We start from the raw sequence: 115,343 nt of genomic DNA, 5'->3' as shown, positions 1-115,343 counted from the left end.
AATGACCAGCAGCGTTGGGCAGGAGAGAGGCTGGTTGTCAATCCATCGAATTCTAACCACATCTTTTTTGGTTCACGGCACGATGGGTTGTGGCAGTCGTCGGATGCGGGGGTGACATGGAGCAAAGTGACATCTGGTTCCGCTACTCTCACAAAAGGGATTGGCATTCTGGGCATCGTGTTTGACCAGCGAGTGCCCGGTTTAATTTACATGAATGCCTATGGAGATGGAGTCTATCAGTCCACTGATGCGGGTGTGACTTGGAGCAAAATCGAGGGCAGTCCCCAGCAGGCACAGCGAATGGCGGTGGCGAGTAACGGAGTACTCTATGTAACCCATAACTCTGGAGTGAGCGAATATGCAAACGGAGTTTGGCGCAATATCACCCCCAATGGCAACTCCTCCTCTTTCAACGCCTTGGGAGTGAACCCAACGAATCCCAAACACATCTTGGTCGCCTTGGGACAGTCAACCTCTACTAAAATCTATGAAACCTTAGATGGAGGAGATACCTGGATTGAAAAAAAGGCATCCATCAACCACAGGGTTCCTTGGTGGGATGACTCGATGTTTGCAACATGGACTTCCGCCATTGAGTTTGACCCAAACGTTTCCGGCAAAGTCTGGATGACGAATGGGTTTGGAATTTGGCAAACGGACAATATCAACGCCAATCCAGTAGTCTGGACTAATCATCAGCAGGGACACGAGGAAGTTGTAGCTTTTGCTCTAGCGGCACCTGCACAGGGGACTATGTTGTTGAGTGGCGTTGCTGATGTAGATGGTTTTTATCACAATAATGAGCTTGACGCCTTTCCATCTAAAAGATTTGACGGCATTGCTGCATCGAATAGTGTAAATCGGGATACCTTTAGCATTGCCTATTCCGAAAGCAAACCCTTGCACATCGTGCGCCTGGGTGGTAGCCGCTGGAACTCAACCTTTACAGGAGCAACTTCTCAAGATGGCGGGTTGACTTGGAAAAAGTTTCCGTCGTTTCCGCCGAAAACAATACCCCTGCGTGTGGCTGTATCGGCAACGAACCCTAAGCTGTTCGTCGTGACGCTGAGCAAAGCTCAACCTGTTCGCACAACCGATGGAGGTGCTTCATGGAGCAAAGTGTCCGGATTACCCAATGGTGCTGAAGGCCCGTGGTATTGGGGTCAGCCATTGGTTGCTGACAAGGTAGAGGGTAATAGTTTTTACTACTACAACGAGGGTAAAGTCTATCGCAGCACGGATGGGGGCGCATCTTTCAGCGTGGTTAACTCATCGCTTCCCACCCGCAAATGGGATTGGTATTCGCTGAAAACAGTACCCGGTTTTAAAGATGAAGTTTGGCTCAGCTTAGACTGGAACGGTTTGTTCCGCTCAACTGATGGCGGTAAAACCCTGACAAAGCTGTCTTCGGTGGAGCAGGCACATCTGTTTGCATTCGGAAAGCCGCAGGCAGGAAGTACGACTCCAACGCTTTATTTATATGGGAGAGTGGCTGGCATGGGGGACGGAATCTTCCGTTCCCTCGACAGAGGGGAAACCTGGACTAGCATTGGTTCTTTACAAAACCCGATTGGTGGTGAGCCAAATGTGATGGAAGCAAGTTGGAAGCAATTTGGACTAGTCTTTATTGGCACTAACGGCAGGGGCATTTTCTACGGAACTCCAGACAGTCCTCAGCAGTAGGAAGTTAAATCTTCCACCAACTGGAACGCGGTGAGTCGAGGAGTCCATGAGTATCCCAGGCTTTTTACATCCGTGCGATAAGTCGTTTGGCGCGTCAATCTAAGTTTGAGAGGCTTTTTTTTCGCTCCCTTGAATATGCATCGGAAGCTTTCAAGAAGAAGTTCCAAGCCTAGAACGATTTTGAGACTCTCTAGACGTTACTTTTTCACCGATAATACGTTCTTTCAAGCTCCTCTTGTTCGCCGTTTTGGCTGGTGAAAATAGGGAGGAAACAAGGGATTCGGCGGTCATTACAACAACCGAAACGGCCAAAACAACAAAAGCACCAACGGTGAGACCTAACATCAACACCACAGAAGTTAGTTTTTTTAGGACTGCTGTCATATAGAGATTTTCCAGTATAAGGTAGCTTCACTCTTCCAGCATGTGAGAGAGTATGCCGTGTTGGCATCCGTGAATTTTCTGAATTTTATAGAAATGAATCTATTATAAATAAGCAAAATAGCAATTGTGCAATTACCTAAAATATGCATCTAAGTGAGTGGCTACCATAGCGCGACTAACTCTCAGGGGTTACTCAACTCCGATGAAAGTTGAAAACCCCATCTGTGTCGAAGTTTAGCTAAACATTCATCCGTCTTGCATGTTACCCATTTAGGACTTACGCAAGTGCCACAAAAAATCTGTTTTTTCGTTTGTACTCAGGGTTTGACGCCTTTGGAAGGAGGACTACAGTCCTGACTACGAATCGAAAATAATATGCCACTTGCGTAAGTCCTGCTCTTTATAGAGCAAGCATCAGTCAGGCGCATGAGCGCCCAGCAGGAATATCCTAGAGCGCTAGTGCATTCTGGTAGTGGGAAGGTTAGTTGGGAGAGACGGGTTCGTCCTTGATCAGGTTCTGCCAACTCCCGTTTTTTGGGGCTTTTACTTGTGAGAGTACCGTTTTAACTAGGGATTCGCCGGTTACCACAACGGCTGAAGCGGCCAAAACGACGAAGGCAACAGCCGTAAACACCAACATTAAGAATATAGAGGTGAGTCTCTGAGCCAGACTTCCTGCAAGCACAACGATTCTCGACTTAAGGATAAAGCTCAAACACTGTGTAACTCGGTTTGATGGCTCCAACTGATTACGTTCCATGTCAATTAGTACTTGAAGAATAAGTGTTGAGGTCGAGTAGATGTCTTACTGAAGTCAGTACTGGCTATCTAGCTATAGTACTTATCACCCTTGAATGCATCTTTTATGCAATGAGCTGATTCTAGCCCTCTTAACCTTAAGTATTTCCTTAGATAGATGAAAGTTCATCATCCTTTTGAAAAAGTACCCTCTTTTTGAGGAGACTGTAAAGCTGAGCACGCTCGTGCTTAATAGCGATGATGACTCTGCCCATCGAACCGATGAGTATGATGCACTTAAATTCGACACCAAGATTTGACGGCGTTACGCTAGCGAAGAGATCATTTTACGGAATATTTGGATTGACTGAGAGCTGATTTATAAAATAAATCTTAAATATGTAGGGTGCATTAACGCACTGTAATCCACCCGCTCAAGACGATGCATTACGGCGCAGAAAATCGCCCAATAGAGATAAAATTGCCTGATATGATGCGCCTAACGTACCCTACTGGCGCTTAATGTTTACTTTATAATTGACTTCTTACTGATCAGGTTAGAAACGGTTTGAAAACTATAGCCCTTCTTCTTCAAGTTTTCAATCAACCGTTCAGTCGCCACGACTGTTCGTGAACGATCTCCTCCGCCATCATGCATGAGTATAATCGAGCCGGGATGAACCTGTTCAAGCACACGCGTCTCTATCACCTCTGAGTTGGATGCTTCATAATCTTTGGAATCAATCGTCCACAATATATTTTTCTTGTGTAACTTGGCGAGAAGGTAGGGAAGCACGAACAGTTTACGTCCATAGGGAGCGCGGAAATGGATTTCATCTTTCACACCTAATTGACGCAGAAGTTGATCTGTTTTCTGTATCTCTGACCAAATAAACCCAGGTTTTTCAGAAATCAGCGCTTTGTGAGAATAAGAGTGATTTCCTAGCTCATGTCCCTTGGCTAGGATTAATCGAACGGTATCTGGGTGTTGTTCAACTGCTTTGCCCACGACAAAGAAAGTGACTTTGATCTGATGGCGCTCTAAAATCTCTATCAACTGATTTGTATAGGGTGGATTCGGGCCGTCATCATACGTCAACGCCACTACTTTATCTTTTGTATTCACCTGGTTAATGAGTTCACCAAAGCTTTGAAACTTCAAACTAATTGAAAGTTTGTTTAATAGTTTTAATCCCAGAAATATCAAAGCCACAGTTGATAAAAATATCAAGATTTTAATAATATTGCGATTCAGAAACATAGCTTTAATTATTATTTTTAAACATGGAATGACGAGAACATTGATACTCAACAACTCACCTAATCGGCATAAAACATTGCATAACTTGGACAGGAAGGAGGCCCATGCCACCAGAAAAAGGCTGAAACCTAAATCGCTCTCTTAAATGCACAACAGCTTATAGAGTAGCTTTGGCCAACAAAATCTTAAACGCAATGCTTAATCCATACCTGAGATAGATGATTATTTTAGCCAGTATTTGTAAAAAACTAACAGAACTGTTAAGCGTCAAAAAAATTTATCCTAATTTCAAGAAAGCGGCATGAATAGCGTCAAGCAACTCTCCCTCTTACTACGGTTCGTCAGATTTCAGCGCTTTCTTGGCTCACTCTTCTTTTCTTATCAGCGAGACGGGTGGGAACGCCAGTCTCCCAGTTCTCAAACTTCGGAACCCTTGCAAGAACCGGGAAAACTCCTTCAAGCTGAACCAACAGCAAGCGGAGGACGCTTCTACTTTGAGCAAGCCGAACTTGAAATTAACTTTTTATCTGTCGATTTAGTCCGAGTCGATTGGAAGCCTGGAATCCCTCCGATTCCTTATGGAATTGCTCGTCAAGATTGGCCGGAAGTAGAAACGAATTTACAGGAAACGGCTGAGGGTTGGGTGGTGTCTAGTACTGCCCTGAAAGTCGTTATTGCAGATAATGGCAACCTAAAATTGCACAACTCTAACGGGCAGATAATCCGGGAAGAACTACCCCCCCAACGACAAGGTGAAGCCTGGACTCATCGGGCACAACTGCGAGAGGAAGAACACATTTACGGTTTAGGAGAACGGGCAGCTTCTCTCGACCTCCGTAGACCCAAAACTGAGGCGCAGCGAATCGAAACCTATCGACTTTGGCACTATGACGCAGGCGGGATGTATAGTTCCGGGACTGACCCCCTTTACCTATGCATTCCAGTGTATTTGGGTTTACACAGAGAAGGAAGTTACCTCGTTTTTTACGAAAACACCCATTCCGGCAACGTTACCTTGAAAGATGTGGCTGAAGTCTCCTTTGAAGGCGGCGCACTGCGTTATTACCTGAGTGTGGGGCAACCGACACAACTGCTGGAACGCTACACCGAATTAACCGGACGCCCTCCCCTCCCTCCCCGTTGGGCATTGGGCTATCACCAGTCGCGCTGGGGTTATGAAACTGAAGAAGCTGTCCGAGAAACGGCTCAAGGGTTTCAGGAACACGATTTACCCTTGAGTGCGATCCACCTCGATATCGACTGCAAAGACAATTTCCGGTCATTTACCATCGATCCCGATCGCTTTCCCAAACTTAGGGAGTTTAACCAGGAACTCGCCGCCAAAGGAGTTCGCTTAATTAGCATTGTCAACCCTGGAGTCAAAGCCGATCGCAACAGCGACTTATTCGAGGAAGGACGAGCACAAGAGGTGTTTTGCACCTATCCCAACGGCAAACTCGTCCTCGCCCCTGTTTGGCCTGGGATGTGCGCCTTCCCCGATTTTACCAATCCTCTTGCCCGTCATTGGTGGAGTCGGCAGTATGAATCCCTGCTCGATTTAGGGGTCACGGGATTCTGGCACGATATGAATGAACCGGGAGTTTTTACCCTGCGAGGAGATGCCACGCTTCCCCGCCCGACTCGGCATTTGATGGAAGGTAGAGGCGGCACCCATGTCGAGGCGCATAATGTTTACGGGTTGCAGCAGGCGCGGGCTGGGTATGAAGCCCTGTGCGAGTACCACCCTGAAACACGTCCTTTTATTGTCTCGCGATCGGGTTGGGCCGGGTTGCAGCGTTATGCCTGGACTTGGACGGGGGATGTAGAAACCAGTTGGCAAGGGTTGCGGCAAACGGTGCCGACTATTCTAGGGATGAGTCTTTCCGGAATTCCTTACACGGGGCCTGATATTGGCGGCTTTAAGGGCAATCCCTCGGATGAGCTTTACCTGCGCTGGTTCCAAATGGCAAGTTTTCTTACCTTTTGTAGAACACATTCTGCAAATAATGTCAAGCCGCGCACCCCGTGGAGTTATGGTGAAACGATTCTCAATCATGTTCGGGAATGCTTGCGCCTGCGCTATCGTCTGATTCCCTATTTTTATACTTTGGCTTGGGAAGCCACTCAGACGGGGCATCCCCTGATTCGTCCCCTTTTCTGGTGCGATCCCGATGATCAGAGACTGTGGGGTGTGGAGGATGTGTTTTGCCTCGGTGATGCGCTGCTGGTGTGTCCGGTGATGGAAGAAGGAGTGCGATCGCGTCAGGTTATCCTTCCCAAAGGCGGCTGGTACAACTTCTGGGATGATGCGCTGATCACAGGGGCAAACGAGATTACTTTAGACGCTCCATTAGAGCGAATTCCTGTGTTGGTAAGGGCGGGAAGTCTGATCCCCATGGAAGAAGGGGAACAACTAATTCTTCATGTCTACCCACCTGTGCAAGGAAGCAGTGAAGGTTGCCTGTATAGTGATGCAGGGGATGGATATGGGGAGTGGCGATGCGATCGCTTCCGGATGGACAAGGGTGAGAACGGCATCGAGCTAACCTGGGAGCAACAGGGGAATTATCCTTTTCCTTACACGAGTGTCCAGGTTCATCTACACGGTATGGAGCTCCAGCAAGCTTGGATTGATGGGAAAGAAGTCTCTTGCCAGGGAAATGTTGTAGAGTGCGCTAGGCAACGTCTTATTGATAATCACGTCCCTCCTTTTAAGCAGGTTTGGCTTCAAGGAAAATTTGCCTAAACCACTGTGAAAGTTACAGTCTAGAGAATATCGTTGGCCGTAAGGTTCCACAAAGTTGCTAAATTTTTGGGAACACCATTAAAGGTGTTTTTGTTGAGCTTACAGACTCAAGAAACTTTTGTAACTTTCTTGAGAAAGATGACAAAATTACTCGAACCGCTTAAAGTCAGGTAAATCCTTTTAAATATCCATAAAATGGAGGCAATGTTGTGAGTTTAGGGAAATTGATCGGCTTACTCGCCTTTGCAGTTTCTCTTTATATTTTGTGGGAGATCCGGCAAGTCCTTTTGCTGGTTTTTGCCGCAATTGTGTTTGCCGTTGCCTTAAATCGAGTGGTGCGCTGGCTTCAGGGGCGAGGAGTCAAGCGAGGACACGCCATTGCAATTACAGTTATTAGCCTACTGTTAATCTTCGTTATCCTGTTCGCACTGATTGGGCCTTCTTTTGCGACGCAACTGGAACAATTGATTAACGCCGTACCTAAGCTGTTAGATCGGCTGCGTGACTGGTTAAATTCACTCTCTACCTTCGTTCCACAGCAACTGTTAGATGTCCGTAACCTTGGCAATCTTATTCCAAGAATTCAACCTTTGGTAACTCAGTTATTGGGTAATGCCTATAACTGGTTCTCGGACTTCCTGGCAATTCTCATTAACGTATTATTGGTCATCATTCTGACCATCATGCTATTGGCGAATCCCGTACCCTATCGACGGGGATTAATACTTCTATTTCCCGCCTTTTATCGTCGGCGTGCCGATGAAATCCTGTCAGAGTGTGAAACCACTCTAGTTGGCTGGATGACAGCCACTCTCATTAATATGGCAGCCATTGGTGTGGTGAGCTTTATTGGTTTATTGATTTTGGGGGTGCCATTAGCACTAGCCAATGCTCTCTTAGCAGGCTTATTAGAATTTATTCCTAATATTGGCCCTATTTTGAGTGTGATCCCACCGATCGTAGTTGCCTTATTGGATGAACCTTGGAAAGCCATTGCAGTACTTATCCTTTACCTCCTAATTCAGCAATTTGAAGCTTATCTTCTCGTGCCATTCGTGATGAGGCAACAGGTGTCTTTGTTGCCAGCCGCTACTTTATTATCAGTGGTAGTTTTCGGTACATTTTTTGGATTTGCAGGTGTATTTCTTTCCGTCCCGCTTGTGATTGTTTTCAAAATTTGGCTGAGCGAAGTTTTAGTTAAAGATGTACTCAACAATTGGCATAGAAATCCCCTAGACCAACTCCCGCCTCAGCTAGAGGAGCCTTTGCCAGATTTAGCAACTCGTGAAAATGAAGAGCCGACATAAAGTTATTCCTAGAGCATCCCGTAAGCGTGACCGCGCATACTGAAAAACAGGCAATATGTAGAATAATTTATGTTAAAAACTCTCCAAACTCCCCACAGCGAATATCACTGGGATGGTAGCGATAGTCGCTTCTTTGAAGGTTGGTACTACCGCGTTACCTTACCCAACTGTGGTCAAACCTTTGCCTTCATGTATTCCATTGATGACCCCGTTGGAGGTAAACCTTATAGCGGTGGTGCCGCCCAAATTCTAGGCCCCAACGATGAATATCTCTGCCGCACTTTCCCAAACGTTAAACAGTTTTGGGGTTCATCAGAATCCTTAGCGCTGGGGCATTGGGGCAAAACTGACTTACCCACTCAACCTCAATACCTCGATCCTGCAACGTTTGAGCGTCATATCCAAGAAGGTTACCAAGCAACAGCGACTCTGAATCAAGGCTATATTCGCGATCCCGCTAGTTCTACCGACTGTCGTTGGCAGTATGAGATCAAGCCAGTTTATGGTTGGGGCGATTCGGGCACACCTCAGCAATCCACCGCTGGCTGGCTTTCGTATCTACCGATATTTGAACCCGGTTGGCAGATTTTGATGGCGCATGGGCTAGCAACGGGTTGGGTTGATTGGAATGGCAAACGCTACGAATTCACTGATGCTCCCGCTTATAGTGAAAAAAACTGGGGTCATGCTTTTCCTAAAAAGTGGTTTTGGCTCAATTGCAATAGCTTTGACGGCGAATCCGATCTTGCCCTCACCGCAGGCGGGGGTAACCGGAAAGTATTGGGGTGGGAAGAGTCTGCGGCATTGGTTGGGATTCACTACGGGGGCAAGTTTTATGAATTTGTCCCTTGGAACTCAAAAGTCTGCTGGCAGATTCAGCCTTGGGGCAGTTGGCAAATGCAAGCTGAAAATGCAGACTATGAAGTGTACTTAACCGGCACGACTCAACACTCAGGAACACCCCTACGAGCACCGACGCAACAGGGTCTCATCTTCTTTTGCCGCGACACCATGCAGGGTCAGTTATCCTTGGAACTCCGAGAGCGGCGCAGCGGAAAATCTAAAACTATTCTAAAAGCTGATAGCTCTGTTTGTGGATTAGAAATAGGCGGCGGTCCCTGGCAAGAAGCTTGGGTATCTAGCGCTAAATTCCCCTGGGTTGTGTATTTATAAGCTTTTCGGGCTGAGTAATCCTTTCCCCAAAGGGTAGAAGTGGGCAAAATTTTCTCCACTTCTTCACAATATGCTCTCTGTTCGTCAACGGCTTTGGCTATAATGGGTGCGTACATTGGGGCTGTAGCTCAGATGGATAGAGCGAGCGCCTCCTGAACAATCGGGCACCGTGGAGGAAACTCCATGAGTGAATGTGGTCAAATTCGGTGAAACCTAAAGAGTGACCCTTTTGCTGGGCACCCTACGGCAATACCGAGCCAAGCCTGACTCAACGCGATTGCATCAATCGTCAACGTTGTTATCAGGAAGGTCTAGAGACTAGACGGCCACCACCTAAAGGCTTTCAGCCTATGGTGAAGGTATAGTCCAGAGAGTGGGGAAACTCACACCAATCTGAAGCGCTAGGTCGCCGGTTCGAATCCGGCCTGTCCCGTTTTCTGTTAATCTAATCAGGGTTACCTTAGAGCCATTTGTTCTTTAAGGTTTTGTTGCAACGTCAGGCAGATGCTTTCATGTTAACTAGTTCAGGATAACCAGCGAGTTTCTACAAATTTGTGCGGACTGCCAGAGTTTCCTGGAGGAAAGTGTTGAGGCGGTCAGTTCGACTGTTTCTTGTATTTATTTCGAGACGGTTGGCAGTACTCTTAGACTGTTATGTGGCTACGTTAAGGAGATTCCTAGTCAAACTCCAAACACAACACTCCCTTTCATTTCTAGCGGGTTGAAGTTCAACCTTGAGGGAGAGATTGGGAGATGGGTCGATAGGAAAGAACTCAAATGTAGTGCATTAGTGTAGAAATGGCAGCGAGATAACCTGATTCATCCCTTGATTCATGCTTCTGAGGATTGCTTCGCGTAAACGACAAGAACTAATTTCACCCACTCGGCGATCGAGAGTTAGATTATTTTCTTTGCTGATGCCAGTACTGGCGCTTTCGCTCATCTATGGCTATAAGCAAGTTGAAAGCTATTTCGTACAGCCGAAAGCCATTTTTGTCTTAGGAGGAGAAGAGGAACGAGAGTTATTTGCCGCTAAGTTTGCTCAAAAGCATCCAGGAATACCGATTTGGGTGTCTTCGGGTAGCCCTCAATGGTATGCAAAGCGGGTGTTTACGAAGGCGGGAATTGAGACGAAGCGCATCCACCTAGACTATAAGGCCGAGGATACGGTCACCAACTTCACGACTTTAGTGGATAAGCTGCAATCGGAAGGGATTGATAGTGTCTATTTGATTACCTCTGACGACCATATGCGTCGTGCTCGCGTCATTGGTGAAATTGTGTTTGGTAGCCGAGGAATTGCAGTGAAGCCTGTAGAAATTCCCACGGGGCGATCGCCTGAACCGATCGAGAAAGCGATTCGAGATGGCGCTAGAGCTATCCTTTGGGTGACGACCGGTTATACAGGAGCCACCCTGCGGTATAGTATCAAAAATGAAAAAAATTAATAACAATTAAGGGACCCAATTAATCACGCCCCTTTGTGACTGACTCTTGCACTAAAACATAGGGTTGCACGATTAGAGCTTGAAAGCGCTTCGTTTGATCCGTGTTCCAATCGGCGAGTTGGTTGGGAGATGGCTTATGAATAAGCTGCTCACTAATCCAATGCTGTACTGACAAAGCATCGTCACGAGCGATCGCGATTCCCACATCCAACAAATCTAATTGGGGATGGACAACCACCACCACATCCCGTTGGATATGAGGTTTGAGCCACTCCAACTCGGCTTCATCCAAGGTTTCTGCTAACTGCGCCCTTAACTCTTGCATTTTGACAAAATTCCGTTTTAATTAGGTTTTATTGTACTGGTTCAAGTTCAAGGCAATTCCATATCCCTAGAGGGATTGACTAAACAAGTCTCAAGTGTAAAGCCTGAAGGATAAAGTGAGAAGAGAATTGAGCGGTATATGACCATCCCTGTCGGGTAGGGAGTTTCATCCTTCATACTCCCTACTACATTTTTCAGTTCCCTTATTCCTCCGCTTTCATTTCATCAATTTCAAACAAACTCACGATGACACCAGCGATCGGAATAGAAATAAAAATACCCAGTAAACCGGCTACTCTAGCGCCAACGAGCAAGGCAAAAAATACGACAACTGGATTAATATTGAGCGAGTTTTGCATAATCCTAGGCGCAATTAAATTATCTTGAATCTGCTGAAGGATAATGCAAGCGGCTATGACTTGAAACGCTAAAAAAACATTTTGAGATAAGACAATTAAAAAAACGACAATAACTCCCAACGTGGCTCCAATCCCAGGAATAATGTCAAATCCTCCAGCCACTAATGACAGAAGTAAAGGAAAAGGTACGTTTAAAATTAAAAATACAATAAAGGTTGAAGTGATGAGGAAGAGGCTTAAGAGAATCTGTCCTTGGAAAAATCCCAAAAAGCTGCGTTGAATAATTTTATCAAACTTCTTTTGTAAAGACTTGGGCAACAGCTTTATGATGAAACTCCAAATCCTTTCGCCATCAAATAGCATAAAAAAGCTAGTAGCGGCGATAAATATAAAATTTAAAAAATTAGAGAGAAAAACTTTGATAGTTTCCATACTATAGCCGATTCCTACACCCAGACCGGCTAAAACCTGGTCTCTGAATTGCTGTTCAAAATCATTCAAGTTGACCTGAATATTTCGAGTCCGCAGAAACTCTTCTAATCTCTCCACTAACGGTACTAGAGAGTTCAAAAATGTAGTTAAGCTTTCGATGAATTGTTGCCCTTGTGAGAACAGCGCTAATCCCACCGTGAGGGTCAGACTAGCTAGTATGAGCATACCCAACAAAAAAACCAAGCCAACGGCTACGCCGTGAGGCAAGAAACGACGTAGCCACCCGACTGGATAGCTGAGCAAAAAAGCGACGATGGCAGCGATCGTGAAAATGACGATGACCGTCTCAAAGTAATCTAAAATTTGAATCAATGCCCACCCAGAGGCGAACAAAAGTAGAAATCGGAGTAATACCGAGTTGTTCAGTCGCTCCAAAAGAGTCTTTGTGGGTGTCTCACTCATAGAAATCAAGCATGCGAACAGGTTAAATGACTTCCTTTTCAGGATAGTTCGCCTCTAGGTGTGCCGACTCAACGTCCTAAGTCATGCATGGCATTAATCACGTCTGCACAATGTTGGGTCAAGGCTTCCAGTTCCTCTCGTTTTGTCGAGGTGGGGGCATCAATCACCTGACCAATTCGCACCGTTACAGGTACGGGACGCGGTAGGGGTGAACCTTTGACGAGAACATGCTGAGTACCCCACAAACTGACGGGTAGCAGTGGCACTTGGGCTTTAGCTGCAATCCAAGCAGCACCCAGTTTCGGGTCTGTAATGCGGGCGTCAGGCGTCCTTGTTCCTTGCAAATAGACACCAACAGCCCACCCCTCTGTCAGACAATTGAGTGCTGAGCGAAGCGCACTTCGGTCTGCCATTCCTCGCTTCACCGGATAAGCACCATACAACTCGATCGCCTGCTTTAAGACAGGGATGCGAAACAATTCCTCTTTAGCCATATAGGCCACTGGACGCCCCAGGCAACAAGATAAAAGCGGTGGGTCACAGTCGCTAGCATGGTTACTCACGACCACTAAAGGCCCTTCTTGGGGTACATTTTCGGCTCCGTAAATGCGACCGCGCAAATAAGTATGAAGCACCGGGCTAACGACCGACCACTTAAACGCGTGGTAGAGAACTAGGCTGGCAACGGGTTCGCGGTTTCTGCCCATGGGGGTTGAATGTTGGAAGGTTGAGGGTTGAGAGGTTTTAACAGATTAACCTGTGGAGCGATCGCTAATCCTTAAGTGGGCAACTCGGCAAGGTTACTCATATTTTCCAACACTAAGTCAGGACACATCCGCTTAATCAGACCCGTGAGGACTTTACCGGGGCCAATTTCCACCACTCGCTCGATGCCTGCCACGGGTAATTGTAAGCTAATCTCTCGCCAGCGCACGGAACCGGTCATCTGACGCTGGAGACGATGCTTGAGCTGTTCTGCCTCAACGGTTGGCACGGGTTCCACATTCGACAGGACTGGCACCTGGGCGTTGGCAAAAGGGACGGACTGCAAAACGTCCTGAAACTCGGCAGCTGCTTCTGCCATTAAGGGAGAGTGAAAAGCACCAGATACATTTAAAGGGACGGCACGTTTCACTTTAATTTTGGCGAGGACATCCTTAACGGCGTCTGGCGTCCCAGATATGACGACTTGAGCGGGACTGTTGTCATTGGCGAGGACAACGTTCGGTGTTTGTTGAATTTGTTGTTCAAGCTGTTCGCGGTCAAACCCAATCAAAGCCGCCATCATGCCGTCAGAAGCGCTATCCATTAATTCCGCACGGCGCTTGACTAGGCGTAAACCCGCTTCAAAGTCAAATACTCTGGCGACGTAAAGCGCGACATATTCGCCCAAACTGTGACCTGCTACCAGATTAGGTGTGTTGCCACGCTCGATCAGGACATCAGCCAGAATGCTTTCCACAACATACAGGCAAGGTTGGGTGTAAAGTGTGCGAGAGAGCTTGTCTTCCTGGCTTTGACAAATTTCTAGAATATCCCATCCGAGAATCTTTCGAGCTCGCTCAAACTGACGCTGAGCAAAGGGTAAGTCTACTAAATCGACTCCCATGCCAATGGCCTGAGAACCCTGTCCTGGAAACACCCATGCAGTTTTTGTCATTCGTCATGCGTTGTTAATGGTCAGGGATTTATTATCTGTGATCAGCGCACCCTGTTGAGTGTTCCCAGGCAGAAAGCTTTTTGGGCTTAAAACAATAGGCCATATCGATTGGTTTCAAGGGCAGGCACCCGCCCTTAACCGTTATTCATGACCCGTTTCGTTAATTTCCACAATCACCACGGTGATGTTGTCTCTACCTCCCTTCTCTTTAGCCGCCTCAATCAGTTGGGTCGAGGATTGGTCGTTGCTTAAACCGGGCTGAAGATGGGAAGTAATTAAATCATCGGAGAGTTCTTCCGTGAGACCGTCGCTACATAAGAGCAAACGATCCCCAGGCTGAACCTCTAGGGGATAAACCTCAATCGGCTGCAAGTCTTTGCGGCCCAAACATTGAGACAAGACATGTCGCCAGGGATGTATCCGAGCCTGATCTGGCGTAATATCACCCGCTTTCATCGCTCGTGCCACCCAAGTGTGGTCTTCCGTAATCTGTTCTAGTTTGGAGTTTCGTAAGCGATAGAGGCGAGAGTCTCCGACATGAGCGAACCAAGGCTGCTCTTGACGAAACATCACGACAACGGCAGTGGTGCCCATATCTGAACGCTCTGGATGATTGTGCTGATCTTGCAAAATCGCCTCATTGGCCTCTAAGAGAGCCTGCGCCAGTATCTCATCAGATGGGATGTCAGATTGCCAATGTTTATCTAAATAAGCGTGTATTGCCTCTGTAGCAAGTTGACTAGCCTCCTGCCCACCGGCATGACCTCCCATGCCGTCGGCCACTACGAAAAAGCGTCCGTCAGGGTCGATATAGTAGTCATCCTGGTTGACAGTACGAAGTAAGCCCGGATCGGTGAGACCCGTGAAGCTACGTTTCATAAATTGTTTACTGGCGTCTTTTAACTTTACGAGAGTTAGAACATGCGGTCAAACCGATCAAGCCTTCTGAGCAAGCGAATCAGGGCAAACGCCGCAACAGCCGCCACCAAAGCAACGACTAACGCCAGCTCATAGTTCCCACTCACGTATAGGAGGGTAGCTGATAGTGTGAACGCACTGATGAGTAAAGTATAGTTCGTTCCCAACTGAATGCTACTAATGCGTCGCAGAATCCGGTCTGATTCGATAGACCGCACTCGCACACGCAGGTCGCCGCGTTCTAGTTTATCAATCGTATCTTCAATTCGCCGAGGCAAACCCAAGGCCGTGCTACTCACTTGCGCGGCTTGGCGTCCCAGCTCATTGAGGAAGCTATTACCGTTGGGAGTGTTGCCGTTTGTCATAATCTGCAATGCAAAAGGTTTTGCAACCTCCATAAAGTTGAACTCTGGATCTAAGCCCTTCCCTACACCTTCCAAGGTCGAGAACGCTCGCATTACGAAGGTGAATGTAGCGGGAAAGCGAAATGGCTGGTCATAAGCAATTTCGTAGAGATCATCGCTGATTTGAGCCACCGATTGATTCTCAAAGGGCTTGTCCATGAAATGATCCAGCATATACTGAATCGATCGCCGTACTGGGCCCATATCATCGACGGCGGAAAGAGCACCCAATTCCACCAGGGATGTGACAACTCGGTCAGCATTTTTTTCGGCAATGCCAAAGAGCGTCTCCATCAATTGCTCACGCACATTCGATTTAATCCGCCCCATCATGCCAAAATCATAAAAGATCAAGGCCCCTTCAGGATCGACCGCAATATTCCCCGGATGGGGGTCAGCATGGAAGAATCCGTCATTGAGTAGCTGCTGTAGGTAAGCTTTCGCTCCCAGATGAGCAATCAATTTCCGGTCTAGGCCGGCGGCTTCTATAGCCTCGTAGTGACTAATCTTAATCCCCGGCACATATTCAAGTGTCAGCACCCTAGGAGAGGTATACCGCCAGTATACTCGTGGCACCCGCACCCAGTCATACGTCCGAAAATTGCGGCGAAACGTATCGGCATTACGGCCCTCGCTGAGGTAATCTATTTCCTCCCACAAGATGCGGCAACACTCTTCATAGATTCCCAACCAGTCTCGCCCTCGTCCCCAGTCGGGATGGTTTTGAAAGTAACGAGCAATACCTTTGAGGATTTGGAGATCGATGGTAAAAAGCTTCTTCAACCCCGGCCTTTGTACCTTAACGACAACCTCTTCTCCACTCTGTAATTGGGCTTTATGAACTTGTCCCAGGCTAGCGGCGGCAAGCGGAATCGGTTCAAAATTACAAAAAAGTTCTGTTACCGACTTGCCAAAATCCTGCTTAATAATAACTTCAGCCTGCTCGTAACGAAAGGCAGGCACCCGGTCTTGCAGCTTACTCAGTTCTTCGACGTACTCACTCGGAAATAGGTCGGCACGCGTTGAAAAAAGTTGACCCACTTTGATAAAAGTTGGGCCTAAATCTAAGAAAGTTTCTCGAATCCAAATTGCTTTGGTTCTGCGACGACGCGCTCGTTTTTCATCCGTGATTCCGCCAGGATAGCTCCAAGGTTTGTTATCAAGCCATAACCCAAACAGTAGGGTTAAAAAGAAACCCCAAATGTCAACGAATCGCCGATTTCGGGAATAACTTTCTCGATTCCAGCGATAGGCTTTGTCTTTGTAAACTTTATCGGCGGAGCGCTGGGGAGAGACCGGACGTTCCTGACTGGATTTAAGGTTGATAGGGTCTTTAGAGAGAGCAGACACTCGGATTCCTAAAATAGTGTTTCAAAAAATCAGTCGTCTAAAAAAGCTTTTAATTCCTGCGATTAAGCAGGATTATTGATTTTTTGGCTCAATCTTTGTCTCTCCCACAACTAGAATACAAATTTAATCCGCTTAGGAGTTTCCGCTCTTAGACGGATTGATTGCGGTAGACTTTCAACTCCGCACGCAATCGGGCAATCTCGGAGCGCAGCTCATCGATGGTGGCCTGAAGATCACCCGAGTGAGAACCAAAGGGCACAATCGTGGTCGTCGTTCGCCCAAGACTTGCCGCCTCAGCCTCGCGTTGGGCTTTTTCCAGGACTTGATCGGTAAATTGTCGTAGCCGTTCGCGTTGCTCGGCATCAAATTTGCCGAGTTCACTGAGGGCATTGGTTAGGGCATCTTCTACTTGCTCATTCAGGGCTTGCGCCAGAGCTCTACCCACAAAAAAGGCATGAATTACAGAATTGCTCATGAAAAAATTTCTTTAGCATCCGCAACAAAATTATAACTTGTTTGTCAGGAGAGGGTATGGAAACTGATGTGAAGGTTGAACGTTCGATAGTTGGGCGGTTTGAAGGTTCTGAATATAACCTTTAACTGGTTAAGTGACCCACGTTCCACTTAGAGCCGGGGTTTTGCTACAGGCCAATCGCTTCTAGGGGGAAAAGATTGTTCGGTGTGCAAGAAGGTCGAACCCGGAGCTTGAGGCCCGTTGACTCGAAGTGCAAAGCCAAATCCTAACCCGGCTGCGGCGGCGATCGCACCGGTCATAAGGAGTGCTCGTAGGAGCGATGTCCTCTTGCGTGAGTTTTCGCGTAAAGTACAGGATAATTCCGCTGCACGCTCATTCAGAAGGTTAAATTTTATTGCCGTCGTGTTCCTAAAATTAACCAAAGTTTGGAGTTTTGTTACGAAAATCTGACCCATGGCAGATTGAGGCGTTGGCGACGCCGATGTTTTGCCGTTGGCGGCAGGCGATTTGGCAGCGTTGTTACTAGAGCTATCACAGGGCAATCCTTCGGGATTGGCTTTAGATTGAGCGATTAAACAATCTTGCAGAGTGGCTTGAGGCGTTGGTTTCTGCTCCAACTTAGGCAATAGAGAAAGCCAAGCTTCCAGCGTTTGGGGGCGTTTTTGAGCGGTTATTTCCAGTCCGCGCCAAATCGCCCGTTTAACGCCTTGACTAATCTTCGGCGTGACGTGATGAGAGTTTTGTAAGAAAAGGCGATCGCCTCCATCGGCTTGAAGCTTTTGGCGAACGGGTGCGGGTAACGGTGGGTTCCGATACAGCAAGGTGTATAAACTTGCCGCCAAGCTGTAAATATCTGTCGCTGGTGTACGCGGCTGCTCGTGGGAATACTGCTCCAGTGGAGCATATCCAGCCGAGAGCAAATCAGCTTGGGCTTGCATCGTTCCAGGTAAAAACTCAGTGAACATCCCCAACTCAGTGAGTACAACCCGATCCGTGTTTTGTCGCCGAATCATGTTTTGAGGTTTGATATCGCGGTGTAGCAACCCTGCCTTGTGGAGAGAACTTAGGGCGTTGCTCACTTGACGAATATAGTCAATCGCTTTGGCTTCTGAAAGTACCGACCTTTGAATGAGTTCCGCAAGAGTCTGCCCTGGGACATATTCCATCACAACGTAAGGACATCCAGCGTCTTCAAAGACATCGAGTACCTGAACGAGATTCGGATGCTTAAAGCGTTTCAATCGCTCGGCTAGCTCTAGAAATTGCGGCTTGAATCGCTCAAACTCTGAGTGTTGACGCAGATTTTCGGTTAAGGTTCTGATGACGACGGCTTGACCAGACTCTGTATCGATGGCTCGGTAGGTGAGTGTCAGGGCATCTTGGCCTAGATGGGCATTGAGGAGATATTTTCCTTGATGTAAGGCTGCTCCAGCCGTCAAATTCATAAAATTTCACTCGCCGTTTTCCCTACATATGCTACCTCTTAGGAGTCGGTCAGCAAACCCTCAAAGTGGTTGACGAGCTTTTCAGTCTTTCTTTGGAACGTTGTTTAAGCATTGATGCCATCACAAAAGACTTATTTTCCACCGATCGCCCTCTCCCTGCTGATGATTTTGGGATCGCCAGGAATTGCCAGTTCCGTTGCTACTAACCGTCAGGCTACACCAGCCCAAACCGTTACAGCCAGTCATCCCTCCAGTCAGGCTGAAGTGTTAGCCGTTTTGGCTTTCAACCTAGCTACGAGTGGAAACATTGAGCAATCCCAGCCACTCTTCGAGCGTGCCATTCAGGTGACACAGGTGATTTCGGATCGGGCTGCTAAAATCAGGGCCTTGTCTGCGATCGCCTTTAATCTGGCACAAGTAGGGCAGACAGCGCGCTCAGAACAATTGTTTAACACAGCCGTACAGCTCACCAAACAAACCACTCCTGAGTTTAACCTGTACGATCAAGGCCCAGCATTGCGGGATATTATCATTCAAATGGCTCAAGCCGGACAGACCGAACGAGCATTGCAATTAACGAAGACACTTTCTTCCCATCTCCTGAAAGCTCAAGCTCTCAATGAAATCGCCGCGAGTCTTGCGGATCGAGGACAATGGCAGCAAGCCCAGCCGATCCTATTAGAGGCGCTGCAATTTGCCAGAGGCATTACCGGAGACTATGCCTATGAATCGAATGGCTTTTGCGGCAACGAGAAATTTGCGGTACTCTCTAAAATCGCTGGCAATTTAAGTTTGCTGTCTCAGTTAGACAGTGCCCTGCAAGTGGCGGGAAGCGTCTCTGGCTGTAGTTCCGCCGCTGGGCAATCGACTCAGGACTATCAAGCCTGGGCATTTCTCGGCATTCTTAGCCATCTGACAAAAATAGACTCAGTCAAGCAAACGTGGACAAGTGCCCAAGCCATCCAAAGTCCTTTGGAGCAATCGATCGCTTGGTCTGCGATCGCCATCAAACTGATAGAGATGGGAGAAGTACCCCTCGCTTTATCGATCGCTCAAAAAATTGCTGCAATTCCTCCTGTAAAGGACTATAGCCCAGAGTGGACGATGATCAATTTTGGTACAAAGGAAAATGCGTTGAGGGATATCGCCCTTAAACTGGCACAAAAGCAACAGTTTGACGCAGCAATGCAAGTGGTACAGGGCATGACAGCATCACCCCAGTCAGTATCTGGCTCAATGCAGGAGTCCGATATCTTTCCCCAACCCAGTATCAAAGACACAGCCTTGGGTGAGATTGCCCACCAACTGGCACTGGCTGGGCAAGTTTCTCAAGCACTCCAGGTAGCAAACTCCATTCCCAATACTGAAGCCAAAGCCCTAGCTATAATTGCGATCGCCAGAGTTTTGCAAACAACAAAACAAGAGTCACAAGCCTCAAAATTACTTCAAGATTTACCCTTACCACCAACATCCACAAAACCCAATGACTCTTGGGCGTCTCAGCCGATCAGCCACATTGCAACTGCACTTGTTACGGTTGGACAAACTGAGCGTTCTCTCCAGATGGCTGAATCGATCCCAAGTGACTTGGGAAGAGAAACAACCCTAACAGATATTGCTGTCAAACTGGCAGATTTAGGACAGCTTGAGCCAGCTTTAAAACTGACTAAAAGCCTCAAAGGAGAAGGTTCTAGAGCGACAGTCTTGAACCAAGTCGCGTCCAAGCTCGTGGAATTGGGTCAACTGGATCGGGCACTTCAAATAGCATCTTCCCTCCCAGACAGTCCATCATCCCTGGAAGGAAGTGAAAGAGCCAAAATTTTAACTGAAATTGCTGATAAATTTGCCCAATTAGGGCAGGGAGCGCAAGCCTTGAAAGCGGCTGAAAGCATTGAAGAGGATGAACTTAAAGCCAAGACAATAGCGGCGATAGCAGCCAAGCTGGCTATGTAAATAGGAGTCTTGCCACTCTTCCCAGTCTGAAGGGGTGATATCGAATCCCTTTGCATTGGAATCATATTCTTTTAACGCTTCAGAGCGCTTCAGGGGAGGCTGAGGAACGCCGAGGTTTTTGAATAATTCCGATGCAAATGGAAATGATATGACGAGTTGTTGAATTAATGGTCTGGCAACTCGATGAAAGGGAAGAAATGAAACTCTCTCAATTTGAGCGCTAGCTCCAGTGTGGGGAGTGTAAAGATGTTCACCCTGGTGATAATTGAGCTCATTTTGAGCGGGTGAGCAAGCGAATCTTCAAACGGTACGCAAAACCGTAAACACAAAACTAGTCTACCTGCTGGCGAAACAAAGTATCAAGAAAAACCGTAGAACCAGCGAGGTAAGCCGCTAAAACTAAAAACCCTAACATAATTTCTGCCTCGAATGTAAAAGGATAAACTATTGACCCTACTCTTAATCTTCAGCTATTCCCCAAAGAGATTACGTGTCATCAATCAATGCTGTTGGTGATTTTTCTGTAGAAGATGAGTGATTTTTGTCTCAAATTATTGTGAGTTAGGTCACTTTATAAATAGTGTTTATATCTCAAGTGAACAGCCTTATACCAAATCCGACTTGTAGACCCCTTTGTTAAGGGTCTAAACAATGTCTCCCCATCCTGGTATGAGATCCGGCCCCCCTCTCCCCCTCCTTTAGGGAATAAGGAGGTGCTCGAAACGGATTGAGTCTTACGGGAGCGGCGGATAATGTTCTGCCAGAAAGGCTTTAGCCTCTGCCTCATCCTGAATCACTCCATCCAGGGTTGCGGCTAAGAGTTTGTCCAACATTTCTCGGTATTGTGGCCCTGGTTTATAACCCAGCTTTTTCAGGTCGTTACCATTGAGCGGTGCCTGTATATCGGCCCAAGTTGTGAGATATTTCCAGAACGTCCGCCTGATGCTTCTGGGAGCCTGAATCGCCATCAAAACTAAAGTGGGTAACTTATACTGACGCAGTAACCAGACGACTTCACTGGGACGCTGGGTATTCGGCAAGGACTGTTCTAGCTGTGCTTGTGCTTGGGCGAGTTGCTGGAGGCGCTCAATACTATCGAGTGGCAACTGAAGATTTTCTGCCACAGTCGCTCGTTCTTCGGGATCTAGGGATGCCAGCAACACTTCTAGACGCATCTGCCAGTGTTCTAGGCGTCGAGTAGGGTCAAACCGCCGCAGCCTGCGGTCAACCAAACGTACTTGCCACCACAGCGTTTCATTGAGCTTTAGGGTGGGATGGATGCAGCGCAGTGCACCTAATGAGGCTAAAAGCTGTAAAGCTCTCTGCCAATAAGGTGCCTGTAAAATATGCTTCAGTTCAGCTTTGAGGCGGGTTTGGAGGGCAGGGGCTTTGTCATTCTGGGAGAGCGATCGCTCATAGACTCCACTTTCCATTGCATAACGAATATACGCTTCGGTTTGGGGTTCAATCTCAAATCCCAAGCGCACGGCAAACCGTACAGCGCGATAAATCCGGGTGGGGTCTTCAATAAAGCTGTTGGCGTGTAAGACTCGAATTTGACGCGATCGCAAATCGAGCAATCCCCCAAAGAAATCCAATAAGGGCAACTCCCCACTCCGAGAAGTCGTCAGGCGAACCGCCAAAGCATTGATTGTAAAATCTCGCCGATACAAGTCTTGACGAATCGAACTGGCTTCAACTTCGGGATTCGCCGCCGGATAAGGATAAAATTCCGTGCGAGCGGTGGCAATATCTACCCATAAGGAGTCCAGAACTGGGTCATTGTGCCATAACAAAGCTGCCGTCTGAAAGGCTCCATGAACGTCTAAACGAACGTTTGGGTAGAGTTTCTGAATCGCTTGAGCTAGGGTTACCCCTGCACCCGTATCCGCTGAGCGATGAAACCCATCCACTACTACATCAATATCTTTAAGCAGTAGCATCTGTGACGCATCAGCCAGTAATAAATCGCGGATTGCTCCCCCCACCAAATAAAGATGCCAACCCCTAGATTGAGCCTCCTGAGCAGCTTGGGTGAGGAGTTCCCACTGCGCCGGAGCGAGGCGATCGCGAAGATTAGGGATGATAGCTTGAGGATGGGTCATCGGTAGCGGACACACATTTTCCCCTGCTTCCCAGTCTCCACTGCCATTTTGATGCAGTTGCCGCAGGACATCGGTACGGGTGACGATTCCGACTAACTGTCCCTTCTCCAAAACGGGAAGACGCCCAATATCGTAAGTCACCATCAGCGACTCAATTTCTGGCAAAGAGGTTTCGGGCGCGATCGTCTTGACATTTCGGGTCATGTAACCTTTAACAGGTGCATGACCAAACCCGTGATGTAATGCTAAATCCAAGTCTCGCCGTGAAACAACCCCAACCAGTTGGTCATTCTCATCTACCACCGAAAGCCCCGAATGACCATAACGCAGCAAAATCCGTTGGGCTTCGCTAATCGTTGTTTCGGGACGAATGGTGCGTACTGGCGACGACATTAACTCCCTGGCGCTTAGCGGCTCTTGGATTTGGTCTTTAAGTTGGTGAACAAGCTGCTCTACAGTTGCCAGGACATCCACATCTCGCAGCCTCATCGATGCCGCCTGGGAATGTCCACCCCCACCCAAAGGTTGGAATAACTCATTCAAATTCGTTCCTTCAATTCGCGATCGCCCAATCACTGTCAAGTATGAGGGGCAAAGGGGATGAGCAACGATAGGGACCTGTTGCCTCGTGGCTTCCTCAGATCCCTCAGATCCCTCAGCTTCCCCAACTTGCCCAGCTTCCCCTCTTCGCGGATACTCCGCGGCTAGGAGCAAGGCGTCGCTTTCCGTGAGTTCAACCAGTCGGGACGCCAAGCCGGATAATCCAGGTACAAAGCCTGTTGTTTTCAGGAGTACCCAAGAAATTTTGTAGCCCAAGTGGTCTTGTGAGTGTAAATTATCCAGGGCTTGTGTTAATAGGGTTTGGAGTTGAGGAGACAGTCCCGGATCGACATATTCGGCAATTTGCCGCACATTTGCCCCTTGTAGCATCAACCAGGCTAAAGCGGCAGCATCTCGTGCTGTCGTCTGGTCATAGGTCAAAGAACCTGTATCCACATGGATACCTAGTGCCATGACCGTTGCTTCCGCCGTGGTTAACGCCATAGAAGTTTGCTGCAACTGCTCGACAATCAGAGTCGTCGTTGCTCCCACTGGCTCAAGCTGAATTTGTGTGGCGGGGATATCGCTATCAATATCCAGGTGATGGTCGTAGATTTCAATCGCGGTTAAATGGGGTAAGTCGAACCACTCAGCGGCTTTTCCCAAGCGATCGCGCTTTTGGGTATCGACTACAACTAGGGATTGAATTTGTTTGGGGTTGACAGACCGACGCTCAATCAGGGCATACTCATCCCGATGCAGGGCTAAAAAATCCCGAACCGCTGGGTGGGCACCGCCAGTCAGAACTAGCTTGGCTCCCGGCTTCAGGCGCGTCAACCCCACGGCGGCTCCTAGAGCATCGAAATCAGCGGTGGTGTGGCACAAAATCAGATCCATGGTTCGCGGGGTGAGGGGTTTAACCGCTCGGAAATTTCAGCCAAAGTCGGTCAACTTTTGGTAGCTTAATTGATACAAAGGATTTAATCAGACTGAGGAAGAAGGCTTTCCAGAGTCGGTCTCGATAAAAACCCGGCAATAAAAGAGAAAACTCTAGCTCTTGCCATGAGATTATATTATTTGGTTGCACTCCCTGCCTGGATGGCTGAATCACAAAATCCACATATCCACAATTTAGATATAAGTGGGCTGCAACTAGCACAGCCAGGGAAACTCCAAACGACAAAGGGCAAAGCACTTGTCCTGTTGGCGTAAGCCAAGCTCCAAACTCTGATTACGCCTTTTCTGGGAGGGTGTTTTCTCGGAGACGCTGAGTAAGACCCATTAGGCTTTGCTCTAAAAGGCATCGGCGGATGAAGCTAGGAATGATACGGGAAGAGTCCCTGTCGTACTTCACTATCAGTCAAATTCGGGCTGAATAGTTTCTATCCAGCTCACTGCTTTTAATTTGGGAGAACAAGAAATGTCTATCATATTTCAAATATCACTTGCTGCTCTGGTTGCCCTGTCCTTTGTTATGGTTGTCGGTGTGCCCGTCGCCTACGCCTCTCCACAGAACTGGAATCAATCCAAACAGTTAATCTTTTTAGGTTCCGGCGTTTGGATCGCTCTTGTTCTTTTAGTGGGTGTCTTGAATTTTTTGGTGGTGTAAACAACGTACACGCCGCCAGCCAAATTCTCGCTCTTAATGATTTAACACAACAGCCATGGCAGTTTTCGAAGGAACTTTTACTTCATCTACACCCCTACGGTTTGCAATTATCATTGGTCGATTCAACGATTTAGTGACCGGCAAACTTCTAGCAGGGTGTGAAGATTGTCTGAAACGCCACGGTGTTGATACCAATCCCCACGGTACTCAAGTGGATTATATTTGGGTACCTGGTGCTTTTGAGGTGCCTCTGATGGCTCGTCAAGCCGCACTCACGGGACGCTATGATGCCGTGATTTGCCTAGGCGCAGTCATCCGGGGGCAAACCCCTCATTTCGATTATGTCGCTGCTGAAGTGGCCAAGGGGGTTGCTGCGGCTGGTGTGGAAACAGGTGTGCCAGTAATCTTTGGAGTTGTGACAGTCGATACCATGCAGCAAGCCTTAGAACGAGCGGGTATCAAGAGCAATAAAGGCTGGGATTATGCCCTGAATGCCTTGGAGATGGCCAGCTTAATGCAGCACTTCAAGGGAAACGGGATAGCTTCAGCCTATGCTACTTATGAAGAAAGTGCTGTTACCCCTCAGGTGCTACCGATTTCCTCTAATCGGACAATCACTTCAGAGGCAAGGATTGAACGCCAACCGTCGGCTGAGTAGCAATTGGGGCATGGAAGGGGACACGGGGGACACTCAGACACGGGGGACAAGCCAGTTTTTCTCCCGTGTCCACCTTGGGTGTCTTTCCGTTTTCCCAATCCCCAATCCAACATCCAAAATCTAAAATTCACGCATCAGTTGACAGATGGTGATTATTCTGGCAAGCTAGAAATTGTGGAAACGATGCGGGTATAGCTCAGTGGTAGAGCGTCACCTTGCCAAGGTGAATGTCGCGCGTTCGAATCGCGTTACCCGCTTTAAAAAAAGTACAAGTTAAAATAGCGAATCATATCAGTGCTTGTTACTGAGTTACTATGGCTTGTAAATTATACAAAACATTGACAACATTAAGTCTAAATGCTGATCTAGGGTAGTGCATGTTAAGGGAAGCGCTAGTATATTAAAAATGGGCATTTCCTCTGCATCGCTCAATCCGGGGTCTCGATCGCGTCTCAGGCAGTAGTCGCTGGTTACTCTCGCCTAAATGGGATTGACCAACACTACGGCTCGTGCAAGTTAGGATAATCTTTGCTTGAAGTGTTTGGGTAATGAAATAGCGCCTGTGCCATCTCAGAAATCTCAAAAGATTGACTTAAACAATGAGTACCCCTGCCCTTGTCGGCGTCGGGGTTCTTTAATACCGATCACGCTGACAGATGCCTTTGGCTGCAATCGCTGTCAGCAGATCTTTGTGGTTGAAGAAAGTGGGTATGTCATAGAACAACTTTCTACTAGCTACCCCTACAAAAAAGTGTGGCGTTGGACAGGGCATCGGTGGAGTACAGCGAATTCGAGTTTTGGGGAATATTACTTACCGATTGCAGTGGGGATGGTCTTCGTACTCCTGGTTGTCTGGCTTCCGATAGCGTTACGCGCTCCCAAAGCCGTCACCTTTGTATTGGTGTTGCTGGCGGTGCTGATAGCGGTACTGCCTTCTCTCTGGCTTTGGCTAGCTCATCGGCGTTAGCAGAAGGTGAAAATGGAGACTGATGGCTTTACGCCTAACCCCACTGATGCTGTACTCCGTGCCTATCGGGCTTCTTTAGTCTTAGCAACGACTACAGGAGTAGACCGCAGTCGCGGGATTCAAGCCATGGCGAAGGCGCTCTCTAACTCCTTTGATGATATTTTGGAAGCCAACACCCTCGACCTGGAAGCCAGCCGAGAGATGGCAGTGCCAGAGATCATTTGGGAGTGGCTCAAGCTGACGCCTGAGCGGCTTCAGACGACCATCCAGATTTTGCAAAGGATTGGGGAGCTATCCGATCCAATCCGGCGGGTGATGAACGCCTCCTACCAACTGGATCACTCTCAAACCTATTGCCACCTGATGCCACTGGGCGTCATTGCTCTAATTTATGAAGCGTTTCCAGAGTTAAGTGCGATCACCGCAGGCTTTTGTATCAAAACTGGCAACTGCCTGATTCTCAGAGGGGGAAGTGAAGCGAGTCAATCTAATTTAGTGATTTCGCAGGCTTTACAAACAGCATTAGATGAAGCCGGGTTGCCAGAAGGATGCCTACAACTGTTGCCCTCAGAACAAGGTGCTTCGATTCGGGATTTAGTTACCCAAGACCGCTATCTCAACTTAGTCATTCCCTATGGACGACCCACGCTGGTACAGCAAGTGCTGGAGCAATCCACAGCACCGGTTTTAAGGTCCGCCATGGGCAACTGTTACCTGTACTGGTCTGCCACAGGGACGCTAGATATGGTTCGTTGGGTCATTTTAGACAGTCAGGCGAGTGAACCTGATCCAGTGAATGCGATTGAAAAGATTTTGATTAATCGTCATCAAAAACCATCCTCCTTGGTCATGCTCTGGAATAGCCTCAAGGAAAAGGGTTTCAAACTCAAAGGCGATGACGAACTGGTGGCTGAATTTCCCGAACAGTTAACCTTGGCAGCCGAATCGGAATGGAATCAACCTTATCTCAATAACACTATTGCCTTTAAAGTCGTCGATAACATCGAGTCCGCGATTAGCTGGTTGAACCAGTACAGTAGTGGTCATGCTGACTGCATTGTCACAGAGTCTTATCAGGAAAGTCGCCAATTTGCCTTAGGTGTTGATAGCGCCTCGGTCTATATTAATTCCTCGCCTCGATTTTCCCGCAACCCAAAACGGGCAGATGCGGTTTTTCTGGGGATGTCCAACCAAAAGGGCTATCGTCGAGGAATGATTAGCTTGGAGGCGCTCACAACACTTAAGCAGGTGATTCAGGGTAATGGGAAATATTAGGAATGGGTAATTGTAATGGGTAAGCAAAGAGTAAAAACTGTTTTTGCCTTTTGCCTGACCGATGACCAAGCACCAATTACCCATTACAATTACCCGTTATTATTCTTTTCCTACCAGTTTGACCTTCTGGGCCAAACCTAACAATTGTAAAAACTGAATCGTCATCCAGGTGAGGTCAATTTCCCACCATTTCATACCGTGTCGAGCCGAATATTGATAGGCGTGATGATTGTTATGCCAGCCTTCACCATAGGTCAGTAAAGCCACCCACCAACAGTTTCTTGAGTGGTCATTCGCGTCATACGTTTGATAACCAAACGTATGAGTTGCACTGTTGACCAACCAAGTGCAGTGAAACACGATAACGATACGGGCAAAAATGCCCCAAACAACAAAAGGCCAGCCTCCTAGCCCGTAGAAAATCAAGCCCAGAACGATTTGAATGGGGACAAAATAATTTTGTAGAAACTGATAAACAGGGTCATCTGAAATGTCTTTTGTGTAGCGAGGAATATCTACATCCGCTGGGATATTATAGAGCATCCAACCCATGTGGCTCCACCAAAATCCCCGATTGGAATTATGAGGATCGGGTTGAGTATCAGAATGTAAATGATGGATGCGATGCAAACCAACCCACCGGATTGGTCCTCCCTGGCAAGCTAAAGTGCCGCAGAAAACGAAGAAGTATTCCAGCCACTTAGGAGTTTGAAAACTCCGATGAGTGACTAAGCGATGAAATCCTAGAGTAATTCCTAAACCACCAGTGACCCAGTGGAGCAAGATAGCTAAGCCAATAGCTTTCCAGCTAAAATTGCTAGGGAGCAAGGCAAAAAGAGCACCGATGTGTAACACCGCCATGAAAATGATGGTGACCCAATCGGGGCGTAAGGGGGAGGAAATCTCCACTTTTTCTGGATTTGAGGTAGCGCTCGTCATCTGTAAGTTTTATTTAAATTGTGTAGCCTAATCTGTTATCTTATTTGAGATTTTGAAGGATGGATTCTGGAGTTTTGATTTGTGAAAAATCCAACCTTCAAAAATCGCCAATCACAAATTGATTGATTAATGAACAGCGATAAGCAACTGCAAGAAGCAGAAAAGGCACTAGTTCCGATTTTTTACGGAATTGACGCCGCCGTCAAGCAAAATTTCAAAAAAGTGCTGGATTCCTTTCGCCGTCACCGTGTAGGAGTTCATCACTTTGCCGGGGTCAGCGGTTACGGGCATGATGATTTGGGCCGCGAAACGCTGGATCAGGTGTTTGCTGATGTGATGGGGGCTGAGGCAGCGGCGGTACGGGTGCAGTTGGTTTCAGGAACCCATGCGATCGCCTGTTGCCTGTTTGGTGTCCTGCGTCCTGGTGACGAGATGCTGGCGGTGGTAGGTGCGCCTTACGACACGTTAGAAGAGGTGATTGGTTTACGAGGTCAAAACCAAGGCTCTCTCAGGGAGTTTGGCATTGGTTACCGTGAGTTACCTCTCACCCCGGAGGGAACCGTAGATTGGCACAATTTAAGTCAAGGGGTGAGCGATAACACGCGCCTTGTCTTAATTCAGCGTTCTTGTGGCTATTCCTGGCGCTCCAGCCTTTCCATTGCCGACATTGAAAAAATCGTCCAGGTGGTGAAACAACAAAACCCCGACACGATTTGCTTTGTGGATAACTGTTATGGCGAGTTTATTGAAAACCGGGAACCCCCAGCCGTTGGGGCTGACCTAATAGCCGGTTCCCTGATTAAAAATCCGGGTGGCACTATTGTCACAGCGGGAGGCTACATCGCCGGAAGATCCGATTTAGTTGAGGCCGCCGCTTGTCGCTTGACGGCCCCTGGAATTGGCAGTGCGGGGGGCGCAACCTTCGAGCAAAATCGGCTGCTGTTTCAAGGGCTGTTCTTAGCCCCCCAAATGGTGGGAGAAGCCATGAAGGGGAATCACTTAACGGCTTATGTCTTCCACCAACTAGGCTACCCGGTGAATCCGCTGCCCATGGCACCCCGGCGGGATGTGATTCAAGCCATCCAACTAGGTTCACCAGAGAAGCTGATTGCCTTTTGTGGAGCGATTCAACAGCACTCACCCATCGGCTCTTATCTCAGCCCCGTGCCCGCAGAGATGCCCGGTTATGAGAGCCAGTTGGTCATGGCAGGAGGTACGTTTATTGATGGCAGCACTTCCGAATTTTCCGCCGATGGCCCCCTGCGAAAGCCCTATATTGCCTTTTGTCAAGGGGGAACCCATTGGACTCATGTGGCGATCGCGCTAGAAGCGGCTATAGAAGCCGTTGGATCGGCTTAAAGAAGTTGGCTGGAAGGGTCATCTGCACTCACTACCTCCTTAACACGCTTAAAATCTAGCTAAAGCGATGGGAAGGGGTATAGCTAGGTTGAGCGTCCTGGGTTCTGAAGCGAACAAGCCAGTCAGAATTAGCAGCCAAAAGATGCTCAATTCCCCAATGAACATAATTCTCGATATGCAAACGCAGCTCTAAGGAACGATATGGAAACTTGGTCTTGACCGGCCAGCCTTGCTGATTGGCAAAAACAGGATAAAGTCCCTGAATTCCACTCCTAACATAGTCCACTAATTTTTGGCGTAATTCAGGATTAGCAAAAGCTTGCTTGTAAGGTTCATCAGGATACAGCTCTAAGGCATTTGTAATTTCTTCATTGATGACCACGATTCCCAAGTTTTCACTCTCTTTGGGCATTGGTGATGACATGTTTCGCTCCTCAAATCGATGGGCTACCAACTAACGCTAATCCACGCGGAAAAATGAATAAACCCTCAGCGATCGCTTCTTGAACCAAAAGACCTGTGTACCTAAGTACAGACCAAGCCACTCTTCGCTGCCCTCTGTAGTTCCCTCTGCAACAGACAGGAGAGCGGGAAAGGTCAGAGCCTCTACGATGGGTTTACTCCGCTGAATGTACAGCGTGGAAGTGAAAAATTTGGGTAAGAACGCCCAAACCAACAAACGTTTTTTGTAAATAAGAATTAAGAACTCTGTTTGAGGCGATAGCCGAGACCATGAACCGTCTCAATTAAATCATTAGGCGCGCCTACGGTTTTGAGTTTATTGCGTAAACTCTTAACATGTGCTTTGACCGTATCTTCGGTTGGGGGACTCTCTAAAGACCAAATATGTTCGATCAAGAGACTGCGGCTGAGTACCCGCCGCCCACTCCGCAAGAAAAGCTCCAAGAGCGCATACTCTTTAGGCGTCAGACGCAAGGGTTTGTCATCGTAAGACACGTCATAGGTACTAGGGTCAAGCTTCAAACCCCCCCACTCCAACACAGGCGACGTTGAACTCATGCCTCGACGCAACAAAGCGCGAACACGGGCTAACAATTCGGGGAGATCGATAGGTTTAACCACATAGTCATCCGCTCCAGCATCCAAGCCGCTCACTTTGTCGTAGCTAGTATCGCGAGCCGTAATCATCAGAATTGGATTGCTGTAGCCTTTAGCCCGTAATCTCTGGCAAAGGCTGATCCCATCTAGTTTAGGAAGCATCACATCCAGCAACATCAAGTCATAGTCCATCGCTTGGGCTTGCATCCAACCGGCTTCCCCATCACTCGCAACATCCACGACATACCATTGATCCGTCAGGGCTTCTGCTAGGGCTTCAGCAAAGCCCGCATCATCTTCGACTAGCAGGATTCTCATAGCCAAACCCTATTGAGTTTGAAATAGTTAAATAGACAGGTAGGAGGGAGGTTGAAGAAACCATTACGCTTAAGTTCACTTCGGCAAGGGTGAAATGGCGGATTAATGAAAGACAAATCATAACATCTTTACCTTAAAGATACAAAGCTTAACAATTGTTCACTCAGTCGGCTCTCCAGAGACCTCTGCTATTTTCCGAGGAAAGAAACATCATTAAATTTTCTCCCCCACTCTTACCCATTCCTAATTTTGCCTCTCTGTTCAATAGCAAGTTAAATATCAAGTTATGACTTTAAAGATCAAGTTATGACGACTAAAATCCAATAATAATGAAAATGCTTATCACAAAAAGAACCCTTAGTATCGGGTTTGGGTTGGCACTGTGCCTGATCAGTGGAGTGACTATTTTTTCGTATGGGAGCCTAATGGGCAAACCCTGGAGCGGGAATGGGTTCAATCCCATGCTGATAGTCGCGATCGCTAACAGTTGCAGTCTGGTGGTACTCGCTTGGGCGTACTCTCGGCTGGGGCTTGGTTTCACTCATTTGCCGTTCTCTGAAGACGTGCTGCACCAAAGTACACAACCCAATCCTGAGGGGGAAAGCGTTGCAGAACCCTTAGATTCAGCCTTACAACCTGAGCGTCAGCACAGTGAGGAGTCCCCAAGCGCCGAGCGCTTCTTTAACCTGTCGCTGGATATGCTCCTGATTAGCAACACAGACGGTTATGTCACCCATATCAATCCAGCTTGGGAGAGAATCTTGGGCTTTACGCTTGAGGAATTAAAAGCCCAACCTTGGATCGCTTTTGTTCATCCCCAAGACGTGGAAGCCACCCAAGCTCAGATGGAGCAATTGGGCAGGGGTGTGTGTATTACTCGGTTTGAGAATCGCTATCGCCGCAAGGATGGTTCTTACAAATGGCTGTCTTGGACGGCTGTCCCGTTTCTGGAAGAAGGGTTGGTTTATGCAGTGGCTCGTGATGTCAGCGATTACAAGCAGGCAGAAGAGGCATTACGAAAAGTCAATCAGGAGCTAGAAATTGCGATCGCAGAGCGCCTAACTCAATTAATCCAAACCTCCCAGGACTTACTCACTGAAATTGCCGAGCGCAAGCAGATGGAAGAAGCGCTCAGAAGTAGTGAGCAGCGCTTCAGGGTGGCGCTGCAAAATTCGCCAACCTTTGTGTTCTCTCAAGACAGCGAGTTACGTTACACCTGGATCTACAATCCGAATCCAGAGAGCCAAATCCAGAGAGCCATCGGTCAATCAGACGCTGAAATTATGGCTCCTGAAGACGCCAAACGGCTGACAGCCATCAAGCAGCGAGTGCTGACAAACGGGATAGGAACGCGCGAAGAGGTATTTGTTACGGTCAAGGAAGAAATTCGCTATTACGACCTGACGGTAGAACCGTTACTTGGGTCAACCGGGGACGTTGTAGGCATCACCTGCGCGGCTACGGATATCACGAGCATTCGGATTAGGGAACAGCAGTTACGAGCGATCTTCGAGCAGTCACTGGACGCCATTATGATCACAGATGATCAGGGAAGCTATCTAGAAGCGAATCCCGCGGCCTGCCAGTTGTTAGGTCTGCCCTTGAGTGAGCTTTTGGGCAGGCGGATTGTAGAGTTTATGGAACCGGGGTTTGATTTTGCATCGGCGTGGCGCTCCTTCCGCAAACAGGGACAGTTAACGGGGACAATGCGCCTTTTACACTTGGACGGAACTGTGCGAAGCGTGGATTATGCAGCGAAAGCTGACTTTTTACCCGGACGGCATTTGTCCATTCTGCGCGACATAACAGAACGCAAGCAAGTCGAGATAGCTTTACTGGAAGAACGTAACTTTATTTCAGCCATTTTGGAAGCTGTCAATGCTTTAATTGTAGTTCTCGATGACCAGGGAAGATTCGTTCGTTTTAATCGCGCTTGTGAACAAATTACAGGCTACTCGTTGGAGGAAGTTAAGGGGAAATATATTTGGGATTTGTTTTTAATCCCAAAGGAGGTGGAAGCAGTCCAAGCGATGATTCAGGAACTCCAAGCAGGTCAATTTCCCAACGAGTCTGAACATTACTGGATCGCACGGGATGGCAGTCGCAACCTGATTTCTTGGTTTAATACGGTGATTCTCGATACCGATGGCTCGACTAAACATATCATCGGTATTGGCATTGATATCACGGATCGAAAACGAGCGGAAGATATGCGTCGGGCGTTAGAACGAGAGCAAGCGCTTAGTGAACTGCGACTCCGTTTCTTTTCCATGGCATCCCATGAGTTTCGTACTCCCTTGAGTACTATCTTACTAACGGCTCAAATTCTGGAATCGTCTGCTCAGGGATGGTCTCAGGAGAAACGAACCAGAAATCTCCAGCGGATTGTCTCGGCGGCTAAAGAAATGAGGCAAATGCTGGATGATATTTTAACCATTAATCGAGCCGAAACCGGAAGACTAGAGTTTGCTCCTACGCCCATTGAACTCAATGCTTTTTGTCAGCAAATGCTCCAAGAAATGCGGATTTATGCCACGGCTTTGCATACCTTAGTTTTTTCTAACCAAAGCGAAGCAGAATGGGCTTTGATGGATGAAAAGCTTTTGCGTTATATTTTATCAAATTTACTCTCAAATGCTATTAAATATTCGCCTCAAGGAGGTGAGATTAATTTAGAAATTCTGCGGAATCAAGAAGCTATTTTATTGCAAATCTATGACCGGGGAATTGGCATTCCCTTATCCGATCAACCTCATCTGTTTGAAGCCTTTCATCGGGGAGCGAATGTTGAGAGTATTCCCGGTTCAGGATTGGGGCTGACGGTCGCGAAAAAGTGTGTGGATTTACATGGCGGCAGAATCATGTTTACCAGTGAGGTAGGAGTAGGTACCACGTTTACAGTGATGATTCCGATCCAGATAGGGATGAAGGATGGAGACTGGGGACGGTCGTATTGAATTGGTTTCAAACCGCCGCTTAGTTGCGATCAAGCAAACTCTGGTCTAACCTCGGTATTAGGCTCTTTGACAACGAAGAGCATACCCTATCGGAGGTTTTGGTTCATGGTGTTTATGCCCTTCAATTTCCTCCTCATCTGGCTAGTAGGGCTGCTGTCCATCAGTATATTGGGTGGGGGCATTTACATCCTGTATGAGTGGTATATCGGTGAACTGGATGGTATGTCCTATTTGCTGGGTGGACTGGGGATGATTCTCTGGTCTTTCGGGGGTCGTTTTATCAGTTTGCCGCTGTTTCGACGTGCGGGACGGGATGAACCTAAGCGCACTCGTTCTGAGACGGTGCAGCGTTTGCGGCGTCCGGATGGTACCGTACTTCAGGTCGAGTTTTATGGCCCAGAGGATGGACAACCCATTATCTTGTCACATGGGTGGGGGCCAAACAGTACTGTATGGTATTACGCCAAGCGACAATTAAGCGATCGCTTTCGCGTGATTGTTTGGGATTTGCCGGGATTAGGAAAATCAAGTAAACCCAACAATAAGGATTACTCACTCGAAAAATATGCCCGCGATCTTGAAGCGATTGTTGATTTAGTGGGGAAGCCGGTTATCCTACTCGGACACAGTATGGGCGGTATGCTCACACTCACATTTTGTCGGCTGTTTCCAGAACAGTTGGGGAGTCGGGTGGCAGGTTTAATTCTCGCGGATACCACCTATACCAATCCCGTGAAAACGGCTATTTTGAGCAAGGTCTTACGCGCCGTGCAGAAGCCATTACTCGAACCCTTGTTGTACCTTACCATTGGCTTATCACCTGTCCTTTGGTTGATGACTTGGTTGAGCTATTTCAATGGTTCATTACATATCAGTGTAGAATTATCGGGATTTAAAGGGACTGAAACACGGGGTCAATTAGACTTCTCCGCTTTATTATCAGCTTTGGGTTCGCCTGGTGTTCTGGCACGCGGCACCCTAGCGATGTTTAAGTATGAGGAAACGGCAACACTTTCCACCATTCATATTCCGGTACTACTCATCGTTGGTGCTTCAGATATTGCGACTAAACCAGATGCCAGCCTTCGCATGAAAGCGGAATTACCTCAATCTGAATTTGTGTCTTTAAAGGGAAGTGGACATATGAGTTTAATGGAACACAATCAGGAATTTGCTGAAATAGTCAGCGCGTTCAGTACGGCCTGTTTTTGACACTTCCACTGATAATTCTGGGTAGGAATTATGGCAAGCACGGAATATTCATAATAATGGTCAGATTGCGGGCGAGGATAATTCAACTTCACCCCGATTGGAACAGTTATAGCAGTCGCCAAGGCGATTAGGACACATGTAAATACTGGAACCTTGACCCATCAATCTTTTCCCTTCTGCCTTCTGCCTTCTGCCTTCTGCCCTCTGCTATAACACGTTATTGCCATATCGAAATAAATCTCATGGAAGGACGAATACTGGGTGGACGTTATCAAATCATCAGTCAATTGGCACAGGGCGGGTATGGTATTACCTTCTTGGCTGAAGATCGGCAGCTACCCGGTAATCCTCGATGTATTGTTAAGCAACTCAAACCTGAAGCAACTGATCCGAATAATCTCAAGGTAGCGGCACAGCTATTCAACGCAGAAGCACAAGTCCTCTATCGGTTGGGGAATCATCCTCAGATTCCTCAACTTTTAGCTCACTTTGAGGAAAATCAAGAGTTTTATTTAGTTCAGGAATTTATCGAAGGTCATAATCTCAGCCAAGAATTCACTCCCAATAAGCCATTGAGTGAGTCTTATGTCATTGCTCTTTTGCGAGATATTCTGGATGTGTTGGAATTTGTGCATCAGCAGAATGTCATCCACCGCGACCTTAAGCCGGAAAATATTAGACGGCATAAAGATGGCAAAATTGTTCTGATTGATTTTGGCTTAGTCAAACAACTAAGTACCCAGCTAACAGATTCCCAAAAGAACGTAACGTTGACGGTTAATATGGGCACTCTTGGCTATATGCCGAGCGAACAAGCTCTAGGTAAGTCAAGGTTCAGTAGTGATATTTATGCCCTGGGGATGATTGCGATTCAAGCCCTTACAGGAATACATCCTCGTAAATTACCAGAAGATGAAAATGGTGAAATTGTTTGGCGTGACCAAGTACAGGTTAGCCGTGAGTTAGCCAATGTTTTAGACGAGATGGTGCGATATGATTTTCGCCAGCGTTACTCGTCAGCCACAGAAGCATTGCAAGCTTTAAAAGAGGCGGGATTAATTGCTTCTCTCCAAGCGCCACCTCCCCCGCCTGATACTCCTCAAACGTTGTTGGATAAAGCACATATTTTGTGTGAATTGAAACGGTATGAAGACGCAATTTCCTGTTATGAAGAAGCGATTTTAATTCAACCCAATTTTTATCAAGCTTGGTATGAACGCGGCAAGGTACTCTATCAATTGGAACGGTACGAGGATGCGATCGCTTCTTATGATAAGGTGATTCAACTCCAACCCGACGATGCCGAGGTTTGGTTTGAACGAACTCAGGCACTCTATCAGTTGCAATCGTACTCAGAGGCAATTAATTGTTTGGATAAAGCCCTGCAAATCAGGCCAGACTACGCTGAAGCTTGGGTGATGCGAGGGGTGGTACTGCGAAATTTGCAACGGGATGAAGATGCGATCGCTTGTTATGACAAAGCGATTGAATTCAAGCCCGACTATGCTGTTGCTTGGTATAACCGTGGCGTGCTGTTAGCTAGCTGGCAACGATACGAAGAGGCGTTTGCTGCTTTTGATCAGGTGATTCAACTCCAACCCAACAATGCTGTTGCTTGGTTCAATCGAGGTGCGGCGTTAGGGAACTTGCAACGGTATGAAGATGCGATCGCTTCTTATCATAAAGCGATTGAATTCAATTCCAAGTATGTGCAGGCTTGGTTTCAGCGAGGTATGGCGCTGGGTGAGTTGCAACGGTACGAAGAGGCAATCACGGCTTATGACAAGGTGATTCAACTCCAACCCGACGACGGGGAGGTCTGGTTTCAAAGAGGTTTTGCTCTATATAACTTGCAACGTTATGAAGATGCGATCGCTTCTTATGATAAGGCGATTGAATTCAATCCCCTAGACGCGGAAGCTTGGGGGAATCGAGGGGGAGTATTATTGATGTTGCAACGGTACGAAGATGCGATCGTTTCGTTCGATAAAGCGATTCAAATTCAACCGAATTTCCCCACGGCAATACACAACCGAGCACAGGCATTGAGTCAGTTGGGATAGTAGACTGTTTGCTGATGTGATGGTATATATGTCGCCATAAAGGTTAGGACAGATTTAACGGCTCAAACGACCACGTATCAGCCTTCTGCCTTCTGTCTTTTGCTATACGTGGTTTTGCTTAAAAAGGACAGACGAATTAACACAGATAGGTGTAGAAGAGAAAGCGAACACCCTCCATTATATTGATGTGTCTTTATCTCACCTGAAAATAGAAGTCATCGTTTCGTCTTCCCTTAGACGGTTTGCATAAGTGGCAAGCGTCGGGAGATATATTGCTACAGCTCGCGTCGCCAAAATCGACGGAAAGCAAGCTCTTGTCTACAGCGAAACACAGGGATTGACGGAAAATGAGCAGATATAAGGTTGTTCGAGAATTGGGACGCAACCCTGAAGGGGGGCGCATTACTTACCTCGCCACAGACACTAGTCTCGCTCCACCTGTTGAAGTAGTCATTAAAGAATTCCGTTTTGCCCTTGCAGGTACAAATTGGTCGGGTTTTAAAGCTTACGAACGGGAAATTGCAGTTCTGCGAGAACTGAATCACCCTCGCATCCCCCACTACTTGGATTCGTTTGAAACGAAATCAGGCTTTTGTTTGGTGCAGGAATATAAAAACGCTTTATCTCTGACGGTACGACGCAGCTTTACGCCTGAAGATATTAAGAAAATCGCTGAATCAGTATTAGAGATTTTAGTTTATTTGCAAAACCGTACTCCTCCAGTCATTCATCGGGACATTAAACCAGAGAATATTGTGGTTGACAAGCAATTGAATGCTTATCTAGTTGATTTTGGTTTTGCTCGAATTCGGAGTGGGGAACTGGCTCTCAGTAGCGTTGCCGCGGGTACTCCGGGTTTCATGCCGCCGGAGGAACAGTTTGGTCGTTCTCTTACCGAAGCATCCGATCTTTATAGTTTGGGGGCGACGCTGATTTGCTTACTTACGGGGACGCGATCGCAGGACGTGGGGAACTTAATTGATGATAACTATCGCTTTAATTTCAAGAAATTAGTACCCAAACTCAATCCCCGTTTTATCTTATGGTTGGAGAAGATGGTTACACCTAACGTCAAACACCGCTATGCCAATGCATGGGATGCCTTGCAAGCCTTGAAACCCATTCAGGTGGTTGGCGCTGCCTCTGGCTTAGAGAGTTTAGTCAGTGCTGTAAAGCCCAGGAAGAGTACGACTGGGATAGGGCTAGCTACCCTCACTATTTTTGCCCTTTTTATCATAAAGATGATGGATTTCCAGCGTGAAAATCCTGTAAAAGTTGAAAACTCGACGCCGCTAAAAAGTGAGAATTCCACGCCGCATCTCAGCCCAGTAGGAACTAGCCAATCATCCCTAGTAGGATACTGGAACTTTGACCAATGCAGTAGTGCGGGTAAACCGATGCTGGCTGATGAGTTAGGGAGTCAAATAGAGGGAACGATGCTCGAAGGTGTTACCTGTGAACAGGGACGTTTCGGGTACGCAGGATTCTTTGATGGTGTCGATGACCTGATTGAAATTCCAGATCAGCCCAACTTTCACTTCACTAACCAGATGACTGTTAGTGCTTGGGTCAAACCCTCACGAGTCTCCGGACTGCAAACCATCGTGAACAAGTGGTATGCGAAGGATTCGTATATGCTCTCCGTCGCCTACCATAACTTTGAATTTGTTGTAAGATTTTCTGATGAAAAGTTGGTCAAGGTTTTAGCCCCAGCAACCCCAGGTGTCTGGACACATGTTGCTGGTGTGTATAACGGTCAGAAGCTCTTGCTTTACATCAACGGTCAACTAGTGGCATCGACAGCAGCTAGTGGTATCCTTGAAGATTCCGATCGCCCCATATCCATTGGCAACCATCCTGCCTGGAATGCGTTTTATGGATTCATTGATGAAGTTCGGCTCTACAACGTTGCTCTAGACACCAAACAGGTATCGGAATTGTCATCAAGTCCTGTAACGCAGCCCAGTTCTATGACACAGCTCAGTTCTGTGACACAGTTACGGAAAACTGGACATTGTCCACGGTGCGATCTCCAGATGGTCAACCTGGAGGGAGCTGGCCTACTAGGTGCTAACCTGGGGTATGCCAATCTACAGGGGGCTAGACTCAAGGGTGCCCAACTGGGGTATGCCCAACTTTGGTATGCCAACCTACAGGATGCTATGGTGGGGGGTGCCCAACTGTGGAGCGCCAACCTAACAGGTGCTAACTTGGAGGATGCCCAGCTATGGGGTTCCAACTTGGGGAATGCCAACCTACGGAATGCCAAACTAGCGCGTGCCAATCTCAAAGGTGCCGTCTTGGACAGTGCTTTCTTGCAGGGTGCCAACCTGGCTGGTGCTAACTTGCAGGGTGCCAACCTCAAAGATGCCAACTTGGAGAATGCCAACCTTAAAGGTGCCAATCTCAAGGAAGCCATCATGCCTGATGGTACCAAACATAATTAGCATAGCGAGGAGCGATCGCCAAGAAGTTTAGTAAAGTTCAAGACAATCAAGTGAGCCATTGCTCATGAATTCCTGAATTGTCTCAGCTCCAGAACGAAGGATTGCCTCCACATTACTTGTTAGTGCATTGCCACAGCGTAACCAAAGCACTTTCGGCGGTGAACCATAAAGACGGCTTCGCTCTGCAAAATCCGCATCCTGCGTCACAATACAAAACCCTTGAATCTTGGCAAACTCCCAAATCTCACTATCATCTGCTTCAGTCAGACTATGACATTGAACATGACTAGAATCAGGGAAAATATCTGCAAGCCGAGTCACCAATTTCCGGCTTAAGTTCTGGTCAAACAGTAACTTCAAGTGTTCCCTACCACAGCAATTAGACGACGTTCTCGGTCAGCCGCAAATTCCAAACACGCTCTGATATCTTCCTCCGTCAACTCAGGGAAATCATCCAAGATTTCTGCATGAGACATTCCTGCCGCCAACCAGCCCAAAACATCATACACGGTAATCCGCATTCGTCGAATGCAAGGCTTTCCTCCGCGCTTACCCGGTTCAATTGTGATGATGTTGCGATAACTCATGACTAAGTTAGATTGGCTATCTGTTTGACTCAGTTTAATTGAGTAACTTGATTGTAACCATTAGCCTCTATCGTTAATTTTCACCATCCCCTTCTCAATCCTAATACCCATCGCTGGATTCACTCCGGTTTAGAGGGCACAGCGTTAAGATCGTTAAGCACTGTTTCGCTTGCCTCCCATGCCTGAGCCTATCGATCTATCTGATGCCCTACCCGGTGAGACATTGCCTGCAACCTCTGTGCACACCAATGGGCGGCATCATTCCACCAGCAACAACCTCAACGTGATTCGCATTCGGGGGGCGAGGCAGCATAACCTGAAGAATGTTGACTTGGAACTGCCGCGCGATCGCCTAATTGTCTTCACGGGCGTCTCCGGTTCCGGTAAGTCCTCCCTTGCCTTTGACACCATCTTTGCCGAAGGACAGCGTCGCTACATCGAGTCCCTCAGTGCCTATGCGCGGCAATTTTTGGGACAGTTGGATAAGCCGGATGTGGATGTGATTGAAGGCTTAAGTCCCGCCATCTCGATAGACCAAAAATCGACCTCCAATAACCCCCGCTCTACCGTTGGCACGGTTACCGAGATTTACGATTATTTGCGCTTGTTGTTCGGACGGGCAGGAGAACCCCATTGCCCGATTTGCGATCGCAATATTGCCCCCCAAACCATCGACCAAATGTGCGATCGCATCCTGGAACTCCCCGACCGCACTCGTTTCCAAATCCTCGCTCCTGTCGTCCGGGGCAAGAAAGGCACCCACAAGAAGCTGCTATCCAGTCTCGCCTCGGAAGGATTTGTGCGCGTGAGGGTCAATGGCGAGGTTCGAGAGCTCAGTGATTCGATTGAATTAGATAAAAATTATACCCACCACATTGAAGTCGTCGTTGACCGACTCATCAAGAAGCCAGACTTACAGGAACGTCTGACGGATTCCCTCTCCACCTGCTTAAAGCGTACTGGTGGAATTGCGGTGGTTGAGGTATTAAATGATACTTCGGTAGAGTCAGAAGATGCAGTAAACCATGGGAGTACCATAACAGAAAATCCTATAAATAGCGAGGATTCTTATCAGAAACCAGCCAAAGAATTAGTCTTTTCCGAGAACTTTGCTTGCCCGGAACACGGGGCAGTGATGGAGGAATTATCGCCCAGACTGTTTTCGTTTAACTCTCCCTATGGGGCTTGCCCTCACTGCCACGGATTAGGGAGTTTGCGTACCTTTTCACCCGACTTGGTCGTACCTGATCCAGAGGCACCAGTATATGCGGCGATCGCACCTTGGTCGGATAAAGATAATTCCTATTACCTCTCCCTGCTCTATAGTGTGGCGCAAGCTTATGGTTTTGAAATCCAAACTCGCTGGAACCAGCTAACGGATGAACAGAAACAAGTTCTTTTGTATGGTGCGGAAAAACCGATTTGGATCGAAGAACGCAAGGATTACCGACACTATGCTGGCGTAATCAAAATTCTGCAAAAACAGTACGATGAAACAGGTTCTGACTTGCAGAAACAGAAACTGGAACAATATTTAATTGACCAACCTTGTGAAGTTTGCCAAGGAAAACGCCTAAAACCAGAAGCCCTAGCAGTGAGGTTGGGACAATCACGCATTCTGGATTTAACCAGCGTTTCAATTCAAGAAAGTCGAGAACGAATCGATCACTTGCAATTGAGCGATCGCCAAGCCCAAATCGGCGACCTGGCACTGCGAGAAATTAAAGCGCGTTTGCAATTTCTCCTCGATGTCGGCTTAGATTACCTCACCCTTGACCGTGCTGCCATGACGCTTTCTGGTGGAGAAGCGCAGCGAATTCGTCTTGCCACACAAATTGGTGCAGGTCTAACAGGCGTACTTTATGTATTAGATGAACCGAGTATTGGATTGCATCAACGCGATAATGGGCGCTTGCTCCAAACCCTAACTAAATTGCGAGATTTAGGAAATACTTTAATTGTGGTGGAACACGATGAAGATACAATTCGTGCGGCTGACTACTTGGTTGATATTGGCCCTGGTGCGGGGATACATGGGGGGCAAATTGTCGCGCAGGGGAATTTGGAGACATTGTTAGGGGCGGAGGATTCCCTAATTGGTGCTTATTTATCCGGGCGCAGGGTGATTGAAACACCAGCAGAGAGGAGAAAGGGAAATGGGCGATCGCTGGTGATTAAAGATGCCCATCGCAACAACCTGCAACACATTGATGTGGAAATTCCCTTGGGTAAGCTGGTTTGCATTACGGGTGTTTCGGGTTCGGGGAAATCGACGTTGGTGAATGAACTACTTTATCCGGCGTTGCAGCATCACTTAACTCGAAAAGTGCCATTTCCTAAAGAATTAGACGAGATTAAGGGACTGAGTGCAATTGATAAAGCGATCGTAATTGACCAATCTCCCATCGGTCGCACTCCCCGCTCTAACCCGGCGACGTATACCGGTATTTTTGATGCAATTCGGGAAATATTTACACAAACCATTGAAGCGAAAGCCAGGGGTTACAAAGCAGGGCAATTTTCGTTTAATGTCAAAGGCGGACGCTGCGAAGCTTGTGGCGGGCAGGGAGTAAATGTGATTGAGATGAATTTTCTGCCAGATGTTTATGTACAGTGTGAAGTTTGTAAGGGGGCGCGATACAACCGGGAAACCTTGCAGGTGAAATATAAGGGACATTCGATCGCGGATGTTTTGAATATGACCGTAGAAGAAGCGCTGGAGGTATTTAAAAACATCCCCAGAGCCTCTACAAGATTGCAAACCTTATTAGATGTTGGATTGGGTTACATTCATTTAGGACAACCCGCACCAACTTTATCGGGGGGTGAGGCGCAACGGGTGAAGTTAGCTTCGGAACTTGCTCGTCGTGCTACAGGGAAGACGCTTTATTTAATTGATGAACCGACGACGGGTTTATCGTTTTACGATGTCCATCATTTATTGAATGTTTTGCAGCGGTTGGTGGATAAGGGGAATTCAATTTTGGTGATTGAACACAATTTAGATGTGATTCGCTGTGCGGATTGGGTGATTGATTTAGGGCCTGAAGGGGGTGATAAGGGAGGAGAAGTCATTGTGGTGGGAACGCCGGAGGATGTGGCTCAGAATCAGAGGTCGTATACAGGGCAGTATTTACAGGGGGTGTTAAAGCAACATCCACCAAAAGTTGTTGAGTAGGAACCATCAAGCTTCGCCATTTGCCAAACGCTGGAGAGGTGACGTAAATGTTTCTTTTCCTACCCAGTGAGAGCTGTTCAATGCCGTTTCTGTTGCTTGACCTAAGAGCATATCCTCTAACTCTTCAAGCCGCTTTAGTAATCGCTGGTAGGCATCACCCGACATGATGACATGGCTAGGTTGCGATCGCTGAGTCACTACAACAGGTTCAATAGCCGCCTTTTCAAAAACCTCGCTGTTGCGATTGCCTTCGGCACCAGCGAAGCTGATCGCGGGTATCTGTGAGGGTATAACGTTGCATAGGTTGGCTTAACTTTGACGATCGTCTGTGTTCTGTCTAAATTGTAGATGACGGCTGAATGAGAAAAGTGCGATCGCGCCATCTATCAATATGAACAACAAGACTCAATCACGGGTAGAACACTTCGCTACCCTGAAGTCCAAGTACCAAGCTACCCAATATAAAGACTCATGTCCTTCTAGTGTGCTATATCTCATCCTGCGGAAAGCTGATTTGGGAATTGAGATAACTGAGATAGAGCGGAATTGGCTGAAAAGTAATGAACTTTTTGAAACTATTGAATCTATCGAAGATGACCAGCAGTTTAAAGCAAAAGAACTTGTAGACTTAGGTATTAAATTCTCAAATTTAAAGTCTCAGTACAAAGCAAAAAACTACCATATCTCCTGGAAATTAAGTCCCCTTTACTTTATACTCTGTCGGCTGGATTCAGAAAATCAGATAACTGATTCAGAAATGAACTGGCTGAAATCTTATGGGCTTAATGATACAATCGCGCTCGCTCAACAGATGGAAGACTTTGCCAGATTGAAAGCAAAGTACCAAGCTAGTAAACATCAAGATCCATCACCTGTTAGTCGGCTGTATAGAATTTTAAAAGAACTGGATGTAAAAGAACGGTTACGTGATTCAGATGTTACCTGGCTGAACGAAAACGAACTTTTTGAAACTCTAGAATTTTTTCAGAAGCAAGAGGCAGCAAGAGAAGCTGAGTTTGCCCAGCTAAAGGATAAGTATCAAGCAACTAAACAACCAGATTCATCTGTATCTAGTCCTCTATATCCGATTCTCCAAAAACTTGATGCAGATAAGCAGTTGAGTGAGTCAGAACTGGACTGGTTGAAACAGCATGAACTGGCTGAGACACTTGACATTATTCGGGAGCTGGAACAAAAGCGACATTTTGCTGAACTGAAGGCAAAGTACAAAGCTACCCAATACGAAGATTCATCCCCCTCTAGTCACCTCTATAAAGTTCTCAAAAAACTTGAATCAGATAATCACCTAGGTGAGCAGGATATTAATTTTCTGAAAAAGCGTAAATTAACTGATACGATTACCATTGCTCAAGACAAATACGCAGCGACGCTAAAGTCTAAGATTGAATCGGGAGGGCAGCTTGAGGAGTCAGAGATAGAGTGGCTAAAAGAGACTAGACGTGAGACTATCATTGCGATCGCTCAACAAAAGCATTTTACCTGGTTAAAAGTCAAGTATCGAATTCTAGATCCTAGGAATCAATTGCCTCTTGACCCGTTTTATACAATAATGCAACAACTGGAAAGAGAAGAAAGGTTAGATCCAGTATTGGTTGTTCAGCTAATAGAAGAGGATCTTCTCTCTCCTGAGGGTAGGATTGCTCTTGCTTTCCATCGGCTAGAAGCAAAATTCTACGAGCAGGAGTACCAGCGCACTGGGAATCAATGGAACTTGCCGAACGCTAGCAGTCATTGGCGCAAGGCAGGTAAACCCAAGCAATCCTTAAAACTGACAGAAAATCTAAACTTTGACAAAATCAAAGAAAATAAACTCAAATCCGCCTTGCTGACAACTAGAGGTGGTGCATTTCGAGATATTGAGGAATTAGATAAAGCTGAAAAATGTGCGCTAAAAGCTATTGAGTACCAGCCAAATAGCCATCACCCTTACACCTTAATGGGAGCAATTTGTTATGAACGGGGTAAATATACAAAGGGTGATTATTGGTTTGGAGAGGCAATTAAACGTGGAGCTTCTCCCAGCGACCAGGATGCTGAAATTAAGCGAGTGGTCAAAAATGCCAAGGATGAGAACAAGCGCAGTGAAGTTGTAGAGTACCTATTGAAAAAAGATCCACAGCGATATTCTTGGGCAAAAACCTATCAGAAGAAACCGCAAAATAAAGGTAAGTGACTCAAAATACGGATAGTACTCATATCACGTCGGAGATTGTACTCATGCCAATGATGAGAGTTAAAGACTTGGAGCAACTGCAAGCCACCCTCAACCAAGCGGGTTATGATTACCAGCTAGAACTAGAAGAGGGAAAAATTCTTGTAGTGGGACCATCAGATATTGATTCCAGTGAAATAGGTGTCCTATTTAGTCGGTTACTTGCTAACTGGGTTTATCCCCGTCGTTTAGGACGAGTATTTGACTCCGCAGGTGGTTTTATCCTACCCAACACTGACCTAAAAGCACCAGACGTTTCTTTTGTCCGTGCTTCTCGTCTCCGGCAACGCTTGCGCTACTTTGCCGAAATGGTTCCAGATTTAGTCGTAGAAATTAAATCTCAAAGTGACAGAATCAAACCTCTAGAAGAAAAAATTCAGATGTTTTTGTCACTGGGAGCCGTAGTAGGAATTCTCATTGACCCGGATAAAGAAACGTTAACCGTTTATCGCCCCACGGGTGAATCAACAATGCTGGGGAATGGAGAAATATTAACCATACCAGAACTATTTCCAGGTTGGGAACTACCGATCGCTGAAGTGTGGCCTCCAGTCTTTGATGAAGAAGAATAATTCACCAGAAAAGTGGATTACCAGCCAAGCTAAAATCAAGGCAATCTACCTACTACTTGCCCTATGACAGACCCTCTGCGCCGCTTACAATATTTACCTTGGCGATCGCTACTTCAGGTTTCTGGTCTTACCTTCATTCTTGTTACCCTTGTCGAATTCTTCCTATCCTTAGGAACCCTACACTCTCCCCTCATCCGCAACACCCTATCTCTTCTGTTTGCACCCCCATTGGGTATTGTCATCTTCATGGCGGCGGCAGTGGGTGTAGGCGCTCTCGCGGTTTACTTACTGGAACGCTTTTATGCCCAAGTCTTCATGAATAGCGCCAGTTTGTGGGCATTAGTTCCTTGTCTACTGCTATTTCTGTTGGTAAAATCGCTCCTACCCATACCAGGACTCGTGAATTTAACCTATCCTCAGTTGTTAGGTATTATTGTTGGGGTTTTTTGGAAAGGTCGTCCCTACTGGCGATAACTCAAACAACGAAGAGGGAGTAAAATTTATTCCCCGTCCGTGAATTCGTATGACTGAAAAACCCTTAAAATCCAGGGTCATCGCTGAAATTAAAGAATGCTTGGTTCTTGCCATTCCCCTCGCTGGAGCACAACTCTCTCAAGCGGCAACGACCTTTGTCGATACCATCATGATGGGGATTTTGGGCAGCCAAATTATTGCAGCCGGGGCACTGGGAGCCGTCACCTTTCATTTGCTGATTACAGTGGGTTCTGCCATTATCTCCGCCGTCAGCCCACTCGTCGCAGAAGCTTATGGAGCGGGACGAGTCGAACAGGTGGGTGGAGTCGTGCGACAAGGGTTGTGGTTATCCGTTATCTTGGCAATTCCAGTCACACTGATGATTTGGCATAGTGGCTCATTGTTGCGCTTACTGGGACAAGAACCCGAAAATGTCATCTTAGCAGAAGCCTACCTGAGAGCGATCGCATGGGGTTATCTTCCCGCATTAGGCTTTGCGGTGTTGAGAAGTTTTGTCTCGGCACTCTCACGCCCCCGCCCTGTAATTGTCACCATGATTGGCGGCACGCTATTGAATATTGTCGCTAACTATGTCCTATCGCTGGGTAAATTTGGGTTTCCTGCACTAGGATTAGCCGGACTCGGTTGGGCGAGTGCTCTATCGCTTTGGGCGATGTTTGCAGCCTTAGCCATCTATATCCTCTATCAACCTCAGCTTCGAGTCTACGGCGCGTTCTCTGATTTGCATCAGTTTGAAGCTAGAGTTTTTGGGGAACTGCTGCAAGTGGGTATGCCCATTGGTGTGTTAGCCGGAGTCGAGGGTGGCTTCTTCACCTGCGTCACCTTTTTAATGGGACTATTGGGAACTGCCACATTAGCTGCTCACCAGATTGCCTTGCAAACAGCGGTTGTGACCTTTATGATTCCCCTGGGGATTTCAATCGCAACCACCATCCGAGTGGGACAGTGCATGGGACAAGGCAATCCCAACGGCGCACAACTGGCGGGATTTGTGGGGATTGGCATTTCGGCTTTGTGTATGACTCTGGCAGGTATCCTGTTCTGGGCGCTTCCCGGAAAAATTGTATCCCTTTACCTCGATACTGCCAATCCAGCGAATGCAGCGGTTGTGAATTTGGCAAAGACTCTGTTGGGAGTGGCGGCAATGTTCCAAATCGTGGATGGGATTCAGGTGGCGGCGGCGGGTGCATTGCGAGGACTGAAGGACACGCGAGTTCCCCTACTAATCGGTACCCTAGCGTATTGGGGAATTGGCTTACCCTGTGGCTACATTTTAGGGATGGTATGGGGATTTGGCGGTGTTGGGTTGTGGTGGGGATTTGCCATTGGTTTGGCGGTGGCGGCTGGGATTTTGACGTGGCGATTTAGTGTCGCGCGGGCATGGCAATAGGTGTGCTGCAACTTCATCAGTCCGATAGCATCGATTCAGCCTGCTTACGCACCGATGAATTTGCATGTTTCCTGAATGATTCCAGGATGATTGGGTTGTGTCTATACCTCGATTGCCGTGGAAGAGTCATAGGTAGAATTATCAATGAGGAGTGAGGAAAAATGATAATATCTGCCTAGCAAAAGCATGATTAGAAGGTGAGCAGTTAAACAGTGATTCACTGGAAATTGGCAGTAGTAATGGCTGAGCGCAACATCAGCAATAAGGAACTCGCTCTCTTAATTGGTATGAATCCTAAGTCTGTGTCTCGGCTCAAGGTTCGTCGTCGCCTGACTAGGATTGACGAATCTACACTGAATTCGCTTTGCAAGGCTCTCAATTGTCAGCCAGGAGATTTGATGGTTTACGAAGAGGAGGAAACTGGCTCTTAACCCATTTCCTGGAACTTTCAAACAGTCGTATATCTGAGTGACTTCTGAATCTTTTAGGTGTAGGTTAATTGTCCCCTTTAATTCAGTGGCGGCTAGTGTTGCCTACCCAAAAAACAGACTTATTTATCCCTATTCAATAATCAGCCGCTATCAATAAATATTAGGGTTGATAATGGGTAATGGAAATCCAATAAAGCCTTGCAAACCTATGTATTGAATGCATCCTTGAGCAATGTTTCTGATTGAGATTCCGCTGCGGCAGACTTTGGACTCAGGCAAGCACAGGGATGAACACCAACTCTACGGCAAGCTGGATTCAAGGAAAGCCCCCTAGGAATTGAATCGCGAATTAAACCTTAAATTAAAAAAACTACATATAATTAAGTAAAAATACATATTCAACCGTTCCAGGTTGGGAATTAGCCATGAAAAATGTACCGTACAGTTTTGTACTTCGGCGATTGGCTACTATTCTGGCTGTCGCCATTCTCTGTTTGAGCCTGCTTGCAGCTATCACAGGAATTCTTCTATCTTTCTATTACGAACCTACAGCAGGTGGAGCTTATAATTCCCTGAAAGTGATCAAGTTTGAGATTCCCAATGGTTGGCTGATTCAGCGTATTCATCAGATAGCTGGAAATGGCTTAATTGGGGTTTCTTTGATAGAAATTGTCGTGATGTTTCTGGGTGAGAAATTCCGCCCTAGCTGGCTAACGGCTTGGATCAGCGGAATTTTGCTAACTTTAACCGCGATCGCCTTAAGCTGGACAGCCATGCTGCTCGATTGGACACAGGTGGGATATTGGCGTTTCCAAATCGAGTTAGGCACATTAGAAGCCATCCCGGTGATCGGTTCCCTAGTGCGAACCATCCTCACTGGCGGTGGAGCGGTGAATACCGTAACCGTCGCGCACCTGTACACGTTGCATAGTTATGTTCTATCCATTGGGGCGCTGATTCTAGCGATTATTCATTTGGGGGGTTTACTGGTACAGGAGAAAGAGGAAAAGCAGGTACTTGGGGAAGCGCAGGCCAATCTCTCGTTATCTGAATAACGGCTGAAAGTATACGCAGTACTCCTCCTAAAGCAATCGCTCTTCCTACCAGCCTCATGGAAGGGTGGTTGCTTTACAATTTCTTTGTCAAAGGTCAGTTGTCACTGTAGAGAAAGATAACAGACAATGAGGAATGGGCAAGGTCGGATGAATTTGTATACGACTTTTTAGAGTGAGCGAATAGCCCTTCTCTCAAGACTCCCATTCTGAAAAATGGGGCTCAGGAGCATCTAAGTTACAGCCTATATATCTGCCAAAAAAATCCGGACAGATTGGTTCATCAGCGGTAAGTACTAGAAGTGTATCTCTGCAATTGGGAGATGCATTCATCCCAGTTCACCCCGCTTCAATTCAAGTGTCCAAAAAACTGGCAGTAAAAGCACAACTGCACATCGCCGCTCCGGCTCGTCAAATAGGGCAGTGGCGGAGACTAACTCAGGAGACGTTTCCAAACCCTCTTGGGAGGAGCTAACGAAAGTGAACCACTCTTGAGCCTAACCAGGCCCAGCTATCGACAAACAGATATGGACAAACAAACGCTAGAGATTTCCGAATATGTCGCCCTTGCTGGCTCCGCTTTAGGTAGCGTTGTAGCTGCGGTATCTGGGCAGGCGATTTTTGCAGCTGCGCCGTTGACCTTGGCACTCTCGCTGAACTTGGCTAATCGGCGTCGAGTTGATCAAGAAATACAGCAGTACACCACAGAAGCACTGACCCAAGCCTATCAAGTGGTTCAATCTTTACAGCAAGAAGTCCAGGCGCTACCCGCCATCAATCGTCGGCTCAGCGACTTGGATCAACAGTTCTACACTCGACCGGAAACCCAATCGATCGGGGCGTTGGAAGGAACGATCACACAGCTAAAAGAACAACTAGAGGAGATGGGTTCGCGCCTCGCTCAGCCATCAACTTCGCCAGACATTGACCTGGGTGGAGTAGAGCAAGCGATCGGCTACATTAATAATCAACTAGAGGATTTAACACTCCGTTTCGATCAACTGCCGACAGCAACAGGATTTGACCTGCCTGAGATCGAGCAAGCGATCACTTATATTAATAGTCAATTGGAGACTTTGACCTTCCGTCTGGATCAGCTATCTACGCCACAAGAAGCTGACCTGAGTGGAGTTGAACAGGCATTCGCAGATATCCAAGCTCAACTCAATGCAGTAACACAGCGTCTGGATGAGGTGGCAACACCCCAAGCGGTTGACCTAGGTGGCATGGAACAGGTGATCGGCGAATTCCAGACTCAATTGGAGGCCATCAAGCAGCAGTTCAACACCCGACCGGAACTTCAAGGGTTAGAGCAATCACAAAATGCGATCACACAGCTGAGTGAGCAGCTAGAAGCAATCACATTCCATCTCAATCAGGCCCCGACTACACAGGAAGTAGACCTGAGTGGAGTTGAACAGGCAATTGCAGATATCCAAGCTCAACTCAATGCAGTAACACAGCGTCTGGATGAGGTGGCAACACCCCAAGCGGTTGACCTAGGTGGCATGGAACAGGTGATCGGCGAATTCCAGACTCAATTGGAAGCCATCAAGCAGCAGTTCAACACCCGACCGGAACTTCAAGGGTTAGAGCAATCACAAAATGCGATCGCACAGCTGAGTGAACAGCTAGAAGCAATCACATTCCATCTCAATCAGGCCCCGACTACACAGGAAGTAGACCTGAGTGGAGTTGAACAGGCATTCGCAGATATCCAAGCTCAACTCAATGCAGTAACACAGCGTCTGGATGAGGTGGCAACACCCCAAGCGGTTGACCTGGGTGGCATGGAACAGGTGATCGGCGAATTCCAGACTCAATTGGAGGCCATCAACCAGCAGTTCAACACCCGGCCAGAACTTCAAGGGTTAGAGCAATCTCAAAATGCGATCGCACAGCTGAGTGAGCAGCTAGAAGCGATTACATTCCATCTCAATCAGGCCCCGACTACACAGGAAGTAGACCTGAGTGGAGTTGAACAGGCATTCGCAGATATCCAAGCTCAACTCAATGCAGTAACACAGCGTCTGGATGAGGTGGCAACACCCCAAGCGGTTGACCTGGGTGGCATGGAACAGGTGATCGGCGAATTCCAGACTCAATTGGAGGCCATCAACCAGCAGTTCAACACCCGACCGGAAGTTCAAGGGTTAGAGCAATCACAAAATGCGATCGCACAGCTGAGTGAGCAGCTAGAAGCGATTACACAGCGTCTAGATCAAGCCCCAACCCTCCAACCGGCTGACATCAGTGGTCTAGAATGGGCGATTTTAGACATCAATCGTCAGCTAGATGGCCTCAACCAACAGTTCAACACTCGACCTGAAACTCAAGCCATTGAGGAATCACAAACTGCGATCGCACAGCTGAGTGAGCAACTAGAGACTGTCACACAACGTTTAGATCATCTCCCAACGGCATCGGAACCTGACCTGAGTGCAGTAGAACAGGAGATCGCTACAATCCAGGGTCAGCTAAGAGCGCTCACACTCCTCCTAGATCATTCCTCGACACCCCAAGCCGTTGACCTAAGTGGTGTAGAACAGGCGATCGCAAACATCCAAGGGCAGTTAGAGGACTTACAGCAGCAGTTCAACACTCGACCTGAACTCCAAGCAATTGAGCAATCAGAAACCGCAATCGCAAGGCTGACAGAGCAGTTGTTAACACTGCGTTTGGTTAATAGCTCGACGCCACAAACGGTTGACCTGACTGGAGTGGAACAAGCGATTACCACCCTCCAAGGTCAACTCGATAGCTTGAACCAACAGTTCAATGCTCGGCCTGAGGCTCAAGCGATTGAGCAATCACAATCGGCGATCGCACAACTGTCTGAACAGTTAGAAACTGTCACACTGCGTCTGGAGAATATTCCGACCGCTCCCGCGGTTGACCTGACTGGAGTGGAACAAACGATTACCACGCTCCAAGGTCAACTAGAAAGCTTGAACCAACAGTTTAATGCTCGACCTGAGGCTCAAGCACTTGAACAATCACAAGCGGCGATCGCACAACTGGCGGAGTACGTCGAAACTTTAGCACAGCGTGTTGATAGTACCTCCGTGCCTCAAGCGGTTGACCTGACGGGAGTGGAGCAAGCGATTAGTACAATCCAAGGTCAACTCGATAGCTTGAACCAACAATTCAATGCTCGACCTGAGGCTCAAGAGATTGAACAATCACAAGCGGCGATCGCACAACTGTCTGAACAGTTAGAAACTGTCACACTGTATCTGGAGAATATTCCCACCGCTCAAGCGATCACTACAATTCAAGGTCAACTTGATAGCTTGAACCAACAGTTCAATGAGCGACCTGAAGCTCAAGCCATTGAGCAGTTGGAAAGCGCGATCGCACAACTGGCGGAGTACGTCGAAACTTTAGCACAGCCTGTTGATAGTACCTCCGCACCTCAAGCGGTTGACCTGACTGGAGTGGAGCAAGCAATCTCTACAATCCAAGGTCAACTCGATAGCTTGAACCAACAGTTCAATGCTCGGCCTGAGGCTCAAGCGCTTGAACAATCACAAGCGGCGATCGCACGACTCTCTGAACAGTTAGAAACTGTCACACTGCGTCTGGAGAATACTCCGACCGCTCCCGCGGTTGACCTGACTGGAGTGGAGCAAGCAATCTCTACAATCCAAGGTCAACTCGATAGCTTGAACCAACAGTTCAATGCTCGACCTGAGGCTCAAGAGATTGAACAATCACAAGCGGCGATCACACAACTGTCTGAACAGTTAGAAACTGTCACACTGCGTCTGGAGAATACTCCGACCGCTCCCCCAGTTGACCTGACGGGAGTGGAGCAAGCGATTAGTACAATCCAAGGTCAACTCGATAGCTTGAACCAACAGTTCAATGCTCGACCTGAAGCTCAAGAGATTGAACAATCACAAGCGGCGATCGCACAACTGTCTGAACAGTTAGAAACTGTCACACTGTATCTGGAGAATATTCCCACCGCTCAAGCGATCACTACCATCCAAGGTCAACTTGATAGCTTGAACCAACAGTTCAATGAGCGACCTGAGGCTCAAGCCATTGAGCAGTTGGAAAGCGCGATCGCACAACTGGCGGAGTACGTCGAAACTTTAGCACAGCCTGTTGATAGCACCTCAGCATCTCAATCCGTTGACATCACGGGATTTGAAGAGGCGATCTTAGAACTCAGTGTGCAGTTAGACGCCCTAAAACAACGTGTGGATCATCTATCGACTCCACAAACCGTTCAACCCCCTGAGGAAGAGGTTGCTAGCCGAAATATTCTGGGTCAACAGGATATCATCGCGTCACCTTTTGATGAGCTGCCTCTGACGACAGTGTTTGATGAGGTACCTCTACCCGTTCCTGAAAAGGTTAAACCCATTGGGCAAGAAGTAGCTACTACAAGTATTTCAGGGCCGTTAGGTGAGCTGATTCAACGGTTTCAAGATCGACCTGAGACACAAGCCATTAAGCACATAGAAACTACAATTAATCAGCTCACAGAGCAGTTAGTTGCTGTTGCCTTGCATCTTGGTCAGTTAAAGACTGCTTCAGATGTTAATGTCAGTGAGCTAAAACAAGCGATCGCAGATACTCAGGGTCAAATGGATGTGCTGTGTCAACAGTTCAAGGCTCGACCGGAAACCGAAGCAATTGAGCAGTTGGAAGGCGCGATCGCTCAGTTTGGCGAGGTTGACCTGAATGGGGACGAAGAAGCAGTCGAAGACTTCAATTTTCAAGTGGACGCTATGAGCTTGTGTCTAGAGAATTTACCAGCTCCCCTACCGTTTGATCTCGATGGGGTAGAGCAAGCTATGGCAAACCTTGATAGTGAGCTAAAAGCCTTGAATTCTCTGAAGAATGGAGCGGCTGCCTCAAGTGTTGACCCTTGGGACGACGCGAAAGCGCAAAACCTTGAGCCATTAGCAACAGCGATCGTACAGCTCCAGGAAGAACTAAAGGCTTCGATCTCCTATCTTGAGAATTTACCCGATCCCCAAGGAGATCTCTGGGGGGACGAGGACGAGATTGCTAACCTCCAATGGTAAGCCATTAACTCTAGCAGTTTTCAATTGAGTTGCAACACAGTTACTTGTAGGGACACGCTAATCAACGTGTCCCTATTCTGTTTGTATAGCAGCAAGAGGTCTAGTAAAGTCCAGTTGGAGGCACGACGGGTACATAAGGCATCGCAAAAAAACCGCGTACATTCTTTTCACGGTCACCTATTTTTTGGCAACATTTAAAACCCAAAACAGTTCTTTTACGCGGAGGAACACCAGGAATCAGAGTAGTGCCAACGGGTACTCTTTCCATCCGAATACTCACATCATCTCTTTGAGGGTAATTCGGGTCGTAGATATTAATATCGATGGTGGTTGCTGAAACGTCTGAGTAACTATAGGCTAAAACTTGATGATTGTTCCAAATTTTCAAGCTATCAAGACCACTCATATAAACCAGTCCCAATACAACCGCATTCCTATCATCTAACTTGGCATGAATTTCCTCAAATTCATCATAGGTTCGCTTATAAACGCCAAGAATTGTATCGTCGGGTAACACCATCCATTGAGCGAACTTCGTAATATACTCACCTAATGCCCCAAACGTATCAACTTGCCGTCGATAGAGATATCGATGTAAGGGTGAGCCTTGAGCTGGTGCGGTGGTATCCGCAGGAATACGCCGATCACTCAGCAGAAAGTCATACACCGCACAAGACATTCCTCCACACAGTCCATAGGCTTTACCAACCGATGACAGCTCTGGCAAATTAGGAATAGAAAAAGGGAGTGGATAGCCAGAAAAGTTGTTGATGAACTGGAACCCATGCATAGAGGGTTTAAAGTCAAACGCAGGGATTTCTGGTAACCGGAACTCGGTTTGAAATGGCCCCATAAAGGCCGTATGAACGCAACGCCGACCGTTAAAGGTGTAGCGAAATTCTAAATATGGTAGATAGATATCCGTAATATCAGCGATGCGTCGTGTGCGCGTAGTCAGTGTCAAGTCCCAAGGAAGGTTAATGGGTTCTTTTGTCCTTACTATGTGGTAATCAAGGTAGCGAGAGGGTTCAAAATAAACGGTAAATTTACCTTCGGTATCGGAACGGCCTGGGTTAACGGTTAGATCATCATCTCCTTTTCCTGGTTCATCCTGATCGAAAACGCGAACAAGAACGTTTTGAGCTGGAAAACCATTGGCAAAAAGAATTCTCCCTGTAAAATTTTCAGCCATCGTTTACTGATTTGAATTCAGATATTTTTGAACTTAGATACACCCATAACACAGGGATTTCCGCAGTAAGCCATGTTCTTTAATATCTTATTTTATGTCCCATAGTATAAAGAATCTTATGCTGATTAAACTCTTGCTAATTGTTGATTTTTGTGATAATAATTAATTCTTAAAACTAAATAATGTGATAACTAAAAAGCTATAAAGCATTGCTAAGCGCCCAAAAAGGTGTAGGGACACAGAATGCCCATGTCCCTACAATCTTGAAGTATCGGTTTAGGCGTTAAAGATTTATCACCACGCCATCCTAGGAATATCAGATTTGACCAAAAATAATGGGATACAAGTCCCGTTATGTGATAACACCTCAGTAGAGGAGTAAATATGCTTACGATGGCAGTGGAAGTAGTGTTATTGTAGAGCCGAAGCTCCACTTGTACTGTTTGCGGTCAAGTGGGGAGGGTTCACAGGAAGAACTTTTATTGAAATTTTTACTCGATCTGTCGAAAATCGCTCTCAAGTGAAGTGGGCAGTTTCCAATCATCGCTCCTATCCTAGAAACAGAGGATACTAACGTAATATTTTGGAGAATTAGTTATAGTGAATCGTTTTGGAGATATTGTACAAAAAGCATTCTATCTAGGCGTTGGAGCTGTGACGGCGGCGGGTGAAGAAGCAGGCTCAAGGTTCGGTAAGCTACGCGTTCAGGCTCAAAAACTAGCTGATGAACTGGTGGCTAAGGGAGAAATGACGACGGAAGAGGCTCGTAAGCTGGTTGACGAGTTGGTGCGACAGGCACAACAACAGCAACAAGTTCAATCTTCCACTAATGTTAACAGTGTTGATCGGGTTAATACCCCCACCCCTGAACCGCGTCAGATAGAAATTATCTCTGAGGATGAAGCGTCAGGGCATACTACTGATGAAGATAATGTTGACACGCTGCGACAACAGGTGCAAGCGATGCAAGACGAACTCCGTCGGTTAAAGCGTGAATCCTAAAAATTTAAAGATAGTTGCTAACCGTGTGGACTAGCATGGGAGATGGAGGATTGATGTCCTCAACTGTCTGCAAGGTTGAGCCAGCAATAGCGTCAGATAGGATGAAACTCCTGTGTCATGTACAAGGCCTTAAAAAGCGTGTTCGCGAAGCACATGTCCTACCCTAAGGGGAACGGGTTGCTCGCAGCTCGCCACGAATGCAGGCTATGATGGCTGTTCAGTAAACCTGGTGTGCATTATCCTCCAATTCTAAACATGGTCGTTGAGTGAATTTCCAACATGGAAGAGTGGCCCAAAGATATATTTGAGATCCTAGAATCAGTGACTGTTATGGTCGATGAATTTTTCCAAGGGGTCACTGATATGGTTGAAATCGTTGCCAACGACGTGCAAAATACAGTTGGGATAGATATTGACCAATGTTTGCAGGACATGTTCGGGCCGATCAGCGAGATTTTTGCGGATCTCGAAGAGATGGTCGGTGAAACGGAGCAGACATATTATAGTTATCCTGTAGAACCAACAGTAGAGACAAACCCGGCCTGCGTCGGTTGTCATCATTACCACGGACAAGTCTATGGGGGTAATTTGTTCGTCTGCGCCATGCACCCCTATGGTTGGGAGACAGAGAATTGCCCTGACTGGGAATCGTATCAGTAATTAAAAACTCGCCATGAATCAATCTCTAACCCAAGAACAACTCTCGTCGGATGTACAGACGCCAGAGATGAAATACGGTGAACGCGAGATTGCGGAGGGAAAGCTGATTACGTTCCCCAATCCGCGTGTCGGGCGTCGCTATGATATCAACATTACTTTGCCGGAGTTTACCTGTAAGTGCCCATTCTCTGGCTACCCCGACTTTGCCACTATTCACATCACCTATGTGCCGGATGAACGGGTGGTGGAGTTGAAGGCACTGAAACTGTATATTAATAGCTACCGCGATCGCTACATTTCTCACGAAGAAAGCGTTAATCAAATTCTGGATGATTTTGTCGAGGCTTGTGACCCCTTAGAAGTCGCAGTTAAAGGTGATTTCTCACCACGGGGGAACGTTCACACGGTGATCGAAGTGCGGCACAAAAAACAGGTATCTTCGAGTTGAGTTGTACCATGATAGCGGCAGGATAAGATTGCTTTCTGCCGATTTTCACAAGAATTTCCCTCAATAGATTCTCCTGCAATACTCAAACATTGCAGCACAGTTTGCCACGCCTGTGGGTTAGTTCCGATCTTCGTTCAACTCATTCGCCTTCTTTTCTGAAGTTGCAGACGGCGATGGCGATGAATTTGGCGTTTTAGAAGGGGACACTGTCTTGGACTTGCTTACCGAGGGCGATGAGGGTGAAGATTGATTTCGGGAAGGGGCAAAGGGAACCACAGGTGTTGTTGGAGAAAAGGAAGAGGATTTCCTCAAATTCGGTACAGCAAAGGACACCGCAACACCCAACGCAAAAAATGCCAAGGCGAGGCAAACTATCGCAATTTTTATCGGTAATTTGGACGGGTTTTCATCGTTCCCACTCATCGGCAACCCTCCCCAGTATTCATGATTAGGTTAATTTTGGCTCACCAAAGAGTCTGCGACTACGGTGGGAACCTCTGGTGAGGGTACCTGACCATTCAATTGGTCTAGCATCTCAATTACTTCCCGTTCAAAGGCCACTTGTGCCCGGTTAGTTCTACCGCCTATGTAGAAATGGTCACCTTTTTGCAGCGCCCAAATCTGGGAGTGAGAGACATAGCTCATAATTACCCCCAACATCAGCAAGCCAAAGCCAGTATAAACCATGGGAATACCTGGGTCAGATTTAATCTGTAAACCCGTGCTGCCGATCACATCATCCACTTTTAAGGTAACGCCATTCACCTGGGTCGCCATCCCTGGACGCACCGTAGACACCAACTTCCCGGCTGCATCGTAAACCAATAACGTTCCCTGCAAATCTCTGGCGAGTACGGATGCCCCTTCACTCATATCCGGTTTGGTGGGAATCCAAGTACCCCAGAGGCGTCCTTTGCCCTGAGTATCTAGCTGTGCCATCGGGATTTGAAAAATGGGGCTTTTGTTTAACCGTACCCGAACCGCCGCAATTCCCCAGTCGGTTTGGTAAATCGTCACGCCGCGATAACGCAGGGGTTTGTTGACATAAATGGTTTGCTGGTCAACGTCCTTTCCGGCTTGATCGACAACGGATAGGTCAGAATAAAACTGGTCAATTCCCCCTTCGGGAGTGTAGTCAATCCAGAAGCGATTCACTCGGACTGACCAATCATTGAGGGTTTTCGGTGTGGCTAAAGGGCCAGCATCGATAATATTTTTGATTTGGAAGGTGTTACCACTGGCAACCATTTCCTGAGCCATGAAACCCGTGAGCGCCCCCCAAATCGAGCCGGCTAGGATCATCAACATGCTGGCATGGACGACGATAGGGCCAATGCGTCCCACGATTCCTTTACGGGCGTAGAGACTATCGCCTTCTTGAAAGACTTTATAACGCCGCTTCTCTAGCAATGCGGTAAGAGAGTTGTGATTCCCGGTTTCGAGTTCGGCACTGAGGGCGAGTTTTTGGAACTGGCGGGGTTCAGTGTAAAACGTCCAGCGGCGGGCGGCTTTGAGTGCCGGAAACTGACGGGTAAAGGTACAGGCGGTGAGGCTACTGCCAAATAAAATCAGGATTGACAAAAACCACCAAGTACGATAAACGTGGTCTAATCCCAGAGTTAAGAGGACTTTCCAGGAGAGGAAACCAAACAGAGCTGGGTCTTCTGGGTAATTGGATTGATAAAAGGCGAGGGATTGACCCTGTTCAATGACAGTACCACTGATGCTAAAAAGTGCGATCGCAAGCAGCAGCACAATTGCCAGCCGTAAGTCGCCGAGTACTGACAATAGCTGACGCCAGAGATTAGGTAATGATGGATTTTTTAAAGTCATTTTTTATAACAATCCGCCCGGAATTCGAGACAGTAAGGAAAAGACGCCAAACCCTACAAGTAAGGCACCACTAACAGGTGTAATCCAACTCGACCACTGACGCAACTCCAATAACTTTTTAATGGAAGCCGTAAAGGTACCCGCCAAAATTAACGGCGCAACGTATCCCGCCGCGTAGGATAGGAGCAAGACACCTCCTAAAACTAAGTCTTGCGTCTTGGCAATCCAAGCGAGCAAGGTAGCTAAGACAGGAGTACTGCAAGGGGAGGCGACTAAACCAAAGGTTAAACCGATTAAATAAGAGCGTAATCCCTCTGGCCAGTCTTGAGAAATCCAATCCATCCCACCCCAAGAAGGCAGTTGCAAAGGCAAGACTTCGAGTAAGTTCAGCCCCATGATAATCGCAATCAGGCTGACAATAATCGGTAACCCTACTCCGACTTGACCGTAGACTCGCCCTACAGATGCCGCCAGAATGCCCAACCCCGCCAATGTCGTTGCCAATCCTAGGGCAAACCAAGTGGACTGGGTGGCAGCTTGGAGACGCCCTTTAGCTTCGTAGCCCCCAATGTAGCCAAGGGTGATGGGTAGCATGGAAAGCATACAAGGGGTGAGGCTGGTGAGCAACCCTGCGACAAAGATAATGCCGATACTGAACCCGGTGAGGTGTAAAAGTTGGGAGGAGACAAGATTGTCGGCGAATTGTCCGAGTTCGTAAAGTCGAGTCGAGAGTGTTTCTAACATGACATGAGTGGTGCTGGCTGGTGGAATGCCCATTCTGCTTGAATTCTAGCGTACAGAGGGGTTCGGGGCAGGCGATCGCAACCGCAAACAACTCCCCAGCAGCTAGAATGATCGCCTAAAAGGTAAAATCATTATGAAAACTGCGATTCCCCTTCCTGACAAACAACTCACGGAATTTTGCGATCGCTGGCACGTTACCGAACTCGCTGTCTACTGACATAACATGGTTTCGTCGTCAGCACTTCAATGCTGAAGGCGATCGCATCGCTTACTACCAACTTTTAACTTTCCTGGTGTTATTGCGCCTCACCTATCAACGTAAAAGCCCCCCAATCTAACTGATTAGGATACTTCTGCATCGTCGCCAACATCGCACTTCGCAACGCTTGAGCTTTATCCGACTTTTGCTGTAAATGGCGATAAAACTCCGTCATCAGGAACGCTGTCGCCTCATCGGATACATACCCCACAGAGACGATGACACTGGAAGCCCCAGCAGAGATAAAGGAACGAGCTAGCCCTATCACGCCATCTCCCGTAATCTTCCCTAACCCCGTGTTACAACCACTGAGTACCACCAAATCCGCATTCAATTTCAAATTCAGGATTTCTTCAGCGGTAAGCCAACCATTATCATTCCCCGATGGAGCAAGCGCCAATGCACTCCCCATCCCTCGCTCCTTATCGACAATGGCACTCGTTGCCAGATGAATAATCCGTGCTCCCGGCATCCTTTCCAAAACAGCCGCTTTCGTGGCATCCTTGCCGATGAGTGCTTGGGTATTGAATAATTGTGCGATCGCCAGCGCTTCCTGCTCCGCTCCCGGTAGATTAGCTAACTGTTGCGGTAACTCTCCCAGTCGGGGTGAAAGGCTGGGCATACTGGGATTACCAACGATTAAAATGTCCCCATTACCAATCTCCAGAGATTTTCTTTCTCTTGGCTGGGTATCTAGAGTTTGCGCCAATACCGGGAAATTTGGGATGAACAAAAAATTACCCATTGTCAAGCTGGCAATGAGAGTGAGAAAAGCCGTGAGGTGAAGGCTAGAGAGACGCATAACGATCAACCAGCTCAGTGTTCGCCCATCATTCACTAAAAACTATGTCTGATCATCTTGCACTTATGCAGTTTCACCGCTAGGCTATGCATCCTAGGGTGAGAGTGTCAGCTTAGATGTTGCCACAACACGGCTGCTGGGAAAAAACCTCTACCTTACAGCAGATAATTAAGGAATACGCTTACGGCGGAAGTTGTCAGATGTTTAGGAAACGTACTCTTACTAAGATTCTCACTGCGTGTTTTGCGTGTGTTTTGGTTGTTGCCTGTAGTCAGAACAATAAACCAACCACAACAGCTAACAGCACTCCAGGGAATACACCAACGAATACAGCAATAAGCTCATCTATTCCCATTGGCATTGCTGTCGCTCAAACCAGTAACGTTGCATTGTTGGGACAAGAACAAGTTACGGGTGCAAAAATTGCTGAGAAGTTTTTTAATGACAAGGGTGGCGTTAATGGCACACCGATTAAGTTAGTGTTCCAAGATACAGCAGGTGACGAACAAGGGGCGATTAACGCCTTTAATACTTTAATCACTCAAGATAAAGTCGTGGGCATTGTGGGGCCTACCCTTTCCCAGCAAGCCTTTGCTGCCGATCCAATTGCTGAGCGTGCTAGAGTCCCCGTCTTAGCACCGTCTAACACGGCAAAAAACATTCCTCAGATTGGAAAATATATTGCTCGCGTGTCGGCACCTGTGGCTGTTGTTGCGCCTAATGCCGTAAAAGAAGCCCTGAAAATTAATCCTAATCTTAAAAAAGTTGCTGTTTTTTATGCTCAAAATGATGCTTTCAGTAAATCTGAGACAGAAACTTTTCAAGAAACAGTTAAAAACCAAAAATTAGAGTTGGTAACTGTACAAAAATTTCAGACGACTGATACCGATTTTCAAACCCAAGCCACTAATGCCATTAACCTCAAACCAGACCTAATCATTATCTCTGGCCTAGCTTCCGATGGCGGAAACTTAATTAAGCAATTGCGCCAGTTAGGATACAAAGGGTTAATTATTGGTGGAAACGGGTTGAATACCTCGAATCTCTTTCCGGTATGTCAGGCACAATGCAATGATATTTTAATTGCTCAAGCCTATAGCCCTGAAGTCTCTAATGATATTAATAAGGCATTCCGGGAGGCGTATAAGGCTCAAACTAAGAAAGAACCGCCCCAGTTTAGCGCTCAAGCTTTCACGGGAGTTCAGGTATTTGTGGAAGCCCTAAAAGCATTAGATAATAAGACCAAAATCAAGACATTTCCCCTAGACCAGTTACGGACACAGTTAAACGATCAAATTTTAAACGGAGAGTACGAAACACCACTCGGAAAACTTGCGTTTGATCCAGATGGCGAAATCAAACAAGGAGAGTTTTATGTGGCTCAGGTCAAGATGGAAGCAGATGGTAAAACGGGTAAATTTACATTTGTAAAATGAACAACATCTTTGCTTATAGTGTTGCCATTTTAGTGACATTGAGTTTCTTACCCACAGTCTGACATGATCTGAAACTCAAATTCTTCAACAAGCTATAAAACAGGAAGAATGAGACATTGTCAGCCTTCAAAAAATTCAAACAAGTGATACACACTTCCCAGTTCAAGCCGTAAATGCGATTAATCTCCAACCCTACTTAATCGTTATTTATGTGACAATAAGACTCAAGGCACGAATCATTCGTGCCTTTATTTTTCAATATTTTCATTTTAGGTCAGTAGACTGATAGGGCAAAAGTCTCCATGAGCTACCTACACAACACAAGAAGGAAAATTCTAATTGATCATGCCCTTTATTCTATCTGGAACTCAGTCTCCGTAAATCTACGTAGGTATATACGTACTTATTTTTACGAGTACCGAATTCCCTAATTTTACTGATCTAGAGATGTCCATATCAATGAATAATTAATCTAGATAAGTCACCTCTCTAATGGATAGGACTTAAGCACCAATCACCCTAGCCCCTCTCCATGGAGGGGAACTAGGGTTTTCTCGCTGTTTTGCTAAAAAACACGGTAAAAATGTATAGAAGGAATTACTATTAAAAGAGAAAAAGTGCCCTTAGTTTGTCGTCTAGTTTATAAGACACAACTATGCCCCAAAAAATCTTTTTAGCAGACTTGTACATACCAGAAATTTTTCAGTTTATTGAAAAAGGGCAAAAAACAGGCTTGCTCTCTTTTAGTACCTTGCCAGTCCCCCAAGCAGTACCAAAATCTGTTCATTACATCTGGGTAAGTCAGGGTCATGTTGTAGCGGCAGCTAACCAATTAAACAATGAATGTTTAGTGTCCCTGATTGAGCAACAAGGGTGGAAGCAATGGATGAGCAAGCGAGCTTTCGATAAATTAGTAAATTGGTGTTGTCCACTGGATGAACCCCTAGGAACATCGCTTAAGAGACAAGGTGCTTTACAAAACTCTCAACTTGAACAGCTATTCAATCTTCAAGTTTCTCATCACGTATCTGCTGTTCTCCAACTCAAGGACGGTTTATTTCATTTTGACCAAGATGCGCCAATACCCACGCGGGAAATGACTGGATTGAGTGTACCGGCGACAGCAGCGATATTGATGGGGTTACGAGTCTTGCCGTCCTGGGATGCTCTAGCTGATAAATTGCCTGCTCCAGATGAAGGTTTGGTTAGTATTATTCCGAGTCAACTCTACTATCGGTTAGAAGACCTTGAGTTTCAGGTTTGGAAGTACGCTAACCGAACAATTTCTATTCAGGAACTCGCGCAACTATTGAGCCTACCAGTGGTAAAAATCCAGCAGATTGCTTTCCGGCTTTCCACAGTGGGTTTAGTTACTGTAGGAAAAGAAAAATACAAAAAATTATGTAATAATTCTCATTCGTCATACTGATGGATGATTGAGCAGGTTGAATTGACGCAGTAACTTGATATTCTCTGGCGTTAGCAGATCTTGAAGGTCTGAGAATTGATTTAAAAGCTCAATTTCTTGGGCAAACTCTGCTTCCAAAATATCTAAATAGCGATCGCGCTTCATCCCCGGTGGCATTGTCTTTAGCATATGAATCGCCATATTAATATTACTTAAAGGATTACGCAATTTTTCAATAAATTGCTTCAGTAACTTGTCTTGAGTTTCACTGAGTAGCTGAAGCTCTTGGAGTTTTTCTTGTAACTCTTTAGCTCGTTTATATTGGGCACTATATTTTTCTGAAAAAATAGCTTGTTTTTCGAGTCGAACCGTCACGGCTTCCAACAGTTCAGTTTGAAGAAAAGGTTTAGTCAAATAATCATCAGCACCTAAATTCATGCCCTGGCGAAAATCTTCATGGGTAGTTTTAGCTGTGAGAAAAATGAAGGGAATTAGCGCTGTTTCTGTTACCTCTCGCAAGGCAGTCAGAACACCATAACCATCTAATCCGGGCATTAGAATGTCGCAAATAATTAAATCGGGGATGTGCTGCTTCGCGAGTTGTATCCCCGTTTCACCGTCCTGAGCAAGAATGACATCAAAATTACCCAATTGAAGGATTTCTAGAATGTTGACGCCAACAGATGCTTCATCCTCAATGACTAGAATTTTCTTCATCCGTTTGACTGTAACTATTGAATGGAAGAGTGACTGTCACTGCGTTGCATTTCATCAACTAAATACACTGCAAGACTCTACCAAATCCATCGGTGATGGCTTAAAATCTAGTTTACCTGCTTTGACTGTGCCAATTCTCAAAATATCATTGAACAGCTCCGTCTGATTCAGACCTGCTGATTTCATGGGTTGCACCTGTTTAATAGCTTTTTCCGTAGCCTCTTGTTGTGCTAATGTGGGTCACTCTCGTGCTGAGTCAGATCAGTAACAATACTCATGACACCGCTTCTGTTGCCTTGGGTCTCTTGTACGGGTGCCATCTCAAAATCGATATCAATGGAGACGCCGTCTTTTCTATAGCAAGCTACTTCTAGAACATCCCCCGCCTCGCCCATCCCTATCGCTTTCCATCAGGGGGTAGAATTGTTGTCTCATTCCGCAACAATAATCGGACTCAAATAAAAAATGGACTTGACTCTGTTTTTTCAACAATTTTTAAATGGTTTATCGATTGGCAGTGTTTATGCCATTTTTGCCTTAGGCTACACGCTCGTATTTTCCATTTTAGGCATCATTAATTTTGCTCATGGTGCAATTTTTACGCTGGGCGCTTATTTTACTTATAGCTTAGCTGGAGGAGCGTTTGGCTTTAATGGTATTCTGGCGAATGCGTCTTTGCCGATACAGTTACCCTTTGGTTTGGCTTTATTTTTTGGGAGCCTTTTAGCGGGTCTGGTGGGAGTTTTAGTCGAACGTTTAGCGTTTAAACCTTTACGAGCGAGAGGGGCTGATCCACTCCTAACTTTGGTTTCGAGTTTAGGGGCGGCTGTTGTCATTGTCAACTTAATTCAATACTTAGTAGGGGCAGAAATTTATACCTTTCCCGCTGATGCCTACGGGAATATACCACCCGCTATTAATTTTGGTACTGAGGCAAGACCAATTAATGTCCGAACCATTCAAATCATCATATTTGGTGTCTCGGCCTTGATTGTTGTCATTCTTACCTACTTGATTAATTACACGAAAATTGGCAAGGCATTGCAAGCTGTCGCTGAAGATGCAACAACAGCTAGTTTATTAGGAATTAATACAGAGCGTTTTATTGTATTAACGTTCTTTTTGAGTGGGTTTTTGGGTGGTTTGGCAGGAACTTTAGTGGGTTCTAGTGTAAGTATTGCTGGCCCTTACTTTGGCATCACTTATGGACTGAAAGGGTTAGGGGTGATTGTCTTGGGAGGATTAGGTAATATTCCGGGTGCCGTGTTAGGGGGATTGCTATTAGGTTGGGCAGAGGCTTTTGTCCCTTCTGATTTTTCTGGCTATAAGGAAGCGATCGCCTTTACCTTATTATTTATCATGCTTCTGGTTCGACCCCAAGGATTACTAGGGCGCTCGAACGTAACAAAAGTCTAGTCCGCAAAAGTAGTTCACCTGAGATATATAGCCATTCTCAATTGGATGGGGTATACTCTGACCTCTCTCCTACAAGGAGAGAGACTTTGATTCTTCTGATGTACTTCACACACCTGAGAACTGTTATATCTAGACAATGGGTAATGATTCAATAGCCCATCAATTAATTTCTGAGATTGCACTATGTTATCTGATCGGGCAGCATAACTTCCATGCCATCCAATTGCGTTAAATCTACCCCAGTTAAAATTGCCGTTTTAAGATTAACTTGGTAAAGCATTGCTCCCTTAAGATTGACACCGCTCAAATCTGTTCCTTGAAGATTGGCTTCACTCAAGTTGACTCCTTGCAAGTTCGCTTGGCGCAGGAAAGCCACCCTTAAATTAGCTGAGGTGAGATTTGCTTGAGTTAGATTAGCTTTACGCAAATCGGCGGAGATAAGATTAGCTCCAGATAAGTCAGCCATGGCTAAATTAACCTTACGTAGGTCGGCTGAATTACAGTTCGCTCCATTTAAACGGGCTTGTGACAAATCTGCCTCAGACAAATTAACCTCCCGCAAATCTGCCCCGACAAAGTTCACTCCTTGAAGCAACCAACCCCGAAGGTGAGCTTGACGTAAATTAGGCTGTATCTGCGGATACTGGTCTCTCCATTCATTCCAAAGGGTTGTTCCTTGCTGAAGTAGCACTAGATGTTCTGTGTTTGCCATTTCACGTCGCTATCTCAATTGCCTGATCTATCAAGTCTCAACTCTAAATAATTTACGATTTTCTGCTGTTAATCTAGATCATAGGGGCAGTCGTTCAACTGCTCATAGATTTCTATCACGTCTGCCTAAAGGAAATTTTAGCCCTTGTTAACGGACGGAAAAGCCTCGGTGGCTGACTCCAATGAATGGATAAAAACTAAGGATAAATCTCTATCGAATCATGACAGATCAAACTCCTGCAAGCCATACAACCGAAGCAGTAACTCAGGGAAAATTGCTACATCGAATGACGAATCGCATTCGACAATCTTTGGAATTGCAGGAAATTTTGTCAGCAACTGCCACAGAAATGCGAACATTTCTAGATACAGATCGAGTTAAGGTTTATCGATTTGAGAGCGATGGCACGGGGCAAGTTATTGCCGAGTCTGTCATTGAAAATCGCTTACCCTCACTTTTAGGTCTACACTTTCCGGCGGGAGATATTCCCCCCCACGCTCGCGAAATGTTTGTCAAAGCGAGAGTGCGTTCTATTATTGATATTCCTACCCAGCGCATCACCCTAAATCGACTAGATTGCCCGCCAACCACAGGAGACTTAACCATTGAGGATGTGCATAATCAAGCGATTGAAGATATCCTTCAGCGTCCGGTCGATCCTTGCCATGTGGAATATTTAACCAAAATAGGAGTGCAATCGTCTCTGGTCATCCCGATTGTGCATCAACAAAAGTTGTGGGGCTTGCTGGCTTCGCACCACGCTCAGCCCAAGGCTTTCTCACGAGAGCAGCTACAGATTGTTCAGACTTTAGCCGATCAAGTGGCGATCGCGATCTCCCAATCTCACCTCCTCTCTCAATCCCGTGAGCGAGTGCGCGGCGAAACACTCATTAATCAAATTTCTACCTTACTCCACTCCCCCCTGAAAATTTCAGAGATTCTGCAAATCGCCTTAGAAAAGGTAGTCCAAGCGGTCAAAGGTTCGGGTGGCAGGCTGTTTGTCAGCTCTCCCTCAGGCCAATCAGACATTGAACTCTACACCTATGGATCACAGCCCCTATTAACTGAAGGTAACCCAACGGTGTTGGAGAATTATCCATTTTGGCAGCAGCTCATGACCTCTGAAAGTCGATTGGCTCAACCCTCGAATGTAGCAGATTACTGGAGAGACTTAATCTTGAGTGAAGAGGAGGCGATGCGGTTACGCCGTCGGGCGGTTTCCCAACTTTTCGCCTTCAACGATATTTATCAAGAACTGCAATTACTGGACGTTGCACCTGTGTTTCGACCCACCCGCATCCGTAGTTTGTTAGCCATGCCACTGGTGCATGGGGATCAGTGCGTGGGAATTTTAAGCCTTTTTCGAGACGAGATTGATACAGATATTCTGTGGGCTGGACGCTATGATCCAGATGAACGACAGGATCGAGTCAGAAGTTCGTTTGAAGTTTGGCGAGAACTCAAACTGGGTCAAGCTAGGGAGTGGACGGATGAAGAAATTGAAATCACGAGTTCAGTCGGCACCCATCTGACGATGGCTGTTCTGCAAAATCGGCTCTACCAGTGCGAATATCAGCAGCGCGTACTGGTGGAGATGCGAAACCAGGAACTCAACAAAGCGCGTACTGTTGCCGAAGAAGCTTCTCGTCTAAAATCCGACTTTTTGTCCTCTACGAGTCACGAATTACGCACGCCTCTAGCGGCGACATTGAATTATCTGAAACTTCTCAAGGAAGGCTTTTATGATAATGAAGAAGAACTGAAAGAATATATTAATGTTGCCTATAATTCAGCGGAAAATTTGGTTGCGATTATCAACGATGTCTTAGACATTGCCAAAATAGAGGCGGGTCGGATGACGCTCAATCCAGAGTGGATTGATTTGCCGTCTCTTTTGGCAGAACAGCAAAACTTATTCAGACTCGAAACTCGTCAAAAGGAGATTACCTTGGTGATTGAGTGCGAGGTAGAGAGAGTCTATGCCGACTTGATGAAACTGAGACAAGTTTTGACCAATCTCCTCTCCAATGCCTTCAAGTTCACTCCAAGTGGCGAGATTCGCCTTCAGGTGATTTCAGAGACATCCGCTGATCATCCTTGGGTAAAATTCTCGGTGACGGATACAGGAATTGGGATTGAGCCAGCTAAACAGGATATGCTGTTTGAGCCTTTTGTCCAAGCCGATGGTTCGGTGAAGCGACGCTATGGAGGAACCGGATTGGGTTTAACAGTTTGCAAGCGACTTGTGGAACTGATGGGGGGTGAGATTTCGCTCTACAGTCTGGGTAAAGGCAAAGGAGCGAGTGTTACGTTTACGTTACCTCAGTACGGAGCAGGAATCATGAGGTAATCAGTAATGGCTCAGAAGCCACCCAATCTCTTGTGTTCATTCCCCATCTTTTATTTCCCGACGATGAAAATTTTACTAGTCGATGATGATTATCTTTTAGCCAAAGCAACGGCTAAGTTGATTGAGCGTCTTGGGGGTCATTCAGTCGTGATTAACGATGAGCCAGCTGCTATTTTCCAAGAATGTCAGAGTGGAATCGTAGACCTTGTGCTGATGGATGTTAATCTGCCAGGAGCCTACTGGAAGGATGAAGAGATTAGTGGTGCCGATTTGGCGCGTTTTCTTAAAACTGACCCCCTTACGGCTCATATTCCCATCATTTTACTCACGGCCTACGCCATGCTAAGTGAGCAACAAATCCTTTTGCAGGCGTCACAAGCTGATGGCTTGGTGACTAAACCCGTCACAGATTATAACGTCCTGTTTGGGTTGATCACCCGATTGATGGCAGCGAATGAGCCGACCCATGAGGGATAAAAATTTAAAAATTTGTATTGTTTAACATCACTCTCTGTTTATAGTCATTTTCAGATAAATTTAGTTAAAGGCAGGGGAATTTAAAGATTAGGCTCTGTATCCTTTACATAGCGTTGCATAATTGTATTGTTTTATGTGAGCCAACCTGGATTTTTACAGCACAAAGTTATGATTTATTAATAAAACCGAAAAACATTTCAGCCGAGTTGAGTAGGAGCGGTAAATTAAGTTTTAAATGAGGTCACTAAATCATGTATAAAATTGCTGTAGTTGATGAGAATGAAGATTGGTGCTTGGCTCTTAGGACGTTGTTCCAGAGGAGCTTTGATATTACCACATTTGAACGATTTCCTTATTCTTTTTATGAACTCGTTGACTATGATTTAGTTCTTGTCAATTGTTCAAATGTTCCGGTTGATAAACATACTAAAAATAGTCACAAGCTTGAGATCATTCATTTTCTTAAAAAAAATTTTCCCAGACCTCCTTTATTGGTTATTCTCTTAGATATTATTGACGAAAGTGCCTTGGAACTAGGAAAACAATTTTTTCCAGAAGCAGATGCATTTTTTTCCAAAGAGGCAGGTATGGAAAAAATCTTGCAGCAAACCCAACAATTACTAGCGGCAAAGAATCAAAAAATGTTTGAACAGTCAAACCAATTGATTCCCTGCGTTAAAGCCATGTACACACTGGCTGTCGTTGATGATGATAAACATTGGTGCTTTGCACTCGAACGATTCTTCCGAGGTGAGTTTGAAGTTTACAGTTTTCCCACAGCCTCTGATTTTCTCAAACAATCCTTTGATTTTGATTTAGTCATTGTAGACTATTCAATTCCTCACATGGATTATGAAGAATATGTGGAAAGTAGTGAACTCATCCATTATTTAAAAAATTTGCGATATCCGCCTTTAGTTATTCTGGTTTCGGGATATGTGAGTAAGAATGACTCTGCCTTAGGCCGAAAAATTTGTCCCGAAGCTGATGCTTTTTGTGCTAAAGATGCAGGATTAGACGAACTCTCTGCGAAAATCAAAGACTTACTAGCCTGTAAAAGATAAGATGAATAAGGGCAGAGGATGGGTAAGGGGAGGCAGAAAAAATATAAATGTCAGATTTTATTAATAACTATGGCTTTTTAATCGTTTCTATGATTTTTGGAGCCATTTTGGGACTTTCGGTGTATTTGCCGTTGATGGCGGGACAGCTCTCTTTGGCAACACCAGGATTTTATGCTTTGGGGGGTTATATAGCCGCCATTTTATCCACTCAAGTCTTGAAGTTCACAGGCAATCTCTTCCCAATCCCCCTGTTATTGTTAGAAATGGTACTGGCCGGTTTAGTCTCGGCTGTACTCGCGATCGCATTAGGAATTCCTGTTCTTCGCTTACGGGGGATTTATTTAGCGATCGCAACCATTGCCTTTGTCGAAATTTTAAGAGTTCTCGCCTTAAACTTGGAGATTACAGGTGGTGCTGTGGGAATTTTTGCGATTCCACAACCCTTTCAAACTCAAATTGAGTATTTGTGGATTGCCCTGCCCCTGTTACTTTTAAGTATGCTCTTTCTCTACCGATTGGAACGAATTCGAGTGGGGCGCGCCCTGAGTGCCATCCGCGAAGATGAACTCGCCGCTGATGCTATGGGCATTAACCCAACTTATTATAAAGTTCTATCTTTTACTTTAGGAGCTGTTTTAGCAGGCTTAGTTGGAGCGGTCAGTGCTCACTTTTTGAACACTTGGAATGCGCGTCAAGGAACGTTTGATGCTAGTATTATTTACTTAGCATTTGTACTAATTGGAGGGTCTAGAACTTTCGTCGGGCCAGTCTTAGGGGGCATCGTGCTGACGGCTTTACCCGAAGTGTTAAGAGCGATCGCGGGAACTCATGATAATGGGTTAGCCCAATTTCTCCGTGATGGTCGCTTGATTATCTTTGGATTATTAATTGTAATTGGCAGTGTATTCTACCCCCAAGGTATTATTACCCCAGACCTACTAAAGCGCTTACAGCCGCTAAAACGACAACGGCAATGAATTCAAAAAGATGAAAGATGAAAAAACAGCTAATTTAGTGACAATTTCTTAGTTTCGACGCAGAAACAACTCCCAAATTCCAAATCGAATGACCAATGAGCAGCAGGTGTATCAAGATTCAAAACCCGTTCTAGAAGTCAGAGGAATTACTCGCCGCTTTGGTGGTCTTGTGGCGGTAAATAAAGTTTCTTTTATCGTGCAAAAAAATGAAATATTTGGCTTAATTGGGCCCAATGGAGCCGGCAAAACCACCCTATTTAATTTGATTACCGGCTTAATGCCCCCCTCTGAAGGTCAGCTACTCTATGAAGCCGCAGAAATTACTAAACTGCGCCCCCACCAAATCGCCGCCAAAGGCATTGCCCGGACTTTTCAAAATCTTCGCCTGTTTGGAAATTTATCAGCCTTAGAGAATGTAGCGATCGCCCATCACATCCATAACAAAACAGGTTTTATTCAAGGCATTTTGGGATTGCCTCCAGCCGCACAGGAAGAACAGAAAACCTGTATTCAAGCCTTAGAATTATTAGAATTAGTGGGACTTGCCGAGAGAGCAGAGGAAAAAGCTTGTAACTTCGCCTATGGCGACCAAAGACGCCTCGAAATTGCCCGTGCCTTAGCCCTACAACCTAAAATGTTGCTGTTGGATGAACCCGCCGCAGGCATGAACCCAAATGAGAAAGGTGCTTTAAGCGAATTAATCCGGCAAATCCGCAACTCCTTCAACTTAACCGTACTTTTAATTGAGCATCATGTCCCCTTAGTGATGGGCTTGTGCGATCGCATCGCCGTCTTAGATTTTGGTCAATTAATTGCCTTGGGTGAACCAGAGGACGTGAAAAACGACCGAGCCGTCATTGAAGCTTATTTAGGAGATGAGTAAATCGTTCAATGACCAAACCTCTACTTGAGATTAAGAATTTATACGTCAATTACGGTGCGATTAAAGCCCTCCTGGATATTAATTTGCTCGTGAACGAGGGTGAAATTGTCACCTTAATTGGTGCGAATGGCGCTGGAAAAAGTACGACTCTTCGGGCTATTTCTCGGTTAATTAATGCAGCTAGGGGTCAGATTTTCTACAACGGGCAAGAAATCACGCGATCGCGCCCCGATCAAGTGGTGAGTTTGGGCATTGCTCACAGTCCTGAAGGACGCCGCGTGTTGGCACGACAAACGGTGTTGACGAATCTAGAATTGGGGGCTTATATTCGCTCTGACCGTTTGGGAATCAAAGCCGATATTGAACGTCAATTTCTCACCTTTCCCCGCTTGGGCGAACGCCGGCATCAGCTAGCGGGTACCCTGAGTGGTGGCGAACAACAAATGTTAGCGATCGCGCGTGCTGTGATGAGTCAACCTAAACTCTTGCTCCTCGATGAACCGAGTTTAGGATTAGCCCCTCAAATTGTGCGAGAGATCTTTTCTGTTATTCGCCAACTCCATGAACAAGGAGTCACCATTTTATTGGTGGAACAAAACGCCCATCTCGCTTTACAAACGGCTCATAGAGGCTACGTTCTGGAAGCTGGACAACTAACTCTCACAGGTCATGCCTCAGATTTAATCAACGATGAGCGCGTTAAAAAGGCTTATTTGGGTTGAGGACAGAGGGTGAACCGCTCAATGGTTTCAAGGACTTATTAGCCAGGTAAATCCAAAGCAATTCGTCAGTTTTTCCTTTACTTTATTGGGGTTCCTTTAGTTAGATTGTAGGACAAATGTTTACGTACCCGTTCAAGCCTTGATTTTGCTAAAATCGACGGGAAACGCAATCACTGAACTATTATTATTCAAAATTGTAATTTTTTTAGCCAATCTGAGTCTGGCCACGGGTTCTGCGAGCGCCTCACCGGCATCCACAATCGCCGTAACAGTTTCTCGATTAGGGCAGCGAATATACAAAACACCCCAACGTCGGAAGACTTGGCAAATGCGTAGCGGTTGAAGCTGACGCAGTTCTTGAGGCTCCTCTCGGTAGAAGTCCAAAATCAATTGGGCGAGTTGGCAAATGCGTTTCATAATTGTTAATCCTTACAATGCTTACTCTTGAGCAAAATGAGGTGCCAACCGATTAATGAGCTCCAGCCTTGCCAGATCAAAACCACCTATGAGAAAGATTGGTCTAGACGGCGTACCGTTAACAGAGTGTTTCTCGATTAACGTTTTTTAGACTCTGAAGCTACTGGGTTCTTGTAAATCTATTGAAGCGTGAATTCGGTGCGTCAGCGCAGAGGTGAAAGAAGATTTAATAACTCCGTCTTAGGAGTAAATCCTCTATAAAAGGGCATAATCTAGGTTTCACGAGCGTTTGCCAAATTGTTGTCTGAATTTTTGAGTAAATGTTTCTTACCACTTCTTTAAAAAACTAGACACAATGTCAGCCTCACAACACTGGAGCTGTATCAGCTTCTGTGCCAAAGGACAGTCAACGGATACAAAACTTGTTTTTTTGACACTAGCCAGAGACACTAGCAAAGGGCAGAACGAGACTTTTGTAACGATTAAGGAAAACCAGTGAGCGGATTGAAAGATTTAGGCGAAGGGCGGTATGAGGGGTTAGAGGAGATTGTGGCGATCGCCCGTTATGTGGGGTGGGGTGCGGCTGACATCCTGCGCTCTTACTATCGCGGTCACGCCGATGACAGTAGCTTAGAGTTGAAGATTGAAGAAAAAAAAGATGGCCCTGTTACGGCGGCTGATGTAGCAGCAAACCACTACATCCTGCAAAAACTCCAAGTAGCTTTTGCTCCAGAAACTTTCGGTTACCTCAGCGAAGAAACTTATAAATCTCTGCCGGACGCAACCAAAGAATCTTTAGTCAATACACCTTGGGTCTGGATCATTGACCCCTTAGATGGAACGCGAGACTTTATTAATAAAACTGGTGAATATGCCATTCACATTGCCCTGGCTCATCAAGGAAGACCCGTAGTAGCCGTAGTGGTATGGCCTGAAGCCCAAAAACTTTATTCCGCAACCCTTGGGGGTGGCACGTTTGTGGAAACACGGGATGGTGCCAAAACCCCTATCCGGGTGTCGCCGCGTGATGCAATTGCCGATTTATCTCTTGTCGCCAGTCGCACCCACCGAGACGAACGCTTCAACCAATTATTAAGTCAATTGCCTTTCAAAGCGAAACACTACGTGGGTAGCGTTGGCTGTAAAATTGCCACGATTATTGAACAACAAGCCGATGTTTATATCTCCCTTTCCGGAAAATCTGCTCCTAAAGATTGGGATATGGCAGCACCCGAATTAATTTTGGCTGAAGCAGGAGGGCAATTCACTCACTTTGATGGCACACCTTTAATCTACAACCAGGGAGATATCAATCAGTGGGGGGGTTTAATGGCAAGTAACGGCCTTTGTCACCAGGAGTTATGTACTCAAGCCTCAGCTATTTTGGCGCAGATAGATGCTTAATTAAGATTTAACCGCAGGGCTGACCTCATATAAATAGTATTTCTCATTAAAAATTAAACTTTTAGTGAATTTTGAGAGCGGAGATACACTTAAATCAGCCCTTGCCGTGTTGAGTTCATTGTTGAGGATGAGGAGGATAGGTTCAGGCTTTTGTTGGAGCAGTTGACTGACTTGCGCTAAAACAGTGGCAGCATCAACTTCTTGGCGTTGGCTATTGAATAAGACAAAGCTGCCCAACCCTTGACGTTCCGGATAATAAATCTGGCGATTGAGATAACCGCATAAAGGCGAGATCGTCGCATCTCGACTTCCCACCATAAATTTATTTTCTAGATGTTGGCTTTGAATATATCTTGCCGTTGCTCGCGTCGCCGAGTAGGGAACCACTAAATCTCGACTAAAGGCAACGATACCCCCTGCCAATTGGGCAGACAGAATGATCATCATGAAGATTGTTTGGTATTTTTGGGTAAACTTTAACCAAACTGTACTTATCGGCTGAATCATTCTCGATCTATTTGTCAATGGTTGAAGCAAAAGATAGGATTTGGGATAATAACTAGCAATCCACAATGAGACAATCAACAGAATATAGAGATGTCCGTAATGTCTGGCTGAACCGAGAAATTTAACATAGGTAAATAGAAGAATCTCTAGTGTGCCAACTGTATAAATAAATAAGGCAATGGGCTTGCGAATCAATACAGTTGAGACAAAAAAGAATAGCCCTAAAGCCAAAACAGCAAAGAGAAATACTTCTATATTTGAATCACCCGGCACCAGAATGACAATGTAACTATTCCAAATCCTGATCAGGGCTTTGGCTAGATGTCTCATATCAAAATGGAGCGTCCAGCCTGCTAAACCACCTTGTAATGTACTATCAGCAGGAGGAATCAGTTGAGCGAGGGAGACGGCAATACCCAAGAAAAAAATAGCCAGACTCAAAATTATATTCGTTCGGCTTGCGCTTAGGGATTCGGCTAATTGTTCTCGTAAGTTATATTCCACGATTAGCGCTAGCCCTAAAGCTAGAGAAATAAACAGGCAATAGGCATTAGCGTTCGCTAGCAGAAAAAGCAGCAGCGAGAGGATGAGGTAACTTTTTTTTCGGGTATTATATAGGGCACAAAAAGCAGAAATTAAAAGGATGCCAATGATATAATTTCTACTAATTAATAGATATTCATAAAAAGGAAGGTAGCCAAAAGAAAACAAAACCTTCTGCCATCTTGTGAAAGGCGAAAATCTTAAAAATATATAAATAAAACTAGTAGCCAAGATTAAATGAATTATTTGCATTGCTATGGGATTGTGGGTAAACTGATTCAGTAAATAAAGGCAGATGTACCACAGTCCCGGATGTCCTTCGTATTTGATATTTTGGAATAATTCCACAAGGGAATTACTATCTCTAGCAATTAACCAAGGATTAAGTTCATCACGCCACATGGCATGATTAAGAATCCCAATAAAACCTAGACAAAAAAATATGAAAAATAATAAGCCGGAAAATCCAATATAATTGATTAATGAAATAATTAGCGTCTTAGCTCTTAAGTGGAGTGATTTCATTCGGTTATTGTTCATAGCCCTATATAGCAGACTTTCCCATAAGCTGAGAGTTCCGCCTTTTTCCAGACACAAATACACAAAAAAGCCGACTCTCCAGTGAGTCAGGTCTTTTGTGTGTGATTTGAGTTTATAGAAGCTTACCAGAGAACATCCAAATCATAAATCATTCCAGATGGCCAGCTAAAGCCTCAATCCTAACCAAGAGGAAATCCGGTTACCTGTATTGTTCCTCCCATGCCTTCTCCTGCGGTTTCAGGGAATTCAAAGCGGGATACAAAGACTCAGTGCGTTTGAAGACAAACCCGGCTATCACACTCATCACTATCATTTCGCCTGCATCTTCAAGCATGGCTAGAAGAGGTTCCAAGAAGGTAAACCTCAGCATACTATGAACCACATCGACGGCTATCCCGAACGCCGCCAGAACAAACAACATGATAATCAAATACTTAGATGTCTCTCTAGGAATGCGTTTAGCAAAACGATAGGCTATCGCCAGGAAGAATAAAAAGAATAAACCTATACAAACAGACACTAGAACTTCGCCAAAATCTTTCGCCTGCAAGTTGAACATAGGCTGTAAACCGAGTCTTAAGCTGGCGTTTTCACCTAATGTTTCGTGAATGGTCAGAGAATCATCAAGCAACAAATAAAAGAACAGCAGAGACCAACCGAGATAGAGAACAGACCGCTGCTTCACGGCTAAGACACCCAATAAGAGAGCAATCCAATACTCTTTGATATATTGAAATATTTCTGCATATCCTCGTTCTTGCGCGAGCGAAAACGCTGAATTTGAAATGAAGTCTCCGTATGAGTATAAAAGATGAATAATGATAAAAAGTAAATCTGTTGCTAAAAATAAGCACAATAATCGAGTTGAATTGTCTTTTAAATCCAATTTCACTGTTATCATTCCTTTAAGTTCTAGCCTTACACAGACTGGATATACCAGACTTCCTAGTAAGGGGCATGAATTAAGATAAAAAGACCTTACCTTCAAAGTCCAACCAAAGGCATTCGTCTAGGATCTTGCCCGGTCTTGGGAATTTGTAGGTGCATTCCTGATGATGAATTAAAACTAGATTAATTTAAAGTTAACTAAAGGTTAATATAACCTCAGATAGATCCTTTATAAGCTTTCTATGCAGGGGTGGCGGGGAGAACAAGACTGCGGACTCAAGTTTCCGAAACCCCTGCCCACGGTTTCAAAGTGTAACTTTTTCTTACAAGCGCTCAGCCATCACGGCATAGAACGGATCGCCACCACCGACGCCGAACATTTGCAGAAAATTAGGTACCACTGACTGACGCGTGATCACTTCTGGAGGACTGAAGCCGGGGACAGCCTGAAAGTAACCCTTAACGAGTTCTACGCGGCTTTGTTCGGTGCCATCTCGCCATGCGGCGATCGCTTTTTGGAAGAACATCCGGTTGGAAAAGCTAATAATCGCAATACCACCGGGTTTGAGAATACGCCGAATTTCGGAAAACACGGCATCTGGGTATTGTAAATACTGAACAGAAACGCAGTTGAGGACAGCATCAAACTCTGCATCCGCCAGCGGCAGCTTGGGATTTTGGTTAAGATCTTGGACAAAATAATGATTTAGCCGAGGATTTCGAGCCAATTCTTCCTCATTCATGCCATGCCCTTCGACGTGAGCAAATTCGATTTCCTCTGGCAGGTGAGAAACCCAACTACTCATAATGTCGCAAATCCGCGTATTGGGTTTGAGGCGATCGCGATACAGTTGGGTGAGTTGGTCGATAAACCCTTCATCAACATGAGTGACGAAGCGTGGAACCGAGTAAAACAGTGTGTCGTTAGTATCGTCTAGTTTGATGCGTTGATGGGGTTGCAGCAGCATAATCGTAAACGGACAAGAGCAATACCCTTCTCAGTTTAAAGAAAAAATTACAAAATATTAAGTAACTGAATTCCCGCGATCACAGCTCTTTTCCAACAGGAGTGAGAAATTTGAGCATCTTGAGCGAAAGGCCACCATTACAACCATTTTGACTCCCTAACGGAAATCGCGACTAATTCGTTCGGTTATACCACCCCAGACGGATGACCAATACTATTAACCTCGTAATCAGAAGATCAAATATTTTTAGCGACTGCACTTGCTGTGAATGGGGATAGATCGTGGTGCAAAAGTGGTTATTGCCAAGTATAAGTGAAGTTTTAGCCCACAAGGAACAGACTGGGCTGGATGCTAAGGTTGCGCCTCAAAATGGACAGGTGACAGGGATGTGGAACACTCACCCAGGTACCAACCGCCGTCCAGAAAGAGGGCGTGCCTTGGCCCAGCAAGAAGTGGCAGCCGCTAAAGCGCAGCGGGAATGGCAAAGTGCGATCGCAACTCTAGAACCGTTGCTTTTGCAAACCCTGCCTCCCTGCGGCTCAGATGCTGAGAAGGCTGACCCTTTATCAGTCCAAGGTTTGGTTCTAGCTGGCCCTGTGCCCGTCTTGAGCCACCCGGAGCTTTTGGGTCGTTTTCAAACCGGGATTTTTACCAGCGACGCCTATAAAGCCCTGGCTTGGATGCCCTTTCAACTCCCCCCTGCAACCACTGAGCCGTGTCAGTTAGCCGACAACACACCCTATGAGTTATCTCTACTGCCTGCTGATCCACTGGCTTTTGAGCAATTTTGTTTAGTTTTTACCCGTCACTTTAGTTTAGTGATGGTGCTAGGAGAAGACCTAGTCGGCACCCCAGCCTTCCAATTCTCCTTTGATCCAGCAGACATCCAACAGGCTTGGACAGCACTCCGCCTTCGGATGTTACTCACCAGTCCCCATCAACTCAGCCAGTTAGAATCTTTAATCGAACAGTTTGCACCCAAGCCGCCCGATTACCGTATCGTGATGAATTTCGGGCGTCAACTCCTCCAGAATTTACCCGAACCGCCTGAAACGGAGAAAGTCCAGACTATACCCATCGCCTCTACAGATTCAAACGTGCAAGTTGGGCAATTTCAGCCCCAAGACGATACCTTCCAATCCCATCGTCGCTGGGAGCCGATTATAAAAAAAGAGGAGCGAGGTGTTAATAAAATCTCCAATCCTCGTGAAATAACGGCGGATGTGGAACTGCTCAAAGCACTGACTCATGAAATTCGCACACCGCTGACGACGATTCGGACTTTGACGAAACTCCTGCTCAAGCGTCGCGACTTAGCTCCAGAAGTCATCCGCCGTCTGGAAATCATCGACCATGAGTGTACCGAACAAATCAATCGCATGGAATTGATTTTCCGAGCCGCTGAATTAGAGACAACAACGGTTAAGCAAGTTTCGGTTAACCTCACCTCCATCTCCCTGGCTCAGGTTTTTGAACACAGTATCCCCCGTTGGCAAAAGCAAGCAGCAAGGCGAAACTTGACCCTAGATGTGGTCTTGCCCCAAAAGCTGCCCACCGTTGTCAGCAATCCTGCCATGTTGGATCAGGTATTGACCGGGTTGGTGGAGAATTTCACCCGCTCTCTGCCCGCCGGCGGTCACATTCAAGTACAGGTTACACCCGCAGGAGACCAATTGAAGTTGCAATTCCAGTCTCAGCCCGATCCGGAAAGCAACGACAACTCAAGCAACTCAGGGAACTTTAGCTGCTCGACATTGAAGTCCCTCGGTCAGTTGTTGATGTTTCAGCCAGAAACGGGGAGTCTGAGTTTAAATCTCAGCGTGACCAAACATTTGTTCCAAGCCTTGGGTGGAAAGTTGATCGTGAGACAGCGACCTCAAGAGGGCGAAGTAATGACGATTTTTCTGCCGTTAGAAGTCAGTGATACTCACCTGTGTAATCAAAAGGAAATCCTGGCTTAGGCAGGAGCGATCAATTCCGTTTCGCTCAAAGCAGTCGGCTTTAACTTCATTGAGAATAGCTAGCCCGATTAGCCAGCAAGTTAGGATCAGACCGCTCCAAGCCACCATCAAGAAAATCACTTTCTATAACCTCCAAATTGGAAATTATTAAATCCTTGCGTAGGCTAGTGCAGCATGGCGGAAATAACTATCCAGTTGAAAAAGCTTACTGTATAAACTTTCTTTCCTTCTGCCTCCTGTCCTCACTCTCATCTCCGGTCTTCCTTCTGCCTTCATGTACTAGAATCCACTGCGTAAAGCGACTCCTTTACCCTGGGGCTTGCTGGTGGAATATGGCTTTAACAACGTATTTTACTCTATTTAAATATAAATCAGTTCCTAATGGCTAAAGATATGCCATCAAGCTTTGGTGGAATCTAGACTTAATGAAATTCTGCTCCGCTTAGGGCGATTCTCTTTTAAAGCCCAGATAAAGGTTTAAAGCTCAGATAAAGGGATAAATGCCAGGGAGGGGGATTCAATCGTTTTACTGTTGTAAAACATGCATAGCTCAGAACTAATCTAAATTTTTGTAACGGATGTATCTCTCTATACCGTACAAAGAGTATCTGATTTTTATATTTATTTACACAGGCACGATGTCTATTTGCACCTATTTAATTGAAGCGCAATAAATTAAGGGAATATACATAGCAAATTGAGTATCATTTAGCACAGCAATTATAATAATTTTCGTATAAACCCAGGTGCTTTTTTCTAAAGTTTTGGTAAAGGTAGTAGAATAACGTTGAGAATCTCCGTAAAATTCAGGAGGTTCTATTTATTACTTCTTACTTCGATCACTCTGATAGACCCAGACCAAGACCTAGTGGCGCAGAACGGCAGATTCACTCTAACTTTCAGATTTAATGGAAATCTTTCACCAGCTACCGGAGTTTGAATTCAGGCGGTTATGGCTATTTGATATCTCTGAAACAGCGGAAAGCTGGTGATGTCAGCTAGCGATGATTTATAAAGTCCGAGGTGTCCGAAAGCGCTAGCTTTTGGACTCAATGTCCAAAGAGGCTTGTAGTAATGCGTAAACCTGTTTTGACCATCTTCTACCAGTTTAACCCTTGGCAAACTAGCATTGGGGGAATTCAGACAGTCATTCGCTCCTTCGTCAAATACTCTCCCAGTGAATTTCAGGTACGACTGGTAGGAACTGGTGATGACTCAGCACAACCCATTGGAGTGTGGCAGGAGGCTGAACTGGCAGGAAAAGCGATTCACTTTATGCCCCTGTTTTCCATCAGGAATGATAACACTAGAAAGTTAGTACCTACGAGTGTCAAATATACGGCGGCTCTTTTCCAGCGTTGTCTTGCTTCAGATTTCATGCATTTTCACCGGCTTGAACCGACCGTCGCAACGCGGAACTGGCCTGGAGAGAAAACGCTTTTTGTTCACAATGATATTCAGAAGCAGATTGATGCGACAGGAACTAAAAATGCCATTCTCTGGCGACGTTTTCCGTTCGCTTATTTAGCTCTCGAACGCCTATTAGTGGGTCAGTTTGCCCACATTTTATCGTGCAACACCGAATCGTTACGTTACTATCAGCAGCGTTATCCGCAAATAGCAGAGCGCGTTTCCTATATCAAAAACACGGTCGATACCGAGATTTTCTATCCCTTAAATGGGGATGAACGCGAACAGGGTAGGCGTAGCCTTGCACAGGAAATGGGTTTAGCGGAAAATACGCATTTTCTTTTATTTGCGGGTCGCCTCCATGCCCAAAAAGACCCGATTTTATTGCTAGATTCCATCGTCGCTCTCAACCAGCCCAATGTTCACCTGCTGATAGCTGGCGACGGAGATCTTAGGGATGAGATGCGTTTGAAAATTTCCTCGCTTGGACTGTCCAATCAAGTGACGATGCTTGGGCCAGTAGACCAAGCTAAACTGGCAAAATTGCTGCGGATTTGTAGTGTCTTCGTCCTGACGAGTGCCTATGAAGGTTTACCTGTAGTCGTTCTAGAAGCACTGGCCTGCGGTACGCCCATCGTGACGACTCGGTGTGGTGAAACGCCAAACTTACTGTCTGCCGATAACGGGGTTGTCTGCCAAGATCGCACACCCAAGGCAGTGGCTGATGCTCTGTTGCAGGTACTACGGCAACCGGGCAATTATCCCAGCGAGGCTTGCATTCAGGCTGTCGAACCTTACAGTGCGCGAAGTGTTGTGGGTGCTATCTACCAAGATATGTGGAGCCGCTGGCAGCAGCAAAATGCGCTCTCCAGTGGTCACAAAAGTTATACAAGTGTTAAAGAGGTTGCATCGTAATGAAAATTGCTGTGATTGGTGCGAAAGGATTGCCGGCCAAACAGGGTGGAATTGAACACCACTGTCAAGAAATCTATCCACGTCTTGTCGAACGAGGCCATTGTGTCGATTTATTTGCCCGTTCCTCATACACAGGGGATATTTCGTTACATCAATATAACGTTCGGGGTGTTAACGTCGTCTCCCTGCCCTGCTTGAATTTAAAAGGCATGGATGCTCTACTGAGTTCGGCATTGGGAGCGATCGCATCGAGTGGAACCCGTTACGATATCATCCACTTTCATGCGGTAGGTCCGGCTCTGTTTACTTGGTTACCCAGGATTGCTTCTACGGCAAAAATTGTCGTCACCTGTCATGGCTTAGACTGGCAACGTGCCAAATGGAGCAAAGCATCTAGTTACCTGCTACGTCTCGGTGAGCGTGCGGCTGTACGCTTTGCGGATGGATTAATCGTCGTTTCAGAAGACCTGCGTTCTTACTTTAAGCAAACTTATGGTAGAGAGGCCCATTACATTCCTAACGCCCCCTCTAAGCTGAGTGAATCAGACCCTAACTTTGCTTATGGTAGTTCCCTCGGTTTAACACCAGGTCGCTACATTCTATTCCTGGGCAGACTGGTACCCGAAAAATGCCCTGATTTACTGATTAAAGCCTTCCAATCCCTCCAAGCACAGGGATGGAAACTCGCCCTTGTCGGTGGCTCTAGCGATACTCCTGAGTTCACCACGCAGCTACAGAACCTGGCCCAAAATAGTCCAGATATCGTATTCACCAACGAGCTCCAAGGTGCTCGTCTCGCAGAAATCATTCGGGGAGCCGGATTATTTGTACTTCCTTCGGAAATAGAGGGCTTGCCGCTAGCCCTGCTGGAAGCCATGCAGGCAGGTATCCCTGTGGTAGCTAGCAACCTTCCTGTACATCAGCGCCTCCTTGCTCAGAACCGGGGCTTGCTATTCCCCGTTGGAGATGTAGATTCCTGCATCAACTGCCTGGATTGGGCGGTTCATCATCCTCAAGAATTGGCGGCAATGGCTCAGACATCACAAGCCTATATACAGGAGAACTATAACTGGGACAATATTACTACCGACATGTTGAACTTGTACACAAAACTCTCCCCCTTATCGGAACAATCCGATACACCATTCCCGGTTTCAGAAGAATCCACTCCGTGCAATTCTCCCTTGCTCCAGGTCGCCAATACCAAAGTCATTAGTTAAACTTCACATCTTTGCAGCTTAGAAACCCTCAAGTTTCTAAGCTGTTGCTGCGACCCTCAATTCTCAAAGAACAGCATAAAAACTGAGCTGCACTGTAGCTTATAATACTAATTCATTGGTAATTGCATGGAATGCAAGCTGTGAGGGCACGACATTGTCGTGCCTTTATCATCGTGTCGGTGCTGTGACACCTTTATGCATCACCAAAAAAGCTTGGTATCAAGCTAAGGGCAGCTCACGAGCGCTTACGCAGCCGTTAAAGATGCAAGAAACATATTTTGAATTGCTCCCCTCTCCCCTAATGTTTTATGAAAAGAATTTTGGGTCGTTCTGAAGTGAAAGACCAAGCATGGCGATGCCTAGGGTTGTTGCAGAGATCTACCAATATTAGACACACACTTCTGAAGACAGAGACAATGGGTGTAAGACTAACTCAATCTTAACGGAAACCTGCTTTCATCCCCCCAATGCCTAACGGCTTAGGGGGATGAAAGCAGGGGAAAACGCAGGCACGGAGTTTTCCCCTGTTCTTCTCATCTTATTGAAAAGCTATATAATACTAAGACTAGGTTTGGAAAAGTGCTGCATAAAGTCGTCAAGGTTCCGTTATATCCAACAAGCCAACAGGTTGTACTATTAGCGAAATCTTTTGGTTGTGCACGTTGGTGGTGGAATTTTGCACTGAATAAATCCATCGAAACCTACAAAGAAACAGGTAAGGGATTAAGCCAGTCAGCACTCAATGCACTTTTACCTCAGCTCAAGAAAGAGGAGGAAACCCTGTGGTTAGGTGAATGCTATAGCCAAGTTTTACAGGCGGTGACACTTAACCTAACAACGGCTTACAGAAACTTCTTTGAAGGTAGAGCCATGTTTCCCCGATTCAAGTCCAAGCACGGCAAGCAGTCAATTCAATTCCCTCAAGGGGTGAAGGTAAAAGGCGATACCATCCAATTGCCAAAGATTGGAAGCCTAAAAGCCAAAATCCATCGTCCAGTTGAAGGGAAAATTAAGACTGTGACCGTAAGCCTTGCTCCATCAGGAAAATACTTTGCCTCTATCCTCACAGAAGTTGAGGGGGAATTACCCAAGACTTCTACAGATGGCAGGGTCGTTGGCATAGATTTAGGATTAACACATTTTGCAATTGTCAGTGATGGCAGCAAGGTATCCAAATACGATAATCCCAGGCATATAGCTAAACACGAGAAAAACCTCAAGCGTAAGCAGCAGAAGTTATCTAGAAAGCAAAAAGGGAGTAATTCACGCAACAAGTACAGAAAGAAAGTAGCTAAGGTACACGAACGGGTCTTCTATTCAAGGCAGGATTTTCTACATAAGCTTTCACGAAAGCTCGTCAATGAAAACCAAGTTGTCGTAGTAGAGAATCTTCATGTTAAGGGCATGATTCGTAACCCTAAGTTAGCTAAAGCCATCTCTGATGCAGGATGGGGAAGGTTTACCAATTTTTTAGCCTATAAGCTAGAGCAAAAAGGCGGGAAGTTGGTAGGAATTGATAGATGGTTCCCTAGCTCTAAGCTCTGCTCTAATTGCTATTACCAGATTGATGAGTTGCCACTTGATGTTAGAGAGTGGACTTGTCCTCACTGTTACACCCATCATGACCGAGATGGTAATGCAGCAACGAATATTAGAACAGAAGGCATCAGAATTCTAAAGGCGGATGGAACAGCCGTCTCTGCTGTAGGAGGGGAAGTAAGACCAAAGCTTGGGCGTAAGTCCAAGTTGCGGCATTCCCTCGTGAGTACAGAAACTGCCAGTGCCTTACGGCTCAGGCAGTAGTTCATATGAGTACAAATCAAATATAGTGTGCTTGCCGATTCGTATCTGTGGAGGACACAGTTTTATGGAAAAACCATCCTATAATTACTCCCTTAATCCAAAATTGAATAACTCAAATCCCTCTAATTCGACAAAATTGTCGAGCCAATCGTACAAAAAGGTTGAATCAGAACGCATCAGTACCACAGGTCAGTACTTTCGGCAGACACCAGCAATTTACCGATTGCTACCTCTGGTTTACACAGGAGTCGCCTTATTGGGTGGCTGTGCTGGGGTATCCAATAATCTAGCTCCTGCTCAACCGACGAATCCTCAACCCCTTGAGAATTCCAGAACGGAAAACGACAACACAAGCAGGAGTGCGTCGAATCGTCCACTCACACCCACTCAGGAAGATAGCAACTTTGTTGTGGAAGTGGTCAAGAAAGTCGAACCAGCCGTGGTACGAATTAATACCTCCCAAACCGTGAGACGCCAAGTCCCAGAAGAATTTAGCGATCCATTCTTTCGGCGGTTTTTTGGCGACTCGACTCCCACACAGCCTTCAGACCGAGTGCAGCGGGGGGTTGGTTCTGGCTTTGTGATTGACGGCAAGGGTCTGATTTTGACCAACGCTCATGTTGTTAATAAAGCAGATGGGGTGACCGTATCGTTCTCTGATGGTCGCAGTTTTGATGGAAAGGTGCTGGGGGAAGACCCTATAACGGATATCGCCGTCGTTCAGATTCCAGCAAGTAACTTACCCACCGTTGAACTCGCCAGTTCCACTCAAGTTCAGGCAGGACAATGGGCGATCGCCATTGGTAATCCTTTAGGTTTGCAAGAAACGGTAACAGTCGGCGTCGTCAGTGCCATAGACCGTTCGAGTAGTGACATCGGTGCTAAAGGTAAGCGGGTGCCTTTTATTCAGACGGATGCGGCAATTAATCCCGGTAACTCAGGTGGCCCCCTACTCAATGCTCGTGGTCAAGTGATTGGTGTTAACACCGCCATTATTCAAGGAGCACAAGGCATCGGCTTTGCCATTCCCATTGATACTGCTAAACGGATTGCTGACCAACTGATTACCAAGGGAAGAGTTGATCATCCCTTCCTCGGTGTTCAAATGGTGCCCCTGACCCCAGAAATTAAGCAACGCTTGAATAATAGTCGTAATAGTAACATTCAGGTTGAGGCCGATCAAGGAGTTCTAATTGTTCAGGTTGTTCAAGGTTCTCCAGCCGATCAAGCCGGACTCAGACCCGGAGATGTGATCCAATCGATTAACAATCAGCCTGTGACTAAAGCTGAACAAGTCCAGCAGCAAGTAGAAACGAGCGGCGTGGGTGGTCAGTTACCCCTAAAAATCCAACGGGGAGGAGAGACTCTTGCTTTAACCGTACAACCTGCTCCCTTACCCGCTCGCACGCAGTAGCTAATTGCTGCAATCCATGCGGATTAATTCAAATGGTTTGGGAATGACTTCAGAAATAGGCAACTAGAGGGAAGTCATTCTAAACCGATGCAATTTATCTGGGAAAGCACTTACGTAGCGTTACCTGACCGGCCAGTCCATTTTCGCGGGGTGAGGCGAAGTGAACGACCTCTATCACACTGAAGCATGGCCCCACCGTATGGAGTTGACCCTCAGCGAACGAGATTAACTCTCCCTGGCAAGGAAGTCGGGCTAATTCCACTAACTTCCCGTTTAAGTCCTCCAATTCAGCAGAGTAATCCTTATGCGATCGCCTTGGAGCATTCTCAAACATGAGTTGGACTTTAACGAGTTCCATTGGCAGTGCTTTCCCTCTTCAGATTTTTGCTTGTCTTCATTACTTTGCCATTGATGGGGCATTCTTTGAGAAAAATTACCTCTAGCTGTCGCAGGTAGCCTAGGTAAAACCTACTGACCAAAGGTAGATTTAGAACGGGTTCCTGTTCATTACAATCAGCAGCGTTGTCCAAAGCTGGAGAAGTCATGAATCCCCAAGAATCGGTATCAACAGCATGGGGAAAAATGCAGGCTATGCTCGACGGCCTGATCATTATGCTGCCCAATATTGTCTTGGCTGTGATCGTCTTCGCCATCTTTTATTGGGCTGCCACAGGAATAAAGTCTCTAGTCAGACGTGTTACCCGAAGGCATCGGCAGGCCAGAAATTTAGGACTGGTACTCGGACGTTTGTCCCAAGGAATTATTGTTTTACTGGGTCTATTTGTAGCATTATCCATCATCATCCCCTCATTTAAAGCTGGGGATTTGATTCAACTGCTGGGTATCAGCGGTGTAGCTATTGGTTTTGCCTTCCGCGACATTCTCCAAAACTTCCTGGCAGGAGTCTTGATTCTGTTAACTGAACCGTTCCAAATCAATGACCAGATTGTGTTCAAAAATTTTGAGGGAACGGTAGAAGAAATTCAGACGCGGGCTACAACGATCAGGACATACGATGGGCGGCGCGTTGTCATCCCAAATTCTGAACTATTTACGAATTCACTAACTGTTAACACCGCTTTTGACAACCGCCGTCTAGAGTACGATGTGGGCATCGGCTATGGTGACAATATTGACCGCGCCAAGGAGTTGATTTTAGAAGCGATCGCCAGCGTGGATAAGGTTTTACAGGAGCCACCTCCTGAGGCGCTGGTGATGGAACTGGCTGAGAGTACTGTCAATATCCGTGCTCGCTGGTGGGTCTCACCGCCGCGACGATCAGATGCGCTCGACACACGGGATAAGGTGCTTTGTGCTATCAAGAACAAGCTGACTGCCAACGGCATTGACCTACCCTTCCCAACGCAACAAATCCTGTTCCACGACCAAACCGAGGAGACAGATGGCGATCGCTCTCGTCAGCGTGAAGGGTGGCCGGCAGGAAACAAACAAGTGCCAAAGCCTCGTAGCATCGGGGGTTCCCTCAGAAAGCTTGCCGAGATCCAGGGGCAAAGAGGCGGCAATGGAAGCAATGGAAGCAATGGAAGCAATGGAAGCAATGGAAGCAATGGAAGCAATGGAAGCAATGGAAGCAATGGAAGCAATGGAAGCAATGGCTTGACCGGGTGATCGGAAGATTTAAGAGCTTTTGTAAACTTGCACAAATCCGATCGCCACCTGAACAAGAGGCCAACCCACTAAACAGATCAGCGCTGCCCAGCGAGTTTTGATATCTAAACCTTGGCGGACAGCCACAATTACAGCTAGCAAACTCCAGAGGGCTAATAACAGCTCAATGGGTCGTCCCAGCCAAGGAATTAACGTTAAAAAGTTCAGGACTTGGGGAGCGTAGGCAAAACCAATGGGAATCAGCAAATCACCATAGGTTAAAGAATCTCGTTTAAGCCACTGTCCGATCTTCCAAATGGTTAACGTCCAAAAATAGTATCCTCCCACAACACTCAGTCCATCAATGAGCAGGGATAAGGCGAGAATGGGCAATGTCGCTCGATTAATCACTAAGATAATCCCACTACCCAAAGCATGGGATACCGCCGCTAAGATGACAATCGTTCGGGCTATGCGCTGATTTTTAGGGGTATTACGCGCATTCTCATAAAAATCTCCATCTAAAGCGAGTGCCTTCCGCAAGGTCGTCCATAAATTCCATTGTCTATGTGTACCACTCACAGCAAATTTCTACAGCTCAGGATAGATTACAGGGTTAATAAAATATTGTTTGATAAGACAAGCTATAATAAAAAGCTTACTTTTTTTTCTGAAAATCATTAAGATCGATTAATAAATGTCCAGCTTTGATGCTCTCTTCTCCGGGCTAACGCCCTAAAAAATTATCATTTGCGCGTCCTGGTGAGAGGCGAATACACCCTACATATTACATTTAATTGGGTCTATCTACTGAGCTGATCAAAGCTTTCTTAAGCACTGACACGGTATTAAATGCTAAAGCTAATCGGTTCGATACTTTTGTGGCTTCGAGGCGGAACCTTGAAGCTATTGGGTTTAACTGGAATCATTCTCCTTGTGTGGGGAACCCTCTCGCCAGTGGGAACGTTGGTTTGGTGGGCGAACGAAGCTGAGAGCTTCGCTTTCAAGAAGAATCGCTCCAAGCGCTTACCTTCTGATCAGAATGCAAGTGCGATCGCTAAATCTTCAAAAATTAATTGTTATATTGTTTTTTTGCCAGGAGTAGGAGATTTTTCGGCTAATCAGTTAACTCCTGGAGAAGAGTTCTTTTTAGACGATTTAGTTAAACGTCATCCCAATTGTGTGATTGTTTCGGATGTTTTTCCCTACTCAGCGGCTAATGAAAGTCTAGGTGGAAGACGCATTTTAGCTCCCCTGTGGGGTTTTGCAGAGCAGGCAGACGGCTGGCTCAAAAATGCAGATATCCTAATTAAAATTCGCAATCTTTGGCGATTCGCAATTTCCGTAGACGATCGCTATGGCCCAATTTATAACCAGGGAATTGCCAGCGCCATTCTCGACCGGATGAATGCGGCTTATTCCATACCCCGAAACTCTAGCCAACCCGTAAAAATTATTCTGATTGGTACCAGTGGAGGGGCGCAAGTTTCCTTAGGTGCAGCGCCGTATCTTAATCAGTGGCTAAATACTCAAATTTTTGTGCTTTCTGTGGGAGGTGTCTTTTCAGGCCAGGATGGCTTCAAGGCAACAGAACATGTTTATCATCTCCAAGGCGGTCAGGATTGGGTTGAAGATATCGGTAGAATTATATTTCCATCACGCTGGCCTTGGGCGGTTGCGTCTCCGTTTAATCAAGCCGTTCGTCAAGGGAATTTTACGGTTAAAACCATAGGTCCCCAAGCCCATGATGGCGCTACAGGCTATTTTGGAGAAAAACGGGTCAGACCGAACATTACGTATGTAGATTTAACACTTCAAGAAGTGAACAAATTACCTATTTGGTCAGAAAAGAAATAATCGATCTGAGCAATACTTTATCCCTCGGAAGATACTTGTAGCCGATTGGACTCCATGAAAATCTGATAAGGTGTTCGACAATTTGGTTGAATAGAGTGTTCGTTGCCTCAGAGCAAGCCGTCTCAAATCCTTCCCTTCCGTGGTTTTCGGCACTCTTTGCCGTGGGTCTAGCTATTATTCATCTCTATTCGGGCAAGCTACGGTTCCTGGATGACATTCCCCGCAGTCGCTGGCTTTCGATGGCGAGTGGTGTCTCGGTGGCTTATGTATTTGTCCACTTGCTGCCAGATTTGAATGCAAGACAGAAGGCGATCGCACAAACTGGCATTTTCGGCTTTCTCGAACACCACGTTTACCTCATAGCGCTTTTGGGACTTGTCGTCTTCTATGGACTAGAGCGAACCGTCAGGGCATCCCACAAACTTGAGCAGAAATCCCCAGAGGAAGAGACTATTGAATCTGGTGTTTTCTGGCTGCATATTGCCTCTTTCGCCTTTTACAATGGTCTGATTGGTTACCTGCTAAGCCATCCGGAAGCACCCGGTATTCGGAGCTTATTCCTATTTTTCATTGCCATGGGGTTGCATTTCATCGTCAATGATTATGGCTTGCGTCAAGACCATCAAGGGGATTATCAGAACAAGGGGCGATGGATACTAGCCGCCGCGATTATTGTGGGATGGGCGATCGGACAAGGAACAGAAATTCATGAGGCCGCGATCTCCGTTTTGTTTGCCTTCTTAGCAGGCGGAATCATGCTCAACGTTCTCAAAGAGGAGCTACCCGAAGAGCGCAAGAGCCGCTTTTGGGCGTTTGCCGCCGGGGCGATCGCTTATAGTACACTCCTCCTCACCCTCTGAGCGCCTCCCACCAGGATGCTGTATTCTGAGTAAGTTTAATAAATGTGGTTGCATAATTTGGCATCTATATTTAGACGTACATGTTGAAAAGCATTATAAAAACTAAACTAAATAGTTCTGTTTGATTAGGTAAGCTGTGCTATCTTAAGGCGTAGTGATTCACAGATTACCCAGCACTGGCGAGGCTAGTATCGTGTTGATTTCATCGTTGTCACGGCAACTGCAACATCAGAGCGAAATTGGTGATTCGGCTTCTTTCTCCCAGGCTAAAACTGATACAGGCTTGGAACAGGAAAATGATGCAATAGAAGGGAGTTGTGGGCAGCGTCAAGGCTGGAGGTTAGCAATAGGGTTGGCATTGAAGCTCAGTAGTGCGATAAGCCTAACAGGATGCTTCGCTGGTGCCCTTTGGGCAATCGCATGTTCCCATCCTCGTGTCTTGGCACAAAATATTGTTACCGATGGCACCCTAGGAGCTGAACAACCGTTAACTGGCCCAATTTACACGATTCCTCAAGGATTGGGGCAAACCGATGACAGTAACACGAATCTGTTTCACAGCTTTAGACGCTTCAACCTGAGCAACATTGAGCAAGCCATTTTTCAAAGCGCTCCCAATATCAGAAACATTTTTGCGCGAGTTACAGGTGGTTCTCCCTCAGAAATTAATGGTCTGATCTATACCCAAGAACCTAATATCAATCTTTATTTTCTCAATCCGTATGGGATTTTATTTGGCCCCAATGCGGAACTGGATGTCGGAGGTACGGGGAGAGGTTCCTTTATTGCGACAACCGTCGATGCTTTGGTGTGGGATGGTGGTCAGTTTAGTGCCACCCAGCCGCAAGGAAGGGATAGTTTACTAACCCTCAGAGGAGACCCTGGTGGTTTTCTCTCTTCAATTAGGACACCTGGCCCCATCACTAACTCTGGTGCAACACTGCGAGTATATAACAACGAGAGCTTGCTGTTAGTAGGCGGCAACGTCACCTTAAATGGCGGAAGCCTAGAGGCGTTCGGAGGTCGTGTCGAAATCGGCGCTGTATCTGGAAGTGGGACAATACCACTCAATAGTGAGAATAATATCTTGAGTTTAGGAGCAATCCCACTGGATGTGGCGCGAGGCGATGTCTTACTCACCAATGCAGCTAGAATTGATGCTTCGACAGGCTTAAGACCCGGAGACGGTATTGGTAGTATCAGTATCCAAGCTAAATCGCTATTTTTGGAAAGGGGCGCTCAATTGGATTCCAGTACCTTTGGTCAGGGAGATGCTGGAGATGTCGTGATCCAAGCAACGGACTCAGTCTCTTTGACAGGAACGAATACCGCGATTTTCAACAATGTAGAACCGAATGGAAGTGGCGACGGAGGCAATGTCTCGATTGAAACTGGCTCCCTTTCGTTAACAAATGGTGCTCAAATTCAAACCCTTGTGCGTGAAGCCCAGAATGATCAATCCGCAGGACAGGGCAATGCAGGGAACGTAAGCATTTTTGCTAGTGGTAGCGTTGAGATAGCTGGCGTTAGTAGTGACGGATTACCCAGTGCCATTTTCAGTAGCGTAGGCTCCGGAGTTAACAGCAATGCCGATAATACCAACATAGGCAATGCCGGAAACATAGAGATTATAGCTGGCTCGGTTTCCGTAAGCGATCGCGGTATGATCGAGAGCAAAGTGAATGCGAACAACACTGGCGATGCCGGCAATATCCAGATTAGCGCTGGCTCGGTTTTCCTCGACACTAACGCCAAGCTCAACACGGATAACGATGGCTCTGGGTTGGCAGGAAACATCCTGATTAATGCCAGTAGCCTGATATCGATTCGAGGAAATAGTGAAGTTTTTAGCCAAAGTAATAATAATGATTTAAATCGCGGCTTCGGTTCTATTCAAATTACCGCTCTAGATGGTTCAGTTTTAATTAATGATTCCATCCTCAATACCCAAAATGCTTCCTCTGGCTTTGCTGGAGATATTAGTGTTACCGCCAGTGAGAGAGTTTCTATTGAAAACAAAAGTCGGATTTTCAGTACAGGAATTGTAGGGCAAATCTTGATTGGTGAATCATTATACACCTCGATTTCGCCCCAGGTTGTTAGTATCGATAATTCCGAACTCAATACAGATAATAGTTCTGCTTTTAGCATTAACACCGATACAGATACAGTGGCTGGAAATATATTGATTCAGGCCACTGAGTTCATCTCATTCGCTAATGGAGCTAACCTAACAACCAGCACGTCTCAAAAAGGAGATGCTGGATATGTTGTATTGCAAGCTGAGCGAGTTGCTTTAGCCAACAGTAATATCCAAAGCATTGTGCGACCAGAAGCCGAAGGAGAGGGTGGCTATATCGGGATTGAAGCAAGGTCAATTGATTTAACCAATTCCACACTCAATGCCGCAACGTTTGGCGCAGGAGATGCAGGCTATGTCGATTTGCAAACCAACGGCGGCTCTGTTTCTCTCGACAACAGTACCATTTTCACTACTGTGGAACCCGGAGCTACTGGCGATGGCGGTTATATTGAGATTAAGACGGGTTCACTGTCATTAAGCAATAGTTCATCACTGCAAACTCTAGTTCGCGGCCCCTATGACGGTAGCGCCCCTCAGGGTGGGGTGGGGAATGCTGGATTTATAAATGTGCAAGCCGATCGCGATATTTCAATTACAGGTGGCGGTAGCTTTAGCACTGGTATTTTTAGCACTGTCGAACCCGGAGGAAAGGGCACAGCCGGTGATATTGAAATTAGCGCTCGATCGCTCTATTTGAGGGATGGGGCAGGAGTCGGTGTAGACAACTTAGAGATAGGAGAGGCGGGTGACATTTCCATCACCGCGACGCAGGACATATTTCTGCTCAATAAGGGAAAAATTACAGCGGAAACCTTATCGGGTCAAGGCGGAAATATTTACCTCAATGTGGGAGACTTCCTCGTGTTGCTCCGTGATAGTAATATATCCACGACCGCAGGCTTAGCTCCTGGCGGGGGGGATGGTGGCAATATGGATATCAACGCCCGATACATTTTTGGCGTTCCTGTTAACGATAACAATATCACCGCCCAAGCTTACGAAGGCAAGGGAGGGAGCATCCGCGTTACAACCAATGGACTCTACTCGATCGATTACCGCTCAGAGGATTTCGCGGAAACTAATGACATCACGGTCAGTTCTAACTTCGGCATCGATGGGGAAGTGGAAATCAACAATTTAAACCTTGATTTTACTCAAGGCTTGACCAGTCTGCCTGAGCTTCCTGTCGATGTCTCTGGGCAGATTACTCCGCGCTGCGCTGCCCTAGGTAGAGATTCGGAAACAGTAGTCAATAAATTTACCATCACTGGACGCGGAGGTTTGCCCCCTAATCCCAATGAAACGCTTCAAAATGAATCTATGCAAACAAATTGGGTAACCTCTGACCCGCCAGTGGAAAATAGCAATAAGGATGACTCTTCAGGCAATCCCCATCCCTCAGTTCCCGCTGAAAGCAACATGCCCAAAACTCCGGCACTCGTAGAAGCACAAGGGTGGATCTACGGGCAAAAGGGCGAAGTGATTCTCACTGCCCAAGCTCCTACTGTTACACCCCACAATCCCTTATTGACACCTGCGGCTTCGTGTAATGCTAAGTAAAGTGCGCCTGTTTAGATATCCGTCTCTGTTCCCGTTGAGCCTATTGGTGTTGCTCGGCAGTTGGAAGGTTGAGGCGGTGAGTGCCCAGACGTCTAACCCCAAGGATGTGAGCGTTTCAATATTGAACTTGGGAACGGAGAACATCAATCGATCGCAAGTTCCCCAATCCATCAGTGGAAACGAACAGGAAAATCTGGATGGAGTGAATCTTACAGCAGAACGTCCATACCCTTCCTCTATCTCTCAAGCTCCCGAACTCTTCAGTGAGATTAACCCTCCAGCGAAAATCCTAACTTCCACATTAGGTGATATTGCACAAACCCCCGCTCCAGGCCGACAACTTCCCAACTTTCCCCAACCCCTGCCACTACCGCTTCCGTCACCCGATAGTCCATCTGTTCCCAGGAATGAAGTTCAACCGCCGTCCCAGTCTCCCATACAACAAACTCCCCCAACCCTACTCCCCCCGCCAGAACAGTTACTCGAACCCTCACCGTCCAGCCCTCGATCGCCCGAACCGAGTCCAGGGAAAGTCCCTGATTTGATTAGGGTGGATCGGTTTGAGTTTGAAGGCAATACAGCGATTAGTGATGCCGAATTAACAAAAGTCACCGAACCCTTCACCGGGCGAGACATCTCATTTGCTGAACTGTTCCAGGCGCGTTCCGCTGTCACCCAGTTGTACATTGAGCGGGGTTACATTACTTCAGGTGCTCTGATTCCGCCGCAAACTCTTCAGGGGGGCGTGGTTAGGATTCAGGTGGTGGAAGGGGGTTTAGAATCGATCAATGTGAGTGGGACTCGACGGCTTGATCCAGGCTATGTGCGATCGCGAATTGCCCTTGCCACATTCAAGCCCCTGAATCGGGAACGCCTGCTGCAAGCACTGCAACTTTTGCAACTCAATCCCCTGATTCAAAACCTTTCTGCCGAACTCGCGGCGGGGACGCAAGCTGGATCGAGCGTACTGGAAGTGAATGTGACGGAGGCAAAAACTTTCAATGCCCAAATCTTATTGGATAATAACCGAGCCCCCAGTGTGGGCAGCTTCAACCGTCGGGTGCAAATCAACCAAGCCAACTTATCCGGAGCTGGGGATAATCTGAGTTTGGGCTATAGCAATACCGATGGCAGTAATGGCCTGGATCTCAGTTATACCTTGCCGATTAATGCCCGCAACGGCACCCTCAGATTCAGTTACGGCACCACTTCCAGCAATGTGATTGAATCTCCCTTTGATCGACTTGACATTAATGCCAGTTCGCGCTATTACGAATTATCATTACGCCAACCTCTGATGCAAACCCCCTCAGAGGAATTTGCAGTTGGTGTAACGGCTTCGCGCCAGGAAAGTGAAACCTCCGTTTTAGAGATTCCCTTCCCCCTGTCCTTAGGAGCCGATGACGAGGGACGTACCCGCATTTCAGCCCTGCGGTTTTTCCAGGAATGGACGAAGCGCAACAGTCGTGAAGTGATTGCCGCCCGCTCTCAGTTTAGTGTGGGACTCAACAACTTTAGCTCCACGATTAACGAAACTCCCCCCGATAGTCGCTTTTTTTCCTGGCGAGGGCAGGCTCAGTGGGTACGCCTGCTAGCACCAGAAACCTTATTACTAATCCGGGGCGACATGCAAATCGCGGATAGAGCGCTAGTCCCCTTAGAGCAAATTGGTTTAGGGGGTCAACAGACTATCCGAGGTTACCGCCAGGATGTCCTGTTGACGGATAATGGTGTGTTGGCTTCGGCTGAGGTGCGGGTACCCGTTCTGCGGATACCGAAGTGGGAGGTGTTAGTCCAACTGGCTCCGTTTGTTGATGTTGGCAAAGCTTGGAACCGAGAAGGGAGAGAAGATCCAGACCCTAGCTTTCTCGCTTCTTTGGGTTTAGGTTTACAGTTACAAATTAGCGATCGCCTTACAGCTCGTTTTGATTACGGCATTCCACTCGTGTCAGTTTCTTCAAATAAGAGAACATGGCAAGAAAACGGTTTTTATTTTTCCATCGTCGCGACTCCTTTCGTCTTTTAAGGCGTTGTCGATTGCAGGTTGGCAGGTTGAAGGAAATTGTCCCAAGGTTCAACATCCAACTCTTCTGCTTGCTTTTTGTCGGTGCATTTTTCCTGACTCAAGGGTTTGCTGGGTTTTGGGGAGCCGAAACACAATCGGTCTTCGCCCAGACGCCTGCGGGAGTAACGATTGTTCAGAATTCACCCAATCCCACAACATTGGTAGAACAGGGTAAAGCCCTCTATGAAGCTGGCAAATTTTCCCAAGCCGTCACTGTTTTGCAACAGGCAAGAGAGGCTTTCAAAACTCAGGGAGACAAGCTCAAAGAATCAATGACTTTGAGTAATCTAGCCTTAGCTTATCAGCAACTTGGCTCTTGGTCTGAGGCACAGCAAGCTCTGACAGAAAGTCTCAACCTACTGCAATCGGGGGAAACTGTTAGTAAGACACCTCAAAGTCGAGCCACCGAACGATTGCAGGTTCTCGCCCAAACGTTGGATATTCAAGGTCGTTTTCAATTTTCTGTGGGACAAGTTGAACAAGCGTTCAAAACTTGGCAACAGGCAGCCGCTACCTATGCTCAAATGGGCAATCCAGACGGGAGACTGCAAAGCCAGATTAACCAAGCCCAAGCGTTGCAAAGTATGGGGTTTTATACCAGAGCTTGTAAAACCTTACTGAACACCTTAGGGATTGAGGCTCAAGATTGTCAGATATCTAATGAGCAACTGCAAACGCTCAAAGCGCAACCCGACTCTCTTCCCAAGGCGGTTGCTTTGCGGACGCTCGGTGATGTGTTGCAACTGGTGGGCGATCTTCAGCAGTCCGAAAATGTGTTGAAGCTGAGTTTGCAAGTGGCTGAACGCTTGCAATCTCCCGCCAATATTAGTTCAGCTCGCTTCAGTTTAGCCAATACGGCTCGTGCCCAACGCACGACAAGTGACAATGGGCAATCCCGACAAACGAGTGAAAATCCGTTGACACTCTATCAACAGGCGGCGGAGGAAGCTACCTCACCCACGCTGCGGATACAAGCCCAATTAAATCAGTTGAGCTTATTGATCGAAGAACAAAGATTGCCAGAAGCGCGATCGCTCTCGGCTCAAATTCAGTCCCAACTCGATAACTTACCCCCCAGTCGCACCGCTGTTTACGCTCGGATTAACTTGGCTCAGAGTGTGATCAAGCTATCAACCTCTGAAGTGGACACAGGCGCTAAGTTATTGGCAAAAGCAATCGAGCAGGCTAAAAGCTTAGGTGACCAACGCGCTACCGCTTACGCCTTGGGTAATCTGGGTGATTTATACGAAAAGACGGGGCAATTGAATGAAGCCAAAAACCTCACAGAGGAAGCGTTGGTGCTGGCTCAAACGATTAGCGCACCCGATATCGCCTATCGCTGGCAATGGCAATTGGGACGATTGCTCAAAGCTCAGGGAAATCGGAAACAAGCGATCGCGGCTTATGATTCTGCGGTCAAAACTCTCAAAGATCTTCGCAGTGACTTGGTAAGTATTAATCCGAATGTCCAGTTCTCATTTCGTGAGAGTGTCGAACCCGTCTATCGCGAGTTCGTTGAGTTATTGTTGCAATCCGACGCCAATCCAGACAACCTCGCGCAAGCGCGTGACGTGATTGAGTCCCTGCAACTGGCAGAACTTGCGAACTTCTTCCGAGAAGACTGTTTAACGGCTAATCCGATTAAAATTGACCAAATTGACCAGAAAGCGGCTGTAATCTATCCCATTGTTTTAAAAGATCGGTTGGAGGTCGTTTTATCACTGCCCAATGCTCCTTTGCGTCATTATGCCACGCCCTTGCCTAGGGAACAGGTGGAAAACACCTTTAATGAGCTACGCCAAGCGATCGCGTCCTCTAGTTTGAACCCCATCTCCAGGGGAGAGGTGGAAGGAACACAACCGGAGGCAAATTCGCCAGCAGAAACACCGAGTCCGGGTACAGAACCGAATCGAGGTGGGTTAGGAGCCGTGGCGAGAGAAGAATGTCGAGGCACCTTAGGCGCTGTACCCCTGTCCTGCCAGAGTTCTCCCACTTCGCAGGATTACTTACCACTGGCTCAACAAGTGTATCAGTGGTTAATCCGACCCGTAGAGGCAGACTTGGCTAAGAGTGAACTCAAAACCCTCGTCTTTGTGTTAGATGGCCCCTTACTGAATCTGCCCATGGCGGTGCTGCACGACGGTAAGGAGTTTCTCATTGAGAAATATGCGATCGCCTACACCCCCGGACTCAATCTCTTGGATTCCAAACCTCTAGCACGGGGTAAGATTAGTGCTCTTAAGGCTGGACTCAGTGAACCGCGAGAAATCACCCTGAGCAGTTCAACGACACCGCTCCTGTTTTCTGCCCTTCCCTTTGTGAAGCAAGAATTGGAAACCATTCAGTCGAATGTTGCCGGTCAGCTACTGCTCAATCAGGACTTCACCACCGCCACCATTCAAAAGGAAATCAACTCGATTCCCTTCCCAGTGGTACACCTCGCCACCCACGGACAGTTCAGCTCGAATGAAAAAGACACCTTTATTCTGACTTGGGATGACCGCCTGAACGTCAATCAGCTCAACACCCTGCTGCGATCCAGAGAAGAAATTGGCAGAAATCCCATTGAACTCTTAGTTCTCAGCGCCTGCCAAACAGCAGCCGGAGATAGACGCGCCGCACTCGGATTAGCGGGAGTCGCTGTTAGAGCCGGAGCACGCAGTACACTCGCAACGCTGTGGCTCGTGAGTGATGAGGGAACCGCAGAACTGATGACTCGCTTTTATCAGGAATTAACCAATCCCACAATTAGCAAAGCCGAAGCTCTGCGCCGTGCTCAAGTCGCCCTGTTGAAGAACAGCCGCTACCAGCAAAAGCCAGAAATTTGGGCACCTTATGTTCTCGTGGGGAATTGGCTATAGCTGAGCGCGGGCAACATTTTTAGGACCGGCAAGATGCCTCTCTCACCAGGAGTCTAATCACTGCTGATTCTCCTGTTCCGGGTTGTCCACCGCATTCGGCAGCTGATTCGGAGCTTCTACGGCAGCAGGTGTCTCGGTGGGAGAAGGACTAACTTCAAGGATCGGCTCCGAGGCTGGTTGCTCCAGGTTTCCTTCTAGACTGAAGGGTTCTCCTGCTCCTTGAAGCACTTGAATCTCTCGTTCCAATTGCTCCCGTCCCCGATCAAAAAAGTCTTGAGAAGGGTTGCGGATTTGAGCCGTTACCGGAACCGTTAAGCCGATAGTGCCAATTAGTGTGGAGACTAAAATGAGTTTAATGTTCATAAAAGCCTAACGGAAGCGTGAAAGCTCCCTTATAACCTTTCACTGGACTCACTTCCAGTAAGCCAAAATTCGTACAGGATGGCTTCAACCATCAGAGTGATTCAGTAGCGAAAGAAGCTACAAGACTAGGCATTACGTCAACCATTACCGATTAAAGTACCAATCATCAGTGACTAATCTAAATTAATAGTTACAAGATGTTATGGGTGCTAGAACATTCCGCTTCTATCCAAAGGAATAAATTAGAATAGTATAGTAGATTACTTTTCTAACGGGATTGGTTGGAAAGTACGGCAAAATGATTCAAAGCATAGAGACAGTTAAATTTACAGCTACTGACCTGGATCGATTCGCACAGGAACTGAATCGAGATGGTATTTGTGTGATTCGCGGACTTTTTGATCCGAGACTGATTGAGGAGTGGGCACAAGCTTTTGATCGGTTATTTCGAGACCGCCAGAACCGACCGGGTGGTCTGGCTCCCCGCGATCAAGCCCGCTACTATTTGACGTTTCCTTGGGTTCCCCCGTTCGCGGATGTGAATGTTTTTGCCAATCCGGTGATTCTGGGCGTTCTTGATCGCGTGTTTTATCAAGAGTACAAGCTGGTTCAGTTAGCCACTGATATTCCGGTGCAGGGTTCGGATTATCAAGAAACCCACCGCGATTTTCGTCCACTCTTCTCGGATCAGATTGTAACGCCACTCTACGCCCTAGCGGTCAACTTCCCGCTGGTCGAAGTAACGGAAGAGAATGGCCCGTTCCAGATGGCTCGTGGAACGCATGTCTTGCCGCGTGAAGAGGGGCTGGCAAAGGTCGCCAGTGGTGAGATTCCCATCGAGTCTTTCCATATGAAGCCGGGAGATGTGATGATTCGATCACCACTGGCACTGCATCGAGGTTCGCCGAACAGGACAAGCCAACCCAGACCCATGGTTGTCATGGGCTACGTTATGCACTGGCTGCACACGGCGAAAGTGGATTTAACAGTCCCGCGAGATTATTATGAGAGCCTACCGGAGCAGACGCAGCAATTACTGCGGTGTCAGGTGGTGGATCAGTTGCCAGAGTATAAAGCCGAAACCTATATAAATTTCAAGTACTAGCACCGATAGCGATTTTCAATTGGGTGCAATACAGGTCTTTTGTGGGGGCACGATAACATCGTGCCCTTAATTGTGATGTCTGCAACTGTTCACCGCTATATTTCACAACACAGACATACAGTGAACCAAAGATAGAGGATGAGTGCGACAAGATTTGGCAATGTTTATTATCCATCCTCATATTTAGGGCAGTACCGCCTAAGCCTGTTGGCGATTTTTGCACGGTACTCGCAAGGAGCTACGATGTCTCAAAATGAGCCGACGCCGGAAGCGGCGATTAAAACGAGAACCTATACGAATCCGGTCTATAAGGGCTATTTCGCCGATCCCTTCGTTTGGGAACACCAGGGTGTATATTATGCGATCGGCACGGGTGCAGCGGAAGCAAAAGGACAGATGGACGAAATTGCGGAGGCAACACACACCCAATCCACCGAGGAAGTGCGTGTCTTTCCCCTCCTCTACTCTCAGGACTTTGTAAACTGGCAAAGTGCTGATAACGCACTGCCGCGACCCGACCCTGCTCTGGGCAATAACTACTGGGCACCCGAAATCGCTTACTGCGAAGGCACATTCTACCTCTACTACTCGGTGGGGCATGAGGACAAGAATCATCAGTTGCGCGTCGCTACCAGCCATGAGCCACTAGGCCCTTATCAGGACGTTGGAGGAGAGCCACTCGTTGACCGAAAGTCCTGTCCCTTTGCCATTGATCCACATGCCTTTCAGGATGATGACGGGCAGTGGTATCTCTTCTGGGCGCGAGATTTTCTGGATACAGAGGGGGGGGTGCGTGCTGGCACGGCACTGATGGTAGAGCGCCTGGAAGGCATGACGAAGCTAGCGGGGGAAGGGAGAGTGGTTCTGCGTGCCCGTCATGATTGGCAACGGTTTCTAGCCAACCGCCCGATGTATAGTGGAATTTATGATTGGCACACATTGGAAGGCCCGTGTGTTCGCAAACATGCAGGTCGTTACTACTGCTTTTACAGTGGTGGGCGCTGGGAGACTGAAAACTACGGCGTGGATTATGGAGTTGCCGACAATGTACTTGGCCCTTATTCCGATGCGGGTAACGAAGCTGGCCCACGGGTGCTGCGCTCGCTTCCCGGTCGTGTTCTCGGCCCTGGCCATAACTCAATCGTTCTCGGCCCAGACGGTCAGACAGAGTACATTGTTTACCATGCCTGGGATATCAACATGGAAGCACGGCGGATGTGCGTAGATCAACTGATCTGGACGCCTTCTGGGCCGCGTTGCGATGGCCCGACCTGGACGCCACAGACTCTCGTCAGTAACCTCATAACAAGTGTCGAGCCGATTGAGGATCTGCCGTAGCACCAATTCGGGTCATCGTTATCAAAAAGCGATCGCCCCAGAGGCACCAGCGAAACGGATCGCTATCAATCTCTGGAGCGATTCTGAGTAGTAAGCTCTGTATGAAGGATTCCTTCCCCCTCCAAGGTTGGCATGGGAGGATTCACTTCAACGGTTAGGACATTGGCGGCATTGATGAAAACCGTCTGCTCTGCTGTCTGAATGACCCACCAGTTTTCTTTGAGAAAACGCCGTATCACCTGACGGTTGTCAGTACGAGTGCTGTCAGGCTCAACCGGAGAGGAAATATCGAAAGTCCGGCTTTGTCCATTAACAAAGTGAAATGTCATGGACAATGCTTCCGGCATCATAGGTTTTTGAGTGTGCATCATTTGACTCTCTCTTGCCGTGAGGATGTTATTCCCGACGCTCCTGATAATCTTCGGAAGACTTGGGGTCTAATTCCCATCGGCTATCATCACGCTCTTCCAAAATATCGTTAGTCCGGAGAAATACTTGGTCGTCATACTCGAGGCCGACAGCCGCTCCCAGTTCTTCGACAATACTCTGATCGGGAGTCGCAACTGTTCCCCCCACGGCCTCGTCACCAACCAAATGAGCCTGATCCCAACGAGCATCCACATCACCCCCCGTTAGTTCGGGGCCGGTTGCTGTATATTCGTCCATCCGGTTGTGCATCGTTCGTCCGCCGATTTCCAAACCCGGTTCTAAGGAAACACCTGTTCCATAAGATTCAGTGATTTCCTGAGGTAAATCAGAAATCATTGGCTCATCATTCTCTTCAACGGGTGTATCCGAAACCTTAATTGTTCTATCGGTTGTCTTGGCTTCGTTTGCTGTTTTGTTATTAATCTCACCCATAATCTTCCTATGAATCTTTTGAAGGCTTATAGATGCAACATATCTAAAAATAAGAGCGCCCAGAATCCTCAAATAGGAAGAGAAATAGCCTAATGGATTGTTTCCCTAGACGGGTTATTCATCACAGAAAGTCGGTGTGGAAGCCTCCTGTTTCCAGTGGTGGGAGGAAACGCCGCCCGTTGACTTGGGTAATAGGGAATAGTTAATCGGGAATTCTTACCCATTACCGTGAAATCCCCCGACTAAAGTGCGAGGCATGACCTTAACATTTCTTGAAGCTGTCTTAGAGATACCCAACTGCTCTATGGAGTCAAGCATCTGAACGGCTAAATCTCACATCCAGTAAACTGGGAAACAGACACAGCGTGATTCCATACATTTTTGTTTCACTAAATGCAAGAAACCAGCCCCTTCACTCCACAGCTAACCGCTGATGGCTCATTCACCTTCTTTTCTTCTGAATTTAGTGAATACTTTCACAGTACTCAAGGCGCAAAGGAAGAAGCGCTGATCAAATTTGTGGAGCCTTGCCAGATTGCACACAAAGCCCAACAACCTGTCGTGCGATTGCTGGATGTCTGTTATGGTCTAGGTTACAACAGCGCTGCTGCTTTAGAAGTCATTTGGGCAAATAATCCCAATTGCTACGTGGAACTGGTGGCTCTGGAATTAAACTTAATGGTGCCAAAAACCGCGATCGCTCATGATTTACTCAATATTTGGAATCCGCCTATCCCTCAAGAATTGGAAAATCTAGCAACCTCTCTGGAGGTTCAAACAAATCGACTCCATGCTCAACTGCTCCTCGGCGATGCTAGAGTAACCCTTCCACAGTTGCAGCAATCCCATTTTCAAGCGGATGCGATTTTTCTTGATCCCTTTTCTTCTCGCCGTTGTCCTCAGTTATGGACGGTTGAATTCTTCCAACATTTAGCTGGCTGCTGTACACCCACAGGCAGACTAGCCACATACTCCTGCGCCGCTTCTGTGCGGAGTGCGCTGATTGCGGCTGGGTTTAAAATTGGTTTCACCTTACCTTTGAAAGGTCGGCAACCGGGAACTGTAGCCAGTTGGAGTGATGCTGATTTGCCACCTTTGCCGTTGCGATCGCAAGAGCATTTGCAGACTCGTGCCGCTGTACCTTACCGCGACCCTCAGCTATGCGATCCAGCCTCTGTCATTTTGCAGCGTCGCCAAATCGAACAACAAGCGTCTTCTTTAGAACCAACATCTCGTTGGCAGAAGCGTTGGTCGAGGGATAGAACCTGAAGAGATTGAACCTGTTAACCAGCCAATTCTGAGTTCGTCTCGTCGAGCGAATCCTCTCTCTAGAGCTGAATTCTCTCTGTACGCTGAAAAATCTACCTCAACATCCATGAGGGGAAACAAAGAACGATTTTTAAAGCGTATCCGAAAATCTTGTTTAAGAAATCACTTTTGAGGGGTTCATCTATGTTTAACTTAGGATTTAAATCTTCTATCGAACTTTACACAATCTTTGCAATGGTGATTCGTTTGGGATTCCCTGTGTCCAAGTATTTAAAAATTTCAATAAATCTGTAAATAAAGAGGTATTACAGCTTAGAATACAGATCACTTGTGAGCAGCACTGCATCCGGCAGTCATAAAAACTCTAATTGCAGAAATAACTATTTTTGGGCATAATATAAAGCCTGTGCCCGTCCTAGATCATGTTGGATACATTAGGTGCTTCGGCGTTAGCCAGATCAGGAACAATGGGTTCCGATCTGATTTCCATGGATTCCGATCAACCCAAGATCCTCGTTGTTGACGATCATCCCTCTAGTCGGATGACGGCTGTAGCTCTTTTATCGGTTGAAGGCTACGAAGTAGTGGAGGCAGAAAGTGGACCGATTGCACTCAAGCGTGTAGTTGAGTGCAGCCCAGATTTAATTCTCCTGGATGTCATGATGCCAGGGATGGACGGGTATGAGGTATGTCGGCGTCTCAAGGAAGACGAACAAACTCGCCTGATTCCAGTTGTCTTTATCACCGCGCTCAATGATAAGCGATCGCGGATTATGGGCATAGAAGCTGGAGGCGATGATTTCTTAAGTAAACCGTTTGATCGCCTAGAGCTTGCCGCACGAGTCAAGTCCCTCGTCCGTCAAAAGCGCCTCAATGAAGATTTAGACCACGCCGAACAGGTTTTGTTCTCGATGGCCAGAGCGGTGGAAAGCCGCGACCCCAATACGGGCGACCACTGTGAGCGACTGGTCGCCATGGGCAAAGCCTTTGGGGAATACATCCAGCTACCCCGAACGGACATTCGGAATCTGATGTGGGGTGGCTATCTCCACGATATCGGCAAAGTGGGAATACCCGACGCCGTGCTGCTCAAAAAAGGGTCATTTACTCCCGAAGAACGGGAGATTATGAATAATCACGTCTTGATTGGCGAAAAAATCTGCAAGCCATTACGCTCGATGCGGGGTGTACTGCCGATTATTCGTTATCACCACGAACGCTGGGACGGGACGGGTTATCCGGATGGTTTAGAGGGGGAGGAAATTCCCTATCTGGCGCAAGTGTTTCAATTCATCGATATCTACGATGCTTTGACCAGTGAGCGTCCTTACAAACGAGCCTTTACGGTAGCAGAGGCTTTAGAAATTATGGCTCAGGAAACCCAACGAGGTTGGCGAAACCCTAAACTCTCCCAGCAATTTACGGAATTTATCCACGCCTCTCATCTAAGAGACTCAGCGCAATCCGGTCTTTCATTATGAAGCGAAGCGCCAGCCGCCAGTTGCTCCGTTGAATATCAGGGATACAAGATTTGTCTATGTTTCCTCTAACTGTTATCATCAGTGAGCAAAATTTTGAAAACTGATAGCTGAAAGCTGATAGTACATCATGGTTGCAGTAGCAATTCTAGCAGCAGGACGCGGGACGCGGATGAAATCTGACCTGCCTAAGGTCTGTCATACATTGGGTTCTCTGTCACTGGTTGAACGAGTGCTCAAAAGTTGTCTCTCATTGGCTCCCTCGCGACTCCTCGTGATTGTCGGCTATCAGAGTGAACGGGTCAAACAGTCTCTGGCAGCCTATTCAAATGTGGAGTTCGTCGAACAGACGGAGCAACTGGGAACCGGTCATGCGGTGCAACAACTCCTACCCCACCTCGACGGCTTTACAGACGACTTACTCATTTTGAACGGAGATGTTCCTCTGTTGCGATCGAGCACAATCAAACAGCTATTAGAAACCCATCAAGCGCATCAGAATGCTGCAACCCTCCTCACCGCCCACTTGCCCAATCCCCAAGGTTATGGGCGGGTTTTTTGTGACGATCAAAATTTGCTGAATCAGATTGTCGAGGATCGGGACTGCACACCCGATCAAAAGCAAAATTGCCGCATCAACGCGGGGATTTATTGCTTCAACTGGCCCCAACTGGCAAAAGCGCTGCCGAAATTAGAGGCGAATAATGACCAGCAGGAGTATTACCTGACCGATGTGGTCAATTTCTTGGAGCCGGTGATGGCGGTGGATGTGGAGGATTACCAGGAGATTAGCGGCATCAATGACCGCAAACAGCTTGCCCATGCTTATGAGATTCTGCAATCGCGGGTCAAAGATGCGTGGATGGAACGTGGTGTGACTTTAGTCAATCCAGCCAGCATTACGATTGATGACACCGTGGAATTGCAGCCCGATGTGACCATTGAACCCCAAACTCATCTGCGGGGAACAACTCACATTGGCTCTGGTAGCCGCATTGGCCCTGGTAGCTTAATTGAAAATAGCCAGTTGGGTGAGAATGTCACGGTGTTGTACTCGGTGGTGAGTGACACTGTGGTCAAAGATGGCACCCGAATTGGCCCCTATGCTCATCTGCGGGGTCATGTGGAAGTAGGGGAATCCTGCCGAGTGGGCAATTTTGTGGAATTGAAGAATACCACTTTGGGCGATCGCACGAATGTGGCTCACTTATCTTACTTGGGAGATGCACAACTAGGGAATAAAGTCAATATTGGTGCAGGTACGATTACGGCTAACTACGATGGAGTGAAGAAACATCGTACCCAAATTGGCGATCGCACAAAAACTGGCTCCAACAGTGTCCTGGTTGCACCCGTAACCTTAGGGCAAGATGTCACGATTGCCGCCGGTTCTACTGTAACTGACGATGTACCGGATGATTGCCTTGTGCTTGCGCGGGCAAGGCAGATTGTTAAACCCGGTTGGCGGTTAAAAACTCAAACCGAAAAATCATAAGCGTAGGGGCACGACAATGTCGTGCCCTCATCACCATTGTCAATCGATTGGGTGCTGCTTAACGGGTTTGTGCCTACAAACAGTAATCTTTCCATCCAGTTTGTTCATCACACCCCCAAGGGGAAACCCCTCTGTGATTAGCCGAGGGCTAGTTCGCTATTCGCGAGCGTACCTCTAGGCTAATGCCTAACCCCGCTAGCCTGAACGGTATCCATCACAAAATTTCGCAGCACACCGAACACGGCGGGGATCACAATATGTCCCATGTCAAATTCCTGATACTCCACGCTGACACCCGCCGCTTTTAGAGTTTCTCTGGCACTTTGAGCGGAACTCAGAGGCACCATCTGGTCTTGCCTACCATGCACAATTAAGACGGGTGGGAAGGAATTTCCAGATATTGGCGTTGGCTTGGAGTGCAGATAGCCACTCATACAGATTAACCCGGCCAGAGGCAACGTTAGACCCACTTCCAGTGTCATTGCGCCACCTTGAGAAAATCCAGCTAACACAGTACGTGACAGGGGAACCCCAGTGCGATTCTCTAGAGACTTCAGCCAGTCTGTAAGCTGCTGCCGACTCGCCGTTAAGCCTGGATCATCCTGACTTCCTAGTTTGTACCACATCCTACCTCCATAGGGATGGGAGTAAGGAGCGTCGGGGAACAGAAACTGGTATTCGGGAAGAGCGAACATGGGTGAAAAAGGTGCCAACTGTTGGGAGTTGCCCGTAAAGCCATGTAAGCAAACAACCAAGCCGACGGGTGTTTGACCCTTTGCCGGAGGAACTGAGATGAAATTTAAAGACAAGGACTGATCTCCAACAAATCCAACGAAGCTACCTCATTATTTTGGTAGGGTGGCGGTTGCCTTGCCATCACCAAGAAGGCGTAAGTTGTAAGAGTCTGGAGTGGCTTATTGTCAGTCGCCTAATTCAGGATGGGATCGTTGCGCCCCGGCTGTATCGAATAATACAGACTTTGTCTTGAGTTTTGACATCTGCCCCGATGAGGGAGTTAGAATAGATTGCTTTATCCTCCAGTGGATGAAGTAGAGAGAAAACAGCTAGACAAAACACTGAGTACGGAAGCCAAAGTTTTTAATTTTGAAATAATTTGCGAGAAATATCATGAAACTGACTAGAGTTTATTCTTGCCTCACTCTAGGTTTTTTGACAATATTTACTATAGGATGTTCTGCAAGTAATCCTAATAAAAACGTCGTGGATTTATCCACCAACTCTGCAAAAGCGGATGAACAACCCGTTGTAAAAAACCAAGACAATACAGCTAAAGAGTCAACAAAAAATACTGAGCAAGAGGCTTCTAGGGATATAGAGTATAGCCCAAGTAGTCCTGAGGACATCGAACAGGCTCAGGGGCAAGCTGGATTTATTGCATGGATTAGGTATGCCAACATTCCTTTTTGGGTTAGAAAAGAATTTTTCAATCAAGGATTAAACAAACGGTATAGTTTTTTGTTTAGAGATATACGGCCTTTGTATTTAAGAGGAGATTTTAACGGCGATCGCAAACCTGATATTGCTGTAATACTCAAAGATAAAACGCCTAAAAATAACGCTTTCTCAGTGATGGCAATTTTTCATGGTGGCACGAAAAAAGTAATTGTAATCGACGACCTGAATAAATTAGGTGCCGATGATATTTGGGAAGTTGTTTCTAGGGAAGAAAATCAATATGTCAGGATACCTGCGTCCGCCAAAGGAGAAGGTATTTCGATGGCAAAAGCCATGTCAGCTAGTCGATTGATCTATTGGGATGGAAATCAATATCAATCTGCTCAGACTAGCGATTAAGGTGGAAAGCTTTTTTGTGCGTTATGGTTCCGAGAGTGCGATCTCGTCAGGTTAAATTAAAACTCTTAAGCAGAATCCACAACAAAAATCCCCACCCTCCGAGGGCAGGGATGCTTCAATTTTCACTGACAAACCCTAAGACACAAAACCGATGAGCTCCTCATTTTGCCATTCCAAAGTGTCTCCAATTTGATGACCATCATGGTAGGCCGCAAGCAAAACTTGACTGGTTTTACCCCAGGCGATCGCACCCGTTGCATCCAGCGCGATCGCACCAAAATCTCGCCCATGTTCTTTGGCTTCTGTAAACGAACGCTGCATCGCCTCAACCAGGGATAACCCGTCGGTGACACGCACCACAATCCGCGCCGCCAAACACTCATCAATGATATCTTCCCCAATTCCCGTACAGCTTACCGCTGCATGGCGGGAGGCGTAATTGCCCGCAGGCATTGCCGAATCACTGACGCGACCAATCCGTTCAAAGCCTTTGCCACCCGTCGATGTCCCTACTGCCAAACGCCCCTGACTATCCAACACCACAACCCCAATCGTGCCGCGTCCATCTTCCGAAGCCGTCACCAGTTCTTTTTCGGCAACAACTCCCGCCATCTCCTTCTCAAAATTGCCCTGCCGTTCTAGCATCCACTCCTGCAACCGGAGGTCAGTCAAGGGATTATAAGTAGGAGTATTGAGTTCTCGCATCAATTCGCCTGACCCATAGTCCGAGAGTACGCGATCGGGGGAGCTTTGTAAGAACTCTGCCAAATTAATGGGATTTTGGACTCGCGAAACATTAATCACTCCGCTGAAGCGCTGGACACTCCCCTGCATCAACGACGCACTCATGCGGATTTGCCCATCCGATTGCAGCACTGAACCCGTCCCTGCATTAAAGCGAGGGTCATCCTCCAGCAATTGGCAGCCTAGTACCACAGCCTCAGCGGCATCAGCACCCGTTAACAATAAAGAGTACACCTCTTCAATAACTTTATAGAGCGACTTGCGGACAACATCAGCTCCCGCTTTGCCTTTAAGAGAACTACCAGCACCGCCGTGAATAATAAGTTTAGGTTGCATCTGTTCTGTATTAACTGTGAGCCATTGAAAGGTTAAGATTTTTACTTTAATCGCAAAGTATTCGTTGGGCGAGGCTGTCCTATTGCCCCAATCTTTGTGTCATGAGGCTTTGCAGCATCTTTTGAGGAATGACCTTAACTCGCTTTGGACTTACGCCTGCGACAGCGTTCTGAACAGTATTTCACCTCATCCCAACAATCCGCCCATTTTTTGCGCCAAGTGAAGGGAAGTCCGCAGACGGGACAAGTTTTCTGAGGCAGGTCAGATTTGGAACGCTGGCGTGCCATGCTAAGTTGGCGGTAAAATTACTGGTCTAATTGTAAAAAACTGTTAATCAATTTGTAAATAACGATGTAAATGCTGGATGCCAATCGCCTCGGCTTAGGGGCTGACGAAGCTAAGGGAGTGACCCTAGATGACATCCTCCAATCCGGATGGGGGAGAACTTGAAATGAAATTAGAGAACGTCAAGATTATCTTAGTCGAGCCAGCCGGTCCGTTGAATGTGGGTTCTGTGGCGCGGGTCATGAAGAATATGGGACTGCATCAATTGGTGTTAGTCAATCCTCAGTGCGACCCGTTAGGAATAGAGGCACGGCAGATGGCGGTTCATGGCGGGGATATTTTGGACGCTGCCCAGCAAGTGCCAACGCTACCAGATGCCTTAAAGGGGTGTCAACGTGCGATCGCCACCACAGCTCGTAGCCGTGCCCTACCCACGCCACTCGAACACCCTAGAACAGCACTGCCTTGGTTATTAGAACCAGGCATCACCTCGGCCTTAATTTTTGGTCGCGAAGACCGGGGATTGAGTAATGTTGAGCTCAACTACGCCCAGCGATTTGTCGGCATTCCTTCTAGTTCCGAATATGCTTCGTTAAACCTGGCCCAAGCTGTGGCGATTTGCTGTTACGAAATTTACCAAAGTACTCAAACATTATCCTCCCCTGTGCAAACGCTGAATCGAGTCCCCCCTCCCCACCCGGAAGAAACGGCTCCATCAGAAGTTTTGGAAGGTTACTATGAACACCTGGAAACGGTATTGTTAAAAATCGGATATCTTTATCCCCATACCGCTCAATCCCGCCTAGAAAAATTCCGGCGACTCTTGAATCGAGCAACGCCAACCCCAGCGGAGGTGACGATGCTTCGAGGAATTCTCCGTCAGATGGAATGGGCGCTCCAATCTCTACCAAAATCTGATGTTGGGGAGGATGACCCGTCTCAGGAGTCTTAAAATAGGCGGAACCTGATCAATTAAATGTTAAATTCAGTGGGTCAACAGTCTATAAAAGAAATTAGGTAGGTCGATGAAACAAACATGATAAGTTGTGTTCAGTTATACCTGCCTGCTTAGTGGTGTTGGAGGTGTGATTCGGTGGCAGCGTTTATAGGTAATAGAGGTCAGTCAGAAAATTCTCCAGTAGAACAACAAGAGCGGCGAATGCGATTGCGTCGTCGCCAGCGTCGAACCTTGCAAAAACAGATTTTTGAGCAGGAGGTACCTCCCCTACCCTCCCCCCAACCGCCTCAGCGGAGCTTTGGGCAGTCTATCCTGCGCCGATCGCCCACGGTGGCGAGGTCGACGCGACCTTATTTGGAGCCGCAAAGACCAGGGATTCCTCGACCCAAGAGGATACAGCCTAGCTCTTCCATCCATTCTTCTGTGCCGCCACTGCGACCGGTTTCTGCCATTAACCCTCAGCGACCGCCTACGACGCCTCAGGGATCAACGTTTCTACCCCATTCTGATCCCAGAGAATTCAGAACTCAAGCATCCGGATACCGCCGGGAAGAACAGGAAGCGAATTTAAGGGCGCGGCTGAATCCGTGGCAGGTTCAACCCAAAACCCCATCCGCCCCATCCCCCTTACCTAGGGTGGCAGGCCAAACGCCCAAATCTCTAGACGCGAACGTGGGGGCTAAAGGACGTGATGGCGCAAGCATACCAATCCGCCGGGAGGTTCGTGCAGAGGGTTCGGCGTTCTCACCGTTGAACTTTCTAAACAATTCGAGCAATCGTCGTCGGGAGCAGAACCCATCCCGAACGACAGCCAATGTCGCTGCCCCCATTCCAGAAGGGCAAACCAGTAACAGACGAGTTAGCGTTAAATCCGGCTCCCCAACCGCCAAAAGTCCAATCAAGGGAACAGCGAAGCGCCCGCCCAAACCAAAGCGTCCTGTACACCCGTTCGTTTATATCATTCGCCTGCTGATTCTAGGAATTGGGATTGGCGCGATCGCAGGGACACTGTTGTCGGCGTTACATCCAGCGACACAGGCGTCCGTTAAGGTCAATAATGACCCGGTTAAAACTCAAGTCAAAGAGACCCCCAGTCCTGTCAACCGGGTAACCCCCCTGGCGCTGAGTCAGGAAATCTTGCCGTTGAAATCCCAGCTACAAACCCTCGCCGCGAACAACCCTAAATTGCAACCGAGCGTCTTTATCGTTGACCTTGATACGGGAACTTATATCGACATCAATAGCCGCTCTCCCTTGCCTGCTGCGAGTACGATTAAGTTGCCCATTTTGGTGGCTTTATTTAAGGACGTTGATGAAGGCAAAATTCGCTTAGATGAAAGCTTAACCCTGCAATCGGAAATGATTGCCACGGGTTCGGGCAATTTGCAGTACCAAAAGCCAGGAGCCAAATTCACGGTTCTGGAGTTGGCTACGAAAATGATCACGATTAGTGATAATACGGCGACGAATATGCTCATCGCTCGCCTTGGGGGTATAGAGGCACTCAATCAACGCTTCCGTGCTTGGGGATTGACCACAACGGTTCTCCGTAATGTTTTACCAGATTTAGAGGGTACGAATACCGCTAGCCCTCAGGAACTTGCGGCTTTGATGGCCATGATCAATCAAGGGCAGCTAGTGTCGTTGCCATCGCGCGATCGCATTCTCAGTATCATGCAGAGCAATGAAATCAACTCTCTCCTGCCCCAAGGATTAGGGAGTGGTGCCATCATTGCCCATAAAACCGGCAACATTGGCGCATTGCTGGCGGATGTGGGCTTGGTGAATATGCCCAGTGGCAAGAGCTACATCATTTCCGTAATGGTGCAACGTCCCTTTAATGATGACAGTGCTCAAGAGCTGATTCGCAAGATTTCTCAAACGGCCTATCAGTATTTCAATCAACCTCAAGTCAGTCCGAGTACAAGCTCCATGCCTTCTGATACGACAGCAACCGGAAACCGTTCTGTTGCATTAGACCATTAGGGACTGCCTAAATATAATATCGCCAGGTTGCGTAAAGGCACGGAATCATGAGTTTTGACATGAGCAAGCGGAGCCTCAGAACTAGACCGAGTCGGAAAAAACTGGGTTCAATCAGACAACAAAAAAGATAAACCCTTCTCTACCCCTCTCTACCCTCCTCTCTGGGCGTCCTCTGCGCCTGGAGTGGTTCGTTAACAACCATCATTTCCAGCTCTTACACCAACTCACTCCCACCTCCAACCCATACTCCAAGACAAAATCAAGCCAAACTCGGTAACTCCGACGCCGTCAACTGATCCAGAGACTGCCAGATT

The 115,343-nt window shown here is 46.9% G+C and carries 94 protein-coding genes and 1 tRNA gene (2 of these 95 only partly in view); 56 read left to right on the top strand and 39 right to left on the bottom strand.

What is annotated here, in order from left to right; translation table 11 throughout:
• Positions 1 to 1,683, top strand: partial view of a hypothetical protein gene (locus NDI48_12285; protein MEP0831984.1) — the 3' portion only. It extends 471 nt beyond the left edge of the window; only the last 1,683 of its 2,154 coding nucleotides appear in the window; its start codon lies off the left edge, out of view; it ends in the stop codon at positions 1,681 to 1,683.
• 150 nt (positions 1,684 to 1,833) lie between these two features.
• Here NDI48_12285 and NDI48_12280 read toward each other — a convergent pair whose 3' ends face one another.
• The 3 genes from NDI48_12280 to NDI48_12270 form a co-directional block, all read right to left on the bottom strand.
• The gene (locus NDI48_12280; GenBank protein ID MEP0831983.1) at positions 1,834 to 2,067 is read right to left on the bottom strand and encodes a hypothetical protein; all 234 of its coding nucleotides are present in this window, start codon (positions 2,065 to 2,067) and stop codon (positions 1,834 to 1,836) included.
• Positions 2,068 to 2,548: 481 nt separating this feature from the next.
• Positions 2,549 to 2,827: a hypothetical protein gene (locus tag NDI48_12275; protein ID MEP0831982.1), complete on the bottom strand. Its 279-nt coding sequence runs from the start codon at positions 2,825 to 2,827 to the stop codon at positions 2,549 to 2,551.
• Between the two features lie 504 nt (positions 2,828 to 3,331).
• A complete protein-coding gene (locus tag NDI48_12270) occupies positions 3,332 to 4,066 on the bottom strand; it encodes a polysaccharide deacetylase family protein (GenBank protein ID MEP0831981.1) in 735 nt (244 codons plus the stop codon).
• A gap of 301 nt (positions 4,067 to 4,367) precedes the next feature.
• On the opposite strand from NDI48_12270, the gene NDI48_12265 reads away from it, so the two are divergent.
• The 4 genes from NDI48_12265 to NDI48_12250 all read left to right on the top strand — a co-directional run bounded on the left by NDI48_12265 (position 4,368) and on the right by NDI48_12250 (position 10,740).
• Positions 4,368 to 6,812 carry a glycoside hydrolase family 31 protein gene (locus NDI48_12265; GenBank protein ID MEP0831980.1) on the top strand — a complete coding sequence of 815 codons (2,445 nt, stop codon included), beginning with the start codon at positions 4,368 to 4,370 and terminating at the stop codon, positions 6,810 to 6,812.
• 209 nt (positions 6,813 to 7,021) lie between these two features.
• Positions 7,022 to 8,119, top strand: coding sequence for an AI-2E family transporter (locus NDI48_12260; protein MEP0831979.1), 1,098 nt, complete (start codon positions 7,022 to 7,024; stop codon positions 8,117 to 8,119).
• Positions 8,120 to 8,188: 69 nt separating this feature from the next.
• Positions 8,189 to 9,292 (top strand): tocopherol cyclase family protein, encoded by a 1,104-nt coding sequence (locus tag NDI48_12255; GenBank protein MEP0831978.1) that lies wholly within the window; start codon positions 8,189 to 8,191, stop codon positions 9,290 to 9,292.
• Positions 9,293 to 10,125: 833 nt separating this feature from the next.
• On the top strand, positions 10,126 to 10,740 hold the full coding sequence (locus NDI48_12250; GenBank protein MEP0831977.1) for a YdcF family protein: 615 nt from the start codon (positions 10,126 to 10,128) through the stop codon (positions 10,738 to 10,740).
• A gap of 19 nt (positions 10,741 to 10,759) precedes the next feature.
• Here the strand turns inward: NDI48_12250 and NDI48_12245 are convergent, their stop codons facing one another.
• From NDI48_12245 to NDI48_12210, 8 genes are all read right to left on the bottom strand, one after another.
• Entirely contained in the window at positions 10,760 to 11,065 is a 306-nt protein-coding gene (locus tag NDI48_12245; protein ID MEP0831976.1) for a DUF2288 domain-containing protein, read from the bottom strand.
• Between the two features lie 202 nt (positions 11,066 to 11,267).
• On the bottom strand, positions 11,268 to 12,317 hold the full coding sequence (locus NDI48_12240) for an AI-2E family transporter (GenBank protein ID MEP0831975.1): 1,050 nt from the start codon (positions 12,315 to 12,317) through the stop codon (positions 11,268 to 11,270).
• A 68-nt stretch (positions 12,318 to 12,385) separates the two neighbouring features.
• Positions 12,386 to 13,024, bottom strand: a complete 639-nt coding sequence (locus NDI48_12235) for a 1-acyl-sn-glycerol-3-phosphate acyltransferase (protein MEP0831974.1) — start codon at positions 13,022 to 13,024, stop codon at positions 12,386 to 12,388.
• Between the two features lie 71 nt (positions 13,025 to 13,095).
• Positions 13,096 to 13,977: an ACP S-malonyltransferase gene (fabD, locus tag NDI48_12230; protein MEP0831973.1), complete on the bottom strand. Its 882-nt coding sequence runs from the start codon at positions 13,975 to 13,977 to the stop codon at positions 13,096 to 13,098.
• Between the two features lie 141 nt (positions 13,978 to 14,118).
• Positions 14,119 to 14,856, bottom strand: coding sequence for a serine/threonine-protein phosphatase (locus tag NDI48_12225; protein ID MEP0831972.1), 738 nt, complete (start codon positions 14,854 to 14,856; stop codon positions 14,119 to 14,121).
• A gap of 35 nt (positions 14,857 to 14,891) precedes the next feature.
• On the bottom strand, positions 14,892 to 16,649 hold the full coding sequence (locus NDI48_12220; protein MEP0831971.1) for an AarF/ABC1/UbiB kinase family protein: 1,758 nt from the start codon (positions 16,647 to 16,649) through the stop codon (positions 14,892 to 14,894).
• Positions 16,650 to 16,797: 148 nt separating this feature from the next.
• Positions 16,798 to 17,124, bottom strand: a complete 327-nt coding sequence (locus NDI48_12215; protein ID MEP0831970.1) for a hypothetical protein — start codon at positions 17,122 to 17,124, stop codon at positions 16,798 to 16,800.
• 149 nt (positions 17,125 to 17,273) lie between these two features.
• Positions 17,274 to 18,569 (bottom strand): serine/threonine protein kinase, encoded by a 1,296-nt coding sequence (locus tag NDI48_12210; protein ID MEP0831969.1) that lies wholly within the window; start codon positions 18,567 to 18,569, stop codon positions 17,274 to 17,276.
• A gap of 114 nt (positions 18,570 to 18,683) precedes the next feature.
• On the opposite strand from NDI48_12210, the gene NDI48_12205 reads away from it, so the two are divergent.
• A complete protein-coding gene (locus NDI48_12205) occupies positions 18,684 to 20,522 on the top strand; it encodes a tetratricopeptide repeat protein (protein MEP0831968.1) in 1,839 nt (612 codons plus the stop codon).
• Between the two features lie 734 nt (positions 20,523 to 21,256).
• On the opposite strand, the gene NDI48_12200 is transcribed toward NDI48_12205, so the two are convergent.
• A complete protein-coding gene (locus NDI48_12200; GenBank protein MEP0831967.1) occupies positions 21,257 to 24,064 on the bottom strand; it encodes a CBS domain-containing protein in 2,808 nt (935 codons plus the stop codon).
• 523 nt (positions 24,065 to 24,587) lie between these two features.
• Here NDI48_12200 and psbZ point away from each other — a divergent pair.
• The 5 genes from psbZ to NDI48_12175 all read left to right on the top strand — a co-directional run bounded on the left by psbZ (position 24,588) and on the right by NDI48_12175 (position 27,676).
• Positions 24,588 to 24,776: a photosystem II reaction center protein PsbZ gene (gene psbZ / locus NDI48_12195; protein ID MEP0831966.1), complete on the top strand. Its 189-nt coding sequence runs from the start codon at positions 24,588 to 24,590 to the stop codon at positions 24,774 to 24,776.
• Between the two features lie 55 nt (positions 24,777 to 24,831).
• Positions 24,832 to 25,434, top strand: coding sequence for a 6,7-dimethyl-8-ribityllumazine synthase (gene ribH, locus NDI48_12190; protein MEP0831965.1), 603 nt, complete (start codon positions 24,832 to 24,834; stop codon positions 25,432 to 25,434).
• A gap of 185 nt (positions 25,435 to 25,619) precedes the next feature.
• Positions 25,620 to 25,691, top strand: a tRNA-Gly gene (locus tag NDI48_12185).
• A gap of 305 nt (positions 25,692 to 25,996) precedes the next feature.
• Positions 25,997 to 26,401 carry a hypothetical protein gene (locus NDI48_12180; GenBank protein MEP0831964.1) on the top strand — a complete coding sequence of 135 codons (405 nt, stop codon included), beginning with the start codon at positions 25,997 to 25,999 and terminating at the stop codon, positions 26,399 to 26,401.
• Positions 26,402 to 26,413: 12 nt separating this feature from the next.
• The gene (locus tag NDI48_12175; GenBank protein ID MEP0831963.1) at positions 26,414 to 27,676 is read left to right on the top strand and encodes a glutamate-5-semialdehyde dehydrogenase; all 1,263 of its coding nucleotides are present in this window, start codon (positions 26,414 to 26,416) and stop codon (positions 27,674 to 27,676) included.
• A gap of 99 nt (positions 27,677 to 27,775) precedes the next feature.
• Here NDI48_12175 and NDI48_12170 read toward each other — a convergent pair whose 3' ends face one another.
• Positions 27,776 to 28,615, bottom strand: a complete 840-nt coding sequence (locus NDI48_12170) for an acyl-CoA desaturase (protein MEP0831962.1) — start codon at positions 28,613 to 28,615, stop codon at positions 27,776 to 27,778.
• Between the two features lie 129 nt (positions 28,616 to 28,744).
• Here NDI48_12170 and NDI48_12165 point away from each other — a divergent pair, with 129 nt between their 5' ends.
• On the top strand, positions 28,745 to 29,974 hold the full coding sequence (locus NDI48_12165; protein ID MEP0831961.1) for a methionine gamma-lyase family protein: 1,230 nt from the start codon (positions 28,745 to 28,747) through the stop codon (positions 29,972 to 29,974).
• Positions 29,975 to 30,029: 55 nt separating this feature from the next.
• Here NDI48_12165 and NDI48_12160 read toward each other — a convergent pair whose 3' ends face one another.
• A complete protein-coding gene (locus NDI48_12160; GenBank protein ID MEP0831960.1) occupies positions 30,030 to 30,398 on the bottom strand; it encodes a hypothetical protein in 369 nt (122 codons plus the stop codon).
• Positions 30,399 to 30,673: 275 nt separating this feature from the next.
• Positions 30,674 to 31,351 (bottom strand): response regulator transcription factor, encoded by a 678-nt coding sequence (locus NDI48_12155; protein MEP0831959.1) that lies wholly within the window; start codon positions 31,349 to 31,351, stop codon positions 30,674 to 30,676.
• 425 nt (positions 31,352 to 31,776) lie between these two features.
• On the opposite strand from NDI48_12155, the gene NDI48_12150 reads away from it, so the two are divergent.
• The 4 genes from NDI48_12150 to NDI48_12135 all read left to right on the top strand — a co-directional run bounded on the left by NDI48_12150 (position 31,777) and on the right by NDI48_12135 (position 40,030).
• Positions 31,777 to 34,308: a PAS domain S-box protein gene (locus NDI48_12150; GenBank protein MEP0831958.1), complete on the top strand. Its 2,532-nt coding sequence runs from the start codon at positions 31,777 to 31,779 to the stop codon at positions 34,306 to 34,308.
• 105 nt (positions 34,309 to 34,413) lie between these two features.
• Positions 34,414 to 35,520, top strand: coding sequence for an alpha/beta hydrolase (locus NDI48_12145; GenBank protein MEP0831957.1), 1,107 nt, complete (start codon positions 34,414 to 34,416; stop codon positions 35,518 to 35,520).
• Between the two features lie 242 nt (positions 35,521 to 35,762).
• A complete protein-coding gene (locus tag NDI48_12140) occupies positions 35,763 to 37,583 on the top strand; it encodes a tetratricopeptide repeat protein (protein ID MEP0831956.1) in 1,821 nt (606 codons plus the stop codon).
• A 347-nt stretch (positions 37,584 to 37,930) separates the two neighbouring features.
• The gene (locus NDI48_12135; protein MEP0831955.1) at positions 37,931 to 40,030 is read left to right on the top strand and encodes a pentapeptide repeat-containing protein; all 2,100 of its coding nucleotides are present in this window, start codon (positions 37,931 to 37,933) and stop codon (positions 40,028 to 40,030) included.
• Positions 40,031 to 40,057: 27 nt separating this feature from the next.
• Here NDI48_12135 and NDI48_12130 read toward each other — a convergent pair whose 3' ends face one another.
• Complete coding sequence (locus NDI48_12130; GenBank protein ID MEP0831954.1) at positions 40,058 to 40,351, bottom strand: DUF5615 family PIN-like protein; 294 nt, start codon at positions 40,349 to 40,351, stop codon at positions 40,058 to 40,060.
• A 35-nt stretch (positions 40,352 to 40,386) separates the two neighbouring features.
• Positions 40,387 to 40,617, bottom strand: coding sequence for a DUF433 domain-containing protein (locus NDI48_12125; GenBank protein MEP0831953.1), 231 nt, complete (start codon positions 40,615 to 40,617; stop codon positions 40,387 to 40,389).
• A 178-nt stretch (positions 40,618 to 40,795) separates the two neighbouring features.
• Here NDI48_12125 and uvrA point away from each other — a divergent pair, with 178 nt between their 5' ends.
• Entirely contained in the window at positions 40,796 to 43,795 is a 3,000-nt protein-coding gene (gene uvrA, locus NDI48_12120; protein MEP0831952.1) for an excinuclease ABC subunit UvrA, read from the top strand.
• A gap of 6 nt (positions 43,796 to 43,801) precedes the next feature.
• Here uvrA and NDI48_12115 read toward each other — a convergent pair whose 3' ends face one another.
• Positions 43,802 to 43,993, bottom strand: a complete 192-nt coding sequence (locus NDI48_12115) for a hypothetical protein (GenBank protein MEP0831951.1) — start codon at positions 43,991 to 43,993, stop codon at positions 43,802 to 43,804.
• 316 nt (positions 43,994 to 44,309) lie between these two features.
• Between NDI48_12115 and NDI48_12110 the strand changes: the two genes are divergently transcribed.
• From NDI48_12110 to NDI48_12080, 7 genes are all read left to right on the top strand, one after another.
• Positions 44,310 to 45,989 carry a hypothetical protein gene (locus NDI48_12110; GenBank protein ID MEP0831950.1) on the top strand — a complete coding sequence of 560 codons (1,680 nt, stop codon included), beginning with the start codon at positions 44,310 to 44,312 and terminating at the stop codon, positions 45,987 to 45,989.
• 44 nt (positions 45,990 to 46,033) lie between these two features.
• The gene (locus tag NDI48_12105) at positions 46,034 to 46,600 is read left to right on the top strand and encodes a Uma2 family endonuclease (protein ID MEP0831949.1); all 567 of its coding nucleotides are present in this window, start codon (positions 46,034 to 46,036) and stop codon (positions 46,598 to 46,600) included.
• Between the two features lie 63 nt (positions 46,601 to 46,663).
• The gene (locus NDI48_12100) at positions 46,664 to 47,074 is read left to right on the top strand and encodes a peptide chain release factor 1 (GenBank protein ID MEP0831948.1); all 411 of its coding nucleotides are present in this window, start codon (positions 46,664 to 46,666) and stop codon (positions 47,072 to 47,074) included.
• 49 nt (positions 47,075 to 47,123) lie between these two features.
• Positions 47,124 to 48,485 (top strand): MATE family efflux transporter, encoded by a 1,362-nt coding sequence (locus NDI48_12095; protein ID MEP0831947.1) that lies wholly within the window; start codon positions 47,124 to 47,126, stop codon positions 48,483 to 48,485.
• Between the two features lie 212 nt (positions 48,486 to 48,697).
• The gene (locus NDI48_12090) at positions 48,698 to 48,916 is read left to right on the top strand and encodes a helix-turn-helix transcriptional regulator (GenBank protein ID MEP0831946.1); all 219 of its coding nucleotides are present in this window, start codon (positions 48,698 to 48,700) and stop codon (positions 48,914 to 48,916) included.
• A gap of 425 nt (positions 48,917 to 49,341) precedes the next feature.
• Complete coding sequence (locus NDI48_12085) at positions 49,342 to 49,971, top strand: cytochrome b N-terminal domain-containing protein (protein MEP0831945.1); 630 nt, start codon at positions 49,342 to 49,344, stop codon at positions 49,969 to 49,971.
• A 524-nt stretch (positions 49,972 to 50,495) separates the two neighbouring features.
• Entirely contained in the window at positions 50,496 to 55,010 is a 4,515-nt protein-coding gene (locus NDI48_12080; protein ID MEP0831944.1) for a hypothetical protein, read from the top strand.
• A 100-nt stretch (positions 55,011 to 55,110) separates the two neighbouring features.
• Here the strand turns inward: NDI48_12080 and NDI48_12075 are convergent, their stop codons facing one another.
• Positions 55,111 to 56,202, bottom strand: a complete 1,092-nt coding sequence (locus NDI48_12075; protein ID MEP0831943.1) for a hypothetical protein — start codon at positions 56,200 to 56,202, stop codon at positions 55,111 to 55,113.
• A 600-nt stretch (positions 56,203 to 56,802) separates the two neighbouring features.
• Here NDI48_12075 and NDI48_12070 point away from each other — a divergent pair.
• The 3 genes from NDI48_12070 (at position 56,803) to queF (ending at position 58,312) form a co-directional block, all read left to right on the top strand.
• The gene (locus tag NDI48_12070; protein MEP0831942.1) at positions 56,803 to 57,204 is read left to right on the top strand and encodes a hypothetical protein; all 402 of its coding nucleotides are present in this window, start codon (positions 56,803 to 56,805) and stop codon (positions 57,202 to 57,204) included.
• Positions 57,205 to 57,483: 279 nt separating this feature from the next.
• Positions 57,484 to 57,864, top strand: a complete 381-nt coding sequence (locus tag NDI48_12065) for a hypothetical protein (GenBank protein MEP0831941.1) — start codon at positions 57,484 to 57,486, stop codon at positions 57,862 to 57,864.
• 13 nt (positions 57,865 to 57,877) lie between these two features.
• Entirely contained in the window at positions 57,878 to 58,312 is a 435-nt protein-coding gene (queF, locus tag NDI48_12060; protein MEP0831940.1) for a preQ(1) synthase, read from the top strand.
• Between the two features lie 117 nt (positions 58,313 to 58,429).
• Here the strand turns inward: queF and NDI48_12055 are convergent, their stop codons facing one another.
• The 4 genes from NDI48_12055 to NDI48_12040 all read right to left on the bottom strand — a co-directional run bounded on the left by NDI48_12055 (position 58,430) and on the right by NDI48_12040 (position 61,950).
• Positions 58,430 to 58,735 (bottom strand): hypothetical protein, encoded by a 306-nt coding sequence (locus tag NDI48_12055; protein ID MEP0831939.1) that lies wholly within the window; start codon positions 58,733 to 58,735, stop codon positions 58,430 to 58,432.
• A 30-nt stretch (positions 58,736 to 58,765) separates the two neighbouring features.
• Positions 58,766 to 60,145 (bottom strand): cytochrome c biogenesis protein, encoded by a 1,380-nt coding sequence (locus tag NDI48_12050; GenBank protein MEP0831938.1) that lies wholly within the window; start codon positions 60,143 to 60,145, stop codon positions 58,766 to 58,768.
• Between the two features lie 3 nt (positions 60,146 to 60,148).
• Positions 60,149 to 60,889: a cytochrome c biogenesis protein CcdA gene (locus NDI48_12045; protein ID MEP0831937.1), complete on the bottom strand. Its 741-nt coding sequence runs from the start codon at positions 60,887 to 60,889 to the stop codon at positions 60,149 to 60,151.
• A gap of 296 nt (positions 60,890 to 61,185) precedes the next feature.
• Complete coding sequence (locus NDI48_12040; GenBank protein MEP0831936.1) at positions 61,186 to 61,950, bottom strand: CHAT domain-containing protein; 765 nt, start codon at positions 61,948 to 61,950, stop codon at positions 61,186 to 61,188.
• A gap of 200 nt (positions 61,951 to 62,150) precedes the next feature.
• On the opposite strand from NDI48_12040, the gene NDI48_12035 reads away from it, so the two are divergent.
• Both NDI48_12035 and NDI48_12030 read left to right on the top strand, forming a co-directional pair.
• Positions 62,151 to 63,386 (top strand): ABC transporter substrate-binding protein, encoded by a 1,236-nt coding sequence (locus NDI48_12035; GenBank protein MEP0831935.1) that lies wholly within the window; start codon positions 62,151 to 62,153, stop codon positions 63,384 to 63,386.
• A 655-nt stretch (positions 63,387 to 64,041) separates the two neighbouring features.
• Positions 64,042 to 64,815 carry a DUF4388 domain-containing protein gene (locus tag NDI48_12030; GenBank protein MEP0831934.1) on the top strand — a complete coding sequence of 258 codons (774 nt, stop codon included), beginning with the start codon at positions 64,042 to 64,044 and terminating at the stop codon, positions 64,813 to 64,815.
• On the opposite strand, the gene NDI48_12025 is transcribed toward NDI48_12030, so the two are convergent.
• Together NDI48_12025 and NDI48_12020 are read right to left on the bottom strand one after the other, a co-directional pair.
• Positions 64,807 to 65,511, bottom strand: a complete 705-nt coding sequence (locus NDI48_12025) for a response regulator (GenBank protein MEP0831933.1) — start codon at positions 65,509 to 65,511, stop codon at positions 64,807 to 64,809. The genes NDI48_12030 and NDI48_12025 overlap by 9 nt on opposite strands.
• 230 nt (positions 65,512 to 65,741) lie before the next feature.
• Positions 65,742 to 65,906, bottom strand: a complete 165-nt coding sequence (locus NDI48_12020) for a PAS domain-containing protein (protein ID MEP0831932.1) — start codon at positions 65,904 to 65,906, stop codon at positions 65,742 to 65,744.
• 70 nt (positions 65,907 to 65,976) lie between these two features.
• Between NDI48_12020 and NDI48_12015 the strand changes: the two genes are divergently transcribed.
• Positions 65,977 to 66,927, top strand: a complete 951-nt coding sequence (locus tag NDI48_12015; GenBank protein MEP0831931.1) for a branched-chain amino acid ABC transporter permease — start codon at positions 65,977 to 65,979, stop codon at positions 66,925 to 66,927.
• A gap of 181 nt (positions 66,928 to 67,108) precedes the next feature.
• On the opposite strand, the gene NDI48_12010 is transcribed toward NDI48_12015, so the two are convergent.
• Positions 67,109 to 67,639 (bottom strand): pentapeptide repeat-containing protein, encoded by a 531-nt coding sequence (locus tag NDI48_12010; protein ID MEP0831930.1) that lies wholly within the window; start codon positions 67,637 to 67,639, stop codon positions 67,109 to 67,111.
• A 220-nt stretch (positions 67,640 to 67,859) separates the two neighbouring features.
• Here NDI48_12010 and NDI48_12005 point away from each other — a divergent pair, with 220 nt between their 5' ends.
• From NDI48_12005 to NDI48_11980, 6 genes are all read left to right on the top strand, one after another.
• Positions 67,860 to 69,989, top strand: a complete 2,130-nt coding sequence (locus NDI48_12005) for a GAF domain-containing protein (GenBank protein MEP0831929.1) — start codon at positions 67,860 to 67,862, stop codon at positions 69,987 to 69,989.
• Between the two features lie 6 nt (positions 69,990 to 69,995).
• The gene (locus NDI48_12000; GenBank protein ID MEP0831928.1) at positions 69,996 to 70,466 is read left to right on the top strand and encodes a response regulator; all 471 of its coding nucleotides are present in this window, start codon (positions 69,996 to 69,998) and stop codon (positions 70,464 to 70,466) included.
• 251 nt (positions 70,467 to 70,717) lie between these two features.
• Positions 70,718 to 71,530 carry a response regulator gene (locus NDI48_11995; GenBank protein ID MEP0831927.1) on the top strand — a complete coding sequence of 271 codons (813 nt, stop codon included), beginning with the start codon at positions 70,718 to 70,720 and terminating at the stop codon, positions 71,528 to 71,530.
• Positions 71,531 to 71,577: 47 nt separating this feature from the next.
• On the top strand, positions 71,578 to 72,507 hold the full coding sequence (locus tag NDI48_11990; GenBank protein MEP0831926.1) for a branched-chain amino acid ABC transporter permease: 930 nt from the start codon (positions 71,578 to 71,580) through the stop codon (positions 72,505 to 72,507).
• Positions 72,508 to 72,595: 88 nt separating this feature from the next.
• Entirely contained in the window at positions 72,596 to 73,390 is a 795-nt protein-coding gene (locus NDI48_11985; protein ID MEP0831925.1) for an ABC transporter ATP-binding protein, read from the top strand.
• Positions 73,391 to 73,398: 8 nt separating this feature from the next.
• Positions 73,399 to 74,112 (top strand): ABC transporter ATP-binding protein, encoded by a 714-nt coding sequence (locus NDI48_11980; protein ID MEP0831924.1) that lies wholly within the window; start codon positions 73,399 to 73,401, stop codon positions 74,110 to 74,112.
• Between the two features lie 132 nt (positions 74,113 to 74,244).
• Here NDI48_11980 and NDI48_11975 read toward each other — a convergent pair whose 3' ends face one another.
• Positions 74,245 to 74,529, bottom strand: a complete 285-nt coding sequence (locus tag NDI48_11975) for a hypothetical protein (protein MEP0831923.1) — start codon at positions 74,527 to 74,529, stop codon at positions 74,245 to 74,247.
• A gap of 495 nt (positions 74,530 to 75,024) precedes the next feature.
• Between NDI48_11975 and NDI48_11970 the strand changes: the two genes are divergently transcribed.
• Positions 75,025 to 75,933 (top strand): 3'(2'),5'-bisphosphate nucleotidase CysQ, encoded by a 909-nt coding sequence (locus NDI48_11970; GenBank protein ID MEP0831922.1) that lies wholly within the window; start codon positions 75,025 to 75,027, stop codon positions 75,931 to 75,933.
• Here the strand turns inward: NDI48_11970 and NDI48_11965 are convergent, their stop codons facing one another.
• From NDI48_11965 to NDI48_11955, 3 genes are all read right to left on the bottom strand, one after another.
• Positions 75,934 to 77,385, bottom strand: a complete 1,452-nt coding sequence (locus tag NDI48_11965; protein ID MEP0831921.1) for a hypothetical protein — start codon at positions 77,383 to 77,385, stop codon at positions 75,934 to 75,936.
• Positions 77,386 to 77,722: 337 nt separating this feature from the next.
• Positions 77,723 to 78,415, bottom strand: coding sequence for a hypothetical protein (locus tag NDI48_11960; protein ID MEP0831920.1), 693 nt, complete (start codon positions 78,413 to 78,415; stop codon positions 77,723 to 77,725).
• A 319-nt stretch (positions 78,416 to 78,734) separates the two neighbouring features.
• On the bottom strand, positions 78,735 to 79,379 hold the full coding sequence (locus tag NDI48_11955; GenBank protein ID MEP0831919.1) for a class I SAM-dependent methyltransferase: 645 nt from the start codon (positions 79,377 to 79,379) through the stop codon (positions 78,735 to 78,737).
• Between the two features lie 281 nt (positions 79,380 to 79,660).
• On the opposite strand from NDI48_11955, the gene NDI48_11950 reads away from it, so the two are divergent.
• The 5 genes from NDI48_11950 (at position 79,661) to NDI48_11930 (ending at position 88,102) form a co-directional block, all read left to right on the top strand.
• Positions 79,661 to 81,340 (top strand): HAMP domain-containing histidine kinase, encoded by a 1,680-nt coding sequence (locus NDI48_11950; GenBank protein ID MEP0831918.1) that lies wholly within the window; start codon positions 79,661 to 79,663, stop codon positions 81,338 to 81,340.
• Positions 81,341 to 82,414: 1,074 nt separating this feature from the next.
• On the top strand, positions 82,415 to 83,665 hold the full coding sequence (locus NDI48_11945) for a glycosyltransferase (protein ID MEP0831917.1): 1,251 nt from the start codon (positions 82,415 to 82,417) through the stop codon (positions 83,663 to 83,665).
• Positions 83,665 to 84,885, top strand: a complete 1,221-nt coding sequence (locus NDI48_11940) for a glycosyltransferase family 4 protein (protein MEP0831916.1) — start codon at positions 83,665 to 83,667, stop codon at positions 84,883 to 84,885. The genes NDI48_11945 and NDI48_11940 overlap by 1 nt, the downstream gene beginning before the upstream one ends.
• 579 nt (positions 84,886 to 85,464) lie before the next feature.
• On the top strand, positions 85,465 to 86,688 hold the full coding sequence (locus NDI48_11935; GenBank protein MEP0831915.1) for a transposase: 1,224 nt from the start codon (positions 85,465 to 85,467) through the stop codon (positions 86,686 to 86,688).
• Between the two features lie 64 nt (positions 86,689 to 86,752).
• The gene (locus tag NDI48_11930; protein ID MEP0831914.1) at positions 86,753 to 88,102 is read left to right on the top strand and encodes a trypsin-like peptidase domain-containing protein; all 1,350 of its coding nucleotides are present in this window, start codon (positions 86,753 to 86,755) and stop codon (positions 88,100 to 88,102) included.
• Between the two features lie 94 nt (positions 88,103 to 88,196).
• On the opposite strand, the gene NDI48_11925 is transcribed toward NDI48_11930, so the two are convergent.
• Positions 88,197 to 88,460: a hypothetical protein gene (locus NDI48_11925; protein MEP0831913.1), complete on the bottom strand. Its 264-nt coding sequence runs from the start codon at positions 88,458 to 88,460 to the stop codon at positions 88,197 to 88,199.
• A gap of 185 nt (positions 88,461 to 88,645) precedes the next feature.
• On the opposite strand from NDI48_11925, the gene NDI48_11920 reads away from it, so the two are divergent.
• Positions 88,646 to 89,731, top strand: coding sequence for a mechanosensitive ion channel family protein (locus NDI48_11920; protein MEP0831912.1), 1,086 nt, complete (start codon positions 88,646 to 88,648; stop codon positions 89,729 to 89,731).
• A 9-nt stretch (positions 89,732 to 89,740) separates the two neighbouring features.
• On the opposite strand, the gene NDI48_11915 is transcribed toward NDI48_11920, so the two are convergent.
• Positions 89,741 to 90,292, bottom strand: coding sequence for a YIP1 family protein (locus NDI48_11915; GenBank protein ID MEP0831911.1), 552 nt, complete (start codon positions 90,290 to 90,292; stop codon positions 89,741 to 89,743).
• 270 nt (positions 90,293 to 90,562) lie between these two features.
• Between NDI48_11915 and NDI48_11910 the strand changes: the two genes are divergently transcribed.
• The 5 genes from NDI48_11910 (at position 90,563) to NDI48_11890 (ending at position 100,996) form a co-directional block, all read left to right on the top strand.
• Entirely contained in the window at positions 90,563 to 91,567 is a 1,005-nt protein-coding gene (locus tag NDI48_11910; GenBank protein ID MEP0831910.1) for a hypothetical protein, read from the top strand.
• A 95-nt stretch (positions 91,568 to 91,662) separates the two neighbouring features.
• Positions 91,663 to 92,427, top strand: a complete 765-nt coding sequence (locus tag NDI48_11905) for a hypothetical protein (protein ID MEP0831909.1) — start codon at positions 91,663 to 91,665, stop codon at positions 92,425 to 92,427.
• 193 nt (positions 92,428 to 92,620) lie between these two features.
• Positions 92,621 to 96,070, top strand: a complete 3,450-nt coding sequence (locus NDI48_11900) for an S-layer family protein (protein ID MEP0831908.1) — start codon at positions 92,621 to 92,623, stop codon at positions 96,068 to 96,070.
• A complete protein-coding gene (locus NDI48_11895) occupies positions 96,060 to 98,096 on the top strand; it encodes a ShlB/FhaC/HecB family hemolysin secretion/activation protein (protein ID MEP0831907.1) in 2,037 nt (678 codons plus the stop codon). The genes NDI48_11900 and NDI48_11895 overlap by 11 nt, the downstream gene beginning before the upstream one ends.
• 35 nt (positions 98,097 to 98,131) lie before the next feature.
• On the top strand, positions 98,132 to 100,996 hold the full coding sequence (locus NDI48_11890; GenBank protein ID MEP0831906.1) for a CHAT domain-containing protein: 2,865 nt from the start codon (positions 98,132 to 98,134) through the stop codon (positions 100,994 to 100,996).
• Positions 100,997 to 101,053: 57 nt separating this feature from the next.
• Here NDI48_11890 and NDI48_11885 read toward each other — a convergent pair whose 3' ends face one another.
• The gene (locus tag NDI48_11885) at positions 101,054 to 101,359 is read right to left on the bottom strand and encodes a hypothetical protein (GenBank protein MEP0831905.1); all 306 of its coding nucleotides are present in this window, start codon (positions 101,357 to 101,359) and stop codon (positions 101,054 to 101,056) included.
• A 298-nt stretch (positions 101,360 to 101,657) separates the two neighbouring features.
• Here NDI48_11885 and NDI48_11880 point away from each other — a divergent pair, with 298 nt between their 5' ends.
• The gene (locus NDI48_11880) at positions 101,658 to 102,464 is read left to right on the top strand and encodes a phytanoyl-CoA dioxygenase family protein (protein ID MEP0831904.1); all 807 of its coding nucleotides are present in this window, start codon (positions 101,658 to 101,660) and stop codon (positions 102,462 to 102,464) included.
• Positions 102,465 to 102,707: 243 nt separating this feature from the next.
• Positions 102,708 to 103,802, top strand: coding sequence for a glycoside hydrolase family 43 protein (locus NDI48_11875; GenBank protein ID MEP0831903.1), 1,095 nt, complete (start codon positions 102,708 to 102,710; stop codon positions 103,800 to 103,802).
• Positions 103,803 to 103,867: 65 nt separating this feature from the next.
• Here NDI48_11875 and NDI48_11870 read toward each other — a convergent pair whose 3' ends face one another.
• Together NDI48_11870 and NDI48_11865 are read right to left on the bottom strand one after the other, a co-directional pair.
• Positions 103,868 to 104,173, bottom strand: coding sequence for a hypothetical protein (locus tag NDI48_11870; GenBank protein ID MEP0831902.1), 306 nt, complete (start codon positions 104,171 to 104,173; stop codon positions 103,868 to 103,870).
• Between the two features lie 25 nt (positions 104,174 to 104,198).
• Positions 104,199 to 104,663, bottom strand: a complete 465-nt coding sequence (locus NDI48_11865) for a DUF6335 family protein (protein MEP0831901.1) — start codon at positions 104,661 to 104,663, stop codon at positions 104,199 to 104,201.
• Positions 104,664 to 105,056: 393 nt separating this feature from the next.
• On the opposite strand from NDI48_11865, the gene NDI48_11860 reads away from it, so the two are divergent.
• The 3 genes from NDI48_11860 to glmU all read left to right on the top strand — a co-directional run bounded on the left by NDI48_11860 (position 105,057) and on the right by glmU (position 108,905).
• Positions 105,057 to 105,932, top strand: a complete 876-nt coding sequence (locus NDI48_11860; protein MEP0831900.1) for an MnmC family methyltransferase — start codon at positions 105,057 to 105,059, stop codon at positions 105,930 to 105,932.
• Between the two features lie 422 nt (positions 105,933 to 106,354).
• Positions 106,355 to 107,413, top strand: coding sequence for a two-component system response regulator (locus NDI48_11855; protein MEP0831899.1), 1,059 nt, complete (start codon positions 106,355 to 106,357; stop codon positions 107,411 to 107,413).
• Between the two features lie 127 nt (positions 107,414 to 107,540).
• Positions 107,541 to 108,905 carry a bifunctional UDP-N-acetylglucosamine diphosphorylase/glucosamine-1-phosphate N-acetyltransferase GlmU gene (glmU, locus tag NDI48_11850; GenBank protein MEP0831898.1) on the top strand — a complete coding sequence of 455 codons (1,365 nt, stop codon included), beginning with the start codon at positions 107,541 to 107,543 and terminating at the stop codon, positions 108,903 to 108,905.
• A gap of 179 nt (positions 108,906 to 109,084) precedes the next feature.
• Here glmU and NDI48_11845 read toward each other — a convergent pair whose 3' ends face one another.
• Positions 109,085 to 109,714, bottom strand: coding sequence for an alpha/beta hydrolase (locus tag NDI48_11845; protein MEP0831897.1), 630 nt, complete (start codon positions 109,712 to 109,714; stop codon positions 109,085 to 109,087).
• A gap of 319 nt (positions 109,715 to 110,033) precedes the next feature.
• On the opposite strand from NDI48_11845, the gene NDI48_11840 reads away from it, so the two are divergent.
• Positions 110,034 to 110,720 carry a hypothetical protein gene (locus tag NDI48_11840; protein ID MEP0831896.1) on the top strand — a complete coding sequence of 229 codons (687 nt, stop codon included), beginning with the start codon at positions 110,034 to 110,036 and terminating at the stop codon, positions 110,718 to 110,720.
• A 135-nt stretch (positions 110,721 to 110,855) separates the two neighbouring features.
• Here NDI48_11840 and NDI48_11835 read toward each other — a convergent pair whose 3' ends face one another.
• On the bottom strand, positions 110,856 to 111,800 hold the full coding sequence (locus tag NDI48_11835; GenBank protein ID MEP0831895.1) for an isoaspartyl peptidase/L-asparaginase: 945 nt from the start codon (positions 111,798 to 111,800) through the stop codon (positions 110,856 to 110,858).
• 134 nt (positions 111,801 to 111,934) lie between these two features.
• Positions 111,935 to 112,087, bottom strand: coding sequence for a DUF2256 domain-containing protein (locus NDI48_11830; GenBank protein ID MEP0831894.1), 153 nt, complete (start codon positions 112,085 to 112,087; stop codon positions 111,935 to 111,937).
• 128 nt (positions 112,088 to 112,215) lie between these two features.
• Here NDI48_11830 and NDI48_11825 point away from each other — a divergent pair, with 128 nt between their 5' ends.
• The gene (locus NDI48_11825; GenBank protein MEP0831893.1) at positions 112,216 to 113,037 is read left to right on the top strand and encodes an RNA methyltransferase; all 822 of its coding nucleotides are present in this window, start codon (positions 112,216 to 112,218) and stop codon (positions 113,035 to 113,037) included.
• A gap of 141 nt (positions 113,038 to 113,178) precedes the next feature.
• The gene (locus NDI48_11820) at positions 113,179 to 115,029 is read left to right on the top strand and encodes a serine hydrolase (protein MEP0831892.1); all 1,851 of its coding nucleotides are present in this window, start codon (positions 113,179 to 113,181) and stop codon (positions 115,027 to 115,029) included.
• A gap of 259 nt (positions 115,030 to 115,288) precedes the next feature.
• On the opposite strand, the gene obgE is transcribed toward NDI48_11820, so the two are convergent.
• Positions 115,289 to 115,343 carry the 3' end of a GTPase ObgE gene (gene obgE / locus NDI48_11815; GenBank protein MEP0831891.1) on the bottom strand. It continues 965 nt past the right edge of the window, so the window shows 55 of its 1,020 coding nt (coding positions 966-1,020); its start codon lies beyond the right edge, outside the window; its stop codon occupies positions 115,289 to 115,291.

This window comes from Microcoleus sp. AS-A8 (assembly GCA_039962225.1).
Taxonomy (GTDB): domain Bacteria; phylum Cyanobacteriota; class Cyanobacteriia; order Cyanobacteriales; family Coleofasciculaceae; genus Allocoleopsis.
This window is presented reverse-complemented; position numbering and strand designations above follow the sequence as displayed.

Coding starts and splice junctions, on each gene's coding strand:
- NDI48_11855 (MEP0831899.1), top strand. CDS start 106,355: ATGTTGGATACATTAGGTGCTTCGGCGTTAGCCAGATCAGGAACAATG.
- NDI48_12165 (MEP0831961.1), top strand. CDS start 28,745: ATGAACAGCGATAAGCAACTGCAAGAAGCAGAAAAGGCACTAGTTCCG.
- NDI48_12010 (MEP0831930.1), bottom strand. CDS start 67,639: ATGGCAAACACAGAACATCTAGTGCTACTTCAGCAAGGAACAACCCTT.
- NDI48_11930 (MEP0831914.1), top strand. CDS start 86,753: ATGGAAAAACCATCCTATAATTACTCCCTTAATCCAAAATTGAATAAC.
- fabD (MEP0831973.1), bottom strand. CDS start 13,977: ATGACAAAAACTGCATGGGTGTTTCCAGGACAGGGTTCTCAGGCCATT.
- NDI48_11830 (MEP0831894.1), bottom strand. CDS start 112,087: ATGGCACGCCAGCGTTCCAAATCTGACCTGCCTCAGAAAACTTGTCCC.
- NDI48_12045 (MEP0831937.1), bottom strand. CDS start 60,889: ATGTTAGAAACACTCTCGACTCGACTTTACGAACTCGGACAATTCGCC.
- NDI48_12175 (MEP0831963.1), top strand. CDS start 26,414: ATGGAGACTGATGGCTTTACGCCTAACCCCACTGATGCTGTACTCCGT.
- NDI48_12275 (MEP0831982.1), bottom strand. CDS start 2,827: ATGGAACGTAATCAGTTGGAGCCATCAAACCGAGTTACACAGTGTTTG.
- NDI48_12095 (MEP0831947.1), top strand. CDS start 47,124: ATGACTGAAAAACCCTTAAAATCCAGGGTCATCGCTGAAATTAAAGAA.
- NDI48_12200 (MEP0831967.1), bottom strand. CDS start 24,064: ATGGATCTGATTTTGTGCCACACCACCGCTGATTTCGATGCTCTAGGA.
- NDI48_12135 (MEP0831955.1), top strand. CDS start 37,931: ATGAGCAGATATAAGGTTGTTCGAGAATTGGGACGCAACCCTGAAGGG.
- NDI48_11865 (MEP0831901.1), bottom strand. CDS start 104,663: ATGGGTGAGATTAATAACAAAACAGCAAACGAAGCCAAGACAACCGAT.
- NDI48_11840 (MEP0831896.1), top strand. CDS start 110,034: ATGAAACTGACTAGAGTTTATTCTTGCCTCACTCTAGGTTTTTTGACA.
- NDI48_12020 (MEP0831932.1), bottom strand. CDS start 65,906: ATGGGCGAGGCGGGGGATGTTCTAGAAGTAGCTTGCTATAGAAAAGAC.
- NDI48_12040 (MEP0831936.1), bottom strand. CDS start 61,950: ATGCGTCTCTCTAGCCTTCACCTCACGGCTTTTCTCACTCTCATTGCC.
- NDI48_11880 (MEP0831904.1), top strand. CDS start 101,658: ATGATTCAAAGCATAGAGACAGTTAAATTTACAGCTACTGACCTGGAT.
- NDI48_11870 (MEP0831902.1), bottom strand. CDS start 104,173: ATGATGCACACTCAAAAACCTATGATGCCGGAAGCATTGTCCATGACA.
- NDI48_12145 (MEP0831957.1), top strand. CDS start 34,414: ATGGTGTTTATGCCCTTCAATTTCCTCCTCATCTGGCTAGTAGGGCTG.
- NDI48_11895 (MEP0831907.1), top strand. CDS start 96,060: ATGCTAAGTAAAGTGCGCCTGTTTAGATATCCGTCTCTGTTCCCGTTG.
- NDI48_12150 (MEP0831958.1), top strand. CDS start 31,777: ATGGGCAAACCCTGGAGCGGGAATGGGTTCAATCCCATGCTGATAGTC.
- NDI48_12030 (MEP0831934.1), top strand. CDS start 64,042: ATGCCCCAAAAAATCTTTTTAGCAGACTTGTACATACCAGAAATTTTT.
- NDI48_12270 (MEP0831981.1), bottom strand. CDS start 4,066: ATGTTTCTGAATCGCAATATTATTAAAATCTTGATATTTTTATCAACT.
- NDI48_12280 (MEP0831983.1), bottom strand. CDS start 2,067: ATGACAGCAGTCCTAAAAAAACTAACTTCTGTGGTGTTGATGTTAGGT.
- NDI48_12000 (MEP0831928.1), top strand. CDS start 69,996: ATGGCTCAGAAGCCACCCAATCTCTTGTGTTCATTCCCCATCTTTTAT.
- NDI48_12205 (MEP0831968.1), top strand. CDS start 18,684: ATGCCATCACAAAAGACTTATTTTCCACCGATCGCCCTCTCCCTGCTG.
- NDI48_12170 (MEP0831962.1), bottom strand. CDS start 28,615: ATGACGAGCGCTACCTCAAATCCAGAAAAAGTGGAGATTTCCTCCCCC.
- queF (MEP0831940.1), top strand. CDS start 57,878: ATGAATCAATCTCTAACCCAAGAACAACTCTCGTCGGATGTACAGACG.
- NDI48_11875 (MEP0831903.1), top strand. CDS start 102,708: ATGTCTCAAAATGAGCCGACGCCGGAAGCGGCGATTAAAACGAGAACC.
- NDI48_12100 (MEP0831948.1), top strand. CDS start 46,664: ATGACAGACCCTCTGCGCCGCTTACAATATTTACCTTGGCGATCGCTA.
- NDI48_11955 (MEP0831919.1), bottom strand. CDS start 79,379: ATGCTGCTGCAACCCCATCAACGCATCAAACTAGACGATACTAACGAC.
- NDI48_11920 (MEP0831912.1), top strand. CDS start 88,646: ATGAATCCCCAAGAATCGGTATCAACAGCATGGGGAAAAATGCAGGCT.
- NDI48_12215 (MEP0831970.1), bottom strand. CDS start 17,124: ATGAGCAATTCTGTAATTCATGCCTTTTTTGTGGGTAGAGCTCTGGCG.
- NDI48_12235 (MEP0831974.1), bottom strand. CDS start 13,024: ATGGGCAGAAACCGCGAACCCGTTGCCAGCCTAGTTCTCTACCACGCG.
- NDI48_12075 (MEP0831943.1), bottom strand. CDS start 56,202: ATGGCTGAAAATTTTACAGGGAGAATTCTTTTTGCCAATGGTTTTCCA.
- NDI48_11925 (MEP0831913.1), bottom strand. CDS start 88,460: ATGGAACTCGTTAAAGTCCAACTCATGTTTGAGAATGCTCCAAGGCGA.
- NDI48_12245 (MEP0831976.1), bottom strand. CDS start 11,065: ATGCAAGAGTTAAGGGCGCAGTTAGCAGAAACCTTGGATGAAGCCGAG.
- NDI48_12055 (MEP0831939.1), bottom strand. CDS start 58,735: ATGAGTGGGAACGATGAAAACCCGTCCAAATTACCGATAAAAATTGCG.
- NDI48_12015 (MEP0831931.1), top strand. CDS start 65,977: ATGGACTTGACTCTGTTTTTTCAACAATTTTTAAATGGTTTATCGATT.
- NDI48_11860 (MEP0831900.1), top strand. CDS start 105,057: ATGCAAGAAACCAGCCCCTTCACTCCACAGCTAACCGCTGATGGCTCA.
- NDI48_12240 (MEP0831975.1), bottom strand. CDS start 12,317: ATGAGTGAGACACCCACAAAGACTCTTTTGGAGCGACTGAACAACTCG.
- NDI48_11965 (MEP0831921.1), bottom strand. CDS start 77,385: ATGTGGCGTGATGAACTTAATCCTTGGTTAATTGCTAGAGATAGTAAT.
- NDI48_12005 (MEP0831929.1), top strand. CDS start 67,860: ATGACAGATCAAACTCCTGCAAGCCATACAACCGAAGCAGTAACTCAG.
- glmU (MEP0831898.1), top strand. CDS start 107,541: ATGGTTGCAGTAGCAATTCTAGCAGCAGGACGCGGGACGCGGATGAAA.
- NDI48_12255 (MEP0831978.1), top strand. CDS start 8,189: ATGTTAAAAACTCTCCAAACTCCCCACAGCGAATATCACTGGGATGGT.
- NDI48_11835 (MEP0831895.1), bottom strand. CDS start 111,800: ATGCAACCTAAACTTATTATTCACGGCGGTGCTGGTAGTTCTCTTAAA.
- NDI48_12265 (MEP0831980.1), top strand. CDS start 4,368: ATGAATAGCGTCAAGCAACTCTCCCTCTTACTACGGTTCGTCAGATTT.
- NDI48_12160 (MEP0831960.1), bottom strand. CDS start 30,398: ATGTCATCACCAATGCCCAAAGAGAGTGAAAACTTGGGAATCGTGGTC.
- NDI48_11825 (MEP0831893.1), top strand. CDS start 112,216: ATGACATCCTCCAATCCGGATGGGGGAGAACTTGAAATGAAATTAGAG.
- NDI48_12025 (MEP0831933.1), bottom strand. CDS start 65,511: ATGAAGAAAATTCTAGTCATTGAGGATGAAGCATCTGTTGGCGTCAAC.
- NDI48_11990 (MEP0831926.1), top strand. CDS start 71,578: ATGTCAGATTTTATTAATAACTATGGCTTTTTAATCGTTTCTATGATT.
- NDI48_11980 (MEP0831924.1), top strand. CDS start 73,399: ATGACCAAACCTCTACTTGAGATTAAGAATTTATACGTCAATTACGGT.
- NDI48_12105 (MEP0831949.1), top strand. CDS start 46,034: ATGCCAATGATGAGAGTTAAAGACTTGGAGCAACTGCAAGCCACCCTC.
- NDI48_11910 (MEP0831910.1), top strand. CDS start 90,563: ATGCTAAAGCTAATCGGTTCGATACTTTTGTGGCTTCGAGGCGGAACC.
- NDI48_12085 (MEP0831945.1), top strand. CDS start 49,342: ATGAAAAATGTACCGTACAGTTTTGTACTTCGGCGATTGGCTACTATT.
- NDI48_11940 (MEP0831916.1), top strand. CDS start 83,665: ATGAAAATTGCTGTGATTGGTGCGAAAGGATTGCCGGCCAAACAGGGT.
- NDI48_12140 (MEP0831956.1), top strand. CDS start 35,763: ATGGAAGGACGAATACTGGGTGGACGTTATCAAATCATCAGTCAATTG.
- NDI48_11975 (MEP0831923.1), bottom strand. CDS start 74,529: ATGAAACGCATTTGCCAACTCGCCCAATTGATTTTGGACTTCTACCGA.
- NDI48_12250 (MEP0831977.1), top strand. CDS start 10,126: ATGCTTCTGAGGATTGCTTCGCGTAAACGACAAGAACTAATTTCACCC.
- NDI48_12065 (MEP0831941.1), top strand. CDS start 57,484: ATGGAAGAGTGGCCCAAAGATATATTTGAGATCCTAGAATCAGTGACT.
- NDI48_12035 (MEP0831935.1), top strand. CDS start 62,151: ATGTTTAGGAAACGTACTCTTACTAAGATTCTCACTGCGTGTTTTGCG.
- NDI48_11885 (MEP0831905.1), bottom strand. CDS start 101,359: ATGAACATTAAACTCATTTTAGTCTCCACACTAATTGGCACTATCGGC.
- NDI48_12225 (MEP0831972.1), bottom strand. CDS start 14,856: ATGAAACGTAGCTTCACGGGTCTCACCGATCCGGGCTTACTTCGTACT.
- NDI48_12080 (MEP0831944.1), top strand. CDS start 50,496: ATGGACAAACAAACGCTAGAGATTTCCGAATATGTCGCCCTTGCTGGC.
- NDI48_11995 (MEP0831927.1), top strand. CDS start 70,718: ATGTATAAAATTGCTGTAGTTGATGAGAATGAAGATTGGTGCTTGGCT.
- NDI48_12050 (MEP0831938.1), bottom strand. CDS start 60,145: ATGACTTTAAAAAATCCATCATTACCTAATCTCTGGCGTCAGCTATTG.
- NDI48_11985 (MEP0831925.1), top strand. CDS start 72,596: ATGACCAATGAGCAGCAGGTGTATCAAGATTCAAAACCCGTTCTAGAA.
- ribH (MEP0831965.1), top strand. CDS start 24,832: ATGGCAGTTTTCGAAGGAACTTTTACTTCATCTACACCCCTACGGTTT.
- NDI48_12210 (MEP0831969.1), bottom strand. CDS start 18,569: ATGAATTTGACGGCTGGAGCAGCCTTACATCAAGGAAAATATCTCCTC.
- uvrA (MEP0831952.1), top strand. CDS start 40,796: ATGCCTGAGCCTATCGATCTATCTGATGCCCTACCCGGTGAGACATTG.
- NDI48_11945 (MEP0831917.1), top strand. CDS start 82,415: ATGCGTAAACCTGTTTTGACCATCTTCTACCAGTTTAACCCTTGGCAA.
- NDI48_12125 (MEP0831953.1), bottom strand. CDS start 40,617: ATGAGTTATCGCAACATCATCACAATTGAACCGGGTAAGCGCGGAGGA.
- NDI48_12155 (MEP0831959.1), bottom strand. CDS start 31,351: ATGAGAATCCTGCTAGTCGAAGATGATGCGGGCTTTGCTGAAGCCCTA.
- psbZ (MEP0831966.1), top strand. CDS start 24,588: ATGTCTATCATATTTCAAATATCACTTGCTGCTCTGGTTGCCCTGTCC.